The organism is Clostridiales bacterium FE2011 (assembly GCA_017569305.1).
GTDB lineage: Bacteria > Bacillota > Clostridia > Christensenellales > Aristaeellaceae > Aristaeella.
This window is the reverse complement of the sequence record CP069418.1, coordinates 115,343-230,685: the sequence shown is the minus strand read 5'-3', so window position 1 is coordinate 230,685 and position 115,343 is coordinate 115,343. Positions and strand designations below refer to the sequence as shown.

Genomic DNA, 115,343 nt, shown 5'->3' with positions numbered 1-115,343 from the left:
CGGGTCTGCAGGTGGAACGGAACGGCAATATCTATTCCAGTTCCTACCGGGATCCCACACCGGGGAAAACGCCGGAGGTGGACCGGGGAGCGGCAGATTTCCTCCGGGCGTTTATCCGGAACGGGGAAGACCTGGACCGATACATCATTTCCGCCCTGAACGAGCTGAATCCGCTGCTGAGTCCGAGGGACAAAGGCACGCTGGCAGACGGAAGATATATGACCGGATATACCCGGGATGAAGCTGAACGGATCCGCAAGCAGATCCTGCATGCGGTTCCCGAAGACCTGGAACGCTGCGCACAGAGCCTGGAGGCCTTCGGCCGGGAGGGTACGGTGTGCGTGGTGGCCAACAAGGATGCGCTGAAAGACTGTGAAGGACTGACCGTCAAAGATCTGTAAGCGGGGGAAGAAAAATGGACCGGGAACAGGCAAACGAACAGAGCAAAAAATCCGGACGGGGGAGCAGATCCCTGCGCTGTATCTGGTACTGCGGAAAAATCAACGAGGAGATTCGGAAAGCGGTCAAGCTGGGAGAAAAATCCGTAAAGATCGTTTTTCCGCCGCAGCACTATGTGGTACAGCACCGCGAGCTGTTTCAGGAGATTTACCTGAACCAGGGTTTTGACGTGGAGTTTTCCCCGAATTTTCAATACATCCAGCCTTCTGAATGGTATTTTACTCTGGGCTGGGAGGATGAAAAGTAACAACGCGATCTTATTGACAGAGTGAATCCCCGATGATAAGATAAAAACATAAAAGAAACAAAAGAACCGGATACGGCGATTATCTCTTGTTTTGGTGTATATTCCGCCGCGGGTCATCGCGGCGAATAGAATAATAAGGAGGATCTTTCTCATGAAAAAACTCATTGCTCTACTGCTTGCGCTTGTTATGATGCTCGGCATCACTTCCGCGTTTGCGGAAGGCGGACTGGATGACCTGATTGCGGCCGCCCAGGATGAAGGAGAACTGATTGTTTACGGTTCCTGCGAGGAACAGTATCTGAGCGAAGCTTGCAAGAAGTTCGAGGAACTGTATGACATCAAGGTGGAATATCAGCGGCTGAGCACCGGCGAGGTTCAGACCAAGATTGCTGAAGAAAAGGGAAATCCCTCCGCTGACGTATGGTTCGGCGGTACGAACGACCCCTACAACGAAGCAGCCAAGGACGGCCTGCTGGAAGCCTATGAAGCTGTGAACGCCTCCCACCTGCTGAAGCCCTACTACAGGGATCCGGAAGGATACTGGTACGGCATTTACCAGGGCATCCTGGGTTTCATGGTCAACAAGGAAGAGCTGGCCCGCCTGAACCTTGAAGCGCCCAAGTCCTGGGATGACCTGCTCAAGCCTGAATACAAGGGCCTGATCTGGCTGTCCAACCCGAACACTGCCGGTACAGCCAAGCTGGTGATTAACACCATGGTCCAGATCAAGGGTCATGACGAAGCCATGGCTTACTTTGTTGAACTGGACAAGAACATTGCCCAGTACACCAAGAGCGGTTCCGGTCCCTCCAAGAAGGTAGGTCCCGGAGAATGCGTTATCGGCATCGGCTTCCTGCATGACGGCGTATACCAGATCCTGCAGGGTTATGACAACATCGGCCTGATCATCCCCGAAGACGGCACCGCCTATGAAGTCGGCTCCACCGCCATCTTCGAAGGATGCGAACATCCCAACGCTGCCAAGCTGTGGATCGAATTTGCCCTGTCTCCCGACTGCGTGGAGCTGGCGGATGACGCGGGCAGCTATCAGTTCCTGGTGATCGACAACGCCCAGATGCCTGCCGCTCTGGCCGCCTTCCCGGAACTGGATCCCAACAAGACCATCGATTATGATTTCGCAGACGCGAAGGAAAACACTTCCAAGTACGTGGAAGACTACTTCAACGCTCTGAAGGATGCCGGTGCTGAAGCGGACGACCGTTTCAAGACTGAGTAATCCCATTCCGGAAACATCACGGGGGGACGAGGCATTTGCCCCGTCCCCTTTTCAGAAGGAAAACAATCCAATCAGGAAGGGGATGAATGCCTGTGGCCCGAAGTCAGAGCGCGAGCCTGGACCGGAAGAAATTCTTCGGCGATCCGGTTCTGGTGATTACAATCATTGCGCTTATTATCTTTCTGGCTCTTTTTATTCTTTATCCGCTTGCCATGCTGCTGATGGACAGCGTACTGGTACGCGATACACATCTGTATTCCATTGAACCGCTGGTCAGTGGAGAAAAAATCGTCTATGTTTCTGAAAAAGGTGAAGAGATCAGCGACAGCCGTTCTCCGGTCTGCGTAAAGCTGACATCGCCAACAGAAGGCGTAGAGGAGAGAATTGTACCCGTGTACAATTCCACGGGTCTGTTTGCCGGCCGGGCAACGATGAACGACGTTGAGAAGGGCAATACGCTCTATCTCAAAACGGTGAACAGCAAAGACAAGGCAGTCTATATTGCCCTGGACCAGCTGACCCAGGTACAGGAAGTTCCGCAGACATACAGGGCCAACGGCAGAGTTATCAAGAAGATGGACGGGATCGAGCTGAGCGACCTGTGCATCCAGCTGCATGAAGACAACTGGACGCTGGACGCGTTCCCGCGGATCTTCAGCGATTATACCTTCAACAACGCACTGAGGAACACGCTGCTGCTGGGCTGCCTGACAGGACTGGGATCCCTGCTGATCGGCCTCCTGTTTGCCTATGTGGACGTTTACGTCCATATCCGCAGCCGGATGACGAAAAAGCTGTTTGACGTTGTTTCCCTGCTGCCGGTGGTATCCCCGCCGTTTGTGCTGTCCCTTTCCATGATGCTGCTCTTCGGCCGCAGCGGACTGATCACCCGGATGGTCCTTGGAATCTATGACTCGGACATCTACGGACTCTGGGGCATCACGATCGTTCAGACCCTCACTTTCTTCCCGGTGGTTTACCTGATGCTGAAAGGCCTGCTGAAGAACATCGATCCCTCCATGGAAGAAGCAGCCCGGGATATGGGCGCCAGCCGGTGGAAAGTGTTCACGACCGTGACGCTGCCGCTGCTTCTGCCCGGACTCGGAAACGCGTTCCTGGTGACCTTCATTGAATCCGTGGCGGACTTCGCAAACCCGATGATCATCGGCGGCAGCTATGACACGCTGGCGACGACGATCTACCTGCGGATTACCGGCGGTACATACGATATCAACGGTGCTTCCGCCATGGCTGTGGTACTGCTTGGCCTGACGCTGGTGCTGTTCCTGATCCAGAAGTATGTGCTGGAGAAGAAGACGGCCGCCACGCTGACGGGCAAGGCCTCAAGGGGACGGATGCTGATTGAGGACAAGAGCGTCCGTTATCCGCTGACGGTCCTGTGCACAGCGGTTTCAGTGTTCGTTATCCTGATGTATATCGCGGTTCCCTTCGGCGCACTGTTCAAGCTGTGGGGCAGGGATTATTCCCTTTCCTTCAAGTGGTTTGAGCAGATGTTCCGCGAGCGCGGATGGCAGGCATTCAAGGATTCTTTCGTGCTCTCTATTATTGCCGCTCCTGTGACGGCACTGCTTTCCATGATCATTTCCTATCTGGTGGTCAAGCGGAAATTCAAGGCAAAAGGCTTCATCGAATTTGTGTCCATGCTGGCCATGGCCGTTCCCGGAACCGTGCTGGGCGTTGGATTTATCCGCGGATTTGCCGGAGGCGTTTTCAGGACCGGTTTCCTGCAGGGAATCTACGGATCAGGCCTGATCCTGATCATTGTCTTTGTGGTACGGTCCCTGCCTGTGGGAACCCGCAGCGGTATTTCAGCCCTGCGGCAGATTGACAAATCCATTGAGGAATCGGCCTACGATATGGGCGCGGGCAGCGGAAAGGTATTCATGACCGTGACGCTGCCGCTGATCAAGGATTCCTTCTTCTCCGGCCTGGTGACCACCTTTGTGCGGTCCATTACCGCCATCAGCGCGGTGATCCTGCTGGTGACCCCGCGGTTCCTGCTGATTACCTGCCGGATCAACGAATATGCCGAGAAGGGCGAATACGGCGTTGCATGCGCCTACGCCACCATCCTGATCCTGATTACCTACGCGGCAATCCTGATCATGAATACGGTGCTGAAATACTTTGGTACGAGCAAAAAGATCAAGGGAGAGGTGAAGTGATATGGCAGCGAACAAGAAAGAGCCCAAGGGAGTTCGCCTGGATCATATTTCAAAGATCTACAAGGATCCCAAGACGGGAAAGGATTTCTATGCCGTGCACGACGTGGCACTGGACATTGAACCCGGAAGCTTTGTGACGCTGCTGGGTCCCTCCGGCTGCGGCAAGACGACGACCCTGCGCATGATCGCGGGCTTTGAAAGTCCGGACGAGGGAGAGATTTACCTGGGCGGGGAGCCGATCAACGAGCTGACGCCCAACAAGCGCGACACGGCCATGGTTTTCCAGAGCTATGCGCTTTTCCCGCACTACAATGTGTTTGACAATGTGGCCTACGGACTGCGCCTGCGGAAAGTGCCGAAGGATGAAATCCAGGAAAGAGTCACGAACATCCTGAAGCTGGTGGAGCTTTCCGATATGGAACAGCGGATGACCAACCAGCTTTCTGGCGGACAGCAGCAGCGCGTGGCACTGGCACGGGCGCTGGTTGTGGAACCCGGCGTGCTGCTTTTCGACGAACCGCTGAGCAACCTGGACGCGAAGCTGAGGGTACAGATGCGTACGGAAATCCGCCGCATCCAGCAGGCACTGGGCATCACCGCCATTTACGTGACCCATGACCAGAGCGAAGCAATGGCCATCTCCGACAACATCATCCTGATGAAGGGCGGCGTCATTGCCCAGATGGGTTCCCCGACGGAGATCTATTATCATCCGAACAGCGAGTTTGTCGCCGACTTTATCGGCGAGTGCAATTTCCTGCCGTGTACAGTGACCGGCAGGGAAGGAAACGATGTGATCGCCGATGTCTACGGACATCCGGTCAAAGTCCTGTCTGAAAGGGATACGATCGGCAGCGCCGAGATTGTCCTTCGCCCGGAAGCGATTGAGATTGCCGACCAGGGACAGCTGCCCTGCAAGGTGGAGCTGAGCTGCTTCATGGGTTCCTACCAGAATTACCATGTGCGGGTCGGCGATACGCTGGTGAAAATCGCTGACAACTGCCCGATCGGCCGGAAAACCTATCAGGTGGGAGACGAGGCGTACATCTCTTTCCGCAGCGAATGCGCGCACCTGCTGGCAACCTGATCCGGAAACTGCCTGCAGACACAGACAAAAACAGAGCCGGCCTTCTGGCCGGCTCTTTGTTATATTCTGCTGATTAACCGATATTCCGGACGACGCCGATGGAAATGTAATGATCCAGAACGGCCTGGAAATCAGAGCCGTCGTCACAGGCGTCATCCGGCACCCACTCCGCGGACAGGCGGAGACCGCCGCCCGGAAGCCGCTCTGTGAGCTGATAGCTTCCACGGAACATAGAACCGGAGGACACGGTGCGGCCGGTGAGAATGCCGTTGCAGGAAGCGAGCGGGAAATTGATATTGAGGATTTCGTCCCGCCCGGGCAGCAACTCTTCCAGAAGCTCCAGAACATCGGGAAGGAAACGGTCTGTGACCGAGTGATCCGGATTATAGGGTTCCGAGAAAGCAGCAGCAGGGATTCCCTGATGGGCGGCTTCCAGCGCGGCGCCCACAGTAGCGGAATACTGAATATCAGAGGCGATGTTAAAACCGCAATTGATACCGGAAAGAACCAGATCCGGTTTCTGCGGAAGGAGATATGCCAGGCCGACGCGCACACAGTCTGAAGGCGTGCCGCTGCAGACCCAGGCGGTTACGCCCGGCACGGGAAACGCATAGGGCATAAAATCGACCGGCTCCAGGATGGAAATGCTGTGGGCCTTGGCACTGTGTTCCCGGTCAGGAGCAATAACCGTCACTTCTCCGAGAGCACGGGCTGCTTCAACCAGGCGGATAATCCCGGAGGAACGGATGCCGTCATCATTGGTAATGAGAATTCTTTTCATAAACAATCCTGTCTGCAATCGTCAAGTCAGAACGGTCAGCGGATGGCTGGAAGGGATCTCAACAGGGTCATGCTCCTCCAGATACCGCAGGATCAGTTCAGTAATGTCCGTCTGGATATCCCGGACGACCGGGCAGGAGAGATAAAAGTCGAAGTCTCCTGCTCCGGTGGCACGGTAATCGCACATACAAAGGGTGAAGGCGTCTGAATCCTGTACAGGCCGGCCTTCACAGGTAAGGGAAACCACCCGCCGGCCGGCGGGACGGGTGAGGTCAAAGGTGTATTCGATCCCGGCAAAATAATCGTAATTGAAATGTGCTTCCTTCGGCCGGAGAAAGGCTTCACTGATGGCAAGATGCCCCTGCGCATCCCGGTCAAAATACCGCGCGCACTGCTCCAGCCCCTGACGAAGGATGGAACCGGTGACTTCCAGCACTTTGAGGGTGTTGGGATAGACGTAGGTGGCCACCACATCACGGACTGTTACATTTTTGTCAAAGCCGCGGACGGAATTGGCCAGGCAGGTGCAGCTGACGCGGGCACCGGACGCCCAGAGCTGAACCTGATTGAAGAAATCCGCAATCGGAGATCCTTCCATCGCCATTTTCAGCTTGTCTTCCGGCCAGAGGGAACGGGAAAGGTGACCGATGGGATGGTCCAGCCATTCATTCAGCCTGCCGAACAGGGCGGCCTCTTCCGGCGTATAATCCGCATGATCCGGAACAGGACACAACTCAGAAGTAAAGTGCTGGTCCGCGTCCATTTCCACCCGGATATACGAGGCGGCATTGCAGGGCGTCTGGACAAGGTGAGTATTGTGCCAGCGGGCACCGGCAAGCGGGATGTGCTGGTGACCGGTCAGCAGCAGGTCAAAGGGGAGCTCCTCGCACAGGCGGCAGGCAATGTTTTCATCCGTGGATGAGAGCAGCTTCCCGGTTTCCGGATCACGCTCGATTCCGCCGTGATAAATGCCGATGAGCACGTCACACTCCAGGGATGCCACGGCGGCTTTCGCGCGTTCCAGCGGGGAAACAACGGAAAAATCCACCAGGTTTTCAGGCTTCTCCCAGCGGTTGATCCAGTTGGTTACCAGCCCGACAAGACCGACACGAAGGCCGTTGCCGAGGGTACGGACGGCACAGGGTAGCAGCGGAAGCTCCCCGCGGAGATCATCCACATTGGCACAGAGACACTGGGCATCCAGCTCACGGAGATAGCGAAGAAGGTTTTCCCGGCCGTAATTGAAATCGTGATTGCCGAGGGTGACGTAATCATACCCCCGGGCATTCATGGCCCGGGCAATCGGTATGTCAACACCCTCGGAACGGCCGAAATAAGTCAGGGGAGAACCCTGAAGCATATCACCGCCGTCGATGACGAGCGTGTTCTCATCCTTGGGAAAGCGCATGGAAAGAAGCCCCATGGGCTGGGGCTCCTTATTCTGGAAGTTTGTGGGATACAGATATCCATGGATATCCGATGTGAAATATACAGTCAGCAGCGGTGACATATCAGCCTCTCGTCAGACGGTTCCGGATCCGGGTGGAAAGCCACTCAATCACAAGCATCAGCAGGATCATGCCGAAGAGATAGGCACCGACCATGCTCCAGCGGCTGGAAGTGATGCACTGGATCAGCGGGGCGCCGATACCGCCGGCGCCGACGATGCCCAGGGTAGTGGCGTCCTTCATGTTGATATCGAACCGGTAAATTACTGTGGAAATGAAATTCGGAATGATCTGGGGCATGATGCCACAGCGGATCTTCTGGAAACCGGAGCAGCCGGAGGCGTCCAGGGATTCCAGAATACGTACATCCAGATCCTCGATGGCGGTGATGTACATCTTGCTGATCATACCGATGGAACAGACGCTCTGGGTGACAACACCGCAGAAGGCGTTGGGACCGGTGACGCGGATCCAGACCAGCGCCCAGACCAGACTGGGAATGGTACGGATGAGCAGGATCAGCACGCGGAAGATGCGGGCAAGCCATTTGGGGACAATCCGGTCACAGGCCAGGAAGCTGAAGGGAATGGCCAGGATACCGCCGATCAACGTACCGAGGAAGGCGATGGCGATGGTCTGGAAAAGCAGATAGGGCACGCCTTCCGTAGAAATGGTGATGCCGGCGATCTCTGTGACGGAGGTATCCTCCGTAATCCGCCCCAGCAGCAGGTCCCAGTCCGGATGGGTCAGGCCTGTGGCAATACCGCGGGCAACTTCAGATCCCTTTGTGGCGATGCCTTTGAATTCAACACCGCTGGCGGACCAGACCAGCAGCAGCGCAACGATGATTACAACCAGCGTGTACAGCCACCAGCGGCGCGGGCGCTGTGTGTAGGTTTCCTCTATGCTCAGAGGGCGGGGAACAACCGGGATTTTATTCTTTTCACTCATGTTTCCGCCCTCCTTAACTCAGTTTTTTGCGCAGGTACTGGCTGAGGCTCTCAATGCTGACAACCAGGATAAAGAGCATCAGCAACACCGTGCCGAGACCGTTATAGTCACGCCAGCCGATCCGCTCATCAATCAGCAGACCCAGACCGCCCGCACCGACGTATCCGAGAATGGAAGCCGCCCGCACGTTCATTTCCAGCGCGTAGAGGCTGTAGCTCAGATAAGTGGGCAGGATCTGTTTCATACTGGCAGACCAGAAGCCCTGCAGCTTGGTGGCTCCGAAGGATTCCATGGCCTCAAAGGCGCCCATATCGATGGTTTCGATGGATTCGTACATCATCTTGCAGATGACGCCGAGGGTGAAAACCAGGATGGCCAGGGTGCCGGCGAAGGTGCCCAGGCCGAAGATCAGGGCGAAGATCTTTGCAACCACCAGGGTGGGCAGCGTGCGGAGAATATTCAGCAGCAGCCGGATTACGGATACGGTGGCCTTGTTGCGGTTAATATTGGTGGAGGCCGCAACGGCCAGCGGCAGTGCCAGCGTGGCGCCGATGAAGGAGCCCAGGATGGACATACGAAGCGTATCCCAGAGCGGGCTGAAAACCTTCGGCGCGAAGGATCCGGTCATGGTATGCCAGAGCGCCTGCCACCAGCGGCCGTCGAAGACGGACAGCAGGCTGACGGCACCGGGATCAATGCCGAATTTTGTGAAAGTGGACTCCTGAATATTGAAGATATCCGGGGAGAAGATCTGGCTCAGGATGACGACAAACTGATGGCCCCGCCGGGCAATGATGCCCAGGTCAAAACCGGTCAGCTTGATGCTCAGCCAGACCATGGCAACCAGCAGCACGGCAATCAGCGGCATCCGGGAACGGGGCCGCTGTACGCTGTGCCCATTGGACAGACGGATGGTTTTGGGTTTGAAAACGCGGTCGAAAAGCGGGACACGGTATCCCGCTGCGGCTTTCTTTTTCATATGCCGCCTCCTCAATCGCCCGCCTGGGGAATGGAAGCGCCGTTGTAGATGGAATCCAGAATCTCCTGGGTAACCTGATCCACAGGCCCGTCGTAAACAATTTCACCTGCGCGGATACCGATCAGGCGGGTAGCGTATTTGAGCGCCAGGTCCACATGATGGATATTGATCAGGATGGAAATGTTCATTTCTTCATTGATGCGCTTGAAGTCACCCATGACCTGATGGGCAGTGACAGGATCCAGCGCGGCTACAGGTTCATCCGCCAGGATGATGGTGGGCGTCTGGTTCAGGGTGCGGGCCAGGGCAACGCGCTGCTGCTGACCGCCGGAAAGCTGGTCGCAGCGGGTATAAGCCTTGTCCAGGATGCCGACTTTATCCAGCGCCTCCAGGGCATGCATTTTCTGCTCCTTGCTGAAAATGCCGAGCAGAACCTTCCACCAGGGCATATCAGGCACCATGGAGGTCAGCACATTCTTGATGGCAGTGGAGCGGGAGACCAGGTTGAAGGACTGGAAAATCATACCGATTTTCCGGCGGAAACGGCGGAGACTTTTGCCCTTCAGGGTCATGACGTCTGTGCCGTCCACGGTCAGCTGTCCCTCCGTGATATCAATCATCCGGTTGATGGTCCGGATGAGGGTGGATTTGCCCGCACCGCTAAGGCCGATGATGGCAACAAATTCGCCCTGATCGATGGTGAGGTTCACATCTTTCAGGCCTTTTACGCCGTTGGGATAGGTTTTACTGACATGTTTGAATTCAATCAAGGAGATTCCTTCTTCTGCGGCTGTGCCGCCTGTAATTAATCCATAAACCTGAAAAATCCGGGCTGCCGCGCGGCGTGAACGCACGCAGCAGCCCGGACGGTGAGCGATCTTACTTCACGACTTCCTGTGCCTTACGGGTGGCGTCGTAATCGCTGTCAACAGCCTTCTTGTAACCTTCGTGGCTGTACACGGAGAAGATGGCCTTGCCTTCTTCAGTATTGATAATGTTGATCAGGGCGTCCTGGATGGCCGCGATGAACTCGGGATTGTAGATCTCGGGCTTCGCCTTGGTAACGGCCACGGTGTCATTGTAGATACCGGGGGTGACGCCGATAACGTTCAGCTCATTCCAGATGGTGTCGGTACGGCCCATGCCGGCCTTGCCGGTGGGATCGGTCTCGCCCAGGGGCAGCATCCAGGCGGCTTCATAGTCGCGGCGGCCGTCGGCGTAGCACACGATGATGTCCACCTGCTCGGCAGCAGCCTGCGCGAACTGGTCGCCATACTGAATGCCGAAGGAAACATGCTCCAGATCGGTGAGCTTTTTGCCGTCATAGTGATCCATCAGCCACATGGTGGGATAGATATATCCGGCAGAGGAGGAGTTGTTGCCGACAGCCCAGTTGGCTTTGTTCAGGTCATCCCAGGTCAGGGCTTCACCGGCGTTGACTTTGGCGGCCAGTTCCTTGCCGTAGGCAGAGGGAGTGGCATAGATCAGGGCGCGGTAGAAACCGACCTGATTGCTGGAGTCACCGGTGGTCTTGTTGGCGTCGCCGTTCCAGTCGGCAGGATTTTCACTGTCGTTGGACAGACCGGCGCGGGTGGAGGTCAGGATGACGTCTGTTTCATCGCTGTAGAGGACGTAGGTGCCGGCGGGCAGCCAGCCGATATCGATGGAACCGGCGCCCATGGCTTCACCGGTGGCGTTGTAGTTGGTACCGACGGTGATTTCCACTTCGCCGATATCATAGCCCTGGTTGGCCATTTCAGCCTTGAGCAGGTCGGGCAGGTTCTTGGTGCCGGTGATAATCACGTCAGCGTCCTTGGAGGGAACAAATTCGAGGGTCAGCTTGTCCATTTTGACATTGTCAGCCAGGGCGCTAACGCAGCCGAGAAGCAGAACAATTGCCAGAAGCAGGGCGGTGAGTTTTTTCATGGTATACCATCCTCCTTAATATATGATTCAATTATGTATTGGATCATGTACATATTATGCAATACAAACATAAAGAAAGTATTACGAAGTTCTAACTATATCTGAAAAAGCGCAGAAGTATAAATTTAAGGAAAAAAAGACAGAGCCGGCAGCGCTGCCGGCTCTGCGTTTATGGGGGAGAAAAGGGGATGTCATACGGAATCCCGCTCAATGAGGCGGGAGGGGAGCAGAACACGCTTGGGCAGCGTGGTGTCTCCCCGGACACGGCTGGCGATGATCCGGGCGGCGGTGATACCCATTTCGACAGCCGGGACGTCGATGGTGGTCAGCGGTGGGTTGGCATACTGACTCATCTCAATATTGCTCATGCCGATGACCGCAACCTGATCCGGAACACGGATCCCCAGCTGATACAGGGCACGCAGGGCGGCCATGGCCATCAGGTCACTGGCTGCATAGAAAGCGGTGGGCAGGCCGTGTTCATGGTAAGTCTTCTCAACCAGGGAAATGCACTTTCGGTCATCCCAGTCGCAGTTCAGCACCCATTCGGGCCTGACCTCCAGACCGAGATCCGCCATGGTTTCCAGGTAGCTGCGGTAACGGCGGGAACGCTTCAACGGGGCGTCTCCGACACTGCCGCCGATATAGCCGATGGACCGGTGCCCTTTGCTGTAAAGGTATTCCACAGCCATTTTGCTGACCCGCAGGTGATCATATTCCACGTTATCAATGGGCATATGCCCGGTATCAATTCCGACAATATGCGGAATGAGGGAATGGAGCTGTTCAAACAGCGGCTCAGACAGGGGACGCATCATGATGAGGCCGGAAAGGCCGGCACCCAGCAGGCGATTCAGGATGGCCTGATCCTCAAGCTCCTGCTCTGTCTGGATGACGGAAACGGTGCCGCCAAGGCGGGAAAGTTCATCCTCTATGCCGCTGAGAATGGCGAGATAGTAGGGATCACTGTATTTACCTTTGGTGGTGGCCAGGAGCACACCGACAGAAAAACCGGAGGTATCAGACTGATCCGGCCGGGGGCGCTTTTTCACGGGAGCCTGGTAACCAAGCTCAGTCACAGCGCGCAGCACTCTCTCGCGTGTTTCATCCGTCGTCTTGTAAATCTGATTGTCATTCAGAATACGGGAGACAGTAGCGGGGGAAACATTGGCCAGGCGGGCCACGTCACGGATATTCGCCATGAAGCTTCGTCCTTTCTGCCGGCAGGGCAAAATACAATATGGGAACGGAACAGATGATCCGGTGTTTCGTATGATCAAACGCTGTGTATCCGCCGGAGTCTGGCAATATGATATAGGAAGAAAGGCGGTGTGTCAAGTTGTTTATGAAACAAAAAATATATGTTACATTGACTAAAAATAATGAAGAAACGGCCCATGCCAACCAAAATTCCCTGTTGACAGTCATTGAAACATATGATAATGTTTAGTAAACAAAAATGAAAGTTTCATCAGGGAGACCGGATATGAAGTTTGTATTAATCGGTGCAGGGCAGCGTGGAATGATTTACGCTAAATATGCCCTGGAAATGGGTCATGAGATTGCCGCTGTCGCGGAAACGGATGAAGTGAAGCGCCAGATTGCGGGCGATCTGTTCGGCATTCCGGCGGAACGACGTTTCCTCAACGGAAAGGATCTGCTGGCGCTGCCGAAACTCGGTGACGCGGCCATCATCGCGACAATGGACCGGGATCATTACCGGGAAGCTATTCCGGCGATGGAAAAAGGATACCATCTGCTCCTGGAAAAGCCCATTTCACCGGATCCGGAAGAAACGCTCGCTATTGAAGAATGCGCAGTGAGAACCGGCCGGCATGTGACTGTATGCCATGTGCTGCGGTACAGCCCTTTTTTCCGGGCACTGAAAAAAGCCGTGACAGACGGAAAGATCGGCCGGGTGATCACGATCCAGCATAACGAGAACATCGGCAACTTCCACATTGCCCACAGCTTTGTACGGGGCAACTGGAGACGGAGCGACCTGGCCAGCCCTCTGGTGATGCAGAAATCCTGCCATGACATGGACCTGATGGTATGGCTGACGGGAAGCAAATGCGAAAGTATTTCCTCCTTCGGTGACCTGACCTATTTCAAGGCGGAGAACGCACCGGAGAACGCGGCGGAACGCTGCGCGGAATGCTCGCTGAAAGACAGCTGCCGGTTCAGCGCTTACCGCTGCTACCTGCCGATCGCAGGAGACTGGCCGGCCACCGTGCTGACAGAGAACCAGAGCGAGGAAGGACTCCGGGAGGCGATCAGGACAGGTCCGTACGGCCGCTGCGTATACCATTGCGACAACAATGTATGTGACCACCAGGTGTCCATCCTCCGTTTCACAAACGGAGTGACCGCGACTTTCAACCTGAGCGGATTTACCAACAGGATGACCCGGACGATCAAGATCATGGGTGAAAACGGTGAGATCCGGGCCAGCGAAGCAGACAACGTGATTGAAATCACGCATTTCGCAAGCAACTGGAAGGAAGAGGCTGAAACCGAGATTATTCGTCCGGAAGAAAGCACCAGCGGACACAGCGGCGGAGACAGCGGTATTGTGGAAGACTTCCTGTCCATGCTGGAAGGCAAACTGAGCGAATCCTCCACGGATATTCACGAATCGGTCGAAAGCCATATGATGGCCTGCGCGGCGGAAGAAGCCCGGCTGACGGGGAATGTGATCAGTATTGCAGATTTCCGGCGGAAGCATGAAAGGAAACCGCAGGCATGACAAGAGAGAGACTGAACGAACTGCTGAAGGTTACGGGCGACCTGATTCCTGAAGCAATGGAAGAACACATCGGGGATCTGGAGACGGACGCGAAGGAGCTGCTGCCCCGGGAAACACTTCTCGAGGTACTGAACACAAACCAGGTGCCGGAAGCCAAACAGCAGGCACTGCTGGACGCACTGGACGCAGCCAACGCCGTGCCGGAACTGGTGGAGCTGGCCCACATCATGGCGAAGGATGCCGTTCGCGGCCTGGTCCGGTGCCACGCGGTGGAGTTTTATCAGCCCCTGCCGGACTGCCTGACCGGATTCGCGAGGGAAGCCTACGCATTCCTGTACACCCAGCTGTGTGTGCTGGAAGGCCGGAAAGCCCTGCGGGCCCGCGGAATCCCGGAGAAATACGACGAGGATATTCCGGAACGGATGACGCGGAAGCAGCTGAAGAAATATGTGGAGACCGGGGACATCAATTTTGACGATTATCCCTGGGATATGAACTTTTACTGCTGCCAGATTTTCTTCCTGGACCGGTTCTACTTCATTCCATATCGCTGGGGAGGATCCCCGGAGGCCTGGAGGAACCGGGAGACCGGAGAGGTTGTGGCCCTGTGGCACGCGGGTGTCCGGGTGCGGAGGGACGGCCAGATCGACGGCGTGAACGGCGTACGGGATCCGGAAGCGTTTATCACCGAGTTTATGGAGACGGAAGACGCCGTATGGGGCAACCGGGTCCTGCCGGAGGGAAGGATTTCTCCGGAGATCGTGATGCTGGATAAAAAGATCTGGCGGAAAGCCCTGGGAGACGACGATTTCCTGCTGGCACTGCATATCCCGGGCGGAGAAGGCTATACGCCGGAGCGGGTGCGCAGCAGCTGTGAGCAGGCATTGGCCTTCTACGACAGGTATTATCCCGAATACAACTATATCGGATTCTGGAGTGAATCCTGGCTGTATGATCCGGGACTGCGGGAAATTGTGAAACCTGACCGGAACATTGTACGGGTGCAAAAGCAGTTCTACTGTTACCCGGTAGAAGAAGGAGACCGGATGATCAGGCTGGAAGTGCTCGGAGACGAGCATGCGGACCACCGGAAGCTGACGCCCCGGAACAGCCTGGAACGCGGCATGTTTGCCGTGTGGGACAGGGGAGACCGGTTCCATACCACGGGAATGTTCCTGCTGCGGGAAGAGGTTTCCCGGATCGGCGAAGATCCCTATGAAACCTGAAACGATGAAAAACAGCTGAAAGGAGGAGAGAGTCATGCAGAGAACCGTTACGCCGATGACCCGCGGTTTCCGGTGGGAAATGAAACATAACCGGACACTGTACCTGATGTGCGTCCCCGCGCTGCTGCTTCTTCTCGCCTTTGCCTACCTGCCCATGGGCGGTATGTATATGGCTTTCACCAAATACAACGTTGTTGACGGCATATACGGATCTCCCTTTGTGGGCTTTCAGAATTTCACCTATTTCCTGAAAGGGAACCCCTATTTCTGGAACGCGGTGAAGAATACGCTGATTATCAACTTCTGGGGCCTGATCTTCGGCACGATCGTACCGATCACCATCGCCATCGCGATGAACGAAGTGAAGAACGGACCCTTTAAAAAGGTCAGCCAGAGCGCAATGTTCTTCCCTTACTTCCTGAGCTGGGTCGTTGTGGGCGCCATCCTGTACGGCTTTATGACAGCTAATTTCCGGATTGACCGGAAGACGGGAGAACTGATCCTGACCGGTGCAAACGGCGTGGCCAACCGACTGCTGATGGCCTTTGGATCCCAGCCGATCCGCTGGTACGCTGAACCGAAATACTGGAAAGCAATTGTCATTTTCCTGGACGTGTGGAAGTGGGCCGGCTACAACTCCATCATTTATATGGCAGCGATGGCCGGGTTTGACGGCAGCCTGTACGAGGCAGCCACCATCGACGGGGCCAGCCGGTTCCAGCAGATCCGGTACCTGACGATCCCGATGCTGAAACCCCAGGTGGTTATCCTGACACTGATGAGTATCGGCCGGATTTTCTACGGCGATATGGGCATGATCTGGGGCCTGGTGGGACAGAACGGCACCCTGTTGGACGCGGTATCGGTTATTGATACCTACGTCTACACCTCCATGAAAACGATGGGCTTCGGCTTCAGTACGGCGATTGGTTTGTGCCAGAGCGTCATGGGCCTGATCCTGATTCTCCTTGCCAACAGCGCGGCAAAGAAGATCAATGACGGGGAGGGACTGTTCTGATGAGTATTGCGGTACATCATGAAAAGCACCACTCCAGGCATATACATCGCAGCGGTGCGGACAGATGGGCAAGGATCCTGGCCTATACGATTGTCGGACTGTTCGGCCTGATGTGCCTCTATCCGCTGCTGCTGACAGTGACGGTCAGCCTGACGCCGGAAGATGTTATCAACAAGGACGGATACCGGCTGATCCCCAGCAGATGGACGCTGGATACCTACACCTACATTTTTGCCCACAGCGGCGCGCGAATCCTGAAATCCTACCTGGTAACGATCTTTGTGACCGTTGTCGGCACCCTCGGATCGATGCTGGTTACCTGCATGATTTCCTACGCAATCAGCCTGAGGGAACTGAAATACCGGAATGTGATTGCCTTCATCTGCAACTTTACCAGCATATTCTCCGCGGGCCTGATTCCCTGGTACGTGGTATGCGTGAACTGGTACGGACTGCGGAACAACATCCTGGCGCTGATCCTGCCCTCACTGTTCAGCGTCTGGTACATGTTCCTGATGCGGACCTATTTCAAGGCCATCAGCCAGAGCCTGTATGACGCAGCCAAGATAGACGGGGCCGGCCATATGACGATCTTCTTCCGGATCGCCCTGCCGCTGAGCGTCACCGCACTGCTGACGGTGGGCCTGATGTATGCGCTGTGCTACTGGAACGACTGGTGGCACGCCCTGATGTTCATTGACGACCGGGATCTGTTCCCGCTGCAGTATTACCTGTATTCCATCATGTCCAATGTGAACGCGGTTTCCAGCGGACGGGTGCCTTCCGGCGCGGCAGCCAACATCCGGCTGCCGGCGGAGACAGTCAAGATGGCTGTGACGATCATCACCATCGGACCGATCATCTTCCTGTATCCCTTTATCCAGCGCTACTTCGTCAAGGGCATCATGATGGGTGCCGTCAAGGAATGATGAATCATCACCTGATACAAGGGTGAAGATCCTGAATAAGGTTCATAATGCGTTAAGCATATTATGAAAAATAGAAGGAGGACACACAAATGAAGAAACTGTTGGCTGTTGTACTGGCACTGATGATGGTGCTGACCCTGGCTGTGCCGCTGATGGCGCAGGCAGACGAGCTGGAGGAAATCACGATCCTCTATCCCGGTGAAGAAACTGACGCTTTCTCCAACTTCATCAACGGCGCTTTTGCCGAAAAGGTGAAGGAAGAGCTGAACATGAAGGTTAACTTCCGGTTCCTGAGCTGGGACGCTTACTGGGACCAGAAGAAGGTTATGCTGGCTGCCAATGAGACCATCGACCTGTACTGGGACGGCCTGCCGGACCTGCCCACCATGGTGAACAACAAGGAAGCCCAGCCCCTGGACGAGCTGATCGCCAAGGTCTGGCCGGACTACATGAAGGACGTCCTGCCGGAAACCCAGATGAACGGCGGTAAAGTCAACGGCATCCAGTACGGTATTCCGTCCGCTTACGCTCCCTCTTCCGCTATGTTCCAGTTTGTCTGCCTGCGGCAGGATCTGCTGGAGCAGGTTGGCATGACCGAAGTGAAGGACGCTGAAGACCTGCGTGAATATGCCCAGCGCGTGCAGGACCAGCTGCCCGGCTACATGGGCCCCGGAGATATCATCTTCAAGCCCCTGACCCGTAACTTTGCGGACGAACAGTACACCTGGCTGTTCCAGGACCTGGTGGTCTTCGGTGAAGAAAGCCACAAGGCTTACAGCTACGCCCATACTGACGCTTTCAAAAAGGTGGCGCAGTTCAACCGTGAAATGTTCCTGGACGGCCTGTACCATGACGAAGTGGCCATCAAGTACAACGAGCGCGACAGCCGTGTGCAGACCGGCCTGTACCTTTGGGTTGAAGGCTCCCTGGGCAAGGAACTGGAAATCGGCGGCAAGGTGAAGGCTGTGGATCCGAACGCCGTGATGAAGAACTACCTGCTTGCTCCTGAAAAGCCCCGCTACGTCAACGCTGCCGGCGGTGAAGTGCTGTGCATCCCGTATTCCGCAAAGAATCCGGAAGGCGCCCTGAAGTTCCTCGCATGGCTGTGGGGCAGCCAGGACAACTACCTCTTCTGCCTGTACGGCGAGAAGGGCAAGGACTGGGATCTGGACGAGAACGGCGGCCTGCAGCTGATCAGCGAGACCGCGGCCGGCGAAGGATTCTTCTATGAGTGGATGTTCCGGAACGCCAATTACCAGGTGTTCGCGCCCGAAGTTACCGAAGAGTACAAAGAAATGTACAGAAACTGGGACAATGACGCCCAGATCTCCGCGATGATGGGCTTCGCTTTCAACAACACCGGATTTGAAGTCACTGAAAACGCCTGCCTGGAAGCCTGGAAGAAGCTGGCTCCCATCTTGTACGGCTATGTGGACTTTGATGAGAACTATCCGGCGGCGATCGCTGAACTGGAAGCGGCCGGCATCAACGACTATGTGGACGAAATGAACCGTCAGCTGGACGCGTTCCTGGCCTCCAAATAAGCACTGATTCAAACAACTGATTTACCATCACACTGCCGGCAGGAGGAGGGTTCCTCCTGCCGGTGTTTTGCGAAAAAGTCCTGAAAGCGGGGAAAGAAACATGCGGGAAATGGCAGAAATGTTCCGGACAGAGGGGACGATTATCAAATGCATTCCCTTCGGATCCGGCCATATCAACCAGACCTGGCTGGTGGTGACAAACCAGCCCCATCTCTATATTCTGCAAAGGGTGAATACGGAGACTTTCCGGGATCCGGAGGGGCTGATGAACAACATCCTGCTGGTGACGGGCCACCTGCGGAAAAAGGATCAGGATCCCAGGCACGTGATGACACTGGTAAAGCTGAAGGACGGAAGGGATTACATCCTGAAGGACCGGAAGGAACTGTGGCGGCTGTATGAGTATGTGACCGGCGGCGTCTGCCTGGACCGGGCGGAGACGGCGGATGACTTCCGGAACAGCGGAAAGGCTTTCGGTACCTTCCAGAACAGGATGGCGGATTTCCCGGCGGAACAGCTGGTTGAAACCATTCCCGGTTTTCATGACACCCCGAAACGGTACCAGGCCCTGCATGAAGCAGTCCGGGAAGACCGGGCCGGACGCGCAAAAAGCGTACAGCAGGAAATTGACTTTATGCTGGAACGGGAAGAAGAGGCAGAGCTGCTGCAGCAGATGCTGAAAGCAGGAGAACTGCCGCTGCGGGTGACGCACAATGACACCAAGCTGAACAACGTGATGCTGGATGAGAAAACGCGGGAGCCGCTGTGCATCCTGGACCTGGACACGGTGATGCCCGGCCTGGCGGCAAACGACTTCGGCGATTCCATTCGTTTCGGTGCGTCCACGGCGGAAGAGGATGAAAAGGACCTGACAAAGGTTCACCTGGACCTGAACCTGTACCAGGCCTACGCAGAGGGATTCCTCCATGCCTGCGGGAACAGGCTGACGGCGGCGGAACGGGAAACCCTGCCGGACGGAGCCCGGATCATCACGCTTGAGAACGCGGTACGGTTCCTGACGGATTACCTGAACGGGGACACCTATTATCACATCGAAAGACCGGAGCACAATCTGGACCGCACCAGAACCCAGATGGCGCTGACGGAGGAAATGGAAAAGCATGATGCCATCATCCGCAGGATGATGAACAGCATCTGAACGGAGGCACAAGATGATTCAATTCGGTACAGGCGGCTGGAGAGCCGTTATCGGGGACGGATTCACCCGGGACAATATCCGGAGGGTGGCGGCAGCGCTGGCCCGGAGAATGAAGAAGGAAGGCTGCGCGGAAGAAGGACTTTGCGTCGGGTATGACCGGCGTTTCCTCAGCCGCGAAGCGCTGATCTGGTTCTGCGAGGTGTTGGCGGGAGAAGGCGTGAAGGTTTACTTTGTCAACATGAGCTGCCCGACACCCCAGATTATGTTTACGGTGAAGGAAAGAAAACTGCCCTACGGCGCCATGGTGACGGCCAGCCATAACCCGGCCATCTGGAACGGCATCAAGCTGTTTACAGCCGGCGGACGGGACGCTGCCCAGAACGTGACGGAATCTATCCAGGAGACCGCCAACAGCCTGAAGGATGAAGAAATCCGGAGTATGGATTTTGAAGCGGCAAAGGCCGCGGGGAAAATCATGATCATCGACCCGAGAGACGCCTACCTGGATTCCATCCTGCGCCAGGTGAATACTGACGCGATCAGGAAACGCCGGCTGCGGATTGTGCTGGACCCGATGTTCGGCGTGAGCCTGACCGGCCTGCAGACCATCCTGTATACCTCCCGGTGCGATGTGGACGTAATCAATGACCGTCACGACGCCTTCTTCGGCCGTCACCTGCCGGCACCGAACCCGGACACACTGGTGGACTTGCAGTACGCGGTGAAGGAGCATAACGCGGACGTGGGTATCGCCACGGACGGTGACGCGGACCGGCTGGGTATCATCGATGAAAAGGGAAACTATATTACAGCCAATGAGACGCTGGCACTGCTGTATTCCTACCTGCTGGAGCAGAAGGGATGGAAAGGACCGGCGGTGCGCAATATCGCAACCACCCACCTGCTGGACAGGATCGCGGAGGCACACGGCGAAAAGTGTATCGAGGTTCCCGTAGGATTCAAACACATCTCGGCCGGGATGGAAGCCAACAACGCCCTGATTGGCGGCGAATCCTCCGGCGGCCTGACGGTCCGGGGACATATTGCCGGCAAGGACGGCCTGTATGCGGCGAGCTTGCTGGTGGAGATGCTGAGCGTCAGCGGGAAAAAGCTCAGCGAGCTGGTGGCGGATCTGTACAGCCGTTATGGTGAAATGCATGCCGCGGAATATGACTGGGCGCTGACTCCGGAAAAGAAGGAACAGATTCATCACCTGGTGATGGATGAAAAGAAGCTTCCGTCCTTTGAGCAGACCGTTGTCCGCGTCAACTACATGGACGGCTGCAAAGTCTATTTTGAAAACGGATGGGTGATTGTCCGTCCATCCGGCACAGAACCGCGGATCCGAATCTTTGCGGAAGCACCGACACAGGCGGAAGCGGACGCACTGGTACGGAAGATGGCGGATTTCACAGGACTGGAATGACATAAAAAAGGGCTGGAATCAAAAGGATTCCAGCCCTTTTTCTTTTGTCCGCTTTATTCACTGACGATGATCCCGTAAGTATTGAGAACCCCCGAGGAGGTTTTGCTTCCGTCCGCAATGTAGTACAGGCGGAGAAGGGATCCGTCCTTTTTCGTATATTCCACGATAAAAACCTGGCCGGGCCCGATTTCCATGATATAGTTGCCGGCAGGGAGGCAGTCTCCGGCGACTGGCGCGTCCTTCAGGTCTTCATAAGCACCTTCTACCCTCCAGAAATCACGCTTCAGGAAATCCGGAGACCAGGAGGAAATATCACTGCTTCCAAAGTAGGATGCTTCATACTGTTTCCCGTTCAGGGTAACAGTATCCGACCGGACAATGCCGGACTTTGTCAGATCGGTTGAATAGATACGGTTTCCGAGAAGATCCTTCAATTGAGACGCCATGCAGGGGATGGATCCTGTGGAATCCAGGGAAAACAGGTTTGTGTGGGCGGAACCGTATATGCCCATGATGTCCTTTTGCCCCAGTGCGTCATAAACCCGAAGAAAATTATCCACCATCAGTTTTTCCCTGTAAACATAGGCAGCGTCCTTATTGTCGGTCTTCATTGTGTAATAGGTCCGGCCCTGATCAATGATTTCTTCCGTAAGACGGTAATGATCACTGTCCTTCCTGCCTTCAGATTCCAGCAGCGCCAGATATGCGGTACCGAGGGTGCTGAACTGATGCCCCACATCGGTTCCGTGAAAGACAGTATCCGGGAAACCGGATTTGATTGACCGGTAGAAGCCCAGGACACACGGAGCATGCATCTGTGTTCCTTCCATTGCGTTGTAGACCAGTTCCAGCAGTTCATCTGTATCTGCATGCATCCACCGGTTCAGGTATTCAGCCGAATAGAAGGGGAGCTCAATAAACAGGTCACGCATTCCGCCGGCATAGCAGTCTGACCAGGCGGCCAGTTCCTTTTCCAGGCAGGCCGGATCAGCATGGGATTCGCCGTAAAGGAAGATGTTTCCGGAGTTGTCTGCTTCCGCGCATGCGGGAGCAAAACAGAAAAGGATGAGCATGCTGACTGTAAGCAGGACTGAAAGCAATTTTCTCATAGGATCAACCTCCGTAACAGGAAATGATGGATGAAAAGAACCGGCTTTTATTCCTGAAGCTATCATAACAGGACGGAAAACATTTTTTTATCCTTTTTCAGAAAAAATAAGGACATATATTCTGCTGAATTCAGAAAAAAGCTTCCCCCAAAGGGAAGCTTATGTTTGAAAGATACCGCTTCAATCACCGTACAGCTCCAGCAGGATTTCCCGTGCCTCGGCGCTGTGCTTTTCCATGTCCCGGAAGAGGGCAAACTGCGCCCTGGCCCGGTCCAGGTTCTGTCCCGGACGGTGAATTTTGAAATAGACGTCTCCGTTCAGGTGATCCGCAAGGAACCGGAGTCCGTTTTCCAGCGTCATGAGGCGGGCGCCGGTTTCCAGGGATAACAGCTCCTCCCGGGAGAGAACCCCTTTCAGGGAGGAAAGGAAACCGAGGGCGAAAGCCCGGTATTTTGGCAATTCCAGGCGGATCAGGGAAAGATCCTGCTCATCCTCGGCGGCACTGCAGGCACCCACCCGGATGGCGTCGCCAAAGTCGTAAGCCAGCAGCCCCGGCATTACGGTATCCAGATCGATGACACAGACAGCCCTGGAAGTTTTACGATCCAGGAGCACGTTGTTTACCTTTGTGTCGTTGTGGGTAACGCGCAGGGGAAGCTTTCCCGCGGCAAGGGCATCCGTCAGGAGCCGGGTGTCATCTGCATGGCTCCGGGCGAAGGCGAGTTCTTCCTCCACTTCGTGAAGACGGCCTGAGGCATTCCTTGCGGCGGCCTCCTCCAGTTGGCGCAGACGGGAAGGAGTGTCGTGGAAGGCGTGAATGGTCTCATACAGGGAGGCAACCGGGAAATCATCCAGCATACGGGTGAAAAGGCCGAAAGCACGGCCACATTCTTCCAGAACAGCCGGATCATCCGGAAGCTCGGGACTGAAAGTGTCCGGCACAAACAGGAGAAGACGCCAGATCTGGCCTTCGCTGTCTTCCGCACAGGATTCGCCGGAAAGGGTGGGAATGAGCGTGATCGTCTCCCGGTCGGGGTCGCCTCCGGCAGCCAGGATCTTCTTCCGGAGATGGGCGGTCACATGCTGAATGTTTTCCATAACCTCCCGGGGACGGACGAAAACATAGCTGTTGATGCGCTGGAGAATATACTGCCTGTCTGTTCCGGCAATCCGGACCAGGAAGGTGTTATTGATATGGCCGTTGCCAAAGGGGACAGCGGTACGCTCTCCTTCCGGCAGGGCAAAAGCATCCAGGATTTCAGGATAGGGCATGGGTACAGAGACATCCTTTCGATGGTAAAGTAGTGACTACTGTTTTATCCTTTAACACCGCCGGCTGTCAAGCCCGCAGCCAGGTGCTTTTCGATCAGCATAAAGAGAATGACCACAGGGACGGTTGCCAGGAGCGCCGCGGCAAACAGATACTGCCATTCAATCATGTTGAAGGAAGAGAACTGGGTGATACCCACCGTAATAGGCCTGTTGGCCTGGGTGGATATCAGCACGGTGGAGACGGTGTATTCGTTCCAGGCGTTGATAAAGACGAAGATCAGCGTGGTGACAATTCCCGGCGCCGCCATGGGAAGCAGAATCCGGAGCATGGCACCGAGCACGCTGCAGCCATCGATACAGGCGGCCTGCTCCATCTCGGAGGAGATGGAAACAAAGGTGCCGCGGAGAAGCCAGATGGCGAAGGCCTGGTTGAAAGCCGCATTGATGAACATCAGTCCCATCAGGGTATCGTTGAGGTGCAGCGTGTTCATGAGGCGGGAAATACCGACCAGCAGCACGACGGGAGAGAACATCTGGCTCATGATGACAAAACCGAGATAGGCTTTCTTGCCGCGGAAATCCATGCGTGCCATGGCATAGGCGGCGGGAATGCCGCAGACCATAGCGACGAGCGTGGCACCGCCGGCAATCAGCAGGGAGTTGACCAGATACCGCAGGACGCCGCGGTTCAGCGTATCCGTGAGATTGCTGAAGACCCAGTGGGACGGCAGGATCCGGAGGAAGTGCATATCCGTTGTTTCCGCATTGCTGCGGAAGGCAGTGATGAACATGACGAAGAAGGGATACAGGATATATAGCGAGAACAGGATCACACTGAGATAAAGCGCAATGCGCAGAAGTGTCTTTTTCAGCGGCTTACAGGCGCCCAGGATTGCGGCGCATATGGTGATGAAAGCCGGGATCATCAGCAGGAACGGGCCTGCGCAGACGGTATATTTCAGGGCGGCCAGCAGGGTGTCCAACTGGTCTCCGGCGGATCCGTCGAAGAGGAATCGGTCGAGTGCCGGCCGGAGACGATCCAGCGCTCCGGGATTTCCGCCGGCCTGTGAAAGATCCACCGTGCGTGAAAGATCCAGATTGAGCCTGTTGAAGACAACGGGAATCAGGAAAAAGGAAGCAAGGGCCAGGATAAAGGCGCCGATTCCGGCAGCGCGGTTTCCGGTAAACGCGGACAGGAGGGTGAGCAGCCAGGCGGCTGCGGAGAAAACAAGAATCAGGATCAGCAGCACAGAAGAGGGAAGCCCGGCACGCAGCAGATCCCAGCCGCTCCGGTTGTTGGCGGCATTGATGGTGAAAATGACCAGGGAAGTGGTTTCATTTTTGCTGTTGACCCGTTCAATGACCTGTTCGTCAATGACGCCTTCCACACCCTGTGCGCGGAAGGTTTCAAGCTGCATCTCCACTTCCTGACGGACGGTCTGGTATTTTTCATCGCCCACAAAGGTGTTGGGAGAACGCTTGATATACAGCTGGGAAGAGAAACTCAGGAAAGACAGCGAGCAGAAAACGACGGTCAGGATCAGCGCTGAGAGAATCAGCAGGAGAATGATCCGCCGGGGGTTCGAAACGGAAGGAAGTGCTTTCATCAGAGGTTATCCTCCTTCCGCATGGTGATGAGCATATAGCAGCCGGAGGCAATGCACAGGATAACGAACCCGATCACGGAGAGCGCGGTGGCCGGACCTTTCCGCTGGTCGTAGAAAGCGAGCATATACAGATAGGTGACCATCGTATCGGTCTTGTTGGCGGGTGCGCCTTTGGTGATGGTATAGATGATGGGGAAAGAATTGAACACATAAATGATATTCAGCACAGTGGAAACCGTGAGGGACGGTTTCACCAGCGGGATGGTCACATGACGGAGCTTTTTCCAGAAGCCTGCGCCGTCCACGGTGGCCGCCTCATAGTAGGATGCGTCGATGGACTGAAGGCCGGAAAGCACAGTAAAGGTGACAAAGGGAATGGTAACGATGATACCGATGGCACACTCCCAGATGAATTCAATCTGATAGGATGCACGCCAGTTCACCGGATCCTGCAGAAAACCCAGATTCAGCAGGATGTTGTTCAGGTTGCCGTATTCCATTTTGATGATGTAGTTCCATACGGAAGCCTGTATGACCAGGGAGGCCGCCCAGGGGAAGACCATGATCGACCGGGCGATCTTCCTGCCTCGGAAGGGCTGATTGAGCACCATGGCACAGATAAAGCCGATGAGGGTGGAAAGTCCCACAACGGAGACCACCCAGAAGGCGGTGTTAAGCATTACCTGAGGGAAAGCGGCGGAAGAAACAGCGTCCTGAAAGTTTTTCAGTCCGATAAACCCACCGACAACGCCGGCACGGCTGATATGGCTGAAGGCCAGGCGGAAAACAATGCCGATGGGGAAAACGACAAAAACCAGCATCAGCAGGATGCTGGGAAGAATCCAGAGATAGGGCTCCCAACGATGGCGGACAAAAACTGAACGCATGATTCTTCTCCTGTAAAAAAGGGAGGCCGGTATTCCGGCCTCCCGGATGATAGAGGATTACTTACCGGTGATCTTCGCCTGCAGCGCATCCAGCAGTTCCTTCACATTGCCGCCGGTGAGAGCCTGCTGTTCAACTTCGATAACGCCCTGCTTCACGTCGTTCCATTCCGCTTTGGCAGTGGGATAGAACTTAGCACCACCAACCATATCTAACCAGATCTGGAAGGAGGAATCAGCTTCGACCAAGGCACTAACAGCAGATGTTACTGCAGGCAGGAATCCTTCCATTGAGACCCAAGGAATGTAGTTTTCAGGAGCATAGAAGAAAGTAAGGAACTTTGTTATAGCTTCAGTCCGTGCAGCCTGATCGGGAGCAGCTTCATCCTTGAAAGCCATGATACGGTCCATGATGCCGACGGAGCTGGAACCGGCACCTTCATTATGAGGCAGAGCTGTAACACCTGGCACAACGGTTCCTTCTTTGTCGATGATGTACGTAGGCAGCTGGTTGGGGGCAATCAGCATGGCCATCTTGCCGGCAGCGAACATATCCTGCAGGTCATAACGGGTCTGGGTGGCGGGGTTCGGGTTGGTGAAGCCCTTGTTTACCAGGCCGATGGCATATTCAATGGCCTCAACGTTGGCATCGGAATTCAGGATCCATTCGCCGTTTTCATCCACGAAACCGCCGTTGTTGCCCCAGGTGTAATAGGCGAAGGCAGCCTGGCCTTCATCGGTGGTCATATCAACGCCCCAGGGATATATTTCGCCGCCGAAGGCGTCGATGATGGCCTGGGAGGCGTCCTCCAGTTCGGCCCAGGTTTCCGGCACCTTGTCAACGCCGGCTTCCTTGAGCAGGTCTTCATTGTAGAACAGGGCGCGGGCGGAAGCCAGGTCCGGAACGGCCCAGATAGTTCCGTCAATGTTAGATTGTTCGATGAACTGAGGGAAGAAGTCGTTAAATAATTCTTCCGGGCAGTACTCGGAAACGGGCATCAGCAGGCCTTCATTCGCGTAATCGGAAAACACGTCGATATTCAGGATGTCCGGCGTGTTGTTATTGCTGATCCGGGTGGAGACAACCGTGTACAGGTCGTTCCAGGAGACAACTTCCAGATTCAGCTTGATGCCGGGGTTGGCTTCCTCAAACTTCGCAACGAAGTTGGAACCGTCCATGCCCGTGCCAAGGAACCATTCCTGGGTGTTGGGGCCGTACTGGGCGATGATGACGTCCAGCGTAATGTCCTCCGCGTGAGCGGAAACAACCGCCAGGGAGAGGAACAGGGACAGGGCAAGAATTACAGACAAAAATCTCTTCATGGTTAACCCTCCGTATGTTATTTTCGCAGCGAAACAAGCTGCTTTTCTTTAGATTCAGTATAGCTTTCCACAGGGGCTTTGTCAATGAAGAGAAACCCTTGAAAATGCACTGGAAAGCAAGAAAAGAAAAGGGTTTCCGCGGTGCGGAAACCCTGCAGGCCTTATGGATCAAAGGATGGAAAAACCACCTGTTATTCGAGCGTAAAAACCATCCGGACAGGATTGTGATCGGAACAGGTGAAATTGTAATCCAGGGTTTCGACAGATTCGGCCCGGACATTCGCGGAGACGATGAAACCGTCAATCAGATAAAACTGGAACTCCTCTTTTTCCGCGCCGGCATAGGCGCGGTCCAGGGAACGGCAGGTGGGGAAACTGTTGTCCATCAACAGGGTGAAGTCGCTGCCGAAGGAAGCTGCGTCGATCACGCCGGGCTGCCACATTCCTTCATAGACAGGATATGCGCTTTGATCAATGTTGGTAAAGCGCTGGTTGAAATCGCCGCCGGCAATGACATAATTTCCTTTAGCATATTCTTCCTGCATCAGTGCGGTGAGCTGGCGGGCCTGCGCTTCTTTGCCTTCGCCGTCATCATAGGCTTCCAGATGCAGGTTGATCAGCACCAGCTCCCGGTCAGAATCCCTGACAGGGAAACGGGTGACCAGCAGGCATCTTTTCAGGTTGAACAGCCGGATCGGCCAGGAGAAGGGAACCGGCAGGGAAATCCGTGCCGCGCTTCCGGGTATGGCATTGCTCAGGGTATAAAGGCCGCTCTCCACGTGGCCGATGGGAGGCATGGGGTAAGGTACGAAAAGCGTATTGAAGTTATAGGCAAAGGATTCGCTGGCACCGGGAAGGGCTTCCCGCAGGAGGGCGCGTTCATCCATTCCGTAACTCCGGGCAGAATTGATATCCACTTCCTGCAGAATCAGGAGATCAGGATCCAGGGTCTTCAGGGTGTCACGGATGCCGGCCAGGTTGCTTTCCATCCTGGCCTGATCAGCTGTATAGACAGAAGAACCGCCGTCCATAAAGAAATCAGCATTATCTCCCAGGGCACCGTAACCGCAGTTCCAGGAGACGATGGTCAGCGGCTTTCCTGTTTCCAGAACGGCTTCAGTTTCCTGCTGCGCAATAAGGATTTCCGTATCGGCGGGACGGTATTCAGTAAGGGTGAAAACACCCACAGCCAGGACAAGCAGCAGAATCAGCGCCAGGATCATACAGAGCAGTGCTTTCAGGGTTTTCCCGATTGTTTTCATGCTTTTCACCTCCGGCCTTATGCCCGCATTTCCTCAATATGATAGACATAGTCCAGGGATTTCAGGGCTTCGATAATTTCTGTATGGGTTTTATACTTCTTGAGCATTTCACTGCTGACGGTAATGGATATGCTGTAAACAGAGAGACCGCTGCCGACATAGGCCGGATTCTGCTCAATCTCATCAATGGTCAGTCCAAGCCGGCGGATTACGGTTACAAAATCCTGCAGGCAAACGCTGTTGGTCAGCTCCAGGTGCACTTCAAAGTGATTGGACCGGTTGTTGAAGGCAATCTCCAGCGGCGGGAACCAGAACAGGATGCAAAGCAGTGCGGCGTAGGCGGCGATGGCCACGGTATAGCAGCCAAGGCCCAGGGAAATGCCGATGACAATGGATACCCAAAGGCCGACTGCCGTGGTCAGGCCCTTAATCTGGTTCTTTGATGAATAAAAGACGGAGTGCACCGTGATGATGGAGGCACCGATGATGGTTCCTGCGGAGAGCAGGAAGAATGCATGGCCGGACGAAGCGGCAAAGACATACTCGTCCAGGATGGCGACCAGTGTGCCGATCAGGAAGGCCAGCATGAAGGTGCGCAGGCCGGCGGAATGCCGTTTGTTGGAACGCTCCCATCCGATGATGGCACCCAGGATCAGCGACAGCAGGATCCTGAGCAGCAGAGAAGCTACAGTAAGATCGGCCGACCAGTTTCCAAGCAGGCCTGCAATCGGGTCCTTAACGATAAAAACAGTGTCCATTGATACGTCCTCCTCAAGAACAGTGTGTTGAAACCAGAGAATCAGAAGATATCGCGCCGGGGCCCGCGGCGGCGGGAACGGGGCTGCGGCTGGGTCTGATCCCTGTAATACTCCTCAGCAGCTTCCGTAAAAGCTTTTTCATTTTCATTTTCCGAATGGGCGGGAAGCTCACTCTGGATTTTCTGAATCCGTTCGATGAGCAGTTCCAGTTCGGATTTCTTTTCGCCGGTTTCTGTGGTTTCGGGAACCTGGGCCAAGTCTTCCAGTTCATTGGAATAGGAACCGGAGAGCCACAGGGACAGTTTGGCTGCGCCGGGACCGATCAATTCATACAGGACACTGGAAGAGAGAATGATTGTTTCCAGCGCGTGCCCCATTTCGCCGCCGAGCTCCCGGGCGCCCAGGGCGGCCAGACCGATGGCTACGCCGGCCTGGGGGATCAGCGCAAGGCCAAGGAAATTACGGACTTTCGGCGATTTCCCGGCAAGGTGGCAGCCGGACCAGGCGCCGACATACTTGCCGAGGATGCGGACAAGGAAATAGATTACACCGACAATAAGCAGCGGAACGGCTCCGACGCTTTCCGACTGGTTGAACAGCGATCCCAGGTCAAAGGACAGGCCGCTGCGGAAAAAGAAGAGCAGCAGGATCGGCGGGCTGAAATAGTTCAGCTGGCGGAACATGCGTTCATCCTCTGTGGTGTTGATGTAAACCATCCCCATGGCCATGCAGCCCAGCAACGGGGATACGTCGATGACGGCGCAGATGCCGCAATAGGAAAACAGCACGGCTATGGCGATAATCAGGCGGTTATCCGTGCTGCGCCGTGTGCCGACGAGCCATTTCAGAATCAGGCCGAATAAGCAGCCAAGCAGGAGCAGCAGGAGGTTCTTGCCCAGGGGAATCAGCACTGCGGAGACCTGGAAACCGGTGCTTGAGAAAACCGCAGTCGCCAGGGAAATGGCCATGGAATAGAGCACCAGACCGACGACGTCATCCAGGGCAACCACCTGGAGCAGGGTTTCGACAAAATCACCTTTTGCCCCGGTCTGGCGGATGGTCATGATCGTGGATGCCGGAGCAGTAGCGGTTGCCAGCGCTCCGAGAACTACGGAGAAGGCGAAGTTCAGACCGAGAATCAGATGACAGGTCAAGAAAACGAGAATGGCGGCGCCGCAGGATTCCAGCACTGTAATGGTGACGACTTTGCCGCCGTTCTTCTTCAGGGCGGAAAGACGGAAAAACTCACCGGTGCTGAAGGCAATAAAAGCCAGAGCTATATCAGGAAGAAAGGATGTTCCTTCAACAATTGTCTGCGGGATCAGATTCAGGACAAAAGGACCTGCGAGAATACCGCCGACAATATAGGCGGTGACATTGGGCAGACGCAGCTTTTTGGTAATCCGGGTCATCAGGAAGCCCGCGGCCAGCATCAGCGCAATGGAGATGATTGTCGCCGGTACGGCAGAATCGCCCCTGTTCAGCCAGTTCATCCAGACAGGCAATGATTTCACCTCCGGAAAAAACAAATGAAGAATGAAAAAGAATGATGAGTCAACTGCAACCGGAAATCAGGCATAGATGGTACGTCCGTGGGCGTCCGGGGCACCGCTGAGACGGTGGAAGAAGGTGTTGATGATATCACACCATTCCCGGGCGTTATACAGCTGCCGGTTCATGCGGTCGCGGATAACGGAGGCATCGGGTTCAGGGAAAGGCAGCGCAAGCAGCCTGTCCGCCATCACGCGTGTTTCTTCCAATCCTTCAAAATGATCATCATAGATCCGCTGAATCAGCGTGCGGCCGTCACGCATACGGTAATCATAGGGAAGACGGTGATAGAACAGCAGGAACAGATCCGGACAGACTGCCGGATTTTCATACTTCCTGCGGAAATCATCCGGATACTGATCCAGGTATCCAGTGCCGGAATGCGTGCGGTCGATGCCAACCGCGTTCCGGTCTGCTTTGTGGTAGGTTCCCCAGAGATCATATTCATAGCCGGAAGGATTCGGTCCATAATGATCATGGGGTGTAATCATCCAGCCGATGCCGAGGGGCGCAGTATATTTTTCATAGGTGCGGCGGGAAGAAAGAAGTAAAGAGACCAGAGTCTGTTCCTGGCTCTCCGAAAAATCATAGGTCAGGCGGCACCAGCGGGTAACGGCTTCCTCAGCATTCACGTCCGGATCCCAGGCAAGGAGGCCGTAGGTATAGAGGTTTACCGCGGCCAGCGGATGACCTGTATAGTTCTCATCATCACCCAGGTTGGAAACCGCCGCGATGGACATGATGTTGTCCGCCGGCAGTTCCTCATAAAGTTCTTTCCACATGGGGATCATCGTGTACAGATCGATCTGATGGCCCGTATATTCCTGTGCCAGCTGCAGTTCCATGGCCAGCTTTGTTTTCTTCATCCCGAGAAGCAGGGGACTGAGGGGTTCCCGGACCTGGAAATCAAAGGGACCGTGCTTGACCTGGAGAATGACGTTGTCCGCGAATTCTCCGTCAAGGAACGCATAGTGTTCCCATGCTGCCTTGGGACGATCGGTCTTAGTGTCACGCCAGTCCTGGCGGCAGTTGTAGACAAAGCAGCGCCAGACGACAACGCCTCCGAAAGGTTTCAGCGCTTCCGCCAGCATATTGGCGCCTTCAGCGTGATTCCGGCCATAGGTAAAGGGACCGGGGCGTCCTTCACTGTCCGCCTTGACCAGGAAACCGGCAAGGTCCGGAACAGCAGCATATACACGGCCGGCGGTTTCCTTCCACCAGGCCTGTACGGCAGAATCCAGCGGATCAGCAGTGGAAATGCCGTGGCGCATGGGCTGGGAAAAATCCACGGAAACCATGAGACGTACGCCGAAAGGTCGGAAAAGATCCGCCAGGGCGGCCAGATCCGGAAGATAATCCTCCAGCAGCAGCTGGGCGGGGTAATGGACGTTCACATTGTTAATGCACAGAACGTTCAGCCCGGCGGAGGCCAGCAGCCTTCCGAGCGTCAGTATGCGGCCTGTGTCGTATTCCAGGCGGCCGTTCCTGAAAAAGAGACTGCGGCCTGCATAGCCGCGCTCAATCTCCCCGTCAGCGTTATCCCAGCAATTGATCATCCGAAGGGAGTACTTCGGCGCTGAGGTGACAGTACCGGTCAAAGCTTTTCCGCAAAGCGTATCCATGATGAGGCGATATGCACCGTACAGCAGGCCGGTGATTCCGCCCGTAATGCTGAAGGAACCGTTATCTCCGGACGTGATCTGGTATGCATCACCCATATCTGCCTGCTCACACAGATTAAACGGGACATGCGGGAAAAAGCTCTCCAGTTCAAAACGCGCGGTTTCCGCAGGAGTTCTAAGGGTTACAGGCGGTGTTTTGCCGAGTTTACTGAGCCAAAGATTCATAGGCTGAACAATCCTTTCAGGGTAAAAAATATAACCGGCATCCGGCTGTTGGTGCACCGGAAGGGAATATGCCGAAAACTAATGCCGTATAATCAATACATTATACTCCCTGAATAAGCGGTTGAACAGTGAGGAAATGGCAGAACGGCAAATAAAACTGTATACAGAAAGCGGATCCGGAGAAACCGCATCAGTATAAAAACGAAACCGGGGAGAGAACCGACAGCCCCGGAGCTTTGTATTTTCATTGTTTCCGGTCACGGGAACAATTGACAGTCCAAGAGACCCGGTTGTAAAATCCTTCACAAGAGGCAATGGCGTCTTCGGGCAGTCGGTTCGGAGACGTTATTTTCTATTATCTTTTTGAGAGGGTGGGAATACTATGACCAAGAGATTAAAGTCTGTTCCGTGGATTCTTCCGGGTGTACTGCTGATGAGCGCTTCTGCTGCTGCAGCAGAAGAAGCCGGCAGCGGTTTCCTGGATCATGTCGCGAATGTGAACAATGCCGTGAACGGCGTTGTCTGGGGAGTTCCCGCCCTGGTGCTGCTTGCATTTGTAGGCATCCTGATGACTGTGCTGACGAAGGTTTTCCAGGTGTCCCATTTCGGCTACTGGATGAAGAAAACCATCGGGGCTGTTTTCCATGACAAGCATGTGACCTCCCATACGACGGATAAGAGCATTTCACAGTTCCAGAGCCTGTGTACCGCCCTGGCGGCCACCGTCGGCACCGGCAACATCGTGGGTGTTTCCGGCGCTATCCTGATGGGCGGCCCCGGCGCTGTTTTCTGGATGTGGGTTATGGCCTTCATTGGCATGATGACCAACTATTCCGAAAATGTTCTCGGTATTTTCTACCGCCGCAAGAATTCCAAGGGCGAGTGGTCCGGCGGCGCCATGTATTATCTGCGTGACGGACTGGGCTCCAAAAAAGGATGCAAAACGCTGGGACGCATCCTGGCCGGCCTGTTCTCCTTCTTCTGCCTGGTTGCTGCTTTCGGTATCGGCAACATGACGCAGGTGAACGCCATTTCCGGCAATATGCAGAACGTGTTCGGCATTCCCACCTGGGTGACCGGCGCGATCGTGATGATTCTTGTCGGCCTGGTTGTGGTGGGCGGACTGAAGCGGATCGCTTCCGTTACAGAAAAGATCGTTCCTTTTATGGTGATCCTGTATATGATCGGCACGATTGCCATCTTCTTCATCAATATCGGCCAGATCGGTTCCGTGTTTTCCTCCATCTTCAAGGGCGCCTTTGGGATGAGTGCCGCGGCCGGCGGTGTTGTGGGATACGGCATGAAGCTGGCGATTGAATGGGGTATGAAACGCGGCGTCTTCTCCAACGAGGCCGGCCTTGGCTCATCTGTTATGGTGCACTCCAACTCCAACGTCAAGGAACCGGTCAAGCAGGGCATGTGGGGCATCTTTGAAGTGTTCGCCGATACTATCGTGGTCTGCACCCTGACTGCTTTCGCCGTGCTTTCCTCCGGTATTATCGATCTGAATACCGGTGTGCTGACAGAAGCCTTCAGCAGCCTGACCAAGAACGACCTGGTCGCCACTGTGTTCAACAAACAGTTTGGTGTGATCGGCTCCAGCTTTATCGCAATTTCCATCGCCCTGTTTGCGTTCTCCACCGTGCTGGGATGGAGCCACTACGGCACGAAAGCCTGTGAATACCTGCTGGGTGAGAAGAATACAGTTCCGTACCGTGTGCTCTTTGTGCTGCTGGTATTCGGCGGCGCGGTCATGGGAGACAACCTGGCCTGGGACCTGGCGGACACCTTCAACGGCCTGATGATGATCCCCAACCTGATCGGCGTCATCGCCCTGTCCGGCGTTGTGGCGAAGATCACAAAGAACTATGTGGACCGTCATCTGCGCGGCATCCAGGTAGAGCCGATGTATTCCGCCTTCCAGGACATCCAGGAAGAAGAGGAAGCGGCCCCGCCCACTGACGAGGACGACTGATCCTGAAAGATAAAACATCCCCCGGCTTACTGCCGGGGGATGTTTTTTACTGTATGATTCAGATCTGTTTCTGCACCACGAAGCATTCCGGAGCACCGGGACCTGCGTTCAAAAAACGTTGATGGAGCACATTGTAGGTTTTATTGGACAAAGCGGCAAAGAAACCAGTCAGCTCGTGGCGTTCCCTGTCTCCTTCCGGATGGCCGGGGTAGGCACAGAGGACAAGCACACCGCCCGGCAGCAGGAGATCCAGTGCTTTTGATACTGCCTCCCGGGTTGTTTCCCAGAATGTTGTGACCGTATGGTCTCCGCCGGGCAGCCAGCCCAGGTTGAATACCACTGCCCTGACGGGTTTGCTGACATGCTCGTCCATATGCTGGTGACCGCAGCAGAACAGATCCGCCCGGTCCAGGAGGTTTTCCCGGCGCAGAAGAGCTTCTGTGGAGGCAACAGCCTGTTCCTGAATATCAAAAGCATATACGTGCCCCGAAGGACCGACTGCTTCACAGAGGAAGGCGGTATCATGACCGTTTCCCATGGTGGCGTCAATGACGGTATCCCCGGACTGCACCGCACAGGAAAGTATTTCCCTGGCCAGATACCTGGCTGATTTCAATTCATAACTCATATTGTAAAACCCTTTCAAGTTCAAGGACTGACCTGCCGGTTCACTTTACTAAAAAGAAGAACGGTTATAATATCCATTATCCCTTTCCGTTTGTCAACATGACACCGGAAACAGACAGCGGGAGTTATGGACAAAACCGGATGTGAGGTATACAATCTGCAAAGAAACCGTCCAGCGGAAGGGGAGAATCCGGAGTGAAGAAAAGAACGACACTGATAGTGCTTCTATTTCTGCTCGTTTGCATATGTGCATGCGCCGGTGCAGAGGAAGCAGAGGAAGCGAAGGAAATCAAAACCGGGATCGAGTTTTCGGCCAACGGCAAATCCAGCAACTTTGAAGATATGCAGGATGATGATTTCAGAACCTACTTTCCATTGAAGGAAAAGAAGGGATGGCTGGAGATCCACAGCGAGACACCCGTGGGCGGCGTTTATGTGAAGCTGTTTGAGAAAAACGGAGCGCCGGTTGAGTACGCGATCCAGGTGAAAGCCGGTGACGACGAATGGGAGACGGTTGCCGAGGGCGGACAATATCTGGTTCACTGGCATCCGCTGAAAGAAGCAGTGAATGATATCCGCATCGCCGGGAACAGCAAAGAAAGGATCCGGATTGCCGAACTGCTGCTGTACACTGAAGGCAAAAAGCCCGGAGATGTCCAGGACTGGCAAACTATAGACAAATGCGACATGATGCTGCTGTCCGCCCATCCGGACGATGAGATCCTCTGGTTCGCCGGCCTGCTCCCGACCTATGCTGGCGAGAGAAAGCTGAAGGTGCAGCTGGCGGTGATGGCGCCGACAGGCGGAGAACGCAAACTGGAGCTGCTTCACGCCATCTGGCACTGCGGAGTGACGGCTTATCCGGAATTCATCGGGCTGGTGGATAAGAACGGGAAAACCGTGGAGGGACAGTATACGGCCTGGAAAGGAAAAAACCGGGTGCTGGGTCTTGTCACTGAAGTGATCCGGAAACATCAGCCGGAAGTGATGGTTACCCACGGTGAAAACGGTGAATACGGCCACGGTGCCCACAGGACGGCCTGCGCTGCGGCGAAGGAATGCGTGAAGCTTGCCGCAAAAGAAAGCAAGTTTCCCAAGAGCGCCAAGCAATACGGTACCTGGCAGGTCAAGAAACTCTACCTGCATGAATACAAGAAAAACGTAATTCCGTGTGACTGGACGGTACCGCTGGAAGCCTTTGGCGGAAAAACCGGCTTTGAAGTGGCGGCGGAAGCCTTTGAATTCCATCGCAGTCAGGTCCGGCGAAACTGGCAGTTTGAAGCGGTCGGTCCCCATGACAATACTCTGTTCGGACTGTATTTCACCAAAGTCGGACAGGACACGGGAACCGGTGATTTTATGGAAAATATTCAGTAAACTTATATAGACAGGAAGTCCGGCCCGGCAAGGCCGGACTTTTTTCATAAAATATTTTTTCGGGTGGAGGAAGATGTTCAAAGCAGCACCTGCGAGTAACCAAAACCTGGAAGGAATCCACACGGTATGTAACCGTGGAAAAACACGTTGACAATTGCATGGATATAGATAAAAATGTACCCGTGCAATCATTGTCAGACGGTTCTGCAAACCGGAAAAAAGAAGTGAAGAAAGACCGGACAGAACAGGTTTGTACAGTATAAAGGAGTTTCTGAAATCATGAAGATTCTGAAGAGAATTTGCCTGCTGACTGCAGCTGTGATGATTCTGCTGACTTCCGCTGGAATGGCGGACAGATATCATGTTCTTGACGCCGCACTTTCCATGCTGGAGGAAGGGAATCCTTTCCTCACAAGGTATAACGAGGATACCGGAGCCGGCATTGAAGCGAGATATCCGCTGGGATGCCCGTATTTCTGGGGCGGACGGGACACAGAAAAGATACTGAAGCCTGCTCATCCGGAACAGGAATCGGATTATTACAAAACAGAGAATCAATATCTCTACGGCCTGGACTGTGCAGGCTTTACAAGATGGGTGGTTGAACAGGCGGGATATACGCCACATGATTCCATTTCCAACCTGCTGAACAAGAATAAATATAAAGAGTATGTGATTTACAAGGCAGCCAAAAAGACCGGAAACAAACGGGTGGAAGAACTGAACGTCGGCGATATCCTTTGCATTCAGCATGAGGATGGAAGCTATCATTCAGCCATGTTTATCGGTACCCTGCTGGATTACGGATATACAGCCCGGTCCCTGCCTGAGGACCTGCGGCCTTATCTTCACTATCCGCTGCTGATCCATGCAACCGGCAGCAGCGTCTATTATGAACGCTACAGGAACTATCTGGAAGGACAGGGGGACACAACGACCCAGCCGCCCTACGGAGGAGTTATTGTGACGCTGCTGGATGCGAATCCGGAAGACGCCGCCTATCATACGCCGGCGGTTCTTGACCTGGAAACCCGCTGTTTCGACCTGGAAGGATATCATCTGCAAGTGACGGATCTTTCCGGAGAAAAGCAGACACGGTGGATCCGCTGGAGGCAAAAACCCGCCCGGTAATCAAAAAAGGGATCCGGAGGGACGGAAAAGCTGAAGAACGGCACTGTATTTCCGGGTTGTGAACATCCTGCCGGACTTCGCTTTATCCACAGCCTGAAGGATGAACAGAAAGCCAAAGATTTCCGGAAAAACAGGATATAGGTGGTCAAGCCCGGTTGTTTTACGCCGGGCTTTTTGTTATACTGAAATGACAGGAATCATCCTTTCCCCAAAGCAAAAAACAGACAAGACAGGTGAAAACGTTGATGAGAAAGAACTATCTGGCTGGAATAATCGCACTTATGATCCTCATTCTCGCGGCTGTCCCCGCAATGGGTGAGATCAGCGCAAAAAATACAGAAGCAAACGGAAAAATCACAGAGACTGTATGGGTGGATGACAGCGGAAACCCGGCGGCGGGACCGGAAGGATATGCACGCGTCAAGTACAGCTACAAACGGGATGAAACCATTGAGCAGTATTATGACACAGAAGGACTTCCATACGAAGTCAGCGGCGGATATTACGGCAAGCGGACCGCAAAGGACGGCCGTGGAAACATTACGGAAATTGAATTCCTGGATGCGAAGGGCAACCGGGTGGAAAACCGGCAGGGGTATGCCCTGGTGGTCATGACATATTTCGGTTTTGGCGAGATCCGGAGCATTACCTATTACGGAGCCAACAGAAAACAGGTCATTGTACCGTCCCTTGGTTATGCATCCGTATACTGTGAGTACAGCGGCAAAACGATGACATCCCGCACATTCCGGGATACGAAGGGCAATCCGGTGGAATGCGTTGACGGTTATGCGGTTGTCCGGCAGAAAATTGATAAAAAATACCGGGTGCTTTCCATCCGCTATGACCATGCCGACGGAAGCCCTGCGACCGGCCCGGACGGATGGTTCCGGTGTGTGAAGAACCGGGACGACAAGGGCAGGATTACCAGCATCAAGTATTATGACGTAAACGAGCAGCTGACCGACAGGGGCGCGGGATACGCCTGGGAAGAGTACGCATACGACGGAGACAACATCGTAAAGGTGACCCGGCGGGATCTGAATGACGCGGCGGTTGCTGACAGCGCCGGTGTGGCAACAACTGTCAGGGAAATGAAGGATGACCGCATTGTGAAGGAAAGCTTCCTGGACAGCGAAGGGAAACGAACCAACAACAGGCTGGGAGTCGGGGCGGTGCTGTACAGCTACGATTTCCAGGGCAGACTTGAAAAGGTGCTGTACCAGGATACGGAAGGGAATCCTGCCCGGTGCAGTGAAGGCTATGCCGGATATATGGACAAAAAAGATGAGGACGGGGCGACGATCAGCCGTATTCTCCTCGGAACGGACGGACAGGCCGCGGAGGTGTCCGCGGGCTACAGTGAAATCCGCTATTTCTATAACGAATATAAACAGCTTTCATCAACGCGGTATTACGATCTGAACGGACAACAGGTACAGGTTCAATAAGAGGCGGAGGAAGATAAAATGGATGTCGGAAAGCTGAACGCTCCCTATCAGATTACGGAGATTGATCCCTGGCTTGCCCCGTATGAGGCAGATATTGTTCTGCGCATGGACCGGTTCAAGGAAAAACGCCGGCAGCTGGTGGACGGGGCAGCTTTCCTGTCCGATTTTGCCAACGGATATCTTTTCTTTGGCTTCCACAGGACGAAAACCGGATGGGTTTTCCGGGAATGGCTTCCCGGTGCAGATGAAGTGCGCCTGATGGGCGACTTTAACCAATGGGACAGGGAATCCCATCCGCTGACCCGCGGAGAGAACGGCGTATGGGAAATTGTCCTTCCAGGAGAGGACAGCCTGCAGGAAGGACAGAACGTCAAACTGTGGATCCGGAAAGGTGAAAGCTGGTTTGAGCGGCTTCCGGCATACAGCACCAAGGTTGCGATGGATCCGGAAACCAGTCTGCTTTGCACACAGGTTCAGGATCCTGAAAAAGAGTACGCATGGACAGACGCGGCGTTTATGGCTGCAGCGCCGGACGCACCGCTGATCTATGAGGCTCATGTCGGCATGAGCCAGGACAAGGAGGGAATCGGTACCTACCGCGAATTCGCGGAAAACGTACTGCCCCGGGTAAAGGATCTCGGATACAACACCATACAGCTGATGGCCATCCAGGAACATCCCTATTACGGTTCCTTCGGCTATCAGGTGACAAACTTCTTTGCAGCCGCCCACTGGTACGGTGATCCGGAGGACCTGAAGTACCTGGTGAATACCGCGCACGGAATGGGAATCCGTGTGCTGCTGGACGTTGTACACAGCCATGCGTGTCCCAATGTGGGAGAGGGACTGCAGTTCCAGGACGGTACGGAGGATCAGTATTTCCTGGCCGGAGGACAGGGATGGCATCCTGCCTGGGGCACAAAGCTGTTTAATTACGGACGGACCGAAGTGCTTCATTTCCTGCTGAGCAACCTGAAATACTGGCAGACACAGTATCATTTTGACGGCTTCCGGTTCGACGGTGTAACCAGCATGATCTATCATGATCACGGACTGGGAAGCGCATTTACGAACTATGACATGTATTTCAACCTGAATACGGACCTGGAGGCGCTGAATTACCTGCAGCTTGCGAACGAACTGATCCACGAGGTCAATCCGAACGCAACCACGGTGGCGGAGGATATGAGCGGTATGCCGGGCATGTGCCTGCCGATTGAACAGGGAGGCATCGGGTTTGACTACAGGCTGGCCATGGGCGAACCCGATTACTGGATCAAGCTGCTGAAAGACACCCGGGACGAGGACTGGAACGTGAACAGCCTGTGGTACGAGATGACTACCCGCCGTCCCATGGAAAAAGTGATCGGATACTGCGAAAGCCACGACCAGGCGCTGGTGGGCGATAAAACAATCATATTCCGGATGGCAGACGCCGAGATGTACACGGGCATGATGAAGGAGTATCACTCCCTGACCATGGACCGGGCCATAGAACTGCACAAAATAATCCGCCTGTATACGATGAGCCTTGGGGGGAACGGATACCTGAATTTCATGGGAAACGAATTCGGTCATCCGGAATGGATTGATTTCCCGAGGGAAGGCAACGGCTGGAGTTACAAATACTGCCGGAGACAATGGTCCCTGGTGGATAATCCACAGCTGAAATTTGAATGGCTGAATGATTTTGACAAGGCAATGATCAACCTCGCGAAGGAACGGAAGCTTCTGGATGATCCGAACGCGGTGAGCCTGTGGATCGATCCTGAGAGGAAGATCATTACTTTCAGCCGGGGCGGTCTCCTGTTTGTGTTCAATTTCCACAACAGCTATTCCGAACAGCAGTTTTTCCTCCATGCCCATACCACGGGAGAAGGATCATACAGGGTAATCCTGAGCACGGATGAAAAACGCTTTGGCGGCGCCGGACTGATTGATCACGATTATATCTACCAGACAACCTATACAGAAGGACGCGGCCTGGGATTTGACGTATACAGTCCCTGCCGGTCAGCTATGGTTCTGGAAAGAATATCAGAGTAAAGGAGACCGAGAATGATTTTCCGGAAGGAAGGAAATGCCCTGACAGCCAGCCGGGGCGGAGAAACGCTTCGGATTGAAGGATGGGGTAAAAACGCGCTGCGTGTACGCGCGGTCATGTATGATACGTGGATCAGCCGGGATTATGCCCTGACAGAGAAACCGGCGGATACGGAATGTGTAATTCAGATCGGCACGGAAGAGAATCCGGACGGAAGCGGCTGTGTTCCCTGTGCTGAAATCCGGAACGGGCGCGTCCGCGCCACCGTGAATTTCGCCGGCGTGATCAGTTTTTACCGCGACGGGAAACTGATCCTGCGGGAATACTACCGTTCCTACGGCGGTACACTGGTGCAGACCAGCCGCTGCCTGAAGATCGTGAACAGGGAATGGAAGGGCAATATCGGCGGCAGCGAGTATACGCTGACGGTCCGTTTCGATCCAAACAGGGAAGAAAAGATCTACGGCATGGGCCAGTACCAGCAGCCGGACCTGAACCTGAAAGGCACCATGCTGGAACTGGCACAGAGAAACAGCCAGATTTCCATACCTTTCATGATCAGTTCCCTGGGATACGGCCTGTTGTGGAACAACCCGGCAGTGGGAAGAGTTACCTTTGCCAGCAACATGACGGAGTGGGTTGCACGAAGCACGCAGCAGATGGATTACTGGATCTGCGTGGGAGAAAACCCGAAAGAAATCCTGGAAGGATATACCGCCGTGACAGGACGGGCTCCCATGTTTCCGGACAGCCTGATGGGACTGTGGCAATGCAAGCTGCGCTACCGTACACAGGAGGAAGTACTTACGGTTGCCAGGCAGTACCGGAAGGAAGGCATCCCGATCGACCAGATTGTAATTGACTTCTTCCACTGGACAGTCCAGGGAGACTGGAAGTTTGACAAAACCTACTGGCCGGATCCGAAGAAGATGGTGGATGAACTTCACAGCATGGGCATCCGCGTCATTGTTTCCGTATGGCCCAGTGTCGACCGGCGGAGCGAGAACTTCGGACCGATGATGGAAAAGGGCCTGCTGATCCGTACGGAGCGCGGCGCGGCACAAACCTATGATTACCAGGGGGACTGTGTCGAAATTGATCCCTTCAATCCGGAAGCAAGGCAGTATATCTGGGATGTCTGCAAAAAGAATTACTATGACCTGGGCATTGACGGTTTCTGGCTGGATAATTCCGAACCGGACTACGGGGTCTATGACTTTGAAAACTACCGTTACTGCACGGGACCTGCCCTGAGCTGCAGCAACCTGTATCCCCAGATGTTCTCCAGGGCCTTTTATGAGCCCATGGCCGCCGAAAAAGGCATCGAGGCCGTGAATCTGCTGCGGTGCGGATGGGCCGGCAGCCAGAAATACGGGAACGTCATCTGGTCCGGCGACGTTCCGAGCACTTTCGAATCCTTCCGGGAACAGCTGCAGGCGGGACTGAACATTGGACTGGCGGGCATCCCGTGGTGGACGACAGACATCGGCGGATTTATGACAGATGATGTGAATGATCCGGCCTTCCGCGAACTGCTGATCCGCTGGTATCAGTTCGCTGTTTTCAGCGCCGTGCTGCGAATGCACGGAGACCGGGGACCGTACAATATTCCGCCGCTCGATGAGCGGGAACGGGGAGGCGGCTACCTCCATACCGGCCAGCCGAACGAACTCTGGAGCTACGGGGAAGACAACTACCGCATCATGCGGAAGTATTATGACGTGCGGATTGCCATGCACGACTATATCCGGGAGCTGTACCGGGAAGCCCACGAAACCGGGGCTCCGCTGATCCGGACGATGTTCTTTGAATTCCCGGAGGACGCCAGATGCTGGGAACTGCAGGATCAGTACATGTTCGGAAGCCGGTACCTGGTTGCCCCGGTGCTGGAACTCCATCAGCGGGAACGGCAGGTTTATCTTCCTGAGGGACGTTGGAAAGACCTGAACAGCGGGGAAATTCTGGAAGGCGGACACACTGTCACAGCCCCGGCGCCGATTGATGTGATTCCTGTGTATGAAAAGGTGTAAAATACCCCCAGAAAATCCTTGTACTAATTGAAAAATAAGGCTTGCTATGCGCAGGGAAGTATGCTATACTTTCCTGCGTATGGTTTCCATACGATTAAAAGCGGCGCAACGCCTTGAAAGAAGGGTTTAACGTAAGGAACGGAAACAGCCTGAAGGCCTTCGGAGACCGGTATGGGGACGTGTTCCCGGATACGGTCAGCGCTGGCTGATGGAGGGCTTGTTTTCCGCTCTTTTTCATTGCCCGGAAAGGATGGGAGACTGACAGATGGCATCGAAGACGGAATCGCTTACCGGCCTGGAGGCGAAGGCTCGTGCCGTTGCAGAGCAGATGGGCTACGAGCTCGTTGATGTCTGCATGGATAAAGAGCCGACAGGAAAGTATCTGAGGTTTTACATCGACAAGGAAGAGGGCGTAAGCCTGGATGACTGCGAGGCATTCCACAAAGCCGTCAGGACACCCGCTGACAGCGTGGATTACGACTTCATGGAAGTATCCTCTCCGGGCATTGACAGGCCGCTGAAAAAAGACCGGGATTTTGAACGGAATCTCGGTTGTGAGATCGAGGTTAAACTCTTCAAGCCGATAGACGGGACAAAGATACTTACCGGTGTCCTGGCTGGTCTTGAAGAAGGAAACATCGTGATCGACACAGGTGAAGGCAGGATGCTGGTGCCGCGGAAGGCGGCTGCGCTGGTCAAACCGGTGGTGGACATGGAAGGTATCGAGGACGTCGATCTTTCCGGCGATGATGAGAACAACACGGAGACGTGAGAAAGGACAAGAAACATGAAATCCGAAGTCATAGACGCAATCAAAATGCTGGCCAGAGAAAAGGAAATCCCTGAGGAGGCACTTTTCAAGACCATTGAGGAGGCCCTGAAGGCCGCATACAGGAAGAACCTGCCGAAGACGGAAACTGCTCCGAACAACCTGGACGTTACTGTAAACCGCCAGGACGGCAGTATCTCCGTATATGCCCGGAAGCTGATCCTGGAGGATGAGGAGATTGAGGATCCCACCAACCAGATCAGCCTGAAAGAAGCGCAGAAGATCAATTCCTCCTATCAGATGGGGGACATTGCCGAGGTGGACGTTACACCCAACGGCTTCCTGCGCGTGGCTGCCCAGACGGCCAAGCAGGTAATCATCCAGCATATCCGTGAAGCTGAACGCGGAAAGATCTATGACGAATATATCGAAAAAGAAAGTGAAATCCTGACCGGTATTGTTGAGCGGATTGAACCCAAGGCCGCGTATATCGACCTGGGCCGTACTGAAGGCGTGCTGGAAAAGGATGAAATGATCCCCGGCGAAGAACTGCACGACGGAGACCACATCAAGGTTTATATCCTTGAAGTGCACAAGACGAGCCAGAATGCGGGATACACTCCCCAGGTTTACGTCAGCCGGATCCACCCGAACCTGGTCAAGCGCCTGTTCGAAATGGAAGTGCCTGAAATCGCAGGCGGCATCGTAACGATCAAGAATATTGCCCGCGAAGCCGGAAGCCGTACCAAGATCGCAGTCCACAGCGCTGACGTGATGATTGATCCCGTCGGTGCCTGCGTCGGACAGCGCGGCGGCCGTGTGGACCGCGTAGTGACTGAACTGAAGGGCGAAAAGATTGACATCATCAAGTGGTCCGGCAACCCTGCTGAGTTTGTGGCCAACGCCCTGAATCCCGCCCATGTGCTGAGCGTGTATCAGGCAAAGGATGAAAAAGCATTCCGCGTGATCGTGCCGGATAACCAGCTGAGCCTGGCGATCGGCAAGGAAGGCCAGAATGCCCGCCTGGCAGCCAAACTGACCGGCTGGAAGATCGATATCAAGAGCCAGAGCCAGGCTGCCGAGATGGATGACATGGTGGACGACAACGGCCAGATGACCGAATTTGTCCAGGTGGAGACGCCCGCATACGACAGCTTCACGATGGACTTCGACGACAGCGTAGGCGGCGACGACGACACGATGTAAGAAGGATACCGTTGGGCATCCGGATACAACAAAGCGTGGAGGTTCTATGAAACCAAAGAAGATCCCGATGCGGATGTGCGTCGGATGCCGCGAGATGAAAGAGAAGCGTGAACTGATCCGGATCGTCAGAACTCCGGAAGGGGAAGCGGTTCTGGATCCTACCGGAAAGAAATCCGGACGGGGCGCCTATGTCTGCCGCCGGGCGGAATGCCTGCAGCGGGCAATCCGGCAAAAGCAGCTGGAAAGACAGCTTGAGATCACACTGACACCGGAAATTACCGAAGCGCTGACCGCTGAAATGGAACGGCTGAACGCTGACGGGAGTGATCCGGAGTGAACGATCAGAAAGTGAAAGGCATGATCGGGCTTGCGGTCAGGGCCAGACAGGCTGCCGCAGGAACGGACGCCTGCAGGATCCTGATCAGATCCGGAGAATGCGGTGTTCTGCTGATTGACAGCGGAACTGCAGATAATACCCGGAAAAAGGCTGAAGAGATGTGTGAAAGGACAGGAACTCCCCGGAGAATCCTGCCGGAAGGACTGATCGAAGCAGCTACGGGGAAGAGCAACATGATTCTGGGACTTCGGAAAGGTTCCTTTGCGGAACAGATCCTGAAAGAGTCCATGAACGAAAAGTAAGTATTACCTGAACCAGAAACAAGAGTTCAAATGAGCGACGGGGGGAAACAACACCGAATGGCGAATGTGAAATTAAAAGATGCCACGAAAGAACTGGTAGAGGAGGCTTCCGGCATTCTGGAGGAAGCCACCAGAATCCGGAAGGAAGCGGACGGCCTTTTTGACGCGCTGAAGCGGCTTGATTCAGAAATGAACCGCCAGGCCGAAGAAGAAGCCGCACGCCGCAGGCAGCAGGAACAGATGAAGGCGCAGTCTGCCCATACGAAGGCGTTCACGATGCTGGACGACGACGAGAAGCAGATGATGGAAGCCGCCCGCAAGGAAGAGGCTTCCAAGGCAGCTGAACCCGCACCTGAGAAACCTGCGAAGAAAGCCGAGGAACCCGCCAGGAAAGAAGCGGAAGCCCCGGTGGCAGAGAAACCCGCAGAGCCCGCCAAACCCGCCGCGGAAGAAAAGAAGCCTGCAAAGAAGATTGAATCCTACGTGGCTACGCCGGATGATCCGGATCCCAGCCGGCCTGCCGCGCCGAAGAAGCCTGCTATCGGTCAGATTATGAGCAGGCCGGGGGATAATCCTCCGCCTGCCAGGTCGGCTCGTCCCGCCGGACAGCAGGGCCCCTACGGCCGTCCTGCCGGACAGCAGGGTCAGTATGGCCGTCCCGCGGGTCAGCCCGGTCAGTACGGACGTCCTGCCGGACAGCAGGGTCAGTATGGCCGTCCTGCCGGACAGCCCGGTCAGTACGGACGTCCTGCCGGACAGCAGGGTCAGTTTGGCCGTCCCGCCGGACAACCCGGTCAGTATGGCCGTCCTGCCGGCGGCCAGACGGGCGGACCGCGTCCCCAGGGCGGCGGTTTCGGCGGCGGACGCCAGGGTTCCGCCGGCGGCGGAAGACAGCGTACGCCTGAGCTTGCCGTGCCGATGGAAAAGGAACGGGTGTCGAATTACGATCCGAACAAGAAGAACTACATCCGTCAGCACGATCCGGAACATGTGAGCCGGAACCGGAAGCAGGCGAGCAAGAACGCCCACTTCAACGGTTACGATGACGAGGTGATCCGCGGAGGCAAGCGGGCACGCGCCAAGAAACCGAGTGCCCAGCAGATGATGGCCCCCATCAAAATCGAAACCGCCTACATGGCCGGCGACACCATCACTGTGCGCGACCTGACGGAAAAAATCGGTAAGTCTGCCAGCGAAATCATCAAGAAGCTGTTCCTGCTGGGCAACATGGCCACCATCAACAGCGAAATCGATTTTGATACAGCCCAGCTGGTCTGCTCCGACTTTGAGATTACACTCGAACGCAAACAGGAACAGACAGCCGAAGCTGCCCTGGTTGCCGAAGACTTTGACGACGCTGAAGAAAACCTGCAGCCCCGTCCTCCGGTGGTTACCATCATGGGTCACGTTGACCATGGTAAGACCAGCCTGCTGGACTACATCCGCAAGAGCCGTGTGACTGCCGGTGAAGCCGGCGGCATCACCCAGCATATCGGTGCCTATACCGTGGACGTGGACGGAAGGAAGATCACCTTCCTCGATACACCCGGCCATGAAGCCTTTACCGCCATGCGTGCACGCGGTACCCAGGCAACGGATATTGCCGTACTGGTTGTAGCCGCAGACGACTCCGTCATGCCCCAGACGGTTGAATCCATCAACCATGCAAAGGCGGCGGAAGTGCCGGTGATTGTCGCTATCAACAAGATGGACAAACCGGACGCGAACCCCGACAGAGTCAAGCAGGACCTGACACAGTACGGACTGGTCTGCGAAGACTGGGGCGGCGAAACCATCTGCGTCCCTGTTTCCGCAGTAACCGGACAGGGTGTGGATGAGCTGCTTGAAATGATCCTGCTGCAGGCGGATATGCTGCAGCTGCAGGCGAACCCGAACCGACTGGGCAAGGGTGTCATTATTGAAGCGAAACTGGACAAAGCAAGAGGCCCGCTGGCCACCGTGCTGCTGCAGAACGGTACACTGCACGTTGGAGACAGCATTATCGCCGGTCTGGCTTCCGGTAAGGTCCGTGCCCTGATCAACGACAAGGGTGAGCGGGTCAGCGAAGCCGGTCCGTCCATGCCTGTCGAAATCATGGGCTTCGATGATGTACCCAGCGCCGGCGATGAAATGATTGCCGTGGGCGATGATCACCTGAGCCGCCAGGTTGCGGATGAACGCCGTGAAAAGATCAAGGCCAGCCGTGAGGCCACCATGGCCAAGATGAGCATGGAGAACCTTTTCTCCTCTATCGAGGCCGGTAAGGTGACCACACTCAACCTGATTATCAAGGCAGACGTGCAGGGCTCTGTGGAAGCTGTAAAGCAGGCTATGGAGAAGCTGAGCAACGACGAGGTGAAGATCCGCGTGCTGCACAGCGCTGCCGGTGCGATTACCAAGGACGACGTCAACCTGGCCGCCGCTTTCAACGCGATTATCATCGGCTTCAATATCCGGCCCGACGCTTCCGCCCGGGAGGCTGCCGAGAAGCAGAAAGTCGATGTCCGGATGTATACGGTCATCTATAAGGCAATTGAGGATATGGAACTGGCCATGAAGGGCATGCTTGAGCCTGAGTACCGGGAGGTACTCCTGGGCCATGCGGAAGTCCGGAATGTTTTCAAGATCACCGGTTCCGGTATCATTGCCGGCTGCTATGTTACGGACGGCAAAGTTCAGCGGAATGCCGGCGTACGCCTGCTGCGTGACAACGTGGTGGTGTTCGAAGGCAAGCTGAGCAGCCTGCGCCACCTGAAGGACGACGTGAAGGAAATGGCCGCCGGATATGAATGCGGTATGAGCCTGGAGGGCCATAACGATATCAAGGAAGGCGACGTGGTCGAGTGCTACATTATGGAGGAGATCCCGCGCTGACATGAGTTATCAGAGAATTGACAGAATATCGGAAGAGGTTCGTCGGGAAGTTGACGCCATCATCCGGGAGGAACTGCATGATCCGAGAATCTGCGGTACCTTTTCGGTGACAAGGGCTGAAGTGACCGGTGACCTGCGGTACGCGAAGATTTATATCAGTGTGCTGGAGGATGAACTGCGGGACGAACTGATCGACGCTCTGAAGAACGCTAAAGGATATATCCGCCGTTCGCTTGGAAAGCGGATGATCATCCGCTATACTCCTGAACTGATTTTTGTCAGTGACAGGAATATTGCCTACGGTGTGCATATTGCCAAAGTTCTTTCAGAAGCGATCGGCACGGAGGGCAAATCCGGTGACGATGAGCAGGAATCCTGAAGCAATTGCCCGGCTGATCCGGGACGCACAGCGTATTGCCATCTGCAGCCACATTAACCCGGACGGAGACACACTTGGATGCGCTACGGCTATGCGGCTTGCACTGCGGAAAATAGGCAAGGAGCCTGTTCTGTTCTGTGACGGCAAGGTGCCGGATCAACTGTCCTTCCTGCCGGGAATCGATGAAATGCGTATACCGGACGGTAACGAGGAGCCTTTCGATCTGATGCTGTCTGTGGATGTGAGCGATATCAGAAGGCTTGGCTGCTGTGATCAGCTGATTCAGATCAGCAGACATACAGCCCAGATTGATCATCATCCGACCAATCCGCTCTTTATGGAAGAGAACAGCGTGGACGGAGAAGCCCCGGCGGCCTGTATCCTGATCAGGGAACAGATTGCGGCCCTGGGAATCGAAATTGACAGGGATATGGCGATCTGCCTGTATACGGGGATCAGCACAGACACGGGTAATTTCGCATTCGCGTCCACAAACGCCGAGTGCTTCGAAATCATGAGCGAGCTGATGGGTAAAGACCTGCCCCTGGCGAAACTGAACCGGATTCTGTTCCGGGAGCGGGCGAAGCCGCAGGTGCTGCTGATGGGCAGGGCACTGAACAGCCTGCAGTACTATGAGAACGGGCAGATCGCCGTCATGAAACTGACCTGGCGTGACTTTGAAGAATGCGAAGCATTGAGTGAGCATGCCGACACACTTGTGAACTTTGGTCTGGATACGGTCGGAACCAGAATGGCTATGCTGGCCAGAGAGGCCCAGGACGGTTCAATCAAGTTCTCACTCCGCGCAAAAGAGCCGGACTGTGTCAGTGACATAGCGCAAAGCTTCGGAGGAGGCGGCCATCCGCAGGCCTCCGGTATTACATTATACGGAAAACTGGATGAAACAGCCGGAAACGTGCTGGATGCCATGATCCGTAAACTGAATGGATAGAAAATGAACGGTTTTTATAATATCCTGAAACCAACCGGAATGAGCAGCGCGGCCGTTGTGGCCGTGCTGCGCCGGCTTACCGGCATCAGACGTATAGGACATGCCGGGACACTGGATCCGGAAGCCGCAGGCGTGCTGCCCGTGATGACCGGGAAAGCCGCGCGGCTTTTTGATTATCTGGCCGATAAGGAAAAGGAATATGTGGCAGTATGCGCCTTCGGATCCAGAACGGACACACAGGACGCCACCGGTACTGTCATAGAGGAAGGAACCAATTATCCGGACAGGGAGACCTTCCTGAGGGCAGCCAGTGAACTGACCGGAGAGATCACCCAGACTCCCAGTATGTACAGTGCGATTAAAGTCGGAGGACAGCCGCTGTATCTGCGGGCCAGAAAAGGCGAGACGGTGGAAGTGCCGTCCCGGAAAGTCAGGATTGACCGGATTGAACTGCTGCGGGAGACGGAAGACCACGGATTTGAGATTCGGGTTAACTGCGGCAGGGGGACCTATATCCGCACGCTATGCGAGGACCTTGGAAACAAATGCGGATGCCCTGCCCATATGCGCAGCCTTCTCCGGACAAGAAGCGGCGCGTTTACCATCGATAACGCAATCACGCTGGAAGAAGCCAAAGCCCTGGCGGAAGCCGGGCAGCTTGAATCCAGACTGCTGCCGCCCGACTACGCACTGGGACACCTGCCGAAAACAGATATACCGGTACGGTTCGGGAAAGCCGTGATAAACGGCGCCAAGCTGCCACTGTTCCACGATGCGGAAGTGCTTCAGGAGGGTGAGGCTGTCAGGGTTTACCTGAAGAATCAATTCTGGGGAATTGCCGTACGGCGTGGAGAAGAACTGGTCTGGAAGGCGCAGATTGCGCCTGAGGATACTGAGGAGATGAACTGAAATGCAAGTGCTCCAAAGACCGCACAAGGCGGGGGAGAGGGTTGTGGCCCTGGGAATGTTTGACGGTGTCCACAGAGGCCACAGAACCCTGCTTCTCAACGCAAAGCGGCTTGCGGATGAGATGGGTATACCGCTGCGAGTCTGCACCTTTAACCGGCACCCGCTGGAAATCATCCGGCCGGAGAATCCGCCGGAAATGATTTCCACGATTCCGGAAAGGGCGTCGCTCCTGTATGGAATCGGTGTGGATGAAATGGAACTGATTCCCTTTGATCAGTCCACAGCGGATATGGAACCTGAAGTTTTCCTGGACAGAATGAGAAGCTTCCTGGATGTCAGGGCTGTGGTTGCCGGCTGGAACTACTCCTTTGGACGGAAGGGACGCGGAACGGCGGAACTACTGAAGGCTGACGGAGAGAAACACGGATACAAAGTGATCATTGAACCGCCGGCCATGCTGGAAGACGGGACAGTGATTTCAAGCACCCTGATCAGGCAGAACCTGAAGGAGGGTAAAACAGAGCGGGCGGCTGAACTGCTCGGATATCAGTACAGCCTGACAGGGACAGTCGCAGAGGGCAAGCACCAGGGCCACGGACTAGGCTTCCCCACGGCGAATATAGAGCCGTGGAAACGCAAGGTACTGCCGAAATACGGCGTTTATACAGGCCTGCTGGAGACAGAGAATGATACGCTGCCCGCCGTGGTGAACATCGGTATGCAGCCGACGATGCCCTCAGGAAAAGTTACCGTAGAGGCCCATGCTCTGACAGAAAGTCCGGAACTGTACGGACAGAAGGTCAGGCTCACCCTGCTGAAGATGCTCCGTGAGGAAAGAAAGTTTGATTCCCCGCAGGATCTGACAGCGCAGATTGAACGGGACCGGAATGAAGCTATGCAATTGTTTAACATGGCATAGATGGTCGGATTCCGGACTGTCCGCGGCATTGCGACAGCCGGAAGCGGGATGTATAATTACGCTGTCTGAATCAGGTTTATGTCTGGAGGAATAATCATGCCAGCCACGAAGTTTGACAAAGAATCCATCAAGAATACCATAGTCGGAAAGGTACAGCGGTATAACGGCCTGACAATTGAAGAGGCCTCACCGCATCAGATTTACCGTGCTGTGGCTTCCACTGTGCGCGATCAGATTATGCAGAAGATGATCGCCAGCCGCGAGGTATGGAAAAAGCAGAAAGGCAAAAGCCTGTATTATCTGAGCGTTGAGTTCCTGATGGGCCGCAGCATGTACTGCAATATGCTGAACCTGCTTTCCACGAAGGAATATACGGAAGCCCTGCAGGAACTTGGCATTGATATCAAGGACGTACTGAAGGAAGAGCCTGAACCCGGCCTCGGAAACGGCGGACTCGGACGTCTGGCCGCCTGCTTCCTGGACAGCCTGAGCTGTCTGGACCTTCCGGCCATGGGCTGTACCATACGCTATGAATACGGCCTGTTCCGCCAGAAAATCGTGGACGGACAGCAGGTGGAAATGCCGGACAGCTGGCTGGACAACGGCAACGTCTGGGAAACGGCCATGATGGAAGACACCTGCGAGGTGCATTTCGGCGGCCATGTGGATGAAATAGAGATCAACGGCAGGCAGAAGTTTGTGACCCGCGATTATTATACCGTGGAAGCTGTCCCTTACGATATGCCTGTTGTCGGATATGACGCGACCATTGTGAATCCGCTGCGGATGTGGTCCGCACGGAGCCCGAAAAAGCTGGACCTGAACAGTTTCGGTGAAGGCCGCTATGTACAGGCATCCGAAGAAATCCAGCTGGCGGAAGCCATCAGCAAGGTGCTTTATCCCGAAGACAAGCACTATGAAGGCAAAATGCTGCGCCTGAAACAGCATTACTTCTTTACCAGCGCCTCCCTGCAGTATATCCTGAAGGACTACAAGCGGCGCTTCGGGAATGATATGAGCAAACTGCCGGAGAAGGTAGTGATCCATATCAACGACACCCACCCCGGTATGGCGATTCCTGAACTGATGCGCCTCCTGATTGATGAAGAAGGCCTGGGATGGGATGAAGCTTCCAGTATTGTACAGAAGACCATCGCCTATACCAACCATACGATCCTGGCAGAAGCACTCGAAAAATGGCCTGTGAGCATGGTACAGCAGCTGCTGCCGCGGTGCTACCAGATCATCTGCGAGATGAACCGCAGGCTTTGCGAACGTCTGTGGAACTGCTTCCCCGGAGACTGGGACCGGATTGCCCGGATGGCCATCATCAGCTATGACAACGTCCATATGGCCAATATGTGCGTTGCCATGAGCTATTCTGTCAACGGCGTAAGCAAGCTGCACGGTGAAATCCTGAAGGAAGAAACCTTCCATGATTTCAACCTGGTTATGCCGGAAAAATTCTCCGCGATTACAAACGGTATTACACACCGCCGCTGGCTGATGAGCTGCAATCCTGAACTGACGGACCTGATCTGTGACTCTATCGGCACTGACTGGATCAAGAATCCGGAAGGGTTAAGCGCGCTTCGTCCTTTTGCGGATGACGCCGCTTTCCGGGACAAGTTTGCAAAGATCAAGCAGCACAATAAGGAACGCCTCGCCGTTATGCTGAAGGAACGGCAGGGAGCGGTGGTGGATCCTTCCTTTATCTTTGACGTACAGGCAAAGAGACTTCACGAGTATAAGCGGCAGATGCTGAACGCGCTGCATATCCTTGTGCTGTATAACCGGATCGTGAATGATGAAAGCTTCACCATGGAGCCGAGAGTATTCATCTTCGGAGCAAAAGCCAGCCCCGGTTATTACCGCGCGAAACAGATTATCCGTATGATCTGCGCGCTGAGCGAGCTCATTGCCAAGCATCCGCGGGCCAGGAAGATGCTTCAAGTTGTGTTCCTGGAGAATTATGACGTCAGCAGCGCTGAGGTGCTGATTCCGGCGGCAGAGGTTTCCGAACAGCTGTCCACAGCCAGCAAGGAAGCCAGCGGCACCGGCAACATGAAGTTTATGATGAACGGCGCGGTCACCATCGGTACGATGGACGGAGCGAACGTTGAAATCAGCGAACAGGTCGGCCTCGACAATATCTACATTTTCGGCATGCGGTCCGATACGGTGCGGGATATGTATCGTGAGAACAGCTACAATCCCATGAATATTTTCGAAACCAACCAGGAAATCCGTCAGGCAATGACCCAGATGATCGACGGTACCCTGATGCCGGATAATCCCGCAGCCCTGCAGGATCTGTATCACAGCCTGCTGCTGGGCAGCTGGGGTTCCATGGGTGACAGCTATTTTGTCCTGAAGGATTTCGGTTCCTACAGCATGGCGCAGAGAAGACTGAACAACGACTACGCTGACCGGAACAAGTGGCTGAAAATGGCTGTTACCAACACGGCTATGTCGGGCATATTCTCCTCTGACCGGACAATCCGTGAGTATAATGAAAACATCTGGCACCTTCAGCCCCTGAACAAGGCTAAGACACCGGCAGCTGAGCCAAAGGAAAAAGCAAAACCTGTCAGGATCAAAGCAAAGAAATAAAAAGAAGGCACGATCCCAATGAGGATCGTGCCGTTTCTTTATACGGCTTATTACTTTTTGAACAGGTTTTTGATCTTGCTGAGGATGCCACCGGCCTGTTTGGCAGCGTCGCCGGTAATATCGCCGAGCTGGCCCGTTACGCCTTTCACAACCTCGTCCAGCTGTGAAGGATCCAGATCAATACCGAGCAGATCCTTGATCGCACCGAGAGGATTGGAAGTGAACTTCGCAATCAGGTCTTTGTTTCCGGTAAGCTTTGCAACAAGATCACCAATCAGTTTCTGAATATCCATGACATAACCTCCTGTTCATTTTTCCGGATGATGCCATCCGTCTCTGTTACTGATATTATAGCCCTTTGAAAGTTGTATGACAAGATGAGGACAAAGAAAAAAAGAAGAAGGACTTGAAGAGGAAGCCCTGTTTGCGTTAAAATTATTGCAACCGAAAAAGAAAATAAACAGGAGGTTTCTGATTATGCCTGCAGCAAAAAAGACCACGACCACCGCAAAGAAAACGACGACTGCCGTAAAGAAGACAACAACTGCCGCCGCGAAGAAGGCTGCGACAACTGCGGCAAAGAAAACAACCACTGCTGTAAAGAAGACAGCAGCAACCGCGGCAAAGAAGACTACCACAGCGGCAAAGAAGACCACCACCGCGGCCGCAAAGAAGACCGCAGCCACCGCGAAGAAGACAACTGCCGCGGCAAAGAAGACCACCACCGCGGCCAAGAAGCCTGCTGCCGCAAAGAAGACGACTACCGCGGCAAAGAAGACGACTACCGCGGCAAAGAAGACCACCACGGCCAAGAAGCCTGCCGCAACGGCAAAGAAAACAACTGCCGCAAAGAAACCCGCAGTACCGGCTTCCGCCAATACTTCCATGAAAGTGACAGCGGCTGAAAAGAAACTGATCGAAGCTTATCGCGGAGCTTCCGGTGACCTGAAAAAAGTATCCCTGAAGGTGCTGAAAGGGGAGTACGGTGACGCGGCAATCAAACTGCTGGATACCGTCGGGGGAGGCATTGAAGCCGGAGCTGACGGAATCGGCGGCGCACTGGGTAACCTGCTTGGCGGACTGCTGGGCGGTAAGTAAATCACAGGGACATGAAAAAAGGACGTCTGGTCAGACGTCCTTTTTATTTTGCTGTTGATTATTTGCCGGCCACGATGGTCACATCATCGGTGACGGTAAGCTGCAGGGAAGCTTTACCGACGTTTTCCGGTTCGCCGCCGTTGATACTGTATCCGCCATTGGCGAGGTCGGAATTGTCAGCAATCACCCTGATTGAAGCGCCGTAGGGAACTTCGCCTTCCGTGACAGAACGAAGGCCTTTGCTGAGATATGTGAAGGTACAGCCCTTGCAGGAAACTGTACAAATCCTGCTTTCATCCACTTCGGCTTCAGCTGCACCGGCACGGTCTAATTTTATATCCAGGGAGATGCTCTCGGTTACGTTCGTGACTTTGAATTCATTGACAGACTGCGCAGGCTCAAAACGGATTCCGTTGACAGTCCAGCTTTTGATGGGTTCCTCAGAGCGGACGATGAAAGAACCGGCGTTGGTGAACTCAAGAGAGGAAACAGGGGTTTCATCAGCGATTTTTCCCTTGTTGTCCAGTCTGATCAGCACTTTTGAGGAAGAAGTCACGGTGATGGTTCTGTTGGCCGCGACTTCATCGCTGTCGGCACCCTCACCCTGATCACCGCCTTCACCCTGATCGGTGCCATCCGGCTGTTCTCCGGCTGCCGGAGAGGCAGATTCGCCGGATGAAGTATCGGCGGGGGCAGGTTCGGGATTGGTTTCAGCGGGTGCGGATGCGGGTTCTTCAGGTTTTGCTTCACCGCTGTCAGCGGGAGCGGCAGCGGAATCGGAGCCGGGGATTTCCATGCCGTAGACATACAGGGTAACCGCATCAGAATCGACCTTATATCCGTTCCCGTTCACATGGCAGTAAACGGACCAGCCGTGCATGGATTCAGGAACATGGGACAGGGAGATTTTCTTGGAATTCGGGTTGGTGACTTTAACACCCTTAACGTTGGATGACAGCTTTTTGCCGGATATTTTATCACCGGTTTCAGGATTGACAAAATACCAGGTGTAGGAGCTTACAGTGCCCTTCACAGAGATAGAAAAAGAGACTGCCCCTTTTTTGGAGGTGGTGGCAGTTTCGGGCTGCTTTGTAATCTCCGGTTTGCTGGCGGCAAAAGCATCAGCGGCAAGTGTCAAAACGAGACAGAGCGTCAGAACAATTCCGAGCAGCTTCTTCATGATGTACGCCTCCTGTGCGAAACACAAAATGTTTCATATATATTACCATAGAATTACAAAAATTACAATATATGTCAGACAATGGGGGAAATCAGCTTTTGTCCCGAAGGTTCAGCAGTTTCAGGACCACTGTTTCAACAGCTCCGTCCTGGGACATCCGTCCGGACTTCAGGGCGTATTCCGTGTCAAAACATATGCGGACAGCGCTTTTAACCTGGCCGCCGGTATAACCGGAGGCCTGTCGAACATACTGGTCAACAGCAAAAGGCGGAACCCCGAGAGCGGAACGGATAAAATCACTGCCCCTTTTCTCATACTGCATGATTTTAATGTGCTGCAGCAGACGATACTGGCGCAGAAGCATTGAAAGGATGGCCATGCGGTCCGTCCCGGAAAGCAGCTGGTTGCGCAGCAGCGTAAAGGCGCGGCTCTTCTGACCTGTAACAACGGCATCGATCATCTGGAATACGGTACATTCAGTGGAAGGGGTGGCAAGAGCCGTTACATCCTCTGGCAGAATCGCAGTGCGGTCTGTGGAACAGGAAGCCAGTTTCTGGATTTCGTTACGCAGCAGTCCTGCGTCTGAGCCAACCGTAAAAATGAGGTATTCAGCTGTACGGTCATCACATTCTTTTCCTGCTTCCTGAAAAGAACTGACAACAAAACGGGTCAGCTCCGTACCGCGTAGCGGAGAAAAAGTAACGATCCCGGAGAGCTTTTTGACAGCATTATAAAGTTTCTTCCTTCCGTCAGGTTTTCCGGTACAGTAGAAGAGAAGGAAAGAAGTTTCAGGGACTGAGGGAAGGTAAGCAATGAGCCTTTCATCCGCCTCGGAACGTCCCATAAGAGCCGGTAAATCACGGACAATGATCAGCCGTTTGTCAGCCATAAAGGGCTGGGTTTCCACATCTGCGATGAGCTGATCCACAGAAGGATCTTCCAGAATGGTTTCATTCAATGTTTCCATGCCTTCGGGCAGAACGGCATGGCGCAGTTCAGCCAGGGCTTCCTGCTTGAGATGTTCCTCTTCGCCTTCAAAGAGGAGAACCTGGGGCAGGGAATGCTGTGACAGGGCACGGGAAAAGTCTTTTCGATCCATAAGAACCTCCGGTGTGATCAGGGTGTCAGGTATGGAATAACAGTAAATTTACCTTCTTCGAAGCGTACTGTAAGCGCTCCGTATTCCGGTGTTCCATATACCGGAATATCACCTGAACGGGCACGGAAATCAGCAACACGGCCGGATTGCCGGCAGCTGAGGAGTATGGCCTTTGGGGAAACCGCACTGATAAAATCAGGTGAGCTGGAAGAAGGAGAACCGTGATGGGCTGCTTTCAGAAGATCCGAGGGAGCCGCACAGTACTGCTCGTAGGCTCCCGGAAGGTCGGCCGCCAGCAGAACGGTGCTTTCCTTCAACGTCAGCCGTGTGACAAGGGAATACTTGTTTGCATCCTGGCCGGAACGCACCTTTCCGTGTTCCGGCCATAATACTGTGAGTATGCCGGATGGAAGGGGGAGTACGTCACCGCGGGAAAGTGACCGGATTTCAGTGCCGCTTTGCTGCAACTGATCCAGCAGGGCGATGAACTCCGGATGAATATCCTGCGCTTCGGCACCTTCTGGCAGGAGAATGGTGTTCACCGGGATCTCATCCTCGATCAGCGAACGCAGTCCGCCGGCGTGATCCGTATGCAGATGGGTCAGGATCACTGCATCCGGTGTGAGACGGCGGGCCCGGAGAAAGCTGCTGAGCGTGCCGTCATCCTCTCCCGTATCCATGACATAAACCTTGTCCTGGTCCCAGATGACCGCGGCGTCCGCGTTCCCTGCACTGAGCTGAATATATTCCGTACCGTTATGATGTGCGGGAAAAAGCGACACGACAACCAGCACAGCACCAAGGACCAGCATACCGGTACGCATTCCTGCATGGAAACGGATAAAGCAGCAAAAACCGAGGAAAAGAAGGACGACGCCGAAAACGGTAAGGAGATTCGGTACGTGGATCCACAGCGTCAGGCCGGGCAATGCTCCCAGCTGCCTGATACCGGAAAGCAGGAAGCCCGTGACAGACGAAAGGGGGACAGACAGAAGCGCTGACAGGAAGGGAACAGGGAGACACAGCAGCGCAAGCCAGAAAAACAGGATCAGCATTCCTGAAATGAGCATGGCCGGAAGGTTGACCAGGAAGACAAGCAGGGGAAGACGCTGGAAGAAGGACAGTTCAGGGAGCAGTAAACCAAGCTGGATCCCGAACGTCAGGACAAGGGATTCAAATACATACTGCAGGATCCTGCTGCGGAACCGCTTGCGGCGCCGGATGAAAGGCATCACCCATACGAGGCCGAACACCGCGCAGAATGTCAGCTGGAATGAGGCTGAAGTCACCTGAACAGGAGAAAACAGTACCATGATGAACAAAACGGCACTGAGCAGATGCGGGCCGGAACGCGGCCGGTTCAGGATACGGCCTTCAAGTCCGAGCAGCATCAGAAGGGAAGCACGGATGACAGGCTGGCTCATTCCGCACAGGGAGGAATAGAAAAACAGCAGAACGGCATATAGAAGCAGGCGAACACTTTGCCGCAGCCTCAGCAAATGAAACAGCAGGTTCAGGATGCCGATCAGGACGCCCACATGAAAGCCGCTGACGGACAGGATATGGGCAATACCAAGCCTGGAAAATGCCTGGCGGTCATCGGAAGGAATCAGGGAACGCATTCCCAGCAGCATGGCAGAGGCATAGGCTCCGGTTTCCCCTCCGAGCGCGGCTATGAGCGAAGCGGACAGCCGGTGTCGCAGGGACGCAATGAAGCCTGCAAAGGAAAAACAGACCGGATCCTGTACTGTCAGGCTGTCTTTGCCATACACTCCTACAGTAATGCCGCGCTGCAGGAGGGCTTCCCGAAAATCATAGCCGTCCGGATTGTCAGCTCCCCGCGGATGATACAGGGATGCTGTAAAGGAGACCGCTTTCCCCGGAAGGAGGGAGGAATGATCTTCATCGGAATAAAAGGTCCAGTAGGCGCCTCCGGACAAGGGACGTCCGTCCAGCGTGACGTCAGACAAAGCAATCCGGTACTGACCAAAGGATCCGTTTGCTACCTCATCAGAAATTACGCCCTGAATATCGTATTCTCCTTCAGGCGGAAGATACGGATGGAAGGCAAGGGAACCCGCGAAAAGCCCAAACATAACAGAAAAGACAATGCACGCGGAAAAACGCAGCCACCCCTTCAGGAAGAACACGGATGAAAGGGTAAGAATACAGGCAAAAAGCGGCAGGAGTATACCAGCCGCATTTCTGCCAAGAAAAACACCCGCAACCAGGGCCAGTGCTGCGGGCGGGAGCAGCCAGCTCCGCTGGCGGTTCGTCACAGATCAATGATGGCACCGGCTTCGGCAAGCCGCGTACGGGAATATACGGCACGGGCTTCCTGCAGCAGTGTTCTGCGGGGCCAGAACGGATTCAGATGAGTGATGATCAGGCTGCCTGCTTTTGTATCCGCAGCCAGGCGCGCAGCCAGTTCCGCGGACAGATGGGGTTTGTCCTCGGACCAGGCGGAAGCAGGGAAAAGGCCGTCTGCCAGGAGAAGGTCACACCCGCGGTAGTCTTCAGCCAAGGAAGGCAGGGTATTGGTGTCACCGGTATAGCCGAAGGTTTTCCCACCGAAGGAGAAACAGTATCCCACGGCAGGAACCGGATGACGGGCAGCGGTGACACGGATGGAAGTGCCGTTCAGTTCGAAGGCCTGCCCTGCCGATACTTCCGTAAAGGAAAAGCAGGGTGTGGAAACAACGAGATTATATACCGGAGAAGAAGGATCCGCAGGACCGTAAACGGGCAGTGCTTTCTGACAGGCAGCCAGGCGATACATCAGCACAGGAATATCGGCTGTGTGATCATAATGCCAATGACTGACAAACAGCGCAGACAGGGATTCCGGCGCCGTCAGAGAGGTAAGGATACCCAGGACGCCGCTGCCCAGATCCAGCTGGAACAGGTTGTCTCCGGCTTCCAGAAGATAACCGGAGGTGGCACCGCGGCTTTCCGGGAAAGGTCCGTTTATCCCTAGCAGATGCAGTCTCATCACGGATTACAGCTCCTTTACTTCTCCGCCGTTGTCAGCAAAAACTGTACGGAGAATATTGATTGCGGAAGCAACCTCTCCGGCACCCGGATCAAGGATCCAGACATTGACCGGGGAAACCCTTTCGGAAAGACAGTCATTCAGGGCGTCTGCGTTCATTCCGTAATAATCCGGAAGGGAAAGCATGCGCTTCAGGGCAAGGTGGAGATCACGGGGGGAGTCGTACCTTGAACCGTCAATAACAATCGTCTGCATATTTGTTGTACCTCCGCAAAAGAAGGGATCTGATTCTTATCCCATTTATTATAGCATGCTGTATACTCCGCAACAAGTCCGGCAACGGCACAAAAGAGCGTATTCCCAGCAAAGAAAAAACACAGCCGACAGGCTGTGTGAATAACGAAAAGGAAAAAAGATTCAGATGCCTTTACCGGTACGGACAGAGAATGCCAGCATATAGGCAGCGAAAGCACTTTCCGCGGTAATCATCCGGGTATCGCCGGTCATCAGCAGTCGAAGCACCGGAATATCGCGCCCGATCTGCTGGGTGGTCAGGAACTGGTACAGGAGGATCAGCAGGATGACAGCGGCAGGAATCCAGAGCAGCCAGGCAAAAGGCTCCCGCATTCTGGTTGCGCCGGCCAGCGGCAGCAGCAGTGCCAGCATAACGCCCAGTACAGCTCCGAGCAGCAGCGGACCGAAGAAAGCATCCATGGAACCGAAGAGGGGAATCAGCAGGCAAAGCAGCAGCATCAGGCCCAACGGAACAAGGAGAACAGTCAGTTTTCTGAGGAACATGATTCGGTCAACTCCTTCCGGATTTCATTGAGCATCTTTCTGTCCTTTTCATCCAGCGGGGCGGTTTCAAGCAGATCAGGCCTGTACCTGAGGGTCGCCTTTAAGCTTTCCCTGCGCCGCCATGACCTGATCCTGGCGTGATCCCCGTTCAGCAGGACTTCAGGCACCTGCATACCGTCCAGATCCCGTGGACGGGTATACTGGGGGTATTCCAGCAGACCATCGGAGAAGGATTCCTCCTCCGGACTTTCAGCACTTCCGAGCACACCGGGAATGAAACGGGCCACACAGTCCACAAGTACCATTGCAGCCGGTTCACCGCCGGTCAGGATATAATCCCCGATGGAAATCTCCTCATCCACACAGGAATCGAGGGCACGCTGGTCCACTCCTTCATAATGACCGCAGAGCAGAATAAGTGCCTTTTCCTGTGCCAGTTCCCGGGCAAGGGAAGTGGTCAGCTTTTTTCCGCGGGGCCCCAGATAGATCCGGCGTGCGGATGGGTATTCCGCCATGACTGCAGACATGGCATCCAGGATGGGCTGGGCCATCATAACCATACCAGCGCCGCCGCCGAAAGGATAATCATCCGTATTATGGTGTTTGCTTTTTGAGTAGGGACGGATATTCGTAGTCCGGATATCGATCAGTCCCTGTTCTCCGGCACGGCCCAGAATACTGGAGGAAAAGAAACTATCAAACATTTCCGGGAAAATAGTCAGGATATTGACACGGAAGGGCTCACTCATGAACGAACAGCCACCTCCTCAAGCCTGTCACGGATGACCAGAATGGTTTTCTTCTCCGCATCCACTTCCGGGAAAACGGCTTTCAGTGCCGGAACCATCAGCGTGGATCTACCGGACTGGAAGACCCAGGTATCCACTGTGCCGTATTGCAGCACATCCGTCAGCACACCGATCACTTCGCCGTTTTCATCCCGGGCTTCACATCCGATAAGATCCGCGATGAGCTCGGCGTCCTCTTCCACGGGAGCGGCGCCGGCGCGATTCACATACAGATCGCAGCCGCGGAACCTTTCAGCCGCATCAGCTGTATCGCTGCCGTCCAGGTGCGCGTAAACAAAACCGTCCCGGATCCGCACGGTACGGAGAGCAACAGGGATATAGCTGTCGTCCTTCTTCAGATACAGGGTGTTCCACTGATGAAAACGCTCAATATCAGCAGCGTAGGAGCGGAGTTTGCATTCTCCGCGAACGCCCTGGGGCTTGAGCACAGATGCGATTAAAAGATAATCATTCATAAGAAAGGTTTTCCTCCGATGAAAGCACGGCGGGATCCGAGCATCGGATCCCGCCGGACATGGCTGTAAGCTTATTGAATCTCAACAAAAACAGGCTTGCTGTTTTTGAGCGTGGCGGCTTTCACCACGGCGCGGATCGCTTTTGCAATCCTGCCCTGCTTGCCGATAACCTTGCCCATATCATCTTCAGCCACATGGAGCTCCAGAATGACAGCTTCAGGTCCTTCGGTCTCGGTAACGCTGACCTGATCGGGATGCTCCACCAGAGACTGTGCCACAAAGGTTAAAAGTTCTTGCATGGGTACATCCTTTCTTAACTCAGGCTCACTTTTCTTCGATCGCGCCGGACTTCTTCAGCAGAATGCGGACGGTGTCAGTGGGCTGAGCGCCAACGCCGAGCCAGTACTTGGCGCGCTCGTTGTCAACCTTGATTTCGGCGGGCTTGGTCATGGGATCATAGTAACCGATCTCTTCGATGAAGCGGCCGTCACGGGGGCTGCGGATATCAGCAACAACCACGCGATAGAAAGGCTTTTTCTTCATTCCCATTCTCTTCAGACGGATTTTGACAGACATTTGGATTTCCTCCTCAAAAAATAAATGAATAATTATATATGGAAATCATATAGCGAAGTATATGAGTCCAAGCAATGAAATCTGCGGGGAATCACATTCCCGGGAAACGCATGTTGCGGAGCGCCTTTTTACCCTTGGCTCCCATCATACGCTTCATCATCTGCTGAGCCTGCTCAAACTGGCGGATCAGCGTGTTCACATCCTGTACGGTGGTGCCGGAGCCGGCAGCAATACGCTTGCGGCGGCTGGCGTTGAGGATGGAAGGATCTTTGCGTTCCTTCGGAGTCATGGAGCGGATAATGGCTTCAGGCTTCTTCATCGCATTATCATCCACGTCGATGTCTTTGCCGCTCATGCCGGGCAGCATACTGATCATGCTGCGGAGACCGCCCATTTTCTTCATGCTTTGCATCTGATCCAGGAAGTCTTCCAGGGTGAGCTTGTTGCTCAGGCCTTTGCGGGCAAATTTTCCCGCTTCCTGTTCATCAAAGGCTTCGGCAGCCTTGTCAATGAGGGTCAGTACGTCGCCCATGCCGAGGATGCGGCTGGCCATCCGGTCGGGATGGAAGGGCTCGATGTCGGAAAGCTTTTCGCCGATACCGCTGAACTTGATGGGCTTGCCTGTGACCGCCTTGATGGAGAGGGCGGCACCGCCGCGGGTATCGCCATCCAGCTTGGTCAGGATGACGCCGGTAACATTCAGCTTTTCATCGAAGGCTTTGGCGACATTCACAGCGTCCTGACCGGTCATGGCGTCAACAGTCAGCAGGATTTCCGTGGGGGAGACCGTGTCCCGGATGCGGAGGAGCTCATCCATGAGTTCCTCATCAATATGCAGCCGGCCGGCTGTATCGATAATCAGCACATCGCGCTGATAATACCGGGCGTATTCAATTGCTTCCTTCGCGGTTTTGACAGGATCCTGGGTTCCTTTTTCAAACACGGGAACGTTGACCTGTTGTCCGACTACCTGCAGCTGTTTGATGGCGGCAGGACGGTAAATATCGCAGGCGGCCAGCATCGGCTTTTTTCCCTGCTTAGTCAGGTATCCGGCCAGCTTGGCGCACATGGTGGTTTTACCGGCGCCCTGCAGGCCGCAAAGCATGATGATGGATGGAACCGAAGAGGACCAGTTGAGCTTTGCATTGGTGCTGCCCATCAGCTCAGTCATCTCTTCATTGACGATGCGGATAACCTGCTGGCTGGGAGTCAGGGAGGAGAGTACGTCGGCGCCGACACAGCGCTCCGTGACCTTGCGGATAAAATCCTTGGCCACGGCGTAGTTGACGTCAGCTTCCAGGAGGGCCATGCGCACTTCCCGCATGCCTTCCTTCACAGCCTGTTCCGTCAGCCTGCCGCGCCCGGTCATTTTCCTCAGAGCACCTTGGAGCTTTTCGCTTAAGCCTTCAAATGCCATGTTACCTCCATGAACGATCGGAGGAATCTTCCGTTTCGATCGTAAGCATTTCTTTCAGTAAAGATTCCGCTCTGGGATAATCCTTGCAGTTCAGCGCGTCCAGCGCATTTTCCAGACCGGAGTCTATTTTGCGGAAGCGTTCAGCTACACCCAGCGCAGATTCCATTTCCGAAAGCTTTTCAGCCGCACGGGTAAGGGATTCATGTGCCGCCTGGCGGGAAATGCCGACTTCTTCGGCAATCTCACCCAGGGAAAGATCCTCTTCACAGTAGAGGGAGAGGATACGGCGCTGTTTCTCTGTCAGCATACCGCCGTAGAAAGCGGCAAGGAAAGCCAGATCCACCTTCCTGTTCAGGTCTTCCTTTACCATGTTTCCCCCTCCGGCGAAAGAACGATTCCGACATCATGTCAGGCATTACAACCTGACACCTGTGCTATTATACACGATCAGCGTGGAATGTCAAGGCTTTTTACCTGACAGAAATTGTGTGAAGAAGAGCGTACAAATAGGCAAAATACAGCAAAAATACAGTATACAAAGTAACTTATTGTTGATTTGTGCAGACAAATATGTAATGATGTACGCTGAACACAGATAAGCCTATCGCGCAAAAAAGTCAGAATCCCAGCAAATTTCAGCACTTTGACACCGGAAACGTTTTCGGAAACGAGCAATGAAAGAGAGGACATTTTGACATGAAACAAACGACCAGAAGGAACATCAGAAGATGGACCGGCCTGATGCTTGCAATATGCATCTTTGGCCTTATGCTGCCTATAGGCGCACTGGCTGACGAACCGTTCTACGGAGTCTATACCGGCGGTATAGAGGATAATTCGCATGACGCGGATCATGAGCCTCTCGGCGATCTGGTATTGCCGGCGGATTTTTCGGATATAAAAGATGATGTCTATATCTATGCTGCTCTGAATCTCGTATATCCGGATGAAGAGGGTGGCGGTAAAGTATCCATCAAAACAGGCGACGTGAAGACGGAAATAAACAAAGTAGATAAAAAGGAATACTACAGCGACGACGAAGATGATTACTGGATCAATGAATGTTCGGTATATGGCGTCTATGCCTCCATGCGGGATGAATCCACCCTGGATCTGGAAACCGGAAAAATGGACACAGCCGGGCAGGCTGTGGGTATCAGTATGGAAGACGAGTCATATCTCAAACTGAATATTACTGATACGATCAACTCAGACGATGGCGGTATCCATATTAATGCATATAATAACAGTGATGTGGATCTCTTTACCAAAGATATTGTTACCAATACAACCGGTCTTGATCTGAAAGGGAACGACTACGATGATTTTAGGGTTAAAATCGATGGAAACATTACCGCGGGACAGGGAGAGGATAAAACAGGATGTGGAATCCAAATCCAGCTTGACGATGATTCCACAGTGAATATCCTGGTTGAAGGAAATGTGAAAACCGATGGTTACGAATCACAAGGAGAGGGTATTCACGTCACAAACGGGTTTTATACACCGCCTGTATATGGTATGGATGATGAATTACAAAACCCAGAACATTACAGCCACGGTGATACCACAATATATGTGAAGGGCGATATTGAAGCAGGCGGCGCAGGCGTGTATCTGCAAAACAATCACGGAGAAGTGAAAGTAACTGTCGGTGAACGGGATGACGAGGGCAGGATCATTTCCGGCGGTGATGTCACATCCAACGGAAACGGTGATCCATATGCAATCTATGATGACGGCGTGTTCATTAAAACAGATGCAAAGTCAACTACGGAATTCAGCGCAAAAGATATTACAAGCTATGAAGGAAAAGGAATGGTAGCTGAATCCCAGGGTGAAGAATCAAACGTCAATGTCACAGTCCGGGATATTGATAGCTGGGGCGGCGACGGCCTGTACGCAGCAGCCTGGGATGAAGGAAGCAAAACAACCATTCAGGCCGGTGATGTATTCGGAACGGACATCGGCGTAAATCTTTGCGTAGATAATTTTAACAGTTACATCCATGACGCAAACGGTACAATTGATGCAAATGTCGGGGATGTACAAGGGCATTACGGCGGGTTGTATGCGAACGTCCAGAATGGCAACATTACAGTCAGTGCTGAAAATGTCCAGTCCAGGGATAACAGCGGCGTTGATATTTCACTGACTGGCGACGACAAGGAGAAGGGCATCACCGCAACCGTAAAAGGTGATATTAAGGCCGGTGAATCAGGAATTAACGTTGGTTCAAGTACTCATTTCTATTATCTGGAAGATGAATACGGTGATTATGTCGAAAACCCTGACGGATCCTACATTTCAATGTATGAAAACCCTGATAACTATGCGGATGTGACTGTGAAGGGAACGGTCAATGCAGAGGTATACGGGATCAAAACCCGTAATGAGGGCGGAGATTTCACAATCAAGGCCGAAAACGGTGTTTCCGTATCTCATGAAAAAGAGGATAATCCGCGTGAAGACCTTACGATAAACGGTGTGTATGCGGAAGCAAAAGCCGGTAAAACAACGATCACTATTGACAAGGGACTTGAAGTATTCGGCTATCAGCATCAGGGCGGCTGGAAGGCTGCTCCTGAAGACTACGATGAAGTAGATGACGATGAAGAAGACAACTGGTATGACAATTCCGAACATGTCTTCAACGGAGACGGCGTTACGGTTCAGAACAAGGGCGGTGAGTTGGACATCACTGTTAACGGCGGATTGTCCGCGGTTGACGGAACTGCCGTCATAATGGATGTTCCGTATTATTGGATGAACGACCAGGATGACACGACATCCGGCATCACCGATCTGGTCATCGACGGAAACGTGACTGCCAGGGACGGACTGGACATCAATAACCTGGACAACACAACCACGGTTGAAATCACCGGAGACCTGAAGGCTTCCGCAAACGGCGCGAGGGTCATTACCGAGACAGGAACAGCCACGGTCGAAATCGGCGGCGATGTGACAGCGTCAGCCTTTGGTGTCGGGATCCAAAACAGTGACGGTACGGTCACGATGGATATCGGCGGAAGCGTTACTGCGGGCGAAGAATACGCTGCGATGGTGCAAAACGTCGGCATTGAGGGAGGCATCTCCAGAATGAATATCGGCGGAGACCTGACCGCCGGAGAAAACGGAGTCAAGATTGTCAACTACAGCGGCGAACTGGATGTGGAGATCGCCGGCGACGTGACAGCAGACAACGGCACAGGCATAACGATCTCAGGACAGGGACCCGGCTGGAAGAACAATGGGGAGGCCATGGTGAATGTCGGAGGAGACTTGTTTGCCGAAAACGGAATTGATGTTGATTTCGATGGTGAAGGCGATGGCTATGCCCAGGTCATCATCGGAGGTGACCTGATCTCCATGGGCACAGGAATCAGCCTTGGTGAAGAGAAAGTACTTCAGGCTGCAGCAGATGAGGATGCTGCCGATGATGAAGAGATTCCTGAAGATAATGACGGCCTCAGTGCTGCAGCAACAGAAGAGGAAAAGCCCCTTCCCGCGGTGGATATCATCGTCCAGGAAACCATTTCCGGTCTGACTCCGATTTTTGTGGCAAACGCGGATGCGGTTAAGAACTTCCTGATTACTACCTGGGCCATCATGCCGAATGAAAACAATCAGATTACATGTGATAAAGACGGCTATTCAGTTGAAGCAGTTGAAGAGAATATCAACTACATTATTAAAAAGGAAGATAATGAACAATACGGCACGCTGAATGTGGTCGGCACAACGGACAAGATTATCGGTAAAGCAGTTGATGAAGCAAATCGCCGCGGAGCAGGAGAGGAAAATCCGGAACAGCAAACCCTGAAGGTGGCTAAACAGGATAACGCACTGACATTATCCGTTGATCTGAAAGAACAGTACAGGAAAGGATATGATGTCGTCATCTATAACGGCAAAGGGGATAATAAGCTGAAGGCAGAAGTCACAAAGAAAGAGAACGGCGAGTTCACCTTTATTGTTCCCTGGGCAGGCGGCGTTTACCTGACCTTTGACCTGGAGAAACTAAGCAAGGACGAACCGGATCCCGACCCTGACCCTGATCCTGATCCGGATCCAGATCCCGACCCTGACCCTGATCCCGATCCGGATCCAGATCCTGACCCTGATCCCGATCCCAACCCGGAACCCGGAAACGAACCGGAAAAGGAGCCCGAGAAGGAACCGGAAAAGGAACCGGAGAAGGAACCTGAGAAGGAACCTGAGAAGGATCACGAGAAAGAACCTGAAAAGGAACCGGAGAAGGTTCCCGAGAAGAAACCGGAGAAACAACCTGAAAAGAAGCCGGAGAAGCAGCCCGAAAAGGAGCCTGAGAAGGAACAGGAGAAGGAACCTGAAAAAGAACCTGAGGCAGAAGAGGAAAAAGAGCCCGAACCCGAACCTGAACAGGAAGAAGAAAACGACGGCGGGAACGGCCGGGTGCTGGCCATCATCTACGGGGAGAACGACGCATACACCATCTGGTTCCTGTCCGGATATCATTACAGGGCGGAGTTCAAGGATGGCCATACTGAAACCGGATCCTACACTGTGAAGGACGGCAGCCTGGAACTGACGGATCAGAAAGGTGACAAGAGGACGCTTGATAACGAATGGAATATGGCATTCGGAGAGGAGAGAAAGGCAGAATACGTAAAGGCGGATTTCTCCGACTCTGTACAGATCATCGGCGAGTTCAACACAGACGAAGAGAATGTCCTGCGGATTGAGGACGACAATAAAGAGCCCATCAGCCTCGAAACAATCAGGCAGGATATAGACAACGAGTATGCTTTCGAAATCCTGAAAGCTATCCTCCCTGAATAAAGTGTACATACCACAAAAAACCGGCGGCTTCCATTATAGAAGCCGCCGGTTTCATTGTTTGGGATCAGTTTGTTATGGTCTGACCTGTAAGGCTTTTCCAGAAAGAACGAATAGTCTCCTGGTTTGCCACACCGTATTTAGGATCGTTTTTCTGGGCTTCGGACATGTCACGCAGGAAATGAACACATAGATGACCGCCAAAATCATTATTTTTGATGGTACTGGAGTCGTGAGGCATATCGTGTGTTGACCCTATTGTCCAACGCCCGTCGGGAAGCTTTACATAAACCGCTTTCTGATTCCATGTGTTGACACCGCCGAAGGCTTTGACCATGGTATGGGTATCTTTCGCAGTCAATGGCTCAGAATCGCAGTGACGTCCACGGGACATAACACGAAGGGTCCAGCTCAGCCCTGTTGAGGGATCGCATATAAGCAGATACTGTCCGTTGGAAATGGATGGCTTTACATCATTGAACCAATGCAGCAGCTGCACAGATGAAACGGAAGGAAGCGATATCCGGTCGTTGATGTCTCCCTGGTCTGAGGCAGGTACAGGTGTTGACGCCGGAACGGGAGTGGACGCAGGAACCGGAGTGGATGTAACAGCAGGGGCAGCGGCTCCGCCGACAGCTTTTTCCAGCGTCTGCAGGGTTTTCTTTCCGGCAAGACCGTCCGGAGTCAGGTTCCAGCGGGTCTGGAAAGCGATGACCGCTTTCTGCGTGTTTTCACCGAAAACACCATCGGCTTTTCCTTTCAGGAATCCGGTATCGATCAGAGCCTGCTGAAGTATTTTAACACGGTCGCCGGTATCACCGGGGCGAATGGTATCATAATTATGTCCAAAGAGAGCACCGGCGGCCGGTTCATGATACGCAGCGGTACCGATGGTGGGAGAGGAAGGCTGAACGGGAACAGGCGTGCTCTGGGGAACAGCCGCAGGTGCGGATGATCCTTTGGCTGCGGCTGCTTTACTGGCTGCCAGTTCACGGGTTTGTGTACCGGCCAGTCCGTCAACGACTAAGCCTGAACTTGTCTGGAATGCACGTACGGCAGCTTCTGTTTTGTTGCCAAACACACCGTCTGCGGATCCTTTCAGAAAACCCAGGTCAATCAGTGCCTGCTGGAGCTGGCGGACTTCTTCACCCCTGCACCCGTTATACAGGGTTGTGGAAGAATAAGCCTGAGAGAGCGCTGCGGAGCCCTGAGAAGACTGAACCTGAACAGCCGTTCCTTTGGCGGCCGCGGCTTTACTCACCGCCAGTTCATAAGTCTGTGTACCTGCCAGGCCATCGACGGATAAACCGGCATTTTTCTGGAAGGCACGCACGGCAAGTTCGGTTTTGTTGCCATATACGCCGTCCGCTGTTCCTTTCAGAAAGCCCAGATCAATCAGCGCCTGCTGAAGCTGTCGCACTTCCTCACCCCTGCATCCATTGTACAGGGTTGTGGACTCGTACGCAAAGGTGGGCGATAAGGTGAGCAAACACAAACATAAAGATATGCAAAGGCGAATAATGAACGATTTCTGTACACGGATCATCTTCAACTTTGTCTCCTTCCGATGAGCCTGTTTACGGCTCTGTCATCAGAAACCGGCTGCTGTCAGTATAGCAGAACAGGTTTCAAATGTAAAGAAAGTGTTACGATAAGTTAACGAAATGGAAACAAGAATCATTCCTGGTAAACTTTTTTCTTTTTTTAAAATATGATATATTGTGATCATGAAAGAACCCGAAAGGAGAGCGTACGGGCTATGAGAAAAATCGGCGTACTGACGAGCGGCGGCGACAGTCCGGGAATGAACGCAGCAGTGATGTCTGTGGCGCGCAGTGCCGCAATGTACGGTATTCCGCTGATTGGCATCAAGCGTGGATATAACGGATTGCTTCGGAAAAGCGCCAACCTGAAGGACGATATGCAGGAGCTGACGCTTGAACTGGTGCTGGACATCGCTGATGATCCGGGAACCTATCTGCGTACAGCGCGATGCCTTGAGTTTATAGAAAAGAAATATCAGGAAAAAGCGGTCAAAACCCTGAAAAGCATGCAGATCGACGGCCTGGTTGTGATCGGCGGCGACGGCAGCTTCCGGGGCGCCCAGGCGCTGTGTAACCTGGGAGTACCCTGCATAGGCATTCCCGGAACCATTGATAACGACCTGCCCTATACGGAAATGTCCCTGGGTTACGACACGGCGGTGAATGTCTGCGTGGAAGCCATCCGGAAAATCCGGGCCACTTCCAGAAGCCATGACAGACCTGCGGTGGTGGAGGTTATGGGTCGTCATTGCGGAGATATTGCCCTGACAGCGGCTGTTTCAACCGGCAGTGAGATTGTGGTTGTTCCTGAGGTGCCGTGGACGGTTGAAGGTGTTGCCATGCAGCTGCAGAGGCAGCTGGACCGGGGCAACTACCGCGCAACAATTGTCGTGGCGGAAGGCTGCTGGGAATCCATGGCGCCTTTTGATCTGTACAATTTCCTGACTTCCCGCGGCAAGCCCTGCTATCCGGAAGAACCCATGTCCGCAGTGCGCTTTGCCTCTGTGATGAAGAGAATGTGCGGCATGGTGGAAGCCCGGGCCAACGTAATCGGCTATGTACAGCGCGGTGCCGAACCTACGGCACGTGACAGCGCCTTTGCCTTTGAAGCCGGCAACCTTGCGGTACGGCTGCTGCGTGACGGCATCAGCAACCAGGTGATCGGCATGCAGAAGGGCAAAGTGTTCTATATGCCCATTGAAAAGGCACTGAAGAAAGAACGGTATTTTAACCGGCCGCTTTACGACCTGGTAAACTCCTTATAAATAGGAAAGTTATCAGCAGATACAGAAATACGGAAATATTGCTTGACAGGGATCATACTGATGTGGTATGATCCCTTCTGTTCGAAAGCAGAGGCTTGCCCGTCTCTCACCTTGTGCGGTTCACGCTGCCGGGTTATGGCACTTTTTCCGATCAGGAACAAGATGATTCATGAGCGACGGGTCAACAGCCCGCCGCTCATTTTTGTAGGAGGTGCATGGACATCGCAACCGAACTGATGATTAATGAGGAAATCCGCGACAGAGAGGTTCGCCTGATTGATGAAAACGGTGAACAGCTCGGCGTCATGAGCACACAGCAGGCGCTGCAGCTTGCGGAAGAACGGGGACTTGATCTGGCCAAGATCCAGCCTTCAGCTGTTCCGCCTGTATGTAAACTGCTGGATTATGACAAGTACCGCTACGAACAGGCAAAGCGGGAGCGGGAGAACCGGAAAAATCAGCGCGTTGTCGATATCAAGGAAGTGCAGCTGTCCGCCACCATCGAAGAAAACGATGTGAACACCAAGGCGAAGATGGCGATCCGCTTCCTGGAGAACGGCGATAAGGTTAAGGTATCCATTCGCTTCCGCGGCCGTCAGATCACCCACAGTGAAATCGGCCTGAAGGTCATGCAGGATTTCGCTGAGCGGTGCAAGGATGTCAGCATGGTGGAACGCCGCCCGCTGCTGGATGGCCGCAACATGATCATGATCCTTGCTCCCAAAGCCATCAAGGCTTCCTTTGCCGAAAGAAAGGCAAAGAGGGAGAATGCCGCCTCGAAAGAGACGAAGGAGTAAACCGTTGGAAGGAGGACAAAACCAATGCCCAAACAGAAGTCCCATCGCGGAGCTGCCAAACGCTTTTCCTTTACCAAATCCGGTATCGTAAGGCATAAGCAGATGAACGCCAACCATCAGGTGCGTCTGAAGACCACCAAGCGTACCCGCCACCTGCGGAATGCCGGTGTTGTTGACAACGCTGCTGAAGCCCGGACCATTCACAAGTTACTGCCTTACAAATAAGCCAATTCACCGGCAAGGAGGAAAACAAACATGGCACGCATTAAGAGGGCCCTTAACGCCCATAAGAGTCGCCGCAAGGTTATGAAGCTGGCGAAAGGCTACTGGGGAGCAAAATCCAAGCAGTACCGCGCCGCGAAAGAACAGGTTGCCCGCAGCCTGCGTTACGCGTTCATCGGACGTAAACTCCGTAAGCGCGATTTCCGCCGCCTGTGGATCACCCGTATCAACGCTGCTGCCCGCCTGAACGGCATGAGCTATTCCACGTTCATCAACGGCCTGAAGAAGCAGGACATCGAAGTCAACCGCAAGATGCTCGCTGACCTGGCTGTGAACGATGCCGCCGGCTTTGCGAAGCTCGTTGAAATCGCCAAGAAGTGATTCAAACACATGCATAAAAGCGCCTGAGGAAGTCAGGCGCTTTTCTCATAAAGAAAAGGAAGATACCAGGTTATTACAAGGTTCCGTTGACCGCAGGATCTGTGGAATCGATCCCCGTATAGCACTCCGGAAACAATCCGGCAGTGCTTCTTTTTTCGCCTGCGGCTTCCAGATGGGTCAGATCTCCCAGCTTGGTTATACGGAAGGAAACCTCTCCTTTAATCCGCTCTTCCGTGACGATTTCCGTCACAGAGGAGGGCAGGGTAAGGGTATGATGCCACAGCACCATGGGAGAGATATCTGTCAGATAGGCGAGAATTGCCATGGAAATACCAAAGTGGCAGAAAAGCGCAATGGTGAAATCCTCATTATCGGCACAGCGCCAGACCGGCCCGTCCTTCGTATATCCGTATCGTCCGAGAAGTTCATCCACGCCGTCCGTAGTCTGCTGCCATACTTCACGCACGTTTCCTCCGTCGAAGGCGGGAACATCGCACCAGGTGCGGATATCCGCCACGCCGGGAAAGGCTGTCCAGATCCGCGGCTTGACGTCCCAGGCAACAATCCGGCGTTTGCCGGTTTCCGGATCAGGGTAGGATCCCATAAATTCGTGCAGCCAGGGCAGGATCTCCGCCTTACGGTTCAGTTTATCCAGCGTGCAGGCAGCGGTATCCCGGGCCCGCCCAAGGGGAGATACGTAAAAATCCCGGATGTCATACCGGATCATCCGCCGGCTGAGCAGTTCAGCCTCCACCCGTCCCTTCGGTGTAAGGGAATCGATGGTATAATCAGGTTCCGCATGGCGGATCAGAAGTATACGCATTTGAAAACACAACCTTCCTGTCAGCGATTCAGCCTCCCTATTTTATCGGTTTATGGCATCAAGTTCAATAGAGAGAAAAACATGAATTGTACAGTGAAACATTGACAACTTCATACAAAAGACATATATTAAACATGATTTTGTAAAACATTAAAGAACCGGTAACGTTATGGAGGGAACATCCATGCTGAAACGGATGACCGCTTTTCTGCTGGTGCTGATGCTGTTTATATCCTGTATCGGTTTGCCTGATGCTGCTTTTGCGCGAACAATGAAGAAAGGTTCCCGCGGAGCAGACGTAAAAACGCTGCAGACAGCCCTGAAGGATCAAGGGTTCTACAACGGCAAAATCGACGGGATATACGGCAAGAAAACGGTCAGTGCCGTGAAGGCATACCAGAGGAAGAACGGACTGAAAGCGGACGGCGTTGCCGGGCCCAAAACCCTCGGAAAGCTGTATGAGAAAAATGAGGCAGATAACGGAAATCCGGCGGTGACGGATACGCCTTCTCCCGTGATATCCCCTGAACCGGCTGCGGTTGTTACGGACGAAGCAATCAGCTATCTGGAATCACTTGCGGCAAGGTGCGGAGCGGCCTGCGGGACCGTAGTGCTTTCCAGGAAGGGACAGGTTTTCCTGACCTGGTCCTTTGGCGGTGTGGATGAGGACACGTGTTTCCGTATCGCTTCCATTACCAAATGGGTAACCGCAATAGGACTGATGACGCTGTACGACGAAGGCAAACTAGACCTGGACAAGGATATCAGCACTTATCTCGGGTTTAAGGTAAGGAATCCGGCATATCCTGACACACCTATTACAACCAGGATGCTGATGACCCATACTTCATCCCTGTCAGCGGAAGCATCCAATTATCACCCGGACTGGGCGAGGATCGGAAAGAACGGATACGATCCGATTTTCAATGAATCCATAGAGCCGGGAACGCAGTATGTATACGCAGATTACAACGGCGCATTATTCGGATGCCTGATCGAAGCCATATCCAGGCAGAGCGTACAGAACTATCTGGATCAGAAGGTTTTCAAACCATTGGGACTGACAGCAGCCTATTCGCCCAGATTTCTTCCGGCGGGTACCAAAACAAAGGACCTGCTGAACCCGCAGGGCAAGGTTCAGATATCGGTTCAGAAGGACAGAACCCGTACCTATAACAACAAGGCAGATCCCAAAGGAAATAACGGTTATACGGTCGGAAAACTGTATATTAATGCTTCCTCGCTGACAAAACTGGCGCAGATGATGAACAACGGCGGGGAACTTAACGGTGTACGGATCCTGGAGACACAGACTGTCCGGCTGATGGAATCGGAACAGAAAGGACTGGCAGAAAGCAGATACGGACTGAGCACGGTACGCCTGCACCAGTTTGACCGGGGAACGTGGTACGGCCATCAGGGAAGATACAGCGGATTGACTTCCAATATCTATTACCAGCGGGAAACAGGGATTACGATGGCCCTGATTATGAACGGATATGAACCGCAGCTCATGGACAATATTGTTGAGCCGGCATTCAGTATCCTGACGAATATGGAGAAACTGGAAGAAATACGCCTGGGGAAAGCAGACGGCGGGTAAAACCGGCAGGAAAAGCACCGGACATTTCAGGATCAACAGGCATAGTTGCACTGATCTGAAATGTCCGATCTTTTTTTGCCTGTAAACTTGCATAAAAGTATGAGAAGCATATATAATTCAGACAGAACAAAACAAGCCCATACAGAAAAGCAGGAAAACCTCATCCATTTCAGAAGGACGGGGCATTCCGGGAAAGCAGGCAACAGGATACGTGACAGAGTGAAGAGGAGGGGAAACCATGTTCAGATTCTGGGGAGACGGATCTCAGGAAGCGATGGACCTGGTGAACGCCATTCGCGTCAGAAACACCGAAAACTTCAACTGGACATTCATTTTTATTCTCGCTGTTGTGTTTTATGTATACTGGTCAGAAATACAGAAAAAGAATACGGAAGTGGTTTGCGCCGGACTGGCGCTTTACGGTGTTCACTGGCTTTATGAGATCTGCAATGCGGTTATCGGAAAGCTGTCAGGTTATCCCCTCTGGTCAGTCAGCAATGAATCCACCACCTTTATTCTCCTGATCGGTGTCTGCTGGGAACTGTCCATGATGTTTTCCATTGCCGGAATGATCTCATTCAAAATGCTGCCGCAGGACAGAACCAGACGTTATTTTGCCAGGAACGGGAAGGGCGGCATCTCCTGCAAGCTTGCCGGCGCGCTGGAAATGGCCCTGCTTTTTGCCCTGTTTGAATCATTCCTTGCGGGCACCAGCAATCATTCCTTTATCTGGGTATACAGATGGTGGGGCGTAATCCCGGTGTTTGTCACCACCTATATTCCATTCTTTATCGCCAGCAATTACGTGCCGGATCTGGAACCGAAAAAGCGTAAAAGATTCCTGTGCATCCTGTGGGGACTGGTTGCACTGCTGCTGGTGATCCTGATACCGGCGGGGATCATATAAAGAGGCAGATATGTGCGGAAGATATGTGATTGCTCCCCCGGATGAGGAAATCCTGAAAATGATCCGGGAGATTAACAGAACGAAACTGGCGGAGCTTTTCCGGGAATCAAACCAGCCGCCGGTAACCGGAGCCGGTGAAATCCTTCCGGCTTCCGTGGTACCGGTGATTGCCACCAGCCGGACAGGAGAACGCCGGTTTTTTCCGATGAAGTGGGGATTCCGGCAGAATACAGCGGACGGAAAACGCGGAAAACTGCTGATCAACGCGCGGGCTGAAACGGCGGCTGAAAAACCCACGTTCCGGGAAGCCTGGCAGAAACACCGCTGCGTGATTCCCGCATCCTGGTACTGCGAATGGGAGCACGATGAGCAAAAGAAACCGGGCCGGAAGTACGCCATCCGGCCGGTCGAAAAAGGAATCATCTGGCTGGCCGGACTCTATCATATGGAAGAAGGGCTTCCCACGTTTGTGATCCTGACCCGGCCTGCTGACGACACCCTTACCTGGATGCATGACAGGATGCCGGTCATGTTTTCGGAAGAAAACGCCGGCAGATGGATCCGGCCGGACGCCAGGCCAGAGGAACTGATACAGAACTGCCTGACAAAAACACAATGGGAGTACGCAGGATGAAAGACGGCCTGTGACCCGAAAGACAGGAACCGGAGTGAGAAAAACCATGCCATGGTACTGGATTCTGATTATCCTTTCAGCAATTATCGGTCCTTTTGAGGCCATGCATGCACTGAACAAAGCCCGGAGAAACCGGGAAGAAGCTGAGCGGAAAAGACAGGAAGAGCATGCAGACGGGAGCGGTAAGTGAACTACGTATATATACTGCGCTGCGCGGATGACAGCCTGTACTGCGGATGGACCACGGATCTGGAAGCCAGGATTCTGCAGCATAACGCCGGCAAAGGAGCCAAATACACACGGTCCAGACTGCCTGTGAAGCTGGTGTATTTTGAGATGTATGAAGACAGGCACGAGGCGCTGAGCAGGGAATGGCATCTGAAACACCTGAAAAGGGCGGAAAAGCTGAAATTGTCAGAAAGCAGGGAAGGAAAAACAATCCCTGCCGATGAAAATACAAGGTAATGCAGTAAAGGAAAGGGAGGCGGTACAAGGATGACAGATATTATTTCATACCGCCTTTCTGCCAACGGGATGTGGGGCTATTCCTATTACCAGGATGAAACTTTTATCGGAAAAACCACCTGCCAGATCAGTACTTCCTCCACAGTACGGGTGACAGGGGAAGACGTGGAATGGTACAGTTCCTTCAATATCGATACGGAAATAGTTCCCGGGGTCAGCCGGAGAATCAAGGACAACCTGACGGGAGAAGAGCTGTACCGTATTGTTTTCTGGAGGCCCGGGCTGTACGAAATTGCGGCGCGGACGGATACCGGCGGCTGGTCCATGACGGTGGAGGAAAGGAAGGGTGCATACTTTTTCGGCCGGACAGGAATGCCTGTATCCGCGATTACGGAACGGATTATCGAATCTGACTGGACGCCGCCCACAGGCATGCAGATTGAACCGGCTTTCAGAACCCGTTTTTTTGAACAGGAGGACAGTCCGGGTTTCCTGATGATGGTTCTTTCGTTTCCGGCCATGAAGATGATCTGAAATTCCCGAAGAAACAGTATATACCGATCAATCGCCGTTTCGATCCTGGAAACGGCGGTTTATTTCTCTCCGGTTCTTTATTTTCCGGGCGAAACGTTATATGATACATAATATCATACAGCAGGAGGCAGAATAGAATGGGCGTATTTTCCAAATACCATCGTTTCCGTGAGGCAGGAGAAGAAGCGAATATCAACAATGTGCAGCGGTTTGGTGAACCGACAGTGTCCCTGTTTACCACAACAAAGGTGTTTACGCTCCATCATCATATTGATATCACAAACAGCAGGGAAGAAGTTGTTTATGAAGCCAATACGAAATTTCCGTCCATCCACGACAAAACCGATATCACAGACGCTGAGGGAAGGTTTGTTGCCCATATTGAGCGCAAGCTCCTGACCCTGCATCAAAGGCATTTTATCACCATGGGGGACGGAACGAAGTTCGAAATCTCCAATGAACTGTTTCACCTTGTGAAGGATATCATGAATATCGAAGGACTCGGATGGCAGATCCGGGGAAACATCGCCGGGCTGAATTTCGAACTGTATGATGAACACGATGAGATTATTGCTGTGATCGGCCAGAAGATGTTCTCAATCCATGACAAGTACTGTATCGACATATACCGGACAGAGTATCAGGATACAATCGTCGCTGTTCTGGTTACGCTGCAGCATATGATCAAAGACAGGGAGGCCGCCAGTGTGCACAGTTCAGCGGGCGGATCATCCTCCTCCGGAAACTGATGATCTTCCGGAAAGAAAAATCCTTGACAGCAGACCTTCATCCGATTTATGATGAACAAAAAGTACGTACAACCGGAGGAACGGATGAAGACAAGAGCCTTTGATACAGGCGTATACCCGAATTATCTGGCTGAAGCCGGTATCGGTGACGAAGAAGCCAGGGCAATGGTTAACAAGGCCTTTGAGACGATCTTTTTTGATGAGCAGGAAAATTTCTGCCATCACACGGATGAAGACGCCTGGTGTATGGTGGATACGGGGAACATTGATGCGCGCACGGAAGGCATGAGCTATGGCATGATGATGTGTGTGCAGATGGACCGGAAAGACATTTTTGACAAGTTGTGGACTTTCTCGGAAAGATATATGCTGATGAAAGAAGGTCCCTGCGAGGGATATTTCCGGTGGTCAGTACATATCGACGGATCCTCCAATTCCAACGGACCGGCTCCGGACGGGGAAGAGTACTATGCCATGGCATTGTTTATGGCAGCCGCGCGCTGGGGAGACGGAGAGGGCAGTTACAATTATTCGGCCCGGGCCCGAGAGATCCTGAGGCACGCAGTACACCAGCATGAAATGGTTCAGGGCGGCCAGCCGATGTGGGAACCGGAGAATACCTATATTCGGTTTGTTCCCGGAATGAAGATTTCTGATCCGAGTTATCATCTGCCGCATTTCTATGAACTGTTCGCACTGAAAGCCGATGAGCAGGACCGTCCTTTCTGGAAAAAGGCGGCGGAGCAGAGCCGGAAATATATAGCGCTCTCCGCTGATCCGGTTACCGGGCTGAGCCCTGAGTATGCTGACTATGACGGAAAAACGGTGCTGCTGTTCGGAAAGCCCTGGGTATATTATTCCGATGCGTACCGTGTGGCGGAAAACATCGCACTTGACCGGATCTGGTTCGGGGAGGATCCAGCGCTGACCCTGATCGAAACGCATCTGCAGGACTTTTTTGCGAAACAGGATATGAGCGACCTGCGGGCTTATGAACTGGATGGAACGGCACAGAGTGAACCGGCGATGCATCCTACGGCTATCCGCGCAGTTCTCGGAGCGGCTTCGGCCGCAAGTGAGTCTGAACACCGGCTCAGATTCCTGAAAGATTTTGCTGAGCTTCCGATGCGCAAGGGTGTCAGGCGCTACTATGACAACTGTCTGTATTTCTTCTGTCTGCTGATGCTGACAGGCAACTATAGAATTTATCTTTGAGGAGGAGCCCCATGTTATACTACGTCAATATCAACGCACCCCGAGAAGGAGACGGATCAAAGGAAAGACCGTTCCGGTTTATCAATGAAGCGGCAAAGATCGCACGGCCCGGTGATGAAGTGGTGGTTGCTCCCGGCGTATACAGGGAATATGTGAACCCGCTGTATGCAGGTACGGAAGAGGCACGGATTACCTACCGGAGCGAAAAGCCGCTGGCTGCCGTCATTACCGGTGCGGAACTGCTGACCGGTTGGAAGAAAGTGAAGGGAACAACCTGGACTGCCCGGGTTAACAACGGCATTTTCGGCGCCTATAATCCCTACGTGGAAAAGGTGGAGGGCGACTGGTATTTTTCTCCGATTATCCGCCATACCGGCGCGGTATTCATGAATGACCTGATGATGTATGAATGCGGCTCTGTCGAGGAATGTGAGGCAGGGAAGCCTGATCCTCATGCCTGGACGCAGGAGGAAGCAAAATATCTCTGGTATACCGAGCAGGATGGAAACGAAACCGTGCTGTATGCCAATTTCCACGGAAAGGACCCGAACAAGCAGAAGGTGGAAATCAGCGTCCGGCGGAACTGCTTTATGCCGGATCAGACAGGAATCGGCTATATTACCGTCAGCGGCTTCACGATTACCAAAGCCGCAACAACCTGGGCACCCCCGGCTGCATACCAGGACGGCATGATCGGCCCGCACTGGTCCAAGGGCTGGATTATTGAGGACTGCGAAGTGAGCAACAGCCGCTGCTGCGGTATTTCGCTGGGTAAATACCTGGATCCCGAAAACGATATGTATTTCTTTCACAAAAAGGTTAAGAGCCCGACCCAGATGGAACGCGATGCGGTATGCCGTGGTCAGTATCACGGCTGGCTGAAGGAAAAGGTGGGAAGCCACATTATCCGCCGCTGCAACGTGCACCACTGCGAGCAGACCGGCATTGTGGGCCGGATGGGCGGCGTGTTCTCCACCATTGAAGACTGCCATATTCACCATATCTGCAACAGTCAGCAGCTGGGCGGCGCCGAAACCGCCGGTATCAAGCTTCATGCGGCCATTGACGTGACCATCCGCAGGAACCATATTCATAACTGTATTATGGGCGTATGGCTGGACTGGGAAGCCCAGGGGGCACGGATCAGCCAGAACCTGATGCATGACAACTGCCGTCCGGAAGGACGTGAACAGGCCAGGGGCGCCATGTTCTCCACGGATATCTTCATTGAAGTCGGTCACGGCCCCACCCTGATCGATAACAACGTGCTGATGAGCCCTGTGAGCATTACCATTCCCTCCGAGGGAATTGCATGCGTGCACAACCTGGTGCTGGGCGGATTCAGCCTGATCAACAGCGGCGTTGACAGTGTGGTCAACGGACAGCGCGAACCCCGCTACACCCCCTACCACATCCGTCACAGGACAGAGGTTGCGGGCTTTATGACCATTCTGCATGGAGATGACAGGATCTACAACAACCTGTTCATTCAGGCTTATCCGATCACAGACAAGGAGCGGAAGCCTACGGATGCGGAGCATCAGGCAGTTGGTACAGCGCCCTTTGATATCTTCCCGACTTATGAAGAATGGTACGCTCCGTTCATGCCTGGTTCCAGACCCGACATGGGTGCGCTGGCAAACGTGCACTTCGGGCACCTGCCGGTATGGGTGGATGGAAATGCCTACTTCAACGGTGCAAGCGTCTGCAAGCATGAGAAGCATAAGCTGTCTGACAAGCGCTCAAAGGTAACCATCGCGCTGGAGGAGAAGGACGGAAAATACAGCCTGAAGACCAACGTGTACAGCAAACTGAAGGATTTTGCCGACGGAATCATCTGTACGGAAACGCTGGGAAAAGCCTTTGAGCCGGAACAGCGGTTCGAAAACCCGGATGGATCGGATATTGTGTTTGACAAGGACTACTTTGGAAACCACAGGGGAACGAAGACAATTCCCGGTCCTTTCGCAAGCGCTGAAGATGCGGAGAAGGTTCTTTTCTGAGCCTGAATACCAATCATGCCCCCGCGGAAGCGGGGGCTTTTCTCTGTATTGGTCAGGACAATCAGATACCGAATGCTTTTTTACGTGTATTTGTGCAGCATCAGATCCTTTATACCGGACATTTGTCATAAATCAGAAGGAAGAGCAAGGAAGAAAGGGAAAACAAAAAGAAAAACCTTGTGACACTTTATGCACAAGGTTTGTGGTATGCCCGGCAGGATTCGAACCTGTGACCTTCAGAGTCGGAGTCTGACACTCTATCCAACTGAGCTACGGGCACTCAACGGGAGGTATTTTATCCTGTTCAGAGGAGATTGTCAAGGTGTAGCGCGATCAGAATTCTGTATGCGCGAAAGAAAAGACGCTTCCCGCAGAAGCATGTTTCCGCGGGAAGCATATTTTTATATATCACACGCGGCGGCGCAGTGTGCCGCCGATTTCGAAGGCGGTCGTATCTCCGACTTTCCCGGACAGACGGTATTCATTGCCTTTCAGGATGCGGTGAAGCGTGACCACATGTCCCGGGAGCACCTCATGATTATAGTTGAGGATGATGTGTTCCGGCTCATATTCAGTCATCAGATCAATGCCAAGGGTGTTGCAAAGCCAGTCCGCGTAGCGGGTGTTATTGACGTGGCCGTTGACATCAAGATCCGTATACACAGGGCGGTATTCGCTGACAAATTCGTCGCCCTGCAGATTGCCGACAGTGGCAGGAAGATTCATGGGAATGGAAAGATCCTTGTTCTCCGGGATCAGTTTGCCCACATCCCCGGGCGGAAGCATACGGCGGGTAGTGGTGTCCAGCAGCAGCCAGAGGGTACCGGCCTTGCCGATCATTTCTCCATGGGCATCTGTAAACACGTAGTACCTGGGAAAGAAACAGATACGGGTCGGCGTGGGAAAAGTATGAACGGTAATCTGTTCCCCGACTGAAGGATAGCGATCCATATGGACTTCACAGCGGGCAATGACCCAGACCATGTTTTTTTTGATCAGCTCATCGCGACCGCATCCGAGTAAGATGCTGTGCGCGCCTGCAGCATCCTGCATGGTTTCAAGCACGGCGCTTGGACGCCATTTTTCATTCAGGTCACAGTCACGTGGACGAAGGGTAAAAGTTTCATCATATGTGTTTACCATGATTACCTCCGGAATTTCTCCTCAAGGGAGTGAAGATAGCCAGTCAGATCTGTAAACGGGTCCAGAGAGGAATCTTTTTTAAGATATAAAGGATGATGGGGATGACCGGCTTTACTGCGGGGGCCGGCTGTAAACCAACGGGCGCCGAAGCGCTGGCCGATGGAAGCCATATCCAGCACACAGCCGGGAAGATAGGAACGTTTTTCAATGATTGCACCCCAGGCAGCCCAGAGATCAGGAACAGCCGGAAACTGTGCGAGAAGCCACGAGAAGGCCTTCATATTTTCCGCATGCAGGACAGGGTTCATTTCCCGTTCCATGTCATCAGGATCGGTAGCCCGCTGGGCATAGACGTTGAACATGACAAAAGAATCATAACCGTTATGCAAAGCGATGCGCTCTGCTGACTTCAGGGTGTTGTCCAGGCGGTCCGGGATGGCTGTGGATGGATTGATTCCGATACAGACCAGCGGATGCTTTCCGCGGGTGCCGAGCAGATAACGGTATTCACTGTAATGATCCGGGACATATAACCAACGGCCGCGGTCAAAATCCGCGGCAGTGGGAATGAGTGCTTCCTCAAAGGAAAGCACTCCGGCCTGAGCTGTATCAGAAGAGGGAACGTGCCGCATATCAGGAGAGGGGACGGATCAGGATCAGGGGGGTGAGTTCGTCGCCCTGGCCGGAAGGATTGTCTGCCATAGCATCTTGAATCTCTTCATCGGTGAGCGGGAAGTCACTGCATTTGCCAAGCTGATTCTGGTCGATGTCGTTGGCGTCCATCAGGACAACAGGGATACCGGTGTCCTTTTCCAGCTGGTTGCACAGTTCCACCGGATTGGGCGGATTAATCAGTGCCAGTTCTTTATACCGGTCAAAACTGGAGCGGAAATAGAATCCGTCGATACCGGCCACACCTTTGCCGCAGATTTTATAGAACAGACCGTGTACGCCGAAGGGACGGGTAACGGCACTGACGAATGCGGCAAAAAGAACGCGGGGCAGTCCGCAGATGTCAATGACGAGCTGGAGCTTATAGGGCTCATGCATGCCGACGCCTGTTTCATTGATACCGGCAAAAGGTGCCAGCTTTTTGGCCCAGAAGCCGGGGTGGACTTCCTCCTTGGTTTTCACATTCCGGGTGCACATGGCCATAACCTTGGCACCGAAGGAAAGCACATCACCGTCCTGGGCGAGGGGCAGAACATATCTGCGCACCAGCTCAGCCTGATCTTCACCGACTTCAACAAAGTGGGTCTGGATGGCGAAGCGGTCATACTGACGGCCGTTTTTCCCGATAAGGGTTCCGCGGTCAAAATAGACGATCCCGTCTTTCTCCCTGCGCTGATCTTCAAGATTTCTGGATGGAATGATGCCCATGAAACGACACCTCCGAACACTTATTCATACAAGAAGATATTATAGTTACATACCAATTGTATGTCAATGCGGGGATATACGGTATATATTGTGTTTTCATGCGGATTAGGGTATAATAACTCAGATTTGGTAATGTGGGATGGGATGCCTGATGCGGAGCATTTCCCCATGAACCGGATCCAATGACAGAGAGGATGAAAATGCAGATGGTCAAGCACGCGGCGGAACAGGCAGTGATCCTGATCCCCTCACTGGAGCCGGACGGCAGACTGCCGGCCTATATACAGGAACTGAAACAGAGCGGATTTGCGCATATTGTTGTGGTGGATGACGGATCCGGCGAGGCATTCAGGCCTGTGTTTGATGAAGTGAGCGCGGTGGAGGATACGGTTGTCCTGCGCCACGAGGTGAACAAAGGAAAGGGCGTTGCCCTGAAAACCGGGTACAGGTATATCATGGAAAGCCTGCCGGATATTACAGGAGTCATTACAGCGGACGCGGACGGACAGCATACGGTGACTGACTGCCTGCGGCTGGCAGCGGAACTGGAAAAAGGTGAAAAGGCTCTTTACCTGGGCAGCCGGGATTTCAACCTGGAATGCATTCCGCCAAAGAGCAGATCCGGAAACAAAATTACTTCCGCGGTGTTCAAGCTGCTGTACGGTCAGTATCTGCCTGACACCCAGACCGGCCTGAGGGCTTTCCGGAAGGAAGAACTGCCCTTCATGACTGAGGTCGAGGGCGAACGGTATGAATATGAGATGAAAGTACTGATCGCCTGCTCACGGGCGCGGATCCCGATGATTCCGGTTACCATTGAGACAATTTACGAGAACAATAACGAGGGCACCCATTTTCATCCGATCCGTGACAGCTGGCGGATCTATAAAGTTATTTTAGGCAGTTTCTTCAAGTTCATGAGCGTGTCCCTGATCTGCTTTGCGATTGACCAGATCCTTGCGCTGATTCTGCGGAAATGGATGCTTCCCGCAGCCGGTCTGGTACGCGGCAGCATGATGAACGTTCAGGTCAGCGGCTATGGAGCACGGCTCGTAAGCTCTGTGATCAATTTCCTGCTGAATAAGAACCTGGTTTTTCAGATGAAAGGAAAAGCCGGAAGGCCGGCACTCCGTTACGCGCTGCTGTGCATTGCGATCATCACCATCTCCAATGTCGGCGTATGGACGCTCGGACAAATCGGTATGGCGGACTGGCTTGCCAAAATCCTGATGGATACAATGCTGTATTTCCTGAGCTACCGGGTACAGGACAGATGGGTGTTCAGGGAGGAGTGAACTCATGAGTGAAAAACTCTTTGAGGTTTTCGGTATCACCTTTACCGTTACCGCCGTTTACGGAATCCTGTCGGTCATCGTACTGCTCCTGTTCATGACCTGGTGGCTGCTGAACCGGAAAAAGAGAACCGGCAAACCCATATTTGCCGGCCAGGTTATGAACGGAATCGGCTTTGGACTTCTGCCGGCTCTTGCCTTCCTGAAAACCTTTCAGGATATTTCCTATGGAAAAGGAGCAGCGGTGATTGAACCGCTGCCCCAGGTAAGATGGCTGTGTGAAGAAGGGTGCTACAGGCCGATGCGGATTGAAGCCGTCGCGGCACTGATTCTGTTTCTGCTGCTATGCGTATGGCTGATTCTGCGCAGGGAAGAGTTTCCGGATAACGGAGACCTGCTGATGACCGCGGTATGCCTCTGGTCGGTGATCAGGCTTGGTACGGAAGATTTCCGCCTGGAGCCGCATATCCTGTTTCACTGCACCTCTTCAGCAACTGTACTGCTGTGCCTCGTTATCTGGACGATCAGAAGGGCAAAAATCTGCCGCATGCCGCTGAGAACCGCCGCAGAAATGACAGCAGTCACAGCCTGCCTTGTGCTGAATATCCTGACAACGAAGGAAATACTGACAGCCGGAAGCGATATCGCAGATTTCGCGGTGAAGATGGGAAGCGCATTGCTGGCGATGATCCTGACGCTGATTGCCGGCAGCGATGTGCGTAAAATGAAACCGAAAGAGGATCAGCCGGGCTGACGGTTCGGACAGTTCTTTTTCGGACAGCGGCTGCAGGTATCCAGATCAATCTGCTCGCCTGGAATCATCATTTCAACGGGATCAGATTCGGGGGAAGCATCTTCCCGCAGCCCCAGACGGGAAAAGAATCCTGTCAGGTCACGGGGACAGCGGAGACGGACTTCCCGCGCAGAATGACTCTGGGCTTTGTACAGAAGAAGGCGCAGCACCAGGTCTCCGAGATGCCTGCCGCGGCGGGATTCCACTACGGCAATATCGCCCAGCCAGAAGCTGCCGTCTTTCCACCAGATGCGGCCGGTGGCAGCCGGGATGGAGTCCTCAAAAACAAGCACATTCCAGCTTTCCGGATCAAGGGAATCTGTTCCAAACCCCAGCACAGCCTCGCGGACGGATAAAACAGAGGAAAGATCGTCACCCGGGGAAAACCATTTACCCTGAATCATAAAACGTCTCCTTAATGCATCATAATCACGAAACGTCAAGAGGAAAGAATATGGAGAAGAAAAAGATTGAACGAATCAATGAACTGGCCAGAAAGAAAAAGGCCGTCGGACTGACCGAGGCGGAAACGGCGGAACAGGCAGAACTCCGGCGTGAATACCTGGCAGAATACCGGGAAAACATGAAAGCCATGCTGGATAACCTGGTGATCCAGGAACAGGACGGAACCCGGCATGCTCTGAAGCAGAAGGATAACCTGCCTGTCCAATGATAAAGCCGGGACAGGGGAAAGTCAACTTGTCAAAGAAAATGGGTTCGGGTATAATGTAAAGCTGTTTGGACATATTCTAAACTGAGACTGAAGAAAGGCAGGAATTACAAAATGAGCGACAATGAAATGAACAACATGGAAGAGGACGTCATCGTCTTTGAAGATGAAGACGGCAACGAATACAATTATACCGTAGTCGACTATATGTTCTACAACGGAGAGGAATATGCCCTGCTGGTGGAAGCGTCCGATGAAGAACCTGAAGACGGACAGCAGGAATGCATTATCTGCAAGATTGTTGCAGAGCAGGATGAGGACGGCGAGGAAACAGAAAGTTTCGAACTGATTGAGGACGAAACCCTCGGCCAGAAACTGGTTGAGATTTTCAACACCAAAATGGCGGAAGATGGGGAAGAGGAAGAATAAGATGAAAATGCCCTTACGGATACTGCTGATTCTGCTGTGCGCAGCGATGATCCTGATCATTCCTTTTACAGTGTCTTCCCCGAATCTGCTCAATGATGTCAAAATGGAACTGATGAACGACGGGGAAGACGAAATTGATTTCGGCAAACTGTTTTTCCCCGGCGCCATGGCGGAAGATCTGCCGGAAGAGGAAGTTGAGGAAGAGGAACTGGACGGGGAAAAACCGGCTGAAGGCGCTTTTGAAGCGCATCCGGAATGGGTGATCCCGTTTGATTTTACTGTTCCTCCGGCCCCGGACGCTGCCCTGTATACCGAAGACAGCTATGAGGATGAGACGATCCGCGTAAAGATGGAAAAACAGGAAATGGACGACGGCACCAAAATGTATGTTGCCTATATTCAGATTGCGGATCCTTGCCAGCTGCGCACAGGGGTGGCCAATCCTGAAAAGACATCCTCCACACGGACGAAGACAGTGAAAGCGATGGCTAAGTATTACAATGCCGTGATCGCGATCAACGGGGACAACTATGTGGATAATCCCCAGAAAACCACGTTTGAATTCCGTATGACCAAAGCAATCCGCAGCAAGACCAACAAGACCAAGGACATTCTGGTGATTGACGACCTGGGTAATTTCCGTTTATTTATAAAGTCCCAGGGAATCAAGGATTTGCCTGATCAACTGAAGAAGGAAGGCCGGTCTATTATCAATGCTTTCACCTTCGGCCCGGCCCTGGTAAAAGACGGCGTCCTGCTGGAATTGGATGAGAACTACGGATATAATCCCAACGGGCGTGAACCCAGGACTGCCATCGGACAGATGGGTCCGCTGAGCTATGTGATGGTCATTATCCAGCCCAAGGACCGATCCGGTAATACCGGATTCTCCCAGAGAAAGCTGGCCGAATTCATGTACAACCTGGGCTGCGTGCAGGCGTTCAACCTGGACGGCGGAAACAGCGCGGAAATGGTTTTTGGCGATCAGGTGATCAAAGGACAGCCCGGCGCTGATGACCGGACCCTGAGCGATATCATTTATTTTGCGACAATGCAACCATAACGGAATGAAAATTCAGCATACTTTCCGGTTTGCGGGCCGGGAAGTATGTTTCCGTATTCAGAACAGAGAGGTTTTGACGGAATGAATCTGATTGAAGAAGCCGTAATCATTGAAGTGCTGGGCATAAGGATGTATGCTTTCGGAGCCTATGTTGCCCTTGGCGTATTGTTTGCCGTTATCTGCCTGTGCGTTACCGGGCGCGGCCTGTCATTCAAAAAGGGAACATCCCTGCTGACGGCCGTTCTTTCCATTCTCTGCGGAGTGATCTGCTCCAGGGTCTCCTTCTGCCTGCTGAACAAGGAACTGGGTCATATGACGCCCCTGTTCTTCTGGCCGCAGGTAAGCGGCGGGGGCTGGAGCATGTTCGGGCTGATCGGCGGCGTGCTGGTGGGCGGATATATCAGCGCACGGATCACAAAAGAGAACACCGGCAAAGTACTGGATGCGGTCAGCCTTTCCATCCTGCCGTTTATTGCCGCGGAGCGGATCGGTGAAAGCCGCATTGAGGATTTTGACATCAGCCGTCCGCTGGACAGTACTTTCCTGAATGGCAGTTTCCTGGCCGTGGGCGGAGATGAACCCTGCCTGGCCACGTACTATGTGGCAGCAGCCGCGGCGGTTGTCCTGTTCATTGTCCTGGCGCTGCGGATGTCCCGCAAAGAAAAGGCGGGTAACCTTGCAAATGCTTTCCTGCTTCTTTTCGGAGCGGCTTCCATCATCACAGAGAGCCTGCGGTATGACCGGTTCCTGAGCGTTTCATTTGTAGGACTGCAGCAGATTGCGGCTGCATTGATGCTCGCACTGGGGGTTGTGCTGGCTGTGATCAGAGGGAAAAGACCGAAGTCTGCTCTTTCTGTTGCCTCACTGATCAGCCTTCCGCTGATGACAGGCGCTGTGATCGGCCTGGAATTTGCCCTGGACCGGACTACATGGAACAAACTGCTGATCTATGTGGCAATGATTATTGTTGTTGCCATTCCCGCTGTACTTGGTATGATCCTCCTGAAAACAAACGGAGAAGAAAATATAGCTGAGTGAGAGAGTAGAAGATGGACGGCACGGATATCCTGATTCAGAAAAAGGCCGGGATGAAAGAAAAGCTGGTTACGAAAATCGTTATCGGTATTCTCAGGCCTTTCAACAGACACAAGATGGTCAATCTGGATCATATCAGGCAGGACAGTGAAAACCCGCTGGTTTTTCTCGGCAACCATGCCGAGATATACGGACCGATCGCAAGCGCGCTGTGTTTTCCGGTGCCTGTCAGATTCTGGGTTATTTCCCATATGATGGGAAGATCCCGGGATGTCAGGGCCTATCTGTATGAGAATACCTTCAGCAAGAAGACTTTCCTGCCGGTTTTCGTCCGGAAGCTTCTGGCCAGGCTTATGGGCTGGCTCAGCGTGAACGTCATGTGCGGGCTGAATGCCATTCCGGTATACCGGGATTCTCCGATGAAGCTGAGGATGACGCTCCGGAAAAGCGTCGAAGCACTGGAAAACGGAGATAACCTGATGATCTTTCCGGAACATCCTGACGGAAAGTATGTGAAGGGCAGCGTCAGTGAATTGTCTCCCGGATTCCTGATGCTTGCGGAAGCCTGGTGGAAACGATCCGGTAAAAAGCTGCGCATCATGCCGGTTTTTGCCAACAGGGAAAAACGTACGTTTACCTTCGGGAACGAAATCGTCTACGAACCTGAAAACGGGTACGCCGCAGAACAGGAACGAATCCTGCGGGAAGCCAGGAATCAGCTGCTGCAGCTGGCGGGAGAAAACGTGCCGGAAGCATAAACAGAAGTTATTGAAAGGAGAGCATCCGATGAGAAGAACAGCGGCAGTCATTCTGACGGTTCTTATGCTCATTGCACTGACCGGAATTGCCGGCGCTGAGACGGTTTCCGATATCCGGGACTGGTTCAGTATGCCGACCGCAACGCCGGCGCCTGATGCTTTCCGGTTCAGGGACGGAATCCGCTGGGGAATGAATCAGCAGCAGGTAAAGGCACTGGAAGTTGAACAGATGACGGAACGCAGCATGCAGAACTGGTCCATCATGCTGACGGACGGCAAGGTTTCAGTCAGCCGGTTTACGGCAGATCTGGTCTTTATGTTCAGAGACAACCGGCTTCTGATGATTTCATATGAGTTTGCACGGCAGAAGGACACGGATGATTTCAGTTATTTATCCGGAGCACTCTGCTCCCTGTATGGTGAAAAAGCACCGGCTGAACCGTTGAAAATCAAAGCGCTGATGGATGCAATCAATCCAAACCGGTATAAGACTGAACTGATTACAGACGCCGAGGGATGGATGACGACAGACGGTACAACAATCTATCTCTACAACTATTCACCGGAAGCCTTTGCCATCATGTATGTATCCCCGGAACTGGGGAGCCGGATTTATCAGACAAACGGGCTGTGATTATTCACAGTCCGTTCACATTTCCACACAAAGAATTCACTGAAAACAGGCCTTGAAAGTATTGACAAAGAAAAGGCTTGGTGATACATTATGCCTGTGGTTAGCACTCGAAAGAGGTGAGTGCTAACAACCACAGGAAAGGAGACGGTCAGATGCAGATGGACGATCGCAAAAGACGGATTTTACGCGCGATCATTGACGACTATATTCTGACCGGCATTCCGGTCGGATCGCGGACAATCAGCAAAAAGTACGAAACCGGATTGTCTTCCGCCACGATCAGGAATGAGATGAGTGACCTGGAGGAGCTGGGATTTCTTGATCAGCCGCATGTGTCTGCCGGCCGGGTTCCTTCCGCCAAGGCATACAGGCTTTATGTGGATTCCCTGCTGCAGTCGGGAGTAATCCCGGATGACAGCGCAGAGAGCGTTCTGGGTCATTTCTCCGGACGGATTCACCAGATGGAAGACGTCATAGACCATGCGGCCCGCGTGCTGTCCAGCCTGACGCAGTATACGGCAGTGGTTCTTTCCCCGAACGGACTTGAACCCAGGCTGCAGACAATCCAGCTGGTGCCGGTTTCCATCGGAAGCGCCCTTGTGGTGATTGTCACAGATCAGGGTGTTATACGGGACAGCGTGATCCGCATCAGTCCCGAAATGGACGGTGACACGCTGTATGCCATTTCGAGAACGCTGACCAATGAGTTGAAAGGCTGTAAGCTCAGTGACGCCTGCAGTGTTCTGCCGGAACTGATCCGCCGCATGGAAGGAAATGACGAAGTGCTCCGCGGACTGTATGGGTATTTCACGGAAGGTCAGCAAGCCTCCAGAAGCCCTCATGTGGCTGTGGGCGGCACCAGCAACATGCTGAGTTATCCCGAATACAGCGATGTGGACAAGGCAAGAAGTTTTCTCAGCCTGATGGAAACAAGAGACAAGCTGGCGGAAATTGTCCGCGGGAACGGAGAACTGGCCTTTACAGTCCGGATCGGTCCTGAAACAGGTGTGCCGGAAATGGCAGACTGTTCCATCATTACGGCTACTTATTCAACCCGGGGAGGACAGCAGGGAACCATCGGCGTAATCGGGCCGACAAGAATGAGATATTCACGGGTGATTTCCATCCTGAACATGATGGGACATCAGCTGACGGATATGTTTAACGGCGAGGATGAAAACAATCCTTCCCGGAATCAGGAATGAAAGGCGCAAATATGAGCAGGAAGAAGAACGAAATCAACGAGACACCGGAAGAAATGAAGAACGAGGTTCCAGCGGAAGAAGAAAAGGAAACCGAACCGAAAGAGGCGGCCGCTGAAGAGGTTCAGGATCCGGTTAAACAGGCGCTGGATGAGGCCAATGCCAAAGCGGCTGAGTACCTGGCGCTTGCCCAGCGGGTGCAGGCGGATTTTGAAAACTTCCGCCGCAGGAATGAAAGTGTCAGGGCTGACGCCTATGCAGACGGCAGGAAAGACGTAGCCGCCATGATGCTGCCGGTGCTTGACAATCTTGAACGGGCTGTAGATGCGGCGGTCGGAAGCACTGATGAAGCGCTGAAGAACGGCGTCGAAATGGTGCTGAAACAGATGACGGATGCCTACGGAAAGATGGAAGTCAAGCCCATTAACAGACTGGGAGAAAAATTTGATCCGAATCTGGAAAACGCCATTCTGCAGGGTACAGAGGACGAAGGTGAACCCGGAACCGTGTGCCAGGTGCTGCAGAAAGGATACATGATCGGAGACAAGGTTCTCAGACATGCCATGGTAAAAGTTGTGCCTGAATAACGCGAAAGCGTTTTCGGAAATAAATCAGTTATCAACAGGATGAAGATAAACGGAGGGATCATTATGAGCAAGATTATCGGTATTGACCTGGGTACTACAAACAGCTGCGTGGCTGTAATGGAAGGCGGACAGCCGACTGTTATAGCGAATGCTGAAGGCAGCCGGACCACCCCTTCTGTGGTGGCTTTTACCAAAGACGGTGAACGCCTGATCGGTCAGGTGGCCAAGCGCCAGGCCGTCACCAATCCGGACCGGACGGTGATTTCCATCAAGCGTGAAATGGGTACCAGCTATAAAGTAAACATTGACGGGAAACAGTACACTCCCCAGGATATCAGCGCCATGATTCTGACCAAGATGAAAGAGACCGCTGAAAGCTACCTGGGCGAGAAAGTTTCCCAGGCGGTTATCACGGTTCCTGCCTACTTCAATGACAGTCAGCGTCAGGCGACCAAGGATGCCGGACGTATTGCCGGACTGGAAGTGCTGCGTATCATCAATGAGCCTACTGCAGCGTCCCTGGCCTATGGCCTGGACAAGGAAGAAAACCAGAAGATCTTGGTGTACGACCTGGGCGGCGGTACCTTCGACGTCAGTATTCTGGACATCGGCGACGGCGTGTTTGAAGTGCTGAGCACGAACGGCAACACCCGTCTGGGGGGCGACGATTTTGACCAGCGGATTATTGATTATGTGGCTGAACAGTTCAAGAAAGAGAACGGTATTGACCTGAAGCAGGACAAGATCGCGGCACAGCGCCTGAAGGAAGCTGCTGAAAAGGCCAAGATTGAGCTGAGCGGAACAACAACCGCCAATATCAATCTGCCCTTCATTACAGCAGACGCTACCGGCCCGAAGCATCTGGACGTTACCCTGACCCAGGCCAAGTTCAATGAACTGACCGCGGATCTGGTGGAAGCCACGGTTGAACCCATGCGCAAAGCCCTTAAGGATGCCGGTCTGACGGTTGATCAGATCAATAAGGTGATCCTGGTGGGCGGCAGCACCCGTATCCCCGCGGTTCAGGAAGCAGTGAAAAAGGTAACCGGCAAGGAGCCCTTCAAGGGAATCAACCCGGATGAGTGCGTTGCTATCGGCGCTGCCATCCAGGGCGGTGTTCTGGGCGGCGAAGTCAAGGACGTGCTGCTGCTGGACGTTACGCCGCTGAGCCTGGGCCTCGAGACGGAAGGCCATATCTTCACAAAGCTGATTGAGCGTAACACCACCATTCCGACCAGCAAGAGCCAGGTGTTCTCCACCGCTGCAGACGGACAGACCACGGTTGAGATCCATGTCCTGCAGGGCGAACGGCAGATGGCTTACGATAACAAGACCCTGGGCCGCTTCCAGCTGACCGGTATTGCACCCGCGCCCAGAGGCGTGCCGCAGATTGAAGTTACCTTCAGCATTGACAACAACGGTATCGTGAATGTCAGCGCAAAGGACAAGGCCACAGGCAACGAGCAGCAGATCACCATTACTGCCAGCACGAACCTGTCCGAAGAAGAAATCAACCAGCGCGTAAAGGAAGCTGAACAGTTCGCAGAACAGGACAAGAAGCGCAAGGAAGAGGTTGAAACCCTGAACCACGCTGACAGCCTGATTTATGAAACTGAGAAGACCCTGCGCGATAACGGCGACAAGCTGTCTGATGAAGATAAGAACGCCGTGCAGAACGAGATCGACGCTTTCAAGAAAGTGCGTGAGGGCAACAACGCGGACGAAATCAAGAACGCAATGGAAGGCTTCACCCAGAAGGTATACGCTGTTTTCGGAAAGCTTTACCAGCAGCAGGCCGGCGGAGCTGATCCCATGAACGGCGCAGGCCCGGAGGCGGGAACCACCAACGATGACGGCAGCGTAAACGCGGACGGAAGCGTTGAATAATAACCGGTTTAAGGAATAAGATATCCGGCAGGCAAGCCCGCCCCCGATAAGAGGGTGGGCTTGCTTTGAGGAAGAAGGTGAGATGGCTTTATGGCGAATAAGCGGGATTACTATGAGGTGCTCGGCGTCGGAAAGAACGCGACAGACGACGAGATTAAAAAAGCTTATCGGAAAAAAGCCAAAGAATGCCATCCGGATCTGCATCCGGATGACAAGGAAGCTGTGGAACGGTTCAAAGAACTGAATGAAGCCAATGAGGTTCTGAGTGATCCGCAGAAACGGGCCCGGTATGATCAGTACGGATTTGAAGACCCGATGGCCGGAATGGGCGGCGGGGGCAATCCTTTTGCCGGCGGATTTGATTTCGGCATGGGAGATATTTTTGACCAGCTGTTTAACGGCGGTATGGGCAGAAGCTCCCGGAACCAGGGGCCGGTACAGGGGAACGACCTGCGGTATGAGCTGCGCATCACTTTTGAAGAAGCGGCCAAAGGCTGCGAGAAGAGCTTTGAAATCTTCCGGAATGAGCTGTGCGCAACCTGTAAAGGCAGCGGAGCAAAACCCGGCACAAGCCCTGTAACCTGTACCACCTGTAAAGGAACAGGCCAGATCCGTCAGAGCGGAGGCTGGATGACGACGGTCAGGACATGCCCCACCTGCGGCGGAAGCGGCAAGATGATCAAGGAAAAGTGCTCTTCCTGCGGCGGAACCGGACGGGTCAGGAAAAAGAGAACCGTGACTGTAAAGGTTCCCGCCGGCATTGATCATGGGCAGACAATTATTATGAATGCCCAGGGTGAACCCGGTATGAGGGGAGGCCCGAACGGCGACCTGTATATTGTGGTGAATGTCAAGCCGCACAATCTGTTCAAGCGGGACGGATACAATCTGCTGCTCGATTTCCCCATCAGCTTCGCTACAGCGGCGCTGGGCGGAGACGTACAGGTTCCGACCCTGAACGGCCCTGTGAAATACCGTATCCCTGAGGGAACACAGCCCGGCACAGAATTCAGGATCAAGGGAGCGGGTATCCAGCAGCTGAGAGGCAGCGGAAAGGGCGATCTGATACTGCGCGTCAAAGTGGAGATTCCGAGAAGGCTGACGAACAAGCAGAAGGATCTGCTGCGTGAGTTTGACGCAACCACAGGCGACCGGGAGTATGAAAACCGAAAGAGCTTTATGGACAGAGTGAAAGAACTCTTCCAGTGACAGGATACAGCCTGAAAGGAAAGAAGCGGGTACACAATACCCGCTTCTTTTCTTTGCTTGACGGAGCGGAATGGGATCTGTACAATGTAAAATTGTAACGAAAGGATGGTCATGGAATGACGGAAACCGGATGGCAGAGAAGCTGGGTCAGGATACTGACAACGCTTCTGACAGCTGCTGTAATGGTCATGATATTTGCTTTTTCAACGGAGGACGCCGAACACTCAGACAGGACAAGCGGTCTGATTTCGAGAAGGGTTTTGTCGATTATTCATCCGGAATATGAACAGCTTGAAGAATCCAGGCAGAAGCTTTTGTATGATGACATGCAGCATATCGTGCGTAAATGCGCACACTTTACAGAATACATGGTGCTGGGGCTGATGCTTCGGCTCTGCCTGGAAAGCTGGTTCGGACGGAAGGTCAGAAAATCCCGCAGTCTGACAATTGCCGGTTTCTGCGGTGGAACGATCTATGCCTGTACAGATGAATTTCATCAGCTTCTGATAGAAGGCAGAAGCGGGCAGTGGTCGGACGTTATTGTGGACGGAAGCGGAGTGCTGCTGGGCGTGCTGATCGCAGCCCTTCTGATCAGGCGTATAAACAGAAGGAACGCTGAGACGGAATAACAGCCGGGTAAGGAGAGAAAGTATGGCCTATTTCAAAAGTAATGAGCCTTATCCTGAAGAGCCGTATGAAACGGAAGAACAGGAAGAATACGACGACGGTTTTGATGAACTGACGGATGAGGAAGAACCTGAGATTTCAGACGATGAACGGCAGGAAATCCGTAGATCCAGATTCCGTGTGGCCCTCGGAGCTGGAAACCTTGTGGCTGTGATCGGCGGTGCTTTGCTGATCCTGCTTCTTGTAACCCTGATATTCAGTATGATTTACTTTGTGATCAACGACATGAGCCGGAGCTTCTCGCTGTTCAGCACAAACTTCTGATCCGGGATCAATCGCGAAACGTTTGTTTAGAAGGCGGATATATGATGAACAGAATCTATCTGGATCATGCGGCAACAACACCTGTCAGCGCACAGGTGCTTGAGGCAATGATGCCCTTTTTCAACAGCTGCTGGGGGAACGCTTCCTCTGTCTACGGTACCGGCAGGGAAGCGCGAAAGGCAGTGGAAAAAGCACGCAGGCAGGTTGCCGAAGCTATCGGAGCCGAACCACGGGAAATCATGTTCACCGGCGGCGGAAGCGAAAGTGATAACCTGGCAGTAAAGGGTACGGCATTTGCCCTGAAGGAAAAAGGGAAACATATCATTACGACGGCCATTGAGCATCCTGCCGTGCTGAATACCTGCAGATGGCTGGAAAAACAGGGATTTGAAGTGTCCTATATCAATCCGGACAGTGAAGGATACATTGCTCCGGAAAAGATCCTGGCGGCAATCAGGGAGGATACGATCCTGATCAGCATGATGGCAGCCAACAACGAGATCGGAACAATTGAACCGGTCGCTGAAGTCGGGGCTGCCGCACGGGAGAAGGGGATTTGTTTCCATACGGATGCGGTACAGGCAGCGGGGGCTGTTCCGATCAATGTAAATGAATGGAAAGCAGACCTGCTCAGCATCAGCGCGCATAAATTCTATGGACCGAAAGGGGCGGGGGCGCTGTATGTACGTCATGGCACGCATATTGACAGCCTGATACACGGCGGGGAACAGGAACGGGGCTTACGGGCCGGTACGGAGAATGTTCCCGGAATCGTCGGCCTGGGAACGGCCATAGAGGCTGCCAGTAAAGAACTGAAGCAAAATGCCGACAAAATGTCCCGCTTGCGGGACAGGCTGATCAATGCCATCCTGACTGAGATTCCGGGTACAAAACTGAACGGCCGGAGAGAAGGCCGGCTGCCGAACAACTGCAATATCAGTTTTGACAGAATTGACGGCGAGGCCCTGCTCCTGAGACTGGACCTGGCCGGGATCGCCGCGTCGAGCGGCAGTGCCTGCACCGCCGGCAGCCAGGAAATCAGTCATGTGCTGAAGGCTATCGGACTGACGGAGCAGGAAGCAAAGGGCAGCCTGAGGCTGACAACGGGAACCTGCAATACGGAAGCAGAAATTGATGAAACCGTCACTGTTATCCATGAAATTGTGAACGATCTTCGTTCCCTGTTCCGAGGATAAAAAGCAGAACACGAAAAAGACATAGGCAAGCTCTGAATCTGTTGTATCATGTATGCAACAGATTTTTTATTTCACACTTGACTGGAGGATTGGATTCAATGAAAAAACTGCTTGCACTTCTTCTGAGCCTGATGATGGTATTTGCAGCCGCTTCCGCGCTGGCGGACGGCCTTACATTCACCACCGGCGGAACGGCCGGAACTTATTATGGCTACGGCAATGTGCTGGCCCAGTATGTGGCTGCGAACTCTGAGGTTGATATGACAGCTGTGGCCGGAAACGGCTCTGCTGACAACATCGACAAGCTGGATATGCAGGTTGCCCAGCTGGGCTTCGTGCAGAACGACGTGGCTTACTATGCTTTCAACGGTATCCGCATTTATGAAGGAGACCCTGTTACTTCCTTCACCGCTATCGCTGCCCTCTACACTGAGACCGTGCAGCTGATTACCTGCAACCCCGAGATCAAGAGCGTTGCGGACCTGAAAGGCAAGAACGTCTCCATCGGCTCCCAGGGCTCAGGCGTGTATTTCAACGCCATTGACTTCCTGAATGCCTATGGCATGACGGAAGACGACATTACCCCCACCTACCAGAGCTTCGCTGATTCCGCTGAAGCACTGAAGGATGGCAAGATCGACGCTGCCTTTGTTGTGGCCGGTGCTCCCACCCCTGCGGTTACCGACCTGGCTACCAGCAAGGATACCTATCTTGTGTCGCTGGATGACGAACATGTTGCCATCCTGCAGGGTATTTCCGGTGCCTATACCAAGAGCATCATTCCTGCCGGCACCTATGCCAAACAGGATGAGGACGTTGTGACTGTGGGCGTCAAGGCGACCATCATCGCCAACGACCAGGTCAGCGAAGAAGATGCCTACACGATTGTGAAGACAATCTTTGAAGGCAAGGACAGCATTGCCCATGACAAGGCCAAGGATCTTGACCTGGAATATGCTTCCGTCTGCGGCATTCCTTATCATGCCGGCGCTGCCAAATACTTTGCTGAACAGGGCATCACCGTGGAGACTGCTGAATAAGCGATTTGTCCGGGAATCCGTCTCCCATACGGAGCGCGGATTCCCGTTTTCTTTTTTATTTTGATTGAGGAGAATAGCCTGTGAGCAAGAAGGAACAAAACACGATTCCGGAATCTGCGGCGGAGAAAGAAACAACAGCGGCAGAGCTGGACGCGATTATGCGGAAGTATGACCGCGAAAGCAATGTCCGGGTCTGGGAAGGCAAGCCCAGGATTTTTGTTGGAATCATTCTGGCGGCATTTTCCCTGTACTGTATGTATGTCACGCTGTTTGCCAATATGCTGGACCAGGTCCGGCTGAGTTCATTCCTCGGACTGGTCGTAGTCATGGGTTACCTGACCTATCCGGCTAAAAAAGGACATGTGAAGGTCAATCATATGCCCTGGTATGATATTGTACTGATTGTGCTGGGTGCGGCAGCCTTTTTCTATTATACTTTCAAGGCTCCGGACCTGATGACAACCCGGATCAAAACCAAGCTGAACGACCCTGTGTACATTATTGCGGGAATCGTGGGTATCCTTGTGCTGTGCGAGCTTTGCCGCCGGGCTGTCGGGCTGCCGATCCTCTGCGTTGCCGGTATTTTCCTGGGATACACGATCTATTTCTATGTCAAGGACGGTAAACTGCTGGCCAATGTGGTGCATGAGCTTTTCTACAATGAGAACGGCCTGCTGTCCACTCCGGTGAATGTATGCTCCAAATATATTGTCGTTTTTATCATATTCGGGGCTTTCCTGGAGAAAACAGGTATTTCAGAGTTCTTCATTGCACTGGCAAACGGGCTGACCGGAAGGTTCGCCGGCGGTCCTGCCAAAGTGGCGGTTATTTCCTCCGCGCTGTGCGGTATGGTGAGCGGCTCTTCCGTTGGTAATACCGTCACAACGGGATCCATTACGATCCCGATGATGAAAAAGACAGGTTATGACAAAAACTTTTCCGGTGCGGTTGAAGCCGCGGCGTCCACAGGTGGACAGATCATGCCGCCGATTATGGGCGCGGCTGCCTTCCTGATGGCGGATTATCTGGGTGTTCCGTACTCTGACATCATTGTCAGGGCGATTCTGCCGGCCTGCCTGTATTTCCTCGGCGTTTTCCTTTCTGTGCATCTTGAGGCAAAGCGGCTGGGACTGAAGGGACTCAGCAAGGAACAGCTGCCCCGGATTAAGGAGCTGATGAAGGAAAGCTATCTGCTGCTGCCTCTGGCAATCCTGATTTATCTGGTGTGCTCGAACAGCAAAACGATGCAGTTTTCCGCGGCGGTATCCATCCTGGCTACAATTGCCGTGGGCATTATCAGTAACATTCATCGCAATATCCGGCATGGCAAACCGCTGGAAACCGGCGAAGGCACGCATAATCAACGCTTCAAACCGGTTCATGTTTTTGAGGCTCTTGAAAACGGAGGACGAAGCTGTATCTCCGTGGCTGTGGCCTGCGGCGTGGCAGGCCTGATATGCGGCTGCCTGACCGTTACGGGACTCGCATCGACAGTGATTAACGCCATTGTTACCATATCCCAGGGAAAACTGTTCCTGGGCCTGGTCCTGACGATGATCTGCTGCATTATCCTGGGCATGGGGCTTCCCACGACTGCAACATACTGCATCATGGCATCGACATGCGCACCGATTCTGTTCAAGATGAATGTTCCGTTGATTGCTGCCCATTTCTTTGTGTTTTATTATGGGATTGTGGCAGATATCACACCGCCCGTGGCGCTGGCTGCCTATGCCGGTTCGGCCATTTCCGGCGGCAGCCCGATGAAAACCGGAGTCAACGCAACGAGACTGGCTATTGCAGGATTCATTATTCCGTTTATCTTCGCGATGAGTCCTGATATGCTGCTGATCAATACCACCTGGTATGAAGTGGCTCTGATTACCATTACTTCCATTGCCGGCATGTATGGAGTGACATACGGATTAAGCGGATTCAGCAGCTATGAGCGGCATGGAACCGCAAAGGCAATCGGCATCGTGCTCAGGATTATCGCCATTGCAGGCGGCCTGCTGCTGATCTATCCCGGATATGTGACGGATATCATCGGCGTGCTGCTGGTTGGCGGGGTGCTGGCCTGGCAGAAAATCGGCGTACCGAAACTGTTCGTGACAGAGTCTGGAAATCAGGAGTAAACAAAAGGCTTCATAACAATCAAACCGCACGGAAACGTGCGGTTTTTACTTGTTTTGAGGGGCAAAAAACGATATAATAAAAGATGGTATATTTTACCCGAAAAGGAGGGAAAAGGGTGTTTTGTCAGGTGATCATCGACATCGTTCACGAGAACGTGGCAAGCCCCTTTACTTACCGGATTCCGGAGGGAATGCAGCTGCAGCCGGGACAACGGGTGAGTGTGCCTTTCGGACGACTCCAGAAGGAAGGAATCGTCCTCAGCCTGACGGAGCAATGCGAGCTTGAAGCTAACAGGATCAGGAATGTCATCGCACCGCTGGAGGAGTATGCGGCAATCCCGCCGGAGCTGATGAACCTGGCGGAAGAAATGGCCCGGGAAGCCCACTGCCCGCTGGCTGAAACACTGCGCCTGATGCTGCCCGCCCAGATGAGAGGCGGCAGGGTACACGTCAAAACCGAACGGACAGCCTGCCTGAATGTAACGAGGGAAGAAGCCCTGTCAGCGGCGGAAAGGGAAAAACGCAGCCCCAAACGGGCGGCTTTGCTGAGATTCCTTGCCGACGAAAACATTCATACAGTGAAGGAAATAACCTCCCTTGTAAAGGATCCGAACGAAGCATTGAAAAAGCTGGCCGCGGACGGCATGATCAGACTGGAAAGCGAGGAAATGCTTCGTACCCCCGGAAACGCTTTTGAACAGCCGGAAGATCCGGGTTTCACGCTGACGCCCGGACAGGAGGAGGCACTGGAAGAAATACTGCCCTGCCTGAACGGGAAAGGCGGAAGGTTCCTGCTTCACGGAGTGACGGGAAGCGGGAAAACGGAAGTTTTCATGGCGGCAGTACGCAGTGCTTTGAATTACGGAAGAAGCGCGATTATTCTTGTGCCGGAAATCGCGCTTACACCGCAGATGGTTTCCTGGTTCAGGAGCCGGTTTGGTCCGGTAGCCGCTGTGATTCATTCCCGGCTCAGCCCCGGCGAGCGCTTTGATGAATGGCGTCGGATCAGGCGGGGAGACGCACGGGTGATTATCGGTGCAAGAAGCGCTGTTTTTTCACCGGCAAGGGATCTCGGACTGATCGTTGTCGACGAGGAACATGAAAGCACCTATCTGAACGATCATCATCCGCAGTATGATGCCCGGGAAGTTGCCCGCAAACGGTGCGACAGGGAGAATGCGACGCTTGTGCTGGCAAGCGCCACACCCAGTATCCTCAGTTTCGCCAGAGCGAGACGGGGCGATTATATGCTGCTGGAAATGCCGCGGCGTGTAATGGACCGGCCGCTTCCGGAAGTTGAGATCATTGATATGCGGGAGGAACTGGAAAACGGAAACCGCACAGTGCTCAGCGGGGCCCTGAGAAAAGCGCTGAAGGATTGTTCCGCCCGGGGTGAACAGGCCATGCTGCTGATGAACCGAAGGGGATACAACTCTTTTGTCAGCTGCCGGACGTGCGGATATGTGGTGAAATGCCCGAACTGTGATATCAGCATGACATACCATATGGCCAGTACGGACGGCCTGCTGCGGTGCCACTATTGCGGACAGATGATGAAACCGCCGGCAGTATGTCCCGAATGCGGCGGGAAGTATATCCGGTATTTCGGGGCGGGAACCCAGAAGGTGGAAGAAGAGGTCCATAAGCTGCTGCCGGGAGTGACAACCGTCAGGATGGACTACGACACGACGGGAGGCAAAGACGGGCACGGCAGGATCCTGGAGGAATTCCGCAGCGGAAGGGCACGCGTATTGATCGGAACCCAGATGATTGCCAAGGGACTGGATTTTCCCAAAGTAACGCTTGTCGGCGTGGTTGCGGCAGATATGACGCTGAACCTTCCGGACTACCGGAGCCGCGAAAGAACTTTCCAGCTGCTGACACAGGTGGCGGGAAGAGCAGGACGCGGTGAAAGACCGGGACGGGTGATTATCCAGACCTATAAGCCGGAAGATCCTGTGATCGGATACGCTGCCGGGCAGGATTACAGATCTTTCTTCGAAGATGAATTCCGCAGGCGCAGGCACGGTTTATATCCGCCGTTTACGCTGCTTGTCAGATTCCTTACGGAAAGTGTTTCCGAACAAGCCGCGTCAGCTGCGGCAAACCGGATTGAACAGGAGACACGGAAACTGCTGGAAGGACATCCGGAATGGCAGAAGAAGCTGCTGCTGATTTCAAACGACGCCCCGAGCGTCAAAGTGCTGCGCGGGAAAAACCGCAGACACGTACTGATGAAGCTTCTTGTCAGCCGGGAAGCTGATGAGATGATCGCGGCAATGAATGAACTGTCAAGGGAAGAATATGAAAACGCTGAAGTCTGGTTTGAGGTAAATCCGACAACCATGATGTGAGGAAAGAATAACAGGCGTAAAAACGTTCAGTTTACAGAAAAAGCATTTTAGGAAAGGCAGAGAGAAAATGGCGATTCGGAAAATTGTTACCCTGGGGGATGACGCACTGAGAAAGCATTGCAAGCCGCAGGAGAAATTTGACAAACGGCTTGCGACGCTCCTGAAGGATATGGCTGACACGATGTACAAGGCCGAAGGCGTCGGCCTTGCTGCTCCGCAGGTGGGTATCCTGCGCAGGATTGCCGTGGTGGACGTTACAGAAGACCACAGCGGCCTGCTGGAAATGGTCAATCCTGAAATCATTGAGCGGGAAGGCGAGCAGACGGGCCGGGAAGGCTGCCTGAGCGTACCCGGAAGACAGGGTGTTGTGACCCGTCCGATGAAGATCAAAGCCAGGTTCCAGGACAAAAACGGCGACAGCTATGAACTGGAAACCGAGGGATTTGAGGCAAGGGCAATCTGCCATGAACTCGATCACCTGGACGGAACGCTTTACATTGACGTCATGGACAGGGAACTGACAGAAGAGGAGATTCAGGGACATATTCCGGAGGATGGCGAACAGTGAGAATTGTTTTTATGGGTACGCCGGAGTTTGCTGTGGAGCCGCTGAAGGCTCTGATCCGGGAAGGATATGAGATTGCCGGCGTGTTTACACAGCCAGACCGCCCGAAGGGACGCGGCAAAAAGATGGTTCCGGGTCCTGTAAAGATTGCGGCTGAAGAAGCGGGTATTCCCGTATTTCAGCCTGAACGGATCCGGAAAACAGGTGTGGATGATCTGAAGAACCTGAAGCCTGATCTCTGCGTGACAGCGGCATTCGGCCAGATCCTGAGCCAGGAAATACTGGATATTCCGCCCCTTGGCAATATCAACGTACATGCGTCCCTGCTCCCGAAACATCGGGGAGCTGCACCGATTGCCTATGCCATCATGAACGGTGAACGGCTGGCAGGAGTGACGACCATGTTCATGGATGCCGGGATCGACACAGGCGATATGCTGCTTCAGGAAAACACAGAGATCGGAGAGAGTGAAACCTGCGGGGAGCTGACAGAACGGCTGAGCCGGATCGGAGCGGATCTTCTGATCCGCACAGTTCGCCAGCTGGAGGCAGGGACACTGGTAAGATATCCACAGAAGCATGAAGAGATGACCTACGATCCCATGCTGGAAAAGACGATGGGGATTGCCGATTTTGCAGAGGATCACAATCTGGTCCGCGGAAGAATAAACGGACTGAACCCCTGGCCCTGTGTCAGCGTACCGGTTCAGGGAGAAAGGCTGAAACTGCTCCGGGCTGTGAACTGTGAAGGAGCCGGTGAAGCCGGTACAGTGATCAAAGCGGATCCGAAAAACGGGCTGATCATTGCCTGTGGACAGGGAGCTGTAAGAATCCTGGAAGTGCAGGCACCCGGCGGAAAGCGCATGAGAGCTGAAGACTACCTGCGGGGTCACGGCATTCCGGAGGGGACAAATCTGAAAGAGGATATGCAATGAAGGAACAGAGAACCATGGAAGGGCTGGCAGCCAGAAGGATCGCACTGAAGGTTATCCGGAAAGTGACGGAAGACGGCGCTTACGCCGCATTGGCTCTGGACGCGGAACTGAAAGGATGCGGGCTCGGAAACGCAGACCGCAGACTTGTATCCAGGCTCGTATATGACACGCTGGATCATCTGATCTATCTGGACTGGGCTCTGGCACAGGTGATGGCGAAACCGGATACGGACATCAAGCTGATCAATATTCTGCGTCTCGGCGCATGTCAGATCCTGCTGGAAGACCGGATTCCGGAGAGCGCTGCAACCAATCTCTGTGTACAGCTGTGCGCAGAACTGGGCATGCCCGGACTGAAAGGGGTCTGTAACGGCATCCTGAGAAATCTGATCCGGAAAAAAGACGAACTTGTGATGCCTGACGCAGAAAAGGAACCGGATAAAGCCGCTTCGATCCGTTACAGCGTTCCGGAGTGGATCTGGAAAAGGCTGAAAACTGATTACGGAGAGGAAGCAGAATCAATTCTTTCATACCGCAATCCGGAAGAAGGATGGACGCTGCGTCCGAATCTTACCCGGCTGGATGATGCCGAATTTGAGAAACTGCTGGGCAAAAAAATCTGGAAGAAAGAGAAAACAGAACTGCCTCATGCGTGGAAAATTACCGGAGCGATGGATATATCGCGGGATGCGGATTATCTGGCGGGTAATTATTCCATCCAGAGCGGCGGAAGCATGCTTGCCTGCCTTGCCTTGGGAGTGAAGCGGGGACAGCAGATCCTTGACTGCTGTGCCGCACCGGGCGGAAAAACATGCTATCTTGCCGAACTGATGGGCGGTACCGGAAGGATTCAGGCCTGGGATATACATGAACACAGGGTTGCGCTGATTGAAGCTCAGGCCAGAAGGCTGGGGCTTGAGAATATCCGTCCCATGGTGCGGGATGCATGCCGGCTTCGGGAAGATCTGACAGGCACAATGGATGCAGTATTGCTTGACGCACCATGTTCCGGACTGGGATTCATGGCCCAGAAACCGGACCTGAAACTGCGGGTAACGGAAGAAAGCGTAAAAGAGCTGACAGAACTGCAGGAACGGCTGCTGGATACAGTTTCCGCTTATGTGAAACCAGGCGGAACGCTGGTGTATTCCACTTGTTCCATCCTGAAGGACGAGAACGAGCATCAGGCGGAACGTTTTCTGGAAAGACATCCGGAGTTTGAAAAGGCAGCCCTTCCCATGAGCGTGCCGGAAAAATACCGCAGCAGGTACAGCATGGGACTTCAGCTGCTGGAGCACAGGGACGGACTGGAAGGTTTCTACCTGATCAGAATGAGGAGAAAAGATGACTGAACTGACCGGTATGACCTGCGATGAAATAACCGCGTGGGTCAAAGACCAGGGATACCCGGCATTCCGGGGAAAACAGATTTTCCGGTGGATCCATCAGGGAGCGGATTTTGAGGAAATGACCAATCTGCCTGCCGCCATGCGTGAAAAACTGCAGCAGGAAGCGGTTGCACAGCCTGTCAGTATCCGTCTGCAGCGTAAAAGTCCGCTGGATGGTACCGTGAAGTTCCTTTACGCGCTGAAGGACGGCAACTGCGTGGAAGGCGTACTGATGCGGTATAAATACGGCGTCAGTCTGTGCATATCCACACAGGTGGGCTGCCGTATGGGATGCAGATTCTGTGCCTCGACACTGGAAGGCAGGGTCAGGGATCTCACCGCGGGAGAAATGTTGGGAGAAGTTCTGTGCGCGAATCGTTACCTGTCTCCGGAAGATATCCGGGTCAGCCATGTGGTGCTGATGGGAAGCGGAGAACCGCTTGACAACTATGATAATGTCATCCGATTTCTACGGCTTCTGCGGGAAGAAGAAGGGATACGGCTCAGTATCCGGAATGTATCGCTTTCCACCTGCGGGATCGTACCGAAGATGTACCAGCTTGCCGAGGAAAATCTACCGGTGACACTCTGCGTATCGCTGCATGCGCCCAACGATGAAATCCGGAAAATGACCATGCCGGTTGCTTATACGTGGTCCATTCCCGAAATCCTGGAAGCATGCAGGAATTATATCCGGAAAACCGGAAGACGGGTGATCTTCGAATACGCCCTGTCTGACGGTGTCAATGCAGGGGAAGAGCAGGCAAAAGAACTTGCGTCCATCCTGCGGGGGATGCAGTGCCATGTGAACCTGATTCCGCTGAACACCGTGGAGGAAAGGGATATGAAAGGGATTTCCGAGGATAAGGTCAGGAGGTTCCTCAAAATTCTTCAGGATAATAATATTTCAGCAACCCGGAGACGGGAAATGGGCGATGACATAGAAGGCGCATGCGGCCAGCTGCGCAGAAAGACAATAAACAGCTCAAAGGGAGAGTAAGGACAGATGCGCAAGTTCAACCTGAAAGGAACAGTTATTCAACGGATGCGGGGGATTGAAAGGGAAGAACCCCAAGCCGTTGAAACCGAAAAAACGCAGATTGAAGAAACACCGGTGATGTCCGTTGACTTCTCCGAGGAACAGGGTGTGCTTTCCTGCGCCTGGCGTACAGACGTAGGCCGGCTGCGCAAAAACAATCAGGATGCGGTGATTCTTGGAAACGGACTGGCAGGGGTCGCAGACGGTATGGGCGGCCATAAAGGCGGTGAAATCGCTTCTGCCGGCCTGAGGGACGGATTGCTGCGCGAAACGAAGGACAGCAAACCGGGCAGGGAAAAGCTGGAAGAAGCCGTACAGAAAGTGAACCGGGAACTGTGGGAACAGCAGGAAGTCAATTCCTCCTTATCCGGAATGGGAACAACATTGACTGTTCTGTGGCCGACAAAGGAAGAAATGCTGATCGGGCAGGTTGGAGACAGCAGGGCGTATTTGTTCCGGGACGGCGTGCTGACACAAATCACCAATGATCATTCCATGGTGGCTGACATGGTTCGGAAAGGCGTACTCACCGAAGAACAGGCCGCCTGTCATCCGATGCGCAATTATATCACGCGGGCTGTGGGCACAGAGGCGAATATCGAACTTGACATGTATACACATGACCGCAGAAAGGGCGACCGGTGGCTTGTGTGCTCCGACGGGCTTCACGGCATGGTCAGCACGGATGAACTGATCAGCCTGATGGCCGGGGAGAACCTGGAAGAAGCGGCAGAGGAACTGCTGCAGGCAGCCTTGAGGGGCGGCGGAAAGGATAATATCTCACTGGTGCTTATACAGGATGATACAGAATGTGTTTCCTGTGCAGAAAAGACGGAAGAGACGGATGAAGAGGAAAAAGCAGAATCCTCGGCTGAAGGAGAAACCCCGGAGGAGGTGACTCCGCAGTGAAAGAAAAGATACTGGCAAACAGATACCGGCTTACAGAACAGATCGGCATGGGCGGTATGGCCATTGTGTACCGCGCAGTGGACCTGAGAACCGGACACAACGTAGCAGTGAAAGTTCTTCGCCCGGAATACAATGAAGACAGTGAGTTTATCGGACGTTTCCAGCGTGAAGCGGAAGCGGCCAGCAAGATGACCCATCACAATATTGTTAATCTGCTGGATGTCGGTATGGACGGGGATAACCGGTATCTGGTTATGGAGTACGTTCAGGGCAAAACGCTGAAAAGCGTTATCCAGGAGCGCGGCAAACTGAATCCTGCCCTCGCAGGCCAGATTGCAATCCGTATCCTGAGCGCCCTTGAACATGCCCACCGTAACGGTATTGTGCACCGTGATATCAAACCGCAGAATATTCTGGTTCATGCAGACGGACATATAAAAGTGGCGGATTTCGGTATTGCCCGTATCGCAAACAGCTCCACACTGACAAAAGGCGATAATGTCATGGGGTCTGTTCACTATTTTTCACCGGAACAGGCACGCGGAGAAGGCGCGAATGCGACCAGCGATATATACTCAACAGGAATTGTTCTCTATGAAATGCTGACGGGACGTGTCCCTTATGACGGAGACAATCCGGTGGCGGTTGCAATGCAGCATCTTCATGCCACGCCTATTCCGATACAGAACCTGGCGCCTGATGTTCCTCCGGCCCTGGTGCGGGTCTGTATGAAAGCGATGGAAAAGAATCCGGCACTGAGGTATCAGACCGCAAGGGATATGGCTGCGGATATCCGCCTTGCGCTGGAGAACAGGCCGGAAAGGCAGGCGTTCCCGGCCAAGGAATTTGAGGTTCAGCAGCCGAAGCCCCAGATCAAGGACGAAAGCATCAAGGCCAATCCCGATACGGGAAGAAACCGCATCGGGAATGAAAAAAGGCGGAAAACAAGGACCGCGGTGACAACGGTACTTCTTGGACTTTTGCTGGTTACAGGACTGTATTTCGGCATAACAGCAATATTCCGGAGGGTTGTGACCACAGCAACGGTACCCTTTGTGATCGGTATGGACGTGAGGGAGGCTGAAGAAATCCTCACAAGAGAAGGGCTTACTTTTACTGAAATGTACTTCAGTAATAATGAAGTAAAAGCCAATGTCGTTTTCAGGCAGAGCCCGGAGGAAAATGCTACAAAACAAAAAGGCGACAATGTCATCCTGTCCGTATCCAGCGGTCCCTCACAGGTGGATATGCCTGATCTGAGGGGAATGAATGTGGAGGATGCGAAGACTGTCGTCAAGAACATGGGTCTGATTCTGACGATTCAGAAGATCATTAACGCAGATTATGAAGTCAATACAGTGGTTTCCCAGGAACCGGCGGCCAATGAGAAAGTCAGCAAGGATACCACGGTGAACCTGACAATCAGCGGCGGAAAGGTTACTGTGCCCAAGCTGGCCTATATGACCCTTGCGGACGCCGAGGAACTGCTGAAACAGACCGGGCTGCGGATGGGATCCACGCTGAACATTGTGGATACCCGCAATGCCAAGGAGCATGGCAAGGTGTCTTCACAGTCCCCTGCGGAAAATACCGACGCTATGCTGGATGATATCGTTTCAGTCAATGTTTTCCGCTATCTTACTGATGCTTCCAGCAAGGAAATAACCATACAGCTGAAAGAAGAGAGCAAGGATATCAATGTCCGGGTAACGCTGAAAGCTGAAGGCTCTGACGTTGAGTATGAAGTATACCAGCACCTGTATCCTGCGGACCTGGAAAGGCAGCAGACAATTATGCTGAACCTGCCGGACGAAAGGACATATACCTGTACGGTTTACCAGGATGATGAACCCCAAGAGCCTTTTGTAATCGAACGGTAAAAAAGATGAACAATAACGAAATCAACGAATCAAACAGGGCGGACAGTCTGCTGAAAAGGGGTACGCTGATCAGGGGAATCGGCAGTTTTTATACGGTTCGGGACAGCGCACACCAGGAATATACGCTCCGGTGCAAGAAGAAATTCAGACGGGACGGCATTTCGCCGCTGGTCGGTGACGAAGTGCTGTTTTCTCCGGGTCAGGGAGAAGAACACGGTTGGCTGGAGGAAATACTGCCGCGTAAAACAGAGTGCCTCAGACCGCCTGTTGCCAACGTCACAAAGCTTGTGATCATGACAGCGCCGGTACCTGAACCGGATCTGCTGCTTGTGGACCGTCAGATATCCCGGGCCTATGCACAGGGGATGGATATCCTGCTTGTCGTCAACAAATGTGATCTGAATCCGGATATGGCGGAACAGATGAGAAAAGAATACCATTCTGCCGGAATACAGGTGATTCCCATAAGCGCAAAAACCGGAGAAGGACTGGAGCAGCTCCGGAAAGCCCTGACAGGTTCTGAACTGTGCTGCTTTACGGGCCAAAGCGGCGCCGGAAAGAGTACCACGCTGAATGCGCTGCTGGATCTGGAGCTGGAAACAGGAACGATCTCCAGAAAGATAGCCAGGGGAAAGAACACAACAAGGCATACGGAACTGATCGAGAAAAATGGTATCCGCGTAATGGATACAGCGGGTTTTAACCTGCTGGAAGCAGAAAATGCACTGGATCCGGGAGAACTGAAAAACCGGTATCCTGAATTTGCCCCTTATGAGGGAAAGTGCAGATTCAGGGAATGCCTGCATGACCGGGAACCGGGATGCGCAGTCACTGCGGCAGCGGAAAATGGCGAAATCAGTCCCGGCAGACTTGAACGTTACAGGGAATTGCTTGCGGAGGCTAAAACAGTTTGGAGGGACAGATATGATTAAGATTGCGCCCAGTATACTGGCTGCTGACCCGTTGAATCTTGAGAAAGATATAAGGGCAGCAGAAAAAGCCGGATGTGACTGGATTCATGTGGACGTTATGGACGCTCATTTTGTTCCGAATCTCGCTTATTCTGTCGATACAGTCCGCAGACTGCGTGAAGTTACCGATCTGCCGCTGGATGTTCACCTGATGATGGACCATCCGGAAACGCTGCTGGATGCATTCCTGGATGCGGGAGCTTCCTGCCTGACTATTCATGCGGAAATCGATGCGGATATCCCGGGAATGCTGACAAAAATCCGGAATCGAGGACGCATGGCCGGAATAGCCCTGAAACCGAATTCGGAGATTGAACTGATTCAGCCGTATATTGACCTGACGGATCTTGTGCTGATGATGACGGTTGAACCAGGATTCGGAGGACAGAAACTGGATGCGCGTGTTATCGGCAAGATACGGCGCCTGAGTGATTCCGGCTATACCGGGGAAATAGAAGCGGACGGCGGGATCCGGGAAGACAATATTGAAATGCTTGCTGCCAATGGACTGACTGTTGCTGTGATGGGAACTGCTCTTTTCCGCAACAGCGATATGGCGGCATGCATCAGAAGGCTGCACCGGATTCCTGCGGGGAAGCAGCAGGACAGGACGGCGGATGAATGACGATGAGCTTGCATGATACCATAGCTGCCATAGCCACAGCACCCGGAACGGGCGGCATCGGAATTATACGCATGAGCGGTCCCGATGCAGCAGCAATCCTGATGCGCGTTTTCAGACCGGCTGGAAAAAACCAGGCAATTCCCGAATCGCACAGACTGGTATACGGGAAACTGACTGACGGCGAACAGATCATCGATGAATGTATGGCCGTTATCATGAGAGCGCCCAGGAGCTATACACGGGAAGATGTTGCTGAAATACAGCTGCATGGCGGCCGTTATGTGATCAACAAAGCCCTGGAACTGTGCCTGAAAGCCGGCGCAAGGCTGGCGGAAGCAGGTGAATTTACACGCAGGGCTTTCCTGAACGGACGTGTGGATCTGAGCCAGGCGGAATCGGTCATGGAACTGATATCGGCCCGGGGCGAACAGGAGCACAGGGCGGCTGTCAGACAGCTGAACGGCGGAGCCTCCTCCTTTGTCCGGAAGTTTTCAGATGAATTATATGGATTACAGGCAGGACTGGCAGCATGTATTGACTATCCGGAAGAAATCTCTGATGAAGAGGGTGCCGGATCACTGAAGGAAGGCCTGGAAAAGCTCATCGACGGCCTGGAGAAAGCAATGGATGAGCATGCCTCCCGTCTGATCTACCAGGGGCTTCAGGTTGCACTGATCGGTCGGCCGAATGTCGGCAAAAGCAGCCTCCTGAACGCTTTACTGGGCGAAGACCGGGCGATTGTAACAAATATACCGGGAACCACGAGGGATACCGTACACGGAGAAATGACGCTGAATGGATTCCGGGTTCAGCTGACAGACACGGCAGGAATCCATGAAACCAATGATCCTGTGGAAAGAATCGGCGTGGAAAGAAGTGAAAAGGCCAGAAGGGAAGCGGATGCATCGCTGCTGATCCTGGATGGTTCGCAGCCGCTTGGAGCCGATGATCTGGAACTGCTGAGAAGTTTCAGCGGGGAAGGCGCCGTTGTGATCAACAAAACGGATCTTCCGCAGGAGATTACAGAGGAGGATATTCATGACATTCGCCAGGATATGACCTGTATGACGGTATCAGCACTGGATCAGGAGAGCCTGCAGCCTCTGCGGGACTTTCTGGCACGTTATGTCCAGGTATCGGATCAGCAGGCTGTGACACAACCGAGACACCTGGATGCAGTCAGACGGGCTGTCAGACATCTCAGGGATGCGGAAAAGACATTGGATTCCTATACGCCCGACGTGGCAGCAACGGATCTGCAGGCAGCCCAGGCTGCATTGAGCGAGATTACCGGCGACAGCGCAGATGAAAAACTGCTGGACAGGGTTTTTTCACAATTCTGTGTCGGAAAATGAAAAAGGACCGGAGGAGACACCTCTATGAATGATTATCAGAAAGTAATCAGGGGCAGGGAAAGCCTGAAAAAACTACCTGAATTATGTCAGAAGCTGGGTATCCAAAAGCCGCTCATTGTCGGTATGGAACCGCTGACCGGCACCCTCCTGAAGAAAAACCCCTGGCTGCTTTCAGCACCCGTATATACCGGATTTCATTCAAATCCGGATCTGAAGGACAGTGAAGAAGGAGCCGGTCTGTATACCAAAGAGCACTGCGACGGTCTGATTTCTGTCGGAGGCGGATCCAGCATTGATACCGCCAAAGCCATCAAGGCCCGTCTGAATGCAAAAAGCGAGGAAGACGTGATCAGCGGCAGACTTGAAGGCAGTGCCATCTGCCATCATATCGCTGTTCCGGGTACGGCGGGCACAGGCTCTGAGGCAACCCAGATTGCGGTGGCTTATGTTAATGGAAACAAGGTCAGCCTGAATCATCCGTCGCTCCGGCCGGACGGCGTGATACTGGATGCGTCGCTGCTGGACTCACTGCCGCTGTATCATAAAAAATCCTGTGCCCTTGATGCGCTGTCCCAGGGCATAGAAAGCTACTGGAGCCGCGGAGCGAATGATGACAGTAAAGTGCATGCGTTTCTTGCGATCATCGGTGTGCTGGACAATCTGAAAGCCTAT

107 protein-coding genes and 1 tRNA gene (2 of these 108 running past the window's edge) are annotated in these 115,343 nt (G+C 53.6%); 71 read left to right on the top strand and 37 right to left on the bottom strand.

Features of this window, described 5'->3' with window-relative positions; all coding sequences use genetic code 11:
* The 5 genes from JRC49_01070 to JRC49_01050 all read left to right on the top strand — a co-directional run.
* Positions 1-401: the end of an insulinase family protein gene (locus JRC49_01070; GenBank protein ID QTE71448.1), read on the top strand. The gene continues 2,479 nt to the left of window position 1, outside the view; the window shows 401 of its 2,880 coding nt (coding positions 2,480-2,880); the start codon falls outside the window, past its left edge; the stop codon is at positions 399-401.
* Positions 402-415: 14 nt separating this feature from the next.
* Complete coding sequence (locus JRC49_01065; GenBank protein QTE71447.1) at positions 416-706, top strand: hypothetical protein; 291 nt, start codon at positions 416-418, stop codon at positions 704-706.
* Positions 707-857: 151 nt separating this feature from the next.
* A complete protein-coding gene (locus tag JRC49_01060) occupies positions 858-1,943 on the top strand; it encodes an ABC transporter substrate-binding protein (protein ID QTE71446.1) in 1,086 nt (361 codons plus the stop codon).
* Positions 1,944-2,518: 575 nt separating this feature from the next.
* On the top strand, positions 2,519-4,129 hold the full coding sequence (locus tag JRC49_01055; GenBank protein QTE72759.1) for an iron ABC transporter permease: 1,611 nt from the start codon (positions 2,519-2,521) through the stop codon (positions 4,127-4,129).
* 1 nt (position 4,130) lies between these two features.
* Positions 4,131-5,216: an ABC transporter ATP-binding protein gene (locus JRC49_01050; protein QTE71445.1), complete on the top strand. Its 1,086-nt coding sequence runs from the start codon at positions 4,131-4,133 to the stop codon at positions 5,214-5,216.
* 73 nt (positions 5,217-5,289) lie between these two features.
* On the opposite strand, the gene surE is transcribed toward JRC49_01050, so the two are convergent.
* The 7 genes from surE to JRC49_01015 form a co-directional block, all read right to left on the bottom strand.
* Positions 5,290-5,997, bottom strand: coding sequence for a 5'/3'-nucleotidase SurE (surE, locus tag JRC49_01045; protein ID QTE71444.1), 708 nt, complete (start codon positions 5,995-5,997; stop codon positions 5,290-5,292).
* Between the two features lie 21 nt (positions 5,998-6,018).
* Complete coding sequence (locus JRC49_01040; protein QTE71443.1) at positions 6,019-7,506, bottom strand: bifunctional metallophosphatase/5'-nucleotidase; 1,488 nt, start codon at positions 7,504-7,506, stop codon at positions 6,019-6,021.
* 1 nt (position 7,507) lies between these two features.
* On the bottom strand, positions 7,508-8,395 hold the full coding sequence (locus tag JRC49_01035; GenBank protein ID QTE71442.1) for an ABC transporter permease subunit: 888 nt from the start codon (positions 8,393-8,395) through the stop codon (positions 7,508-7,510).
* Positions 8,396-8,408: 13 nt separating this feature from the next.
* Positions 8,409-9,263, bottom strand: coding sequence for a phosphonate ABC transporter, permease protein PhnE (phnE, locus tag JRC49_01030; protein ID QTE72758.1), 855 nt, complete (start codon positions 9,261-9,263; stop codon positions 8,409-8,411).
* A 122-nt stretch (positions 9,264-9,385) separates the two neighbouring features.
* Positions 9,386-10,150: a phosphonate ABC transporter ATP-binding protein gene (phnC, locus tag JRC49_01025; GenBank protein ID QTE72757.1), complete on the bottom strand. Its 765-nt coding sequence runs from the start codon at positions 10,148-10,150 to the stop codon at positions 9,386-9,388.
* A 103-nt stretch (positions 10,151-10,253) separates the two neighbouring features.
* On the bottom strand, positions 10,254-11,300 hold the full coding sequence (locus tag JRC49_01020; GenBank protein QTE71441.1) for a PhnD/SsuA/transferrin family substrate-binding protein: 1,047 nt from the start codon (positions 11,298-11,300) through the stop codon (positions 10,254-10,256).
* Between the two features lie 191 nt (positions 11,301-11,491).
* Positions 11,492-12,502: a LacI family DNA-binding transcriptional regulator gene (locus JRC49_01015; protein ID QTE71440.1), complete on the bottom strand. Its 1,011-nt coding sequence runs from the start codon at positions 12,500-12,502 to the stop codon at positions 11,492-11,494.
* A gap of 284 nt (positions 12,503-12,786) precedes the next feature.
* Here JRC49_01015 and JRC49_01010 point away from each other — a divergent pair, with 284 nt between their 5' ends.
* The 7 genes from JRC49_01010 (at position 12,787) to JRC49_00980 (ending at position 21,351) form a co-directional block, all read left to right on the top strand.
* Positions 12,787-14,049: a Gfo/Idh/MocA family oxidoreductase gene (locus tag JRC49_01010; GenBank protein QTE71439.1), complete on the top strand. Its 1,263-nt coding sequence runs from the start codon at positions 12,787-12,789 to the stop codon at positions 14,047-14,049.
* A complete protein-coding gene (locus JRC49_01005; protein ID QTE71438.1) occupies positions 14,046-15,275 on the top strand; it encodes a hypothetical protein in 1,230 nt (409 codons plus the stop codon). Before JRC49_01010 ends, JRC49_01005 begins: the two co-directional genes overlap by 4 nt.
* Before the next feature lie 34 nt (positions 15,276-15,309).
* On the top strand, positions 15,310-16,293 hold the full coding sequence (locus JRC49_01000; GenBank protein QTE71437.1) for a sugar ABC transporter permease: 984 nt from the start codon (positions 15,310-15,312) through the stop codon (positions 16,291-16,293).
* Between the two features lie 41 nt (positions 16,294-16,334).
* The gene (locus JRC49_00995; protein ID QTE72756.1) at positions 16,335-17,222 is read left to right on the top strand and encodes a carbohydrate ABC transporter permease; all 888 of its coding nucleotides are present in this window, start codon (positions 16,335-16,337) and stop codon (positions 17,220-17,222) included.
* 89 nt (positions 17,223-17,311) lie between these two features.
* Positions 17,312-18,766, top strand: a complete 1,455-nt coding sequence (locus JRC49_00990) for an ABC transporter substrate-binding protein (GenBank protein QTE71436.1) — start codon at positions 17,312-17,314, stop codon at positions 18,764-18,766.
* 100 nt (positions 18,767-18,866) lie between these two features.
* Positions 18,867-19,925 (top strand): aminoglycoside phosphotransferase family protein, encoded by a 1,059-nt coding sequence (locus JRC49_00985; GenBank protein ID QTE71435.1) that lies wholly within the window; start codon positions 18,867-18,869, stop codon positions 19,923-19,925.
* Positions 19,926-19,938: 13 nt separating this feature from the next.
* Complete coding sequence (locus tag JRC49_00980; protein QTE71434.1) at positions 19,939-21,351, top strand: phosphoglucomutase/phosphomannomutase family protein; 1,413 nt, start codon at positions 19,939-19,941, stop codon at positions 21,349-21,351.
* Positions 21,352-21,404: 53 nt separating this feature from the next.
* Here the strand turns inward: JRC49_00980 and JRC49_00975 are convergent, their stop codons facing one another.
* The 9 genes from JRC49_00975 to JRC49_00935 form a co-directional block, all read right to left on the bottom strand.
* On the bottom strand, positions 21,405-22,460 hold the full coding sequence (locus JRC49_00975; GenBank protein QTE71433.1) for a hypothetical protein: 1,056 nt from the start codon (positions 22,458-22,460) through the stop codon (positions 21,405-21,407).
* Positions 22,461-22,640: 180 nt separating this feature from the next.
* Positions 22,641-23,732, bottom strand: coding sequence for an aminoglycoside phosphotransferase family protein (locus tag JRC49_00970; GenBank protein ID QTE71432.1), 1,092 nt, complete (start codon positions 23,730-23,732; stop codon positions 22,641-22,643).
* A 44-nt stretch (positions 23,733-23,776) separates the two neighbouring features.
* Positions 23,777-24,658, bottom strand: coding sequence for a carbohydrate ABC transporter permease (locus JRC49_00965; GenBank protein ID QTE72755.1), 882 nt, complete (start codon positions 24,656-24,658; stop codon positions 23,777-23,779).
* A gap of 680 nt (positions 24,659-25,338) precedes the next feature.
* Positions 25,339-26,226 (bottom strand): sugar ABC transporter permease, encoded by an 888-nt coding sequence (locus tag JRC49_00960; protein ID QTE71431.1) that lies wholly within the window; start codon positions 26,224-26,226, stop codon positions 25,339-25,341.
* 57 nt (positions 26,227-26,283) lie between these two features.
* The gene (locus JRC49_00955) at positions 26,284-27,546 is read right to left on the bottom strand and encodes an extracellular solute-binding protein (protein QTE71430.1); all 1,263 of its coding nucleotides are present in this window, start codon (positions 27,544-27,546) and stop codon (positions 26,284-26,286) included.
* 191 nt (positions 27,547-27,737) lie between these two features.
* Positions 27,738-28,817, bottom strand: a complete 1,080-nt coding sequence (locus JRC49_00950; GenBank protein QTE71429.1) for an endonuclease — start codon at positions 28,815-28,817, stop codon at positions 27,738-27,740.
* 8 nt (positions 28,818-28,825) lie between these two features.
* Positions 28,826-29,566: an MgtC/SapB family protein gene (locus JRC49_00945; protein ID QTE71428.1), complete on the bottom strand. Its 741-nt coding sequence runs from the start codon at positions 29,564-29,566 to the stop codon at positions 28,826-28,828.
* Positions 29,567-29,607: 41 nt separating this feature from the next.
* Positions 29,608-31,059 (bottom strand): cation:proton antiporter, encoded by a 1,452-nt coding sequence (locus JRC49_00940; GenBank protein ID QTE72754.1) that lies wholly within the window; start codon positions 31,057-31,059, stop codon positions 29,608-29,610.
* Positions 31,060-31,137: 78 nt separating this feature from the next.
* A complete protein-coding gene (locus tag JRC49_00935) occupies positions 31,138-32,964 on the bottom strand; it encodes an alpha-glucuronidase (GenBank protein ID QTE71427.1) in 1,827 nt (608 codons plus the stop codon).
* A gap of 433 nt (positions 32,965-33,397) precedes the next feature.
* On the opposite strand from JRC49_00935, the gene JRC49_00930 reads away from it, so the two are divergent.
* Positions 33,398-34,939 carry an alanine:cation symporter family protein gene (locus tag JRC49_00930; GenBank protein ID QTE72753.1) on the top strand — a complete coding sequence of 514 codons (1,542 nt, stop codon included), beginning with the start codon at positions 33,398-33,400 and terminating at the stop codon, positions 34,937-34,939.
* A gap of 58 nt (positions 34,940-34,997) precedes the next feature.
* Here the strand turns inward: JRC49_00930 and JRC49_00925 are convergent, their stop codons facing one another.
* Complete coding sequence (locus JRC49_00925) at positions 34,998-35,567, bottom strand: class I SAM-dependent methyltransferase (protein QTE71426.1); 570 nt, start codon at positions 35,565-35,567, stop codon at positions 34,998-35,000.
* A gap of 194 nt (positions 35,568-35,761) precedes the next feature.
* On the opposite strand from JRC49_00925, the gene JRC49_00920 reads away from it, so the two are divergent.
* The 15 genes from JRC49_00920 (at position 35,762) to JRC49_00850 (ending at position 54,859) form a co-directional block, all read left to right on the top strand.
* On the top strand, positions 35,762-36,943 hold the full coding sequence (locus JRC49_00920) for a PIG-L family deacetylase (GenBank protein QTE71425.1): 1,182 nt from the start codon (positions 35,762-35,764) through the stop codon (positions 36,941-36,943).
* 279 nt (positions 36,944-37,222) lie between these two features.
* On the top strand, positions 37,223-38,074 hold the full coding sequence (locus JRC49_00915; GenBank protein ID QTE71424.1) for a C40 family peptidase: 852 nt from the start codon (positions 37,223-37,225) through the stop codon (positions 38,072-38,074).
* Positions 38,075-38,319: 245 nt separating this feature from the next.
* On the top strand, positions 38,320-39,525 hold the full coding sequence (locus JRC49_00910; protein QTE71423.1) for a hypothetical protein: 1,206 nt from the start codon (positions 38,320-38,322) through the stop codon (positions 39,523-39,525).
* Positions 39,526-39,543: 18 nt separating this feature from the next.
* Positions 39,544-41,571: an alpha amylase C-terminal domain-containing protein gene (locus JRC49_00905; protein QTE71422.1), complete on the top strand. Its 2,028-nt coding sequence runs from the start codon at positions 39,544-39,546 to the stop codon at positions 41,569-41,571.
* A 12-nt stretch (positions 41,572-41,583) separates the two neighbouring features.
* Entirely contained in the window at positions 41,584-43,599 is a 2,016-nt protein-coding gene (locus JRC49_00900; protein ID QTE71421.1) for a glycoside hydrolase family 31 protein, read from the top strand.
* Positions 43,600-43,864: 265 nt separating this feature from the next.
* Entirely contained in the window at positions 43,865-44,371 is a 507-nt protein-coding gene (locus JRC49_00895; protein QTE71420.1) for a ribosome maturation factor RimP, read from the top strand.
* A 15-nt stretch (positions 44,372-44,386) separates the two neighbouring features.
* Positions 44,387-45,574 (top strand): transcription termination/antitermination protein NusA, encoded by a 1,188-nt coding sequence (nusA, locus tag JRC49_00890; GenBank protein QTE71419.1) that lies wholly within the window; start codon positions 44,387-44,389, stop codon positions 45,572-45,574.
* A 46-nt stretch (positions 45,575-45,620) separates the two neighbouring features.
* Positions 45,621-45,911 carry a YlxR family protein gene (locus JRC49_00885; protein ID QTE71418.1) on the top strand — a complete coding sequence of 97 codons (291 nt, stop codon included), beginning with the start codon at positions 45,621-45,623 and terminating at the stop codon, positions 45,909-45,911.
* Positions 45,908-46,213 carry a hypothetical protein gene (locus tag JRC49_00880; GenBank protein QTE71417.1) on the top strand — a complete coding sequence of 102 codons (306 nt, stop codon included), beginning with the start codon at positions 45,908-45,910 and terminating at the stop codon, positions 46,211-46,213. Before JRC49_00885 ends, JRC49_00880 begins: the two co-directional genes overlap by 4 nt.
* Positions 46,214-46,270: 57 nt before the next feature.
* Positions 46,271-49,087: a translation initiation factor IF-2 gene (gene infB, locus JRC49_00875; protein QTE71416.1), complete on the top strand. Its 2,817-nt coding sequence runs from the start codon at positions 46,271-46,273 to the stop codon at positions 49,085-49,087.
* 1 nt (position 49,088) lies between these two features.
* The gene (gene rbfA / locus JRC49_00870; GenBank protein QTE71415.1) at positions 49,089-49,466 is read left to right on the top strand and encodes a 30S ribosome-binding factor RbfA; all 378 of its coding nucleotides are present in this window, start codon (positions 49,089-49,091) and stop codon (positions 49,464-49,466) included.
* Positions 49,444-50,418 (top strand): bifunctional oligoribonuclease/PAP phosphatase NrnA, encoded by a 975-nt coding sequence (locus JRC49_00865; GenBank protein QTE71414.1) that lies wholly within the window; start codon positions 49,444-49,446, stop codon positions 50,416-50,418. Before rbfA ends, JRC49_00865 begins: the two co-directional genes overlap by 23 nt.
* 3 nt (positions 50,419-50,421) lie before the next feature.
* Positions 50,422-51,327: a tRNA pseudouridine(55) synthase TruB gene (gene truB / locus JRC49_00860; GenBank protein QTE71413.1), complete on the top strand. Its 906-nt coding sequence runs from the start codon at positions 50,422-50,424 to the stop codon at positions 51,325-51,327.
* A gap of 1 nt (position 51,328) precedes the next feature.
* Positions 51,329-52,246 carry a bifunctional riboflavin kinase/FAD synthetase gene (locus JRC49_00855; GenBank protein ID QTE71412.1) on the top strand — a complete coding sequence of 306 codons (918 nt, stop codon included), beginning with the start codon at positions 51,329-51,331 and terminating at the stop codon, positions 52,244-52,246.
* Positions 52,247-52,342: 96 nt separating this feature from the next.
* On the top strand, positions 52,343-54,859 hold the full coding sequence (locus tag JRC49_00850; GenBank protein QTE71411.1) for a glycogen/starch/alpha-glucan phosphorylase: 2,517 nt from the start codon (positions 52,343-52,345) through the stop codon (positions 54,857-54,859).
* 50 nt (positions 54,860-54,909) lie between these two features.
* On the opposite strand, the gene JRC49_00845 is transcribed toward JRC49_00850, so the two are convergent.
* Positions 54,910-55,152, bottom strand: a complete 243-nt coding sequence (locus JRC49_00845) for a hypothetical protein (GenBank protein QTE71410.1) — start codon at positions 55,150-55,152, stop codon at positions 54,910-54,912.
* Between the two features lie 184 nt (positions 55,153-55,336).
* Here JRC49_00845 and JRC49_00840 point away from each other — a divergent pair, with 184 nt between their 5' ends.
* Positions 55,337-55,957 carry a hypothetical protein gene (locus tag JRC49_00840; GenBank protein ID QTE71409.1) on the top strand — a complete coding sequence of 207 codons (621 nt, stop codon included), beginning with the start codon at positions 55,337-55,339 and terminating at the stop codon, positions 55,955-55,957.
* Positions 55,958-56,015: 58 nt separating this feature from the next.
* Here the strand turns inward: JRC49_00840 and JRC49_00835 are convergent, their stop codons facing one another.
* The 12 genes from JRC49_00835 to JRC49_00780 all read right to left on the bottom strand — a co-directional run bounded on the left by JRC49_00835 (position 56,016) and on the right by JRC49_00780 (position 65,653).
* On the bottom strand, positions 56,016-57,137 hold the full coding sequence (locus JRC49_00835; protein QTE71408.1) for a hypothetical protein: 1,122 nt from the start codon (positions 57,135-57,137) through the stop codon (positions 56,016-56,018).
* A gap of 91 nt (positions 57,138-57,228) precedes the next feature.
* Positions 57,229-58,236 carry a DNA polymerase III subunit delta gene (gene holA, locus JRC49_00830; GenBank protein ID QTE71407.1) on the bottom strand — a complete coding sequence of 336 codons (1,008 nt, stop codon included), beginning with the start codon at positions 58,234-58,236 and terminating at the stop codon, positions 57,229-57,231.
* Positions 58,237-58,253: 17 nt separating this feature from the next.
* Positions 58,254-60,515: a ComEC/Rec2 family competence protein gene (locus JRC49_00825; GenBank protein QTE71406.1), complete on the bottom strand. Its 2,262-nt coding sequence runs from the start codon at positions 60,513-60,515 to the stop codon at positions 58,254-58,256.
* Positions 60,512-61,228: an MBL fold metallo-hydrolase gene (locus JRC49_00820; protein ID QTE71405.1), complete on the bottom strand. Its 717-nt coding sequence runs from the start codon at positions 61,226-61,228 to the stop codon at positions 60,512-60,514. Before JRC49_00820 ends, JRC49_00825 begins: the two co-directional genes overlap by 4 nt.
* 6 nt (positions 61,229-61,234) lie before the next feature.
* Positions 61,235-61,483, bottom strand: a complete 249-nt coding sequence (locus JRC49_00815) for a barstar family protein (GenBank protein ID QTE71404.1) — start codon at positions 61,481-61,483, stop codon at positions 61,235-61,237.
* A gap of 162 nt (positions 61,484-61,645) precedes the next feature.
* Positions 61,646-62,026: a hypothetical protein gene (locus JRC49_00810; GenBank protein QTE71403.1), complete on the bottom strand. Its 381-nt coding sequence runs from the start codon at positions 62,024-62,026 to the stop codon at positions 61,646-61,648.
* Complete coding sequence (trmD, locus tag JRC49_00805; protein QTE71402.1) at positions 62,008-62,775, bottom strand: tRNA (guanosine(37)-N1)-methyltransferase TrmD; 768 nt, start codon at positions 62,773-62,775, stop codon at positions 62,008-62,010. Before trmD ends, JRC49_00810 begins: the two co-directional genes overlap by 19 nt.
* On the bottom strand, positions 62,772-63,290 hold the full coding sequence (rimM, locus tag JRC49_00800) for a 16S rRNA processing protein RimM (GenBank protein ID QTE71401.1): 519 nt from the start codon (positions 63,288-63,290) through the stop codon (positions 62,772-62,774). Before rimM ends, trmD begins: the two co-directional genes overlap by 4 nt.
* Before the next feature lie 71 nt (positions 63,291-63,361).
* A complete protein-coding gene (locus JRC49_00795) occupies positions 63,362-63,589 on the bottom strand; it encodes a KH domain-containing protein (GenBank protein ID QTE71400.1) in 228 nt (75 codons plus the stop codon).
* Between the two features lie 25 nt (positions 63,590-63,614).
* Positions 63,615-63,866 carry a 30S ribosomal protein S16 gene (gene rpsP, locus JRC49_00790; protein ID QTE71399.1) on the bottom strand — a complete coding sequence of 84 codons (252 nt, stop codon included), beginning with the start codon at positions 63,864-63,866 and terminating at the stop codon, positions 63,615-63,617.
* 91 nt (positions 63,867-63,957) lie between these two features.
* Complete coding sequence (gene ffh / locus JRC49_00785) at positions 63,958-65,283, bottom strand: signal recognition particle protein (protein QTE71398.1); 1,326 nt, start codon at positions 65,281-65,283, stop codon at positions 63,958-63,960.
* Between the two features lies 1 nt (position 65,284).
* Positions 65,285-65,653 carry a helix-turn-helix domain-containing protein gene (locus JRC49_00780; protein ID QTE71397.1) on the bottom strand — a complete coding sequence of 123 codons (369 nt, stop codon included), beginning with the start codon at positions 65,651-65,653 and terminating at the stop codon, positions 65,285-65,287.
* 326 nt (positions 65,654-65,979) lie between these two features.
* Between JRC49_00780 and JRC49_00775 the strand changes: the two genes are divergently transcribed.
* Positions 65,980-70,107, top strand: coding sequence for a hypothetical protein (locus JRC49_00775; GenBank protein ID QTE71396.1), 4,128 nt, complete (start codon positions 65,980-65,982; stop codon positions 70,105-70,107).
* A gap of 64 nt (positions 70,108-70,171) precedes the next feature.
* On the opposite strand, the gene JRC49_00770 is transcribed toward JRC49_00775, so the two are convergent.
* On the bottom strand, positions 70,172-71,524 hold the full coding sequence (locus tag JRC49_00770) for a peptidoglycan-binding protein (GenBank protein ID QTE71395.1): 1,353 nt from the start codon (positions 71,522-71,524) through the stop codon (positions 70,172-70,174).
* Between the two features lie 339 nt (positions 71,525-71,863).
* On the opposite strand from JRC49_00770, the gene JRC49_00765 reads away from it, so the two are divergent.
* The 4 genes from JRC49_00765 (at position 71,864) to rplT (ending at position 74,313) form a co-directional block, all read left to right on the top strand.
* Positions 71,864-72,913: an ATP-dependent 6-phosphofructokinase gene (locus JRC49_00765; protein ID QTE71394.1), complete on the top strand. Its 1,050-nt coding sequence runs from the start codon at positions 71,864-71,866 to the stop codon at positions 72,911-72,913.
* Positions 72,914-73,149: 236 nt separating this feature from the next.
* Positions 73,150-73,710, top strand: a complete 561-nt coding sequence (gene infC, locus JRC49_00760) for a translation initiation factor IF-3 (protein QTE72752.1) — start codon at positions 73,150-73,152, stop codon at positions 73,708-73,710.
* 24 nt (positions 73,711-73,734) lie between these two features.
* The gene (gene rpmI / locus JRC49_00755) at positions 73,735-73,935 is read left to right on the top strand and encodes a 50S ribosomal protein L35 (GenBank protein QTE71393.1); all 201 of its coding nucleotides are present in this window, start codon (positions 73,735-73,737) and stop codon (positions 73,933-73,935) included.
* 30 nt (positions 73,936-73,965) lie between these two features.
* Positions 73,966-74,313, top strand: coding sequence for a 50S ribosomal protein L20 (gene rplT / locus JRC49_00750; GenBank protein QTE71392.1), 348 nt, complete (start codon positions 73,966-73,968; stop codon positions 74,311-74,313).
* Between the two features lie 73 nt (positions 74,314-74,386).
* On the opposite strand, the gene JRC49_00745 is transcribed toward rplT, so the two are convergent.
* Positions 74,387-75,136, bottom strand: coding sequence for a histidine phosphatase family protein (locus tag JRC49_00745; protein QTE71391.1), 750 nt, complete (start codon positions 75,134-75,136; stop codon positions 74,387-74,389).
* Positions 75,137-75,320: 184 nt separating this feature from the next.
* Here JRC49_00745 and JRC49_00740 point away from each other — a divergent pair, with 184 nt between their 5' ends.
* From JRC49_00740 to JRC49_00700, 9 genes are all read left to right on the top strand, one after another.
* The gene (locus tag JRC49_00740; GenBank protein ID QTE71390.1) at positions 75,321-76,739 is read left to right on the top strand and encodes a serine hydrolase; all 1,419 of its coding nucleotides are present in this window, start codon (positions 75,321-75,323) and stop codon (positions 76,737-76,739) included.
* Between the two features lie 238 nt (positions 76,740-76,977).
* Complete coding sequence (locus JRC49_00735; protein ID QTE71389.1) at positions 76,978-77,646, top strand: hypothetical protein; 669 nt, start codon at positions 76,978-76,980, stop codon at positions 77,644-77,646.
* A 10-nt stretch (positions 77,647-77,656) separates the two neighbouring features.
* On the top strand, positions 77,657-78,280 hold the full coding sequence (locus JRC49_00730; protein ID QTE71388.1) for an SOS response-associated peptidase: 624 nt from the start codon (positions 77,657-77,659) through the stop codon (positions 78,278-78,280).
* A 46-nt stretch (positions 78,281-78,326) separates the two neighbouring features.
* Positions 78,327-78,470 (top strand): hypothetical protein, encoded by a 144-nt coding sequence (locus JRC49_00725; GenBank protein QTE71387.1) that lies wholly within the window; start codon positions 78,327-78,329, stop codon positions 78,468-78,470.
* Positions 78,467-78,745, top strand: a complete 279-nt coding sequence (locus JRC49_00720) for a GIY-YIG nuclease family protein (GenBank protein QTE71386.1) — start codon at positions 78,467-78,469, stop codon at positions 78,743-78,745. Before JRC49_00725 ends, JRC49_00720 begins: the two co-directional genes overlap by 4 nt.
* A 30-nt stretch (positions 78,746-78,775) precedes the next feature.
* Positions 78,776-79,279 (top strand): hypothetical protein, encoded by a 504-nt coding sequence (locus tag JRC49_00715; protein QTE71385.1) that lies wholly within the window; start codon positions 78,776-78,778, stop codon positions 79,277-79,279.
* A gap of 137 nt (positions 79,280-79,416) precedes the next feature.
* Positions 79,417-80,028: an LURP-one-related family protein gene (locus JRC49_00710; protein ID QTE71384.1), complete on the top strand. Its 612-nt coding sequence runs from the start codon at positions 79,417-79,419 to the stop codon at positions 80,026-80,028.
* A gap of 84 nt (positions 80,029-80,112) precedes the next feature.
* The gene (locus tag JRC49_00705) at positions 80,113-81,243 is read left to right on the top strand and encodes a xylanase (GenBank protein ID QTE72751.1); all 1,131 of its coding nucleotides are present in this window, start codon (positions 80,113-80,115) and stop codon (positions 81,241-81,243) included.
* A gap of 11 nt (positions 81,244-81,254) precedes the next feature.
* Complete coding sequence (locus tag JRC49_00700; GenBank protein QTE71383.1) at positions 81,255-83,246, top strand: right-handed parallel beta-helix repeat-containing protein; 1,992 nt, start codon at positions 81,255-81,257, stop codon at positions 83,244-83,246.
* Positions 83,247-83,449: 203 nt separating this feature from the next.
* Here JRC49_00700 and JRC49_00695 read toward each other — a convergent pair.
* From JRC49_00695 to JRC49_00680, 4 genes are all read right to left on the bottom strand, one after another.
* Positions 83,450-83,526 (bottom strand) — tRNA-Arg (locus JRC49_00695).
* A 128-nt stretch (positions 83,527-83,654) separates the two neighbouring features.
* Entirely contained in the window at positions 83,655-84,389 is a 735-nt protein-coding gene (locus tag JRC49_00690; protein ID QTE71382.1) for a hypothetical protein, read from the bottom strand.
* A gap of 2 nt (positions 84,390-84,391) precedes the next feature.
* Entirely contained in the window at positions 84,392-85,021 is a 630-nt protein-coding gene (locus tag JRC49_00685) for a DUF1643 domain-containing protein (GenBank protein ID QTE71381.1), read from the bottom strand.
* Position 85,022: 1 nt separating this feature from the next.
* Positions 85,023-85,760 (bottom strand): F420-0--gamma-glutamyl ligase, encoded by a 738-nt coding sequence (locus tag JRC49_00680; protein QTE72750.1) that lies wholly within the window; start codon positions 85,758-85,760, stop codon positions 85,023-85,025.
* A gap of 191 nt (positions 85,761-85,951) precedes the next feature.
* Between JRC49_00680 and JRC49_00675 the strand changes: the two genes are divergently transcribed.
* Positions 85,952-87,064, top strand: a complete 1,113-nt coding sequence (locus tag JRC49_00675; protein QTE71380.1) for a bifunctional glycosyltransferase family 2/GtrA family protein — start codon at positions 85,952-85,954, stop codon at positions 87,062-87,064.
* A gap of 4 nt (positions 87,065-87,068) precedes the next feature.
* Positions 87,069-87,815, top strand: a complete 747-nt coding sequence (locus tag JRC49_00670; protein QTE71379.1) for a hypothetical protein — start codon at positions 87,069-87,071, stop codon at positions 87,813-87,815.
* Here JRC49_00670 and JRC49_00665 read toward each other — a convergent pair.
* Complete coding sequence (locus tag JRC49_00665; GenBank protein QTE71378.1) at positions 87,803-88,258, bottom strand: hypothetical protein; 456 nt, start codon at positions 88,256-88,258, stop codon at positions 87,803-87,805. The genes JRC49_00670 and JRC49_00665 overlap by 13 nt on opposite strands.
* A 50-nt stretch (positions 88,259-88,308) precedes the next feature.
* Between JRC49_00665 and JRC49_00660 the strand changes: the two genes are divergently transcribed.
* The 26 genes from JRC49_00660 to JRC49_00535 form a co-directional block, all read left to right on the top strand.
* On the top strand, positions 88,309-88,527 hold the full coding sequence (locus JRC49_00660; protein QTE71377.1) for a DUF896 domain-containing protein: 219 nt from the start codon (positions 88,309-88,311) through the stop codon (positions 88,525-88,527).
* A gap of 111 nt (positions 88,528-88,638) precedes the next feature.
* On the top strand, positions 88,639-88,953 hold the full coding sequence (locus JRC49_00655) for a DUF1292 domain-containing protein (protein QTE71376.1): 315 nt from the start codon (positions 88,639-88,641) through the stop codon (positions 88,951-88,953).
* Between the two features lie 7 nt (positions 88,954-88,960).
* The gene (locus JRC49_00650) at positions 88,961-90,016 is read left to right on the top strand and encodes a phosphodiester glycosidase family protein (GenBank protein ID QTE71375.1); all 1,056 of its coding nucleotides are present in this window, start codon (positions 88,961-88,963) and stop codon (positions 90,014-90,016) included.
* An 81-nt stretch (positions 90,017-90,097) separates the two neighbouring features.
* Positions 90,098-91,054 carry a prolipoprotein diacylglyceryl transferase gene (locus JRC49_00645; GenBank protein QTE71374.1) on the top strand — a complete coding sequence of 319 codons (957 nt, stop codon included), beginning with the start codon at positions 90,098-90,100 and terminating at the stop codon, positions 91,052-91,054.
* An 11-nt stretch (positions 91,055-91,065) separates the two neighbouring features.
* The gene (locus tag JRC49_00640) at positions 91,066-91,809 is read left to right on the top strand and encodes a hypothetical protein (GenBank protein ID QTE71373.1); all 744 of its coding nucleotides are present in this window, start codon (positions 91,066-91,068) and stop codon (positions 91,807-91,809) included.
* Between the two features lie 28 nt (positions 91,810-91,837).
* Positions 91,838-92,443 (top strand): hypothetical protein, encoded by a 606-nt coding sequence (locus JRC49_00635; protein ID QTE71372.1) that lies wholly within the window; start codon positions 91,838-91,840, stop codon positions 92,441-92,443.
* A 152-nt stretch (positions 92,444-92,595) separates the two neighbouring features.
* Positions 92,596-93,648, top strand: coding sequence for a heat-inducible transcription repressor HrcA (gene hrcA, locus JRC49_00630; GenBank protein QTE71371.1), 1,053 nt, complete (start codon positions 92,596-92,598; stop codon positions 93,646-93,648).
* Positions 93,649-93,659: 11 nt separating this feature from the next.
* Positions 93,660-94,232: a nucleotide exchange factor GrpE gene (gene grpE / locus JRC49_00625; protein ID QTE71370.1), complete on the top strand. Its 573-nt coding sequence runs from the start codon at positions 93,660-93,662 to the stop codon at positions 94,230-94,232.
* A gap of 63 nt (positions 94,233-94,295) precedes the next feature.
* Positions 94,296-96,119, top strand: a complete 1,824-nt coding sequence (gene dnaK / locus JRC49_00620) for a molecular chaperone DnaK (GenBank protein ID QTE71369.1) — start codon at positions 94,296-94,298, stop codon at positions 96,117-96,119.
* A 90-nt stretch (positions 96,120-96,209) separates the two neighbouring features.
* On the top strand, positions 96,210-97,328 hold the full coding sequence (dnaJ, locus tag JRC49_00615; GenBank protein QTE71368.1) for a molecular chaperone DnaJ: 1,119 nt from the start codon (positions 96,210-96,212) through the stop codon (positions 97,326-97,328).
* A gap of 116 nt (positions 97,329-97,444) precedes the next feature.
* Positions 97,445-97,957 (top strand): VanZ family protein, encoded by a 513-nt coding sequence (locus tag JRC49_00610; GenBank protein QTE71367.1) that lies wholly within the window; start codon positions 97,445-97,447, stop codon positions 97,955-97,957.
* A gap of 22 nt (positions 97,958-97,979) precedes the next feature.
* Complete coding sequence (locus JRC49_00605; protein QTE71366.1) at positions 97,980-98,279, top strand: hypothetical protein; 300 nt, start codon at positions 97,980-97,982, stop codon at positions 98,277-98,279.
* Positions 98,280-98,320: 41 nt separating this feature from the next.
* Positions 98,321-99,475 (top strand): cysteine desulfurase NifS, encoded by a 1,155-nt coding sequence (nifS, locus tag JRC49_00600; protein QTE71365.1) that lies wholly within the window; start codon positions 98,321-98,323, stop codon positions 99,473-99,475.
* 98 nt (positions 99,476-99,573) lie between these two features.
* Positions 99,574-100,515, top strand: a complete 942-nt coding sequence (locus JRC49_00595) for a TAXI family TRAP transporter solute-binding subunit (protein QTE71364.1) — start codon at positions 99,574-99,576, stop codon at positions 100,513-100,515.
* A gap of 158 nt (positions 100,516-100,673) precedes the next feature.
* Complete coding sequence (locus tag JRC49_00590) at positions 100,674-102,650, top strand: TRAP transporter permease (protein ID QTE72749.1); 1,977 nt, start codon at positions 100,674-100,676, stop codon at positions 102,648-102,650.
* A gap of 116 nt (positions 102,651-102,766) precedes the next feature.
* Positions 102,767-105,004 (top strand): primosomal protein N', encoded by a 2,238-nt coding sequence (gene priA / locus JRC49_00585; GenBank protein ID QTE71363.1) that lies wholly within the window; start codon positions 102,767-102,769, stop codon positions 105,002-105,004.
* A gap of 67 nt (positions 105,005-105,071) precedes the next feature.
* The gene (gene def, locus JRC49_00580; protein ID QTE71362.1) at positions 105,072-105,572 is read left to right on the top strand and encodes a peptide deformylase; all 501 of its coding nucleotides are present in this window, start codon (positions 105,072-105,074) and stop codon (positions 105,570-105,572) included.
* Complete coding sequence (locus JRC49_00575) at positions 105,569-106,504, top strand: methionyl-tRNA formyltransferase (protein QTE71361.1); 936 nt, start codon at positions 105,569-105,571, stop codon at positions 106,502-106,504. The genes def and JRC49_00575 overlap by 4 nt, the downstream gene beginning before the upstream one ends.
* The gene (gene rsmB / locus JRC49_00570; protein QTE71360.1) at positions 106,501-107,856 is read left to right on the top strand and encodes a 16S rRNA (cytosine(967)-C(5))-methyltransferase RsmB; all 1,356 of its coding nucleotides are present in this window, start codon (positions 106,501-106,503) and stop codon (positions 107,854-107,856) included. Before JRC49_00575 ends, rsmB begins: the two co-directional genes overlap by 4 nt.
* Positions 107,849-108,892 carry a 23S rRNA (adenine(2503)-C(2))-methyltransferase RlmN gene (gene rlmN / locus JRC49_00565; GenBank protein QTE71359.1) on the top strand — a complete coding sequence of 348 codons (1,044 nt, stop codon included), beginning with the start codon at positions 107,849-107,851 and terminating at the stop codon, positions 108,890-108,892. The genes rsmB and rlmN overlap by 8 nt, the downstream gene beginning before the upstream one ends.
* A 6-nt stretch (positions 108,893-108,898) precedes the next feature.
* Positions 108,899-109,840: a Stp1/IreP family PP2C-type Ser/Thr phosphatase gene (locus JRC49_00560; protein ID QTE71358.1), complete on the top strand. Its 942-nt coding sequence runs from the start codon at positions 108,899-108,901 to the stop codon at positions 109,838-109,840.
* On the top strand, positions 109,837-111,720 hold the full coding sequence (gene pknB / locus JRC49_00555; GenBank protein QTE71357.1) for a Stk1 family PASTA domain-containing Ser/Thr kinase: 1,884 nt from the start codon (positions 109,837-109,839) through the stop codon (positions 111,718-111,720). The genes JRC49_00560 and pknB overlap by 4 nt, the downstream gene beginning before the upstream one ends.
* Positions 111,721-111,725: 5 nt before the next feature.
* Positions 111,726-112,652: a ribosome small subunit-dependent GTPase A gene (gene rsgA / locus JRC49_00550; protein ID QTE71356.1), complete on the top strand. Its 927-nt coding sequence runs from the start codon at positions 111,726-111,728 to the stop codon at positions 112,650-112,652.
* The gene (rpe, locus tag JRC49_00545; GenBank protein QTE71355.1) at positions 112,645-113,316 is read left to right on the top strand and encodes a ribulose-phosphate 3-epimerase; all 672 of its coding nucleotides are present in this window, start codon (positions 112,645-112,647) and stop codon (positions 113,314-113,316) included. The genes rsgA and rpe overlap by 8 nt, the downstream gene beginning before the upstream one ends.
* 2 nt (positions 113,317-113,318) lie before the next feature.
* Positions 113,319-114,671, top strand: coding sequence for a tRNA uridine-5-carboxymethylaminomethyl(34) synthesis GTPase MnmE (gene mnmE, locus JRC49_00540; GenBank protein QTE71354.1), 1,353 nt, complete (start codon positions 113,319-113,321; stop codon positions 114,669-114,671).
* Between the two features lie 24 nt (positions 114,672-114,695).
* Positions 114,696-115,343 carry the 5' portion of a phosphonoacetaldehyde reductase gene (locus tag JRC49_00535; GenBank protein ID QTE71353.1) on the top strand. Its footprint extends 489 nt past the window's final position, so 648 of the gene's 1,137 nt are visible here — the first part of the coding sequence; it begins with the start codon at positions 114,696-114,698; its stop codon lies off the right edge, out of view.

Excerpts from the sequence above, each read along its gene's own strand:
- trmD (QTE71402.1), bottom strand. The coding sequence starts at position 62,775 with ATGAGTGAGCCCTTCCGTGTCAATATCCTGACTATTTTCCCGGAAATG.
- JRC49_00665 (QTE71378.1), bottom strand. The coding sequence starts at position 88,258 with ATGATTCAGGGTAAATGGTTTTCCCCGGGTGACGATCTTTCCTCTGTT.
- JRC49_00835 (QTE71408.1), bottom strand. The coding sequence starts at position 57,137 with ATGAAGAAGCTGCTCGGAATTGTTCTGACGCTCTGTCTCGTTTTGACA.
- JRC49_00705 (QTE72751.1), top strand. The coding sequence starts at position 80,113 with ATGAAGACAAGAGCCTTTGATACAGGCGTATACCCGAATTATCTGGCT.
- JRC49_01050 (QTE71445.1), top strand. The coding sequence starts at position 4,131 with ATGGCAGCGAACAAGAAAGAGCCCAAGGGAGTTCGCCTGGATCATATT.
- JRC49_00710 (QTE71384.1), top strand. The coding sequence starts at position 79,417 with ATGGGCGTATTTTCCAAATACCATCGTTTCCGTGAGGCAGGAGAAGAA.
- JRC49_00765 (QTE71394.1), top strand. The coding sequence starts at position 71,864 with ATGAGAAAAATCGGCGTACTGACGAGCGGCGGCGACAGTCCGGGAATG.
- JRC49_00745 (QTE71391.1), bottom strand. The coding sequence starts at position 75,136 with ATGCGTATACTTCTGATCCGCCATGCGGAACCTGATTATACCATCGAT.
- JRC49_00610 (QTE71367.1), top strand. The coding sequence starts at position 97,445 with ATGACGGAAACCGGATGGCAGAGAAGCTGGGTCAGGATACTGACAACG.
- JRC49_00675 (QTE71380.1), top strand. The coding sequence starts at position 85,952 with ATGACAGAGAGGATGAAAATGCAGATGGTCAAGCACGCGGCGGAACAG.
- JRC49_00850 (QTE71411.1), top strand. The coding sequence starts at position 52,343 with ATGCCAGCCACGAAGTTTGACAAAGAATCCATCAAGAATACCATAGTC.
- JRC49_00940 (QTE72754.1), bottom strand. The coding sequence starts at position 31,059 with ATGAACTGGCTGAACAGGGGCGATTCTGCCGTACCGGCGACAATCATC.
- JRC49_00655 (QTE71376.1), top strand. The coding sequence starts at position 88,639 with ATGAGCGACAATGAAATGAACAACATGGAAGAGGACGTCATCGTCTTT.
- infC (QTE72752.1), top strand. The coding sequence starts at position 73,150 with ATGATTAATGAGGAAATCCGCGACAGAGAGGTTCGCCTGATTGATGAA.
- JRC49_01020 (QTE71441.1), bottom strand. The coding sequence starts at position 11,300 with ATGAAAAAACTCACCGCCCTGCTTCTGGCAATTGTTCTGCTTCTCGGC.
- def (QTE71362.1), top strand. The coding sequence starts at position 105,072 with ATGGCGATTCGGAAAATTGTTACCCTGGGGGATGACGCACTGAGAAAG.
- JRC49_00930 (QTE72753.1), top strand. The coding sequence starts at position 33,398 with ATGAGCGCTTCTGCTGCTGCAGCAGAAGAAGCCGGCAGCGGTTTCCTG.
- rbfA (QTE71415.1), top strand. The coding sequence starts at position 49,089 with ATGAGTTATCAGAGAATTGACAGAATATCGGAAGAGGTTCGTCGGGAA.
- surE (QTE71444.1), bottom strand. The coding sequence starts at position 5,997 with ATGAAAAGAATTCTCATTACCAATGATGACGGCATCCGTTCCTCCGGG.
- JRC49_00670 (QTE71379.1), top strand. The coding sequence starts at position 87,069 with ATGAGTGAAAAACTCTTTGAGGTTTTCGGTATCACCTTTACCGTTACC.
- JRC49_01005 (QTE71438.1), top strand. The coding sequence starts at position 14,046 with ATGACAAGAGAGAGACTGAACGAACTGCTGAAGGTTACGGGCGACCTG.
- JRC49_00970 (QTE71432.1), bottom strand. The coding sequence starts at position 23,732 with ATGCCCTATCCTGAAATCCTGGATGCTTTTGCCCTGCCGGAAGGAGAG.
- JRC49_00735 (QTE71389.1), top strand. The coding sequence starts at position 76,978 with ATGTTCAGATTCTGGGGAGACGGATCTCAGGAAGCGATGGACCTGGTG.
- truB (QTE71413.1), top strand. The coding sequence starts at position 50,422 with ATGAACGGTTTTTATAATATCCTGAAACCAACCGGAATGAGCAGCGCG.
- JRC49_00595 (QTE71364.1), top strand. The coding sequence starts at position 99,574 with ATGAAAAAACTGCTTGCACTTCTTCTGAGCCTGATGATGGTATTTGCA.
- rpmI (QTE71393.1), top strand. The coding sequence starts at position 73,735 with ATGCCCAAACAGAAGTCCCATCGCGGAGCTGCCAAACGCTTTTCCTTT.
- JRC49_00820 (QTE71405.1), bottom strand. The coding sequence starts at position 61,228 with ATGAGACTGCATCTGCTAGGGATAAACGGACCTTTCCCGGAAAGCCGC.
- holA (QTE71407.1), bottom strand. The coding sequence starts at position 58,236 with ATGGATCGAAAAGACTTTTCCCGTGCCCTGTCACAGCATTCCCTGCCC.
- JRC49_00650 (QTE71375.1), top strand. The coding sequence starts at position 88,961 with ATGCCCTTACGGATACTGCTGATTCTGCTGTGCGCAGCGATGATCCTG.
- JRC49_00685 (QTE71381.1), bottom strand. The coding sequence starts at position 85,021 with ATGCGGCACGTTCCCTCTTCTGATACAGCTCAGGCCGGAGTGCTTTCC.
- dnaJ (QTE71368.1), top strand. The coding sequence starts at position 96,210 with ATGGCGAATAAGCGGGATTACTATGAGGTGCTCGGCGTCGGAAAGAAC.
- nifS (QTE71365.1), top strand. The coding sequence starts at position 98,321 with ATGATGAACAGAATCTATCTGGATCATGCGGCAACAACACCTGTCAGC.
- JRC49_00635 (QTE71372.1), top strand. The coding sequence starts at position 91,838 with ATGAGAAGAACAGCGGCAGTCATTCTGACGGTTCTTATGCTCATTGCA.
- JRC49_01055 (QTE72759.1), top strand. The coding sequence starts at position 2,519 with ATGGACGGGATCGAGCTGAGCGACCTGTGCATCCAGCTGCATGAAGAC.
- nusA (QTE71419.1), top strand. The coding sequence starts at position 44,387 with ATGAAATCCGAAGTCATAGACGCAATCAAAATGCTGGCCAGAGAAAAG.
- JRC49_00845 (QTE71410.1), bottom strand. The coding sequence starts at position 55,152 with ATGGATATTCAGAAACTGATTGGTGATCTTGTTGCAAAGCTTACCGGA.
- rimM (QTE71401.1), bottom strand. The coding sequence starts at position 63,290 with ATGAATGATTATCTTTTAATCGCATCTGTGCTCAAGCCCCAGGGCGTT.
- JRC49_00895 (QTE71420.1), top strand. The coding sequence starts at position 43,865 with ATGGCATCGAAGACGGAATCGCTTACCGGCCTGGAGGCGAAGGCTCGT.
- JRC49_00690 (QTE71382.1), bottom strand. The coding sequence starts at position 84,389 with ATGGTAAACACATATGATGAAACTTTTACCCTTCGTCCACGTGACTGT.
- JRC49_00900 (QTE71421.1), top strand. The coding sequence starts at position 41,584 with ATGATTTTCCGGAAGGAAGGAAATGCCCTGACAGCCAGCCGGGGCGGA.
- JRC49_00640 (QTE71373.1), top strand. The coding sequence starts at position 91,066 with ATGGACGGCACGGATATCCTGATTCAGAAAAAGGCCGGGATGAAAGAA.
- JRC49_00775 (QTE71396.1), top strand. The coding sequence starts at position 65,980 with ATGAAACAAACGACCAGAAGGAACATCAGAAGATGGACCGGCCTGATG.
- JRC49_00855 (QTE71412.1), top strand. The coding sequence starts at position 51,329 with ATGCAAGTGCTCCAAAGACCGCACAAGGCGGGGGAGAGGGTTGTGGCC.
- JRC49_00795 (QTE71400.1), bottom strand. The coding sequence starts at position 63,589 with ATGCAAGAACTTTTAACCTTTGTGGCACAGTCTCTGGTGGAGCATCCC.
- JRC49_00905 (QTE71422.1), top strand. The coding sequence starts at position 39,544 with ATGGATGTCGGAAAGCTGAACGCTCCCTATCAGATTACGGAGATTGAT.
- JRC49_00605 (QTE71366.1), top strand. The coding sequence starts at position 97,980 with ATGGCCTATTTCAAAAGTAATGAGCCTTATCCTGAAGAGCCGTATGAA.
- infB (QTE71416.1), top strand. The coding sequence starts at position 46,271 with ATGGCGAATGTGAAATTAAAAGATGCCACGAAAGAACTGGTAGAGGAG.
- JRC49_00660 (QTE71377.1), top strand. The coding sequence starts at position 88,309 with ATGGAGAAGAAAAAGATTGAACGAATCAATGAACTGGCCAGAAAGAAA.
- ffh (QTE71398.1), bottom strand. The coding sequence starts at position 65,283 with ATGGCATTTGAAGGCTTAAGCGAAAAGCTCCAAGGTGCTCTGAGGAAA.
- JRC49_01065 (QTE71447.1), top strand. The coding sequence starts at position 416 with ATGGACCGGGAACAGGCAAACGAACAGAGCAAAAAATCCGGACGGGGG.
- JRC49_00965 (QTE72755.1), bottom strand. The coding sequence starts at position 24,658 with ATGATCCCGGCTTTCATCACCATATGCGCCGCAATCCTGGGCGCCTGT.
- JRC49_00590 (QTE72749.1), top strand. The coding sequence starts at position 100,674 with ATGCGGAAGTATGACCGCGAAAGCAATGTCCGGGTCTGGGAAGGCAAG.
- JRC49_00840 (QTE71409.1), top strand. The coding sequence starts at position 55,337 with ATGCCTGCAGCAAAAAAGACCACGACCACCGCAAAGAAAACGACGACT.
- JRC49_01060 (QTE71446.1), top strand. The coding sequence starts at position 858 with ATGAAAAAACTCATTGCTCTACTGCTTGCGCTTGTTATGATGCTCGGC.
- JRC49_00990 (QTE71436.1), top strand. The coding sequence starts at position 17,312 with ATGAAGAAACTGTTGGCTGTTGTACTGGCACTGATGATGGTGCTGACC.
- rlmN (QTE71359.1), top strand. The coding sequence starts at position 107,849 with ATGACTGAACTGACCGGTATGACCTGCGATGAAATAACCGCGTGGGTC.
- JRC49_00740 (QTE71390.1), top strand. The coding sequence starts at position 75,321 with ATGCTGAAACGGATGACCGCTTTTCTGCTGGTGCTGATGCTGTTTATA.
- rsmB (QTE71360.1), top strand. The coding sequence starts at position 106,501 with ATGAAGGAACAGAGAACCATGGAAGGGCTGGCAGCCAGAAGGATCGCA.
- phnE (QTE72758.1), bottom strand. The coding sequence starts at position 9,263 with ATGCCGCTGATTGCCGTGCTGCTGGTTGCCATGGTCTGGCTGAGCATC.
- grpE (QTE71370.1), top strand. The coding sequence starts at position 93,660 with ATGAGCAGGAAGAAGAACGAAATCAACGAGACACCGGAAGAAATGAAG.
- mnmE (QTE71354.1), top strand. The coding sequence starts at position 113,319 with ATGAGCTTGCATGATACCATAGCTGCCATAGCCACAGCACCCGGAACG.
- JRC49_00885 (QTE71418.1), top strand. The coding sequence starts at position 45,621 with ATGAAACCAAAGAAGATCCCGATGCGGATGTGCGTCGGATGCCGCGAG.
- JRC49_00730 (QTE71388.1), top strand. The coding sequence starts at position 77,657 with ATGTGCGGAAGATATGTGATTGCTCCCCCGGATGAGGAAATCCTGAAA.
- JRC49_01035 (QTE71442.1), bottom strand. The coding sequence starts at position 8,395 with ATGAGTGAAAAGAATAAAATCCCGGTTGTTCCCCGCCCTCTGAGCATA.
- JRC49_00980 (QTE71434.1), top strand. The coding sequence starts at position 19,939 with ATGATTCAATTCGGTACAGGCGGCTGGAGAGCCGTTATCGGGGACGGA.
- rpe (QTE71355.1), top strand. The coding sequence starts at position 112,645 with ATGATTAAGATTGCGCCCAGTATACTGGCTGCTGACCCGTTGAATCTT.
- JRC49_00985 (QTE71435.1), top strand. The coding sequence starts at position 18,867 with ATGCGGGAAATGGCAGAAATGTTCCGGACAGAGGGGACGATTATCAAA.
- dnaK (QTE71369.1), top strand. The coding sequence starts at position 94,296 with ATGAGCAAGATTATCGGTATTGACCTGGGTACTACAAACAGCTGCGTG.
- hrcA (QTE71371.1), top strand. The coding sequence starts at position 92,596 with ATGCAGATGGACGATCGCAAAAGACGGATTTTACGCGCGATCATTGAC.
- JRC49_00945 (QTE71428.1), bottom strand. The coding sequence starts at position 29,566 with ATGGACACTGTTTTTATCGTTAAGGACCCGATTGCAGGCCTGCTTGGA.
- JRC49_00560 (QTE71358.1), top strand. The coding sequence starts at position 108,899 with ATGCGCAAGTTCAACCTGAAAGGAACAGTTATTCAACGGATGCGGGGG.
- JRC49_00910 (QTE71423.1), top strand. The coding sequence starts at position 38,320 with ATGAGAAAGAACTATCTGGCTGGAATAATCGCACTTATGATCCTCATT.
- JRC49_00960 (QTE71431.1), bottom strand. The coding sequence starts at position 26,226 with ATGCGTTCAGTTTTTGTCCGCCATCGTTGGGAGCCCTATCTCTGGATT.
- JRC49_01010 (QTE71439.1), top strand. The coding sequence starts at position 12,787 with ATGAAGTTTGTATTAATCGGTGCAGGGCAGCGTGGAATGATTTACGCT.
- rsgA (QTE71356.1), top strand. The coding sequence starts at position 111,726 with ATGAACAATAACGAAATCAACGAATCAAACAGGGCGGACAGTCTGCTG.
- JRC49_00915 (QTE71424.1), top strand. The coding sequence starts at position 37,223 with ATGAAGATTCTGAAGAGAATTTGCCTGCTGACTGCAGCTGTGATGATT.
- JRC49_00925 (QTE71426.1), bottom strand. The coding sequence starts at position 35,567 with ATGAGTTATGAATTGAAATCAGCCAGGTATCTGGCCAGGGAAATACTT.
- JRC49_00975 (QTE71433.1), bottom strand. The coding sequence starts at position 22,460 with ATGAGAAAATTGCTTTCAGTCCTGCTTACAGTCAGCATGCTCATCCTT.
- JRC49_00935 (QTE71427.1), bottom strand. The coding sequence starts at position 32,964 with ATGAATCTTTGGCTCAGTAAACTCGGCAAAACACCGCCTGTAACCCTT.
- rplT (QTE71392.1), top strand. The coding sequence starts at position 73,966 with ATGGCACGCATTAAGAGGGCCCTTAACGCCCATAAGAGTCGCCGCAAG.
- JRC49_01040 (QTE71443.1), bottom strand. The coding sequence starts at position 7,506 with ATGTCACCGCTGCTGACTGTATATTTCACATCGGATATCCATGGATAT.
- rpsP (QTE71399.1), bottom strand. The coding sequence starts at position 63,866 with ATGTCTGTCAAAATCCGTCTGAAGAGAATGGGAATGAAGAAAAAGCCT.
- JRC49_00725 (QTE71387.1), top strand. The coding sequence starts at position 78,327 with ATGCCATGGTACTGGATTCTGATTATCCTTTCAGCAATTATCGGTCCT.
- JRC49_00715 (QTE71385.1), top strand. The coding sequence starts at position 78,776 with ATGACAGATATTATTTCATACCGCCTTTCTGCCAACGGGATGTGGGGC.
- JRC49_01015 (QTE71440.1), bottom strand. The coding sequence starts at position 12,502 with ATGGCGAATATCCGTGACGTGGCCCGCCTGGCCAATGTTTCCCCCGCT.
- JRC49_00645 (QTE71374.1), top strand. The coding sequence starts at position 90,098 with ATGAATCTGATTGAAGAAGCCGTAATCATTGAAGTGCTGGGCATAAGG.
- JRC49_00810 (QTE71403.1), bottom strand. The coding sequence starts at position 62,026 with ATGTTCCTCAGAAAACTGACTGTTCTCCTTGTTCCGTTGGGCCTGATG.
- JRC49_01000 (QTE71437.1), top strand. The coding sequence starts at position 15,310 with ATGCAGAGAACCGTTACGCCGATGACCCGCGGTTTCCGGTGGGAAATG.
- JRC49_00780 (QTE71397.1), bottom strand. The coding sequence starts at position 65,653 with ATGGTAAAGGAAGACCTGAACAGGAAGGTGGATCTGGCTTTCCTTGCC.
- JRC49_00700 (QTE71383.1), top strand. The coding sequence starts at position 81,255 with ATGTTATACTACGTCAATATCAACGCACCCCGAGAAGGAGACGGATCA.
- JRC49_00955 (QTE71430.1), bottom strand. The coding sequence starts at position 27,546 with ATGAAGAGATTTTTGTCTGTAATTCTTGCCCTGTCCCTGTTCCTCTCC.
- JRC49_00815 (QTE71404.1), bottom strand. The coding sequence starts at position 61,483 with ATGCAGACGATTGTTATTGACGGTTCAAGGTACGACTCCCCCCGTGAT.